The organism is Variovorax sp. GW822-FHT04E09, assembly GCF_058800845.1.
On the sequence record NZ_JBXAMR010000004.1, the window covers coordinates 449,473 to 557,364 of the forward strand.

A 107,892-nucleotide genomic window follows, 5' to 3' on the forward strand; every position below is an offset into this window, starting at 1 on the left:
CACGCGCCCGGTCGAGGAGTTCGACTACGAGAACCTGTTCGGGCAGGACCTGCCCATGGTGTCCGACTCGGCCATCAAGCAGATGGTGTGCAACGTGCTCGACAACGCACTCGAGGCCTCGCCGCACTGGCTGCGCCTGGAAGCCACGCACGACGCCGACGCGCTCACCATCACCGTCACCGACGCGGGCCCCGGCTTCATGCCGGCCATCCTCGCGGAGTTCGGCAAGCCCTACCAGTCGAGCAAGGGCCGGCCCGGCGGCGGGCTGGGCCTGTTCCTGGTCGTGAACGTGGCGCGCACCCTGGGCGGACGCGTCGCCGTGCGCAACCGCCCCGAGGGCGGCGCCATCGTGACCATCACGCTGCCGCTGGCGGCCATCGTGCTCGAAGAGGACGACGAAGCAGCCGCCCCCCTCGCGGACAACGCCGCCCCCCAAGCCCCGAGCAGCCCATGACCCACACACCCGACACCGCCGAAGTCCGCCAGCTGCTCATCGTCGAGGACGACGAGGCCTTCGCGCGCACGCTCGCGCGTTCCTTCGAGCGGCGCGGCTACGTGGTGGTGCATGCGCGCAACCTCGAGGAAGTGGAAGCGCTGCTCGAGGAAGGCGATGGCCCTTCGCCCGGCTACGCCGTGGTCGACCTGAAGCTCAACGGCGAGGCCTCGGGCCTGGCCTGCGTGCAGATGCTGCACCGGCACGACGCCGAGATGCTGATCGTGGTGCTCACCGGCTTCGCGAGCATCGCCACCGCCGTCGAGGCCATCAAGCTCGGCGCCTGCCACTACCTGGCCAAGCCTTCGAACACCGACGACATCGAGGCCGCCTTCGGCCGCGCCGCCGGCACCACCGAGGTCGAACTGACCAACCGCTCCACCTCGATCAAGACGCTGGAGTGGGAGCGCATCCACGAAATGCTGGCCGAGACCGGCTTCAACATCTCGGAAACCGCGCGCCGGCTCGGCATGCATCGGCGCACATTGGCACGCAAACTCGGCAAACAGCAGGTCAAGTAACATGATCTGCCGGTTTCGCGAATTCTTGCGGAACCAACACCGACCCCGGAGGCTCTGTTCCTGATGACGAATAGCCCGCCGCTGCAGCTGCAGCCCGCCCATTCCACCGATCTGCAGAAAAAGCAGGCGTCCGCCGCGCGCGACCAGACCGCGATGGAAGAGCTCTTCAACGCCCTGAGCCACGGCCTGGGCCTGCTGCTGGCGATCGCCTCGCTGCCGATCCTGGTCTACAGCGCCGCCCAGAAGGGCCAGGCCGCGGCCGTGGTGGGCGCCTCGCTCTTCGCGGGCACGGCCATCGTGCTGTACCTGATCTCCACGCTCTACCACGCGCTGCCCATCGGCCGCGCCAAGGCCTGGTTCAACCGGCTCGACCACGCGGCCATCTACCTGTTCATTGCGGGCAGCTACATGCCCTTTCTGTTCGGCGTGCTGCGCGGGCCCTGGGGCTGGACGCTGTTCGGCGCCATCACCGCCGCCGCCGTGCTGGGCGTGGGCGCCAAGCTGTTCAACCGCCTGCAGCACCCACTGTGGTCGACCGGCCTGTACGTGGCGATGGGCTGGATGGCGCTGATGGCGGCGGTGCCACTGTACGAGCGCATGTCATCGGCGGGACTGACCTGGCTGGTGGCCGGCGGGCTGTTCTACACGGCCGGGGCCGTGGTGTTCCTGTTCGACAACAAGGTGCGCTACGCGCATTCGGTGTGGCACCTGTTCGTGCTGGCCGGCAGCACCTGCCACTTCTTCGCCGTGCTCTGGCACGCGCACGGCTGAGCGATCTTCATCAATAGTGGGGTGGGAGTTCGTCGCGCAGGTTGCGCGCGCCCCCGTCCTGCCCTGCGTTCTGGCTTTGCAGCCGCAGTTGCGCGACCTGCAGGATCAGGCTGTCGATCTGCTGCTGTTGCCGGTAGATCGTCATGTTCAGCTGCTCGAGCAGGTCTTCGGCATAGCTCGACTTGATCTCGAGGTCGTTCAGGCGCTCTGTCACGTCGTTCGGTGAATGTTCCATGCCGCTATTGGACAGGAAGATCCACCGCCTTTCTTGACAGCGCCCCGCTCAGCGCCGGACCTTCGCCTCGAGCAGGTCGCCCATGCCGATGCGGCGGGCGAAGTCGATGCGCACGCGCTCCGACACCTCGAAGACCTCGGCCGCACCGTCGCCCACGAAGTCGATCAGCGAACGCATCGGCCGCGTGCCGGCCGGCAGGCCCACGATGCGCACGATGACGTCGGCCACGGCCTGCGGATCGGCATGCTCGGGCGTGAGGGCGGACAGGCGCTCGCCGATGCGGTCCATCACGCCGTCGTAGCGGCTGTAGGCGGCGGCAATGGCCGCATCGGAGGGCTTGCCCGCAGTCGGAAAGTGATCGGTGCCCCGCGTGAACGCGCCCGGCACGACGATCGAGGTCTCGATGCCGAAGCGCGCGATCTCGTAGGCCAGCGTCACCGCCAGCGAATCCATGGCCGCCTTGGCCGCGCCGTACGGGCCCATGAACGGCGGAAAGCCGCCCTTGGTGGTCGTGCTGCTGATCCACAGCATCAGCCCCGACTCCTGCTGGCGCAGGTACGGCAGCACTGCGCGGTTCACGCGCTGGGCGCCGAGCACGTTGGTGTCGAACACCTGGGTGATGTCTTCCGGCGTGAAGGCCTCGGTCGGCCCGACCACGAGATGGCCCGCGTTCTGCATCACCACATCGAGGCGGCCCTGCGCCTGGACGATGGTCGCCGCGGCGGCGTCGGCGGAGGCCTGCGACAGCACATCGAGTTCGAGCGGATGCAGCTGAAGCCCCTGGGCCGTGGCCAGGGCACGCAGCTCGGCCGCGCGCGCCTTGTTCCGGCCCGCGATGTCGCGCATGGAGGCATAGACGATGTGGCCCGCTTCGGCGAGCGCCTGCGCGCTGAGCTTGCCGATGCCGGAGCCGGCGCCAGTGACGAGGATGACGGATTGCATGATGGAACCCCTTGAATGAAGGTGGGAGGAAGAAAAGAAAGTCCGGTGCTCAGTGCACGCGGCGCTGCAGCAGGTGGGCCACCCACGCCGCCATCGATCCGAGTGCCGCCGCGCCGGCCAGCGTGGCGAACAGCGACAGCGAAGGGGGCTGGTGGACCGCGAAGAACGCGATCAGCCCGAGGAAATAGCACGGCAGGTTGTTCAGTCGCGGCACGCTGCGCATCGACACCACGAGGAGCGCCACGAACAGCACCACCACCGGCAGCGCCGCGGCGCCCGCGACCGGGGCCAGCGCGGCGATGGCCAGGGCCGCGCCCTTGCCGATCAGCAGGCCCAGGCTCACGCAGACGAGGTTGAACACGCCGTCGCGTGCGGTCGCGCCGCGGGTGTAGAACGCCACCCAGCCGACGAACATCGCCCACACGGGCAGTTCGAGCACGAGCGCCATCGCCGAAGCGGCAGCGGCCACCACGGCCGCGGCGGCCGTGAACGCCGTGTACGCGAGGCTGAAGAAGCGCGGGGTGGCCGCGCGGGGTGAAGGCGGGTGCATGGTGCGTGCTCCGTGGATGTCGTGGGAGGCCACCGCTCAGGCCACGCCGCCGTTGGCCCGCAGCACCTGCCCATTGACCCATCCCGCATCCGGCCCCGCCAGGAACGACACCACCGAGGCAATGTCTTCCGGCTGGCCCAGGCGCTGCAGCGGCGGCATCTGGGCGAAGGCCTGGATCTGTTCGTCGGTCTTGCCGTCCAGGAACAGCGAGGTCGCGACCGGGCCCGGCGCCACGGCGTTCACCGTGATGCGTCGGCCGCGCAGTTCCTTGGCGAAGACATGCGTGAAGGCCTCGACCGCCGCCTTGGTGGCGTTGTAGATCGCGTAGCCGGGCATGTGCAGCGCGAGCGTGGTGCTCGAGAAATTAACGATGCGCCCGCCCTCGACGAGCCGGGTCGCGGCCTCGCGCAGGGTGTTGAAGGTGCCGCGCACGTTGATGTCGAAGGTCTGGTCGTACAGCGCATCGCTGTGCGCGGCCAGCGGCGCGGTCTGGAGCACGCCGGCGTTGTTGACCAGCACGTCGACCGGGCCGAGCTGCGCTTCGACGGTGTCGAACATCGCGCGCACCGCGTCGGCGTTCGCCACGTCGGCCTGCACCGCGAGGGCGCGGGCGCCGGTGGCCTTCAGTTCGGCGACCAGCGCTTCGGCCGGCGCGGCGCCCGCGGCGTAGTTGACGGCGACGGCGAAACCGTCGGCGGCGAGCCGGCGGGCGATGGCGGCGCCGATGCCGCGCGAGGCGCCGGTAACGAGGGCGACGCGGGTGGGCAGCAAAGCAGAAGTGGCGGTGTTCATGGTGCGATTCCTTGGGGTGGTGAGTGGATGAATCGGATGTTCGGCCATTCCACTCAAAAGATAATCAGCACTTATTTGCCAATAAAATTCCATTTACTTAAACAATAGGCGCGAAAGGCGACCCCATGGACCGCTTCCAGGAAATGCAGGCCTTCGTGCGCATCGCCGAGCGCCAGAGCTTCACGCAGGCCTCGGACGACCTGCAGATTCCGCGCGCCACCCTCACCACGCTGATCCAGCGGCTCGAATCGCGCCTGGGCGCCCGGCTGCTCGAGCGCACCACGCGCACGGTGCGCCTCACGCAGGACGGCGAGGCCCACTACCAGCGCTGCGTGCGGCTGCTGGCGGACGTGGAGGAAGCCGAAGGCGCCTTCACCCACGCGGCGCCCCAGGGCCTGCTGCGCGTGAACCTGCAGGGCACGCTGGCGCGGCATTTCGTGGTGCCGGCGCTGCCCGCCTTCCTCGCCCGCCATCCGGGCCTGCAGCTGCACATCGGCGAGGACGACCGGCTGGTCGACCTGGTGCGCGAAGGCGTCGACTGCGTGCTGCGCGCCGGCCCGCTGCAGGACTCGTCGCTGGTCGCGCAGCGCGTGGCGCTGCTGCCGCAGGTGACGGTCGCGAGCCCCGGCTATCTCGCGGCGCACGGCGAGCCCGCCGACCTGGCCGCGCTGGCTTCGCACCGCGCGGTGCACTACGTGTCGAGCAGCACGGGCAAGGCGCTGCCGCTCGAGTTCACGGTCGACGGCCAGGTGCGGCCCGTGCAACTGGCCGCCACCGTGTCAGTCACAGGCGCCGACCTGTACACGGGCGCCGCCGTCGTGGGCCTCGGGCTGGTGCAGGTGCCGCGCTACCGCGTGGCGGCCGAGCTGGCGGACGGCCGCCTGCAGGCGGTGCTGCCGGGCTTTGCACCGCCGCCGATGCCGGTCTCGGTGCTGTATCCGCAGAACCGGCAGCTGTCGTCGCGCGTGCGCGTGTTCACGCAGTGGCTGCGCGGTCTCTTCGCAGAAGACACCGCACAAGCCTGAGCACGACTCAAGGCGCCTTGTACGACTTGGTGCTGTAGAGCTCGACCGGCAGCTTCTGCAGCAGCGACAGGCCCGAGCCGACATCCTTGGGCTTGGACTCGATGTAGTTGAAGAACACGTCGGCATCGAGCACACCGATGTCCAGGCGCCGCGCCGCGGGCACGGCGGCCAGCGTCTTGTAGCCGTCGCCGCCGCTGGCGTTGAAGCTCAGCACGAACAGCTTGTAGGTCTTGTCCAGGTCGAGCGGGCCCCACACGCCGGTGCCGGGCGCGCGCACCTCGATGTTGCTGGCGCGCTGGCCGTTGGCCTGCGTGGCATCGACGTCGAAGCGCAGGCCGCCGGTGTACGGGTACGGGCCGGTGGTGCCGCCCGGGCCGTACACGGCGTGCAGGCCGTCTTCGAGCATGCCCTTGACCTCGCGGCCGGTGACGTCGAGGCGGAACAGCATGTTGCCGAAGGGCAGCACCTGGATCACGCTCGCCGCCGTGACGTTGCCCGGCACCAGCGGAATGCGCGCGCCGCCGCCGCTTTGCAGCGAGATGTCGGCGCCGCCGTACTTGCTGTGGCCGATCTCCAGATAGGCCTGCGCCGCCATCTGCTGGATGTCGCCACCGCGCAGGCTCACGCTGCCCAGCGCGTTGCACGAGACGCTGGAACGCGAGTAGTCGACGGTGCCCGTGCCGCCGGGCACGCGGCGCGAGCACAGCTCTTCGGTCACGGTGGCCACCAGCGTGGTGTTGAACACCGCCACCTTGTCCTTGAAGGGCTGCAGCACGGCGGTGGCCGTGGGGTCGGGCGTGGTCACGCGCAGGAAGCCGCTGGCCGCCACGTCGGCCAGGAGGGCGCTGCGCTGGTTGGCATCGGCGGGCTTGCCGCCGACGCGGAAGTCGTCGCCGATCAGCACGTGCGGCGTGCCGCTGCAGGCCGTGACATCGCCCTTCTCGTCGAAGCTCACCTTCAGCTCGCCGACCACCTGGCTGTACTCCCAGGCGTGGACCAGGCAGACCTTCTTGCCGTCCTTGTCGGTCAGTGCCGTGGGGTAGGCACCGGCCGGCGAGCCCACGCCGTAGCGGGTGAGCGCGTCGGGGCCGATGAGCGTGTGCGAGTCGCCGCCCACCACGACGTCGACGCCGCTCAGGCGCGACGCGACCTGCTTGTCGTATTCGTAGCCGATGTGGCTCATGACGACGATCTTGTTCACGCCCTGGGCGCGCAACAGGTCGATCTCGCGCTGGGCGGCAACGGTCTCGTCCTCGAAGGTGGTGTCGGGGTCGGGGCTGGACGAGGCCTTGGTCTTGCCCGCGATGGTCAGGCCGACCAGGCCGATCTTCTCGCCGCCGCGTTCGAGCACCGTCGAGCGCTTCACGTAGCCGGGCGCCTTCGACGGGTGCAGCGCTGATTGGGCGCCGAAGTTCACGTTGGCGCTGAGCACCGGCGTCTGGCAGCTGCCCTTGCGCAGCAGGTCGAGAAAGCCCTTCAGGCCGGTGTCGCCCTTGTCGAACTCATGGTTGCCCAGCGTGAAGGCGTCGAAGCACACGGTGTTCATCAGCGCCGCATCGGCCTCGCCGTCGGCGCCCGCGCGGTTGAAGTACAGGGTGCCGGTGAGCGCGTCGCCGGCATGCAGCTTCAGCACGTTCGGCGACTGGGCGGCCAGCGCCTGGATCGCCGCGGTGACGCGCGGAAAGCCCGCCGCATTGACCGTGACCGCCACCGGCGCGCCGCCGCCCGCGTTGAGCTGCAGCGTCTTGTCTTTCGCTTCGAGGTTCGAGTGGTGGTCGTCGATGTGCAGGATCGTGAGGTCGATCGCCTTGCCCTGCGGTGCAGGCGCGGGAGCTGGCGCCGGCGGCGGCGCCACGGCGATCGGCGGGAACGCGACACCGCCGCCCCCACCACCACCGCAGGCGGCCATCACGCAGGCTGCAATCACCGTGGCAGCTGCTCCCACGACCCGTCGACTGTTGTTCATCACCATCTCGCACTCCGCTCCTGTTGATCGAGCGGGGATGCTGGCAACGGCGCATGACGTGTCCATGAAAGCACCTCATCGGGTGCGGGATGAGGCGACTTACGCGTTCTGACCGAGTGCTTCAGCGTGGCCTCGCGCGGACGCATCGCCGCGCAGGAATGCGAACACCACCACCGCTGTCAGCACCGTCACCCCGGCCAGCACACACAGCAGCGTTCCGAACGCCACGCCATACGCGTGCAGCAGCGCCGCGCGGCTCATGCCCGGCAGCAAGGCCAGCGCCTGCGCCAGATCGCCCGTCGCCACGCGCTGCGCCGCCTGCGACACCGCCACGGACGAAGGCGACGACGACGCCTTCAGCTGCAGCGCCACGAGGGCCGTGAGCCCCGCCCCCACCAGCGCCAGCGCGATGCCTTCCCCCGCGACGCGCACCGTGTTGAAGATGCCCGACGCCATGCCCGCCCGCTCGCGTGGCACCACGCTCACGGCCAGGCCGTCCATCAGCCCCCAGGGCAGGCCGATGCCCGCGCCGATCAAGAGCAGCGGGCCCACGAGGCCGTGCAAGGACGTGCCCGGCGCGCAGCGGGCGAGCCACACGAGCCCCGCCGCGCACACCAGCAGCCCCACCGCCGAGATCACACCCGCCGAGAACCGGTGCGCGAGCCACGCCGCCAGCGTCGGCACCACGAGGATCGGCCCCGACAGCGCGAACATGAAACCGCCCGCCTCCAGCGCGCTGCGCCCTTCGAGCCCGATGAAGCGGATCGGCAGCAGCACCAGCAGCACGACAAAACCGTAGGCCGGCGCCGCGGCCAGCAGCTGCACGCCGACGAAGCGCGGAAAGCGGAACAGCGACAGGTCGAGCATCGGATGCGCCACGCGCCGCTCGATGGCGATGAAAGCCGCGCCCATGGCCAGCGCGCCGGCCAGCGCCGCGAGCACCCACGGGCTGCCCCAGCCGCTGTCGGGCGCCTGCAGCACGCCCAGCGTGAGCAGGCTCAGCGCGGCCGTGAAGCTCAGCGTGCCCGGCACGTCCAGCCCCCTCGCCTGCGGGTTGCGCGACTCGCGCATGCGCGGCGCGGCCAGGCACAGCGCGACGAGGCTCACGGCGCCGGGGCTCAGCATCACGGCGTGCCAGCCGACGGTGTCGGCCAGCCAGCCCGAGAGGATCGATCCGCACGACAGCCCCACGCCGAACGAGGTGCCGATGAGGCTGAACGCCCGCAGACGCGCCGGCCCGTCGAACACCTGCGCCAGCGCCGCCGTGCCCGCCGCGAAGGCCGCCGCCGAACCCAGCCCCTGCACGGCGCGCGCGAGGTCGAAGGCGACGATGCCCGGCGCCAGCGTCAGCAGCGCGCTGCTCAGCGCCACCACCGCCAGGCCCAGCAGGAAGACGCGCTTGCGCCCGTACGCATCGGCCAGTGCACCGGCCGCCATCAGCGTGGCGCCGAAGCTCAGCATGAAGGCGTTGGTCACCCAGTTGAGCTGCACCGGCGTGCCGCCCAGCGCGTCGCGGATCGCGGGCAGCACCACGGCCGGGCCGGTGAAGCTCAGCGGCATGCCGAGCGCGGCCAGGCAGACGGCGGCGAGCAGCCAGGCCTTGTTGGAATCGGGGGAAGACATCGGGAGGGCTTTCACGCGGGAGAAGGAAAAGGGAAATGCGTGAAGCGAAGATAAAAAGGATTCAATGAAACGAAAATGGGCCCTCAGCTCCTCACACTGCCAACCCCAGGTTGCCAATCAAGCCCATGGACAGCTTCAGCGGACTCGAATCCTTCGTGCGGGCGGCCGACCTGCAGAGCTTTGCGCGGGCGGGCCGCGACCTGGGCATCTCGGCCTCGGCCGTAGGCAAGAACGTCGCGCGGCTCGAGGCGCAGATGGGCGTGCGCCTGTTCCACCGCACCACGCGGCAGGTGCGGCTCACGGCCGAGGGCACGATGTTCCACGAGCGCTGCCGCCGCATCCTCGACGAGCTCGGCGACGCGCGCGCCATGCTGCAGGACGCCGTCGCCACGCCGCGCGGCCGCCTGCGCGTGAGCCTGCCGACCATCGGCTACCGCTTTCTGCTGCCGATCCTGCCGGCGTTCAAGGCGCGCTTTCCCGAGATCGAACTCGACCTCGACTTCAACGACCGGCTGGTCGACGTGGTGGCCGAGGGTGTCGACGTGGCCATCCGCAGTGGCGAGCTGGTCGACTCGCAGCTCGTGGCGCGCCGCCTCGGCCCGTTCAGCTTCGTGCTCGCGGCCTCGCCGGCCTACCTGGCGCGGCACGGCGTGCCGCAGGTGCCGGCCGACCTCGCCCGCCACAGCTGCCTGCGCTACAAGTTCGTGACCGGCGGAAAGATCGAAGATTGGGACCTGCCCGGCCTGCCGCCCCAGCTGCCGCCGGGCCTGGTCTGCAACAACATGGAAGCCATGCTGGGCGCCGCTGTCGCAGGACTGGGCATTGCCTACATGCCCGACTTCCTGGCGCGCGACGCACTGCGCCGTGGCGAGCTGCAGCGCGTGCTGGCCGCGCACCTCGTGCGGCAGGGGCAATTCTCGGCGCTGTGGCCGTCGAGCCGGCAGTTGTCGCCGAAGGTGCGGGCGTTTGTGGACTTTGCGGGTGAGCACATGTTCAGGGACGATGGCGCAGACACACACACGAGCTAGAACCGATTCAGACCACAATCCGTCTGATCCACGGCACCGACGGGACGCGCAATGAGTTCTTCCATGCAGGTCAAATCCACCGACGATCCCGAGAGTCATGCCGCAGAGGTCGTGCAGCCCCTTTCAGCCCGCTCCTGCGAAGAACACGAAGAAACACCCGCGCTGTTGAGAGTCTTGGAGCACGGCAGTTCCGAAATCGAACAGAACCAATTCCGGCCTTCGGATGAAGTGTTCGCTGAACTGGACCAGGAAGACACGCGCAGTACTTCAGCATGAAGCGCTCGACGGACCGGCGCGACATCATGTTCGCGCCCATCCTCTCGCTCCACGACGCCTACACGATGGGGCGGGAATTCCTGCAAGGCACCGCGCGCTGACGCGGGTGCCGGGCCGGATCAAGCAGCAGCTTCAGCGACGACTTCAGTGACGACGCGTGGCTCGGCGGGCAACGCCTCGGCCTGCGGGGCGCTCTCCTTGGGCGGCGTCTTCACAGGCTCGCTCCCCATCCGGCTCAGCGCCAACGCCACCTGCAACGGATACAGCGTGCGCACGTCGCCCTCGGCCTTGTTGCTCACCGTCGTGCCGTCGGCCTCGCTCATGCGGGCCGTGCGCACTGCGTCGAGCCGGTGGGTCGGCACCATGAACGGCGAGTGCGTCGTGTACAGGATCTGGTTGGCGAAGTCGTGCTCCAGGTGCGCCAGCAGATCGGCCTGCGAATGCGCGTGCAGGTGCAGGCCGGGCTCGTCCAGCAGCAGGATCGCATCGCTCGCGCCCTTCGTGTCCGCGAAGAACGCGACGTAGAACGAGAAGAACCACTGGAAGCCGCGGCTGCGTTCGTCGAGGTTCACTTCCACCTCGTAGGCGGCGTTGGGGTCGGACACCAGCGTCTCCAGGTGCTGCCCGTCGAGGTTGAAGCGGACCTTGAGTTCGCGGTCTTTCCACACGCGGCGGATTTCCGAGGTGACGACCGAGCCCGCCCGGTTCACCAACTGATTGCGCGTCGCCAGGTCGTTCTTCGCCAGCAGGTCCTGCAGCTGCTGCGGGTCGAGCCCCGCCACCTGGCACAGCTTCTCGAAATTGCGCTCGCCCGCCGTGCGCTCGCCCCAGCCCTTGCGCGTGAGGTACTCGGCGATGTTCTGGCGGCCGGGCAGCGAGGCGTAGTCCTCGACGTAGATGAAGCGCGGCAGTTTCTCCAGCACCCAGGCGCGGGCGCGGGCCAGCGCGGGCTGGTCGTTGTCGATCGTGCGCGCCAGCTCCTCGAGCTCGGTCAGCATCTGCGCCTGCTTGTCGGCGATCTCGGCGCCGGCCGTGGCCAGCGCCTGGCGCAGCGCCTGCAGTGCCAGCAGTGCGCCGGCCGACCACTTGACGAAGTCGGGGCTCGGGATCATGGCGGCGTCGAAGGCGTCGGCCTCCTGTTCGAGCGGCGCCTTCAACTCGTCGGCGACCTTCTCGGCCGCGGCCTTCACGGCGGGCACGATCTTGCGCACCTTGGCCTTGATGTCGCTCACGTCGATCGACAGTGGGCCCAGGCCCTCGAAGCCGGTCGTGCGCGTGGCGCCGTAGCCGCGCCCGGCCGTGACCTGGCGCACGCCGGCCGCGCGCGGCAGGATGGCGGCGAGTGCCAACTGCTCGGAGGCGTCGAGGTCCCAGCGCGTGTGCACCACCGGGGTGTCGTCGGTGCATTCGTCCAGGCGGCGGTGCCGCGGAAAGTCCTTGATGGGGCTGAGTGCCGTGAGCCCGTCGGTCGGGTTCAGGCTGTGCAACGCGCGCAGCAGGTTCGACTTGCCGCTGTCATTTCGGCCGAGGATCGCTGTGATCTGGGAGGAATCGATGGAGCCGCTGTCGTGGATCGAGCGATAGTTGGTGATCTGGAATGACGCCAAGCGCATGCAGGAATTTCTCTTCTGAATTGAATACGGGGCCGGGGAATGTATTGCATCCCCGGCCCCGTCCTGCCGATCGCGGAAGAAAAAAACTGTACGGGCCTGCGCTGCCCTACTCGGCCGCGCGGCGCAGCGTGTCGACCACCGGCCGGCGCAGCACATCGCGCAGACCCCACCACCCCGCCGCCAGCGCCAGCACCGCGCCGGCCAGCGCGCCGGCCACCGGCACGAGCGGCGACGCGGTCCAGGTGAACTCGAACACGTAGCGCGCGAGCCCCCAGCCGATCACCGAGGCCACGATGCTCGCCAGGAAGCCCGCCAGCAGGCCGACGCCCACCAGCTCGGCGCGCTGCACCTGCCGCAGCAGGCTGGCACGCGCGCCCACGGCGCGCATCACGGCGAACTCGCGCGCACGCTCCTCGCGCGTGGCGGTGACGGCCGCGAACAGCACCACCAGCCCGGCCGCCAGCGTGAAGCCGAACAGGAACTCGACCGCGCGCACCACCTGGTCGAGCACGCGCTGCACCTGGTTGATGGTGGCGCTCATGTCGACGTTGGTCACATTGGGAAAGCTGCGCACCAGCGCGTTGTCGAAGCCGCGCGTCTCGGGTGCGCGGAAGGCGCCCATGTAGGTCACGGGCACGTCGGCCAGCGAGGCCACGGTGTACATCACGAAGAAGTTGGCGTGCAGCGAGCCCCAGTCGACCTTGCGCAGCGAGGTGATGCGCGCGTCGTTCTGCATGCCGCCGATGTCGAAGCGCAAGGTGTCGCCCAGCTTCAGGCCCAGCGTCTGGGCCAGGCCTTCTTCCACGCTCACCTCGTTCTTCGCCTCGGGCGTCCAGGCGCCGGCGGTGACGCTGTTGTGCGCGGGCGCCTCGGTGCTGTTGCTCAGGTTGAACTCGCGGTCCACCAGGCGCTTGGCGCGGTCCTCGGTGTAGTCGTCGGGCGTCACGGGCTTGTCGTTGATCGCCACCAGCCGGCCGCGGATCATCGGGTACCAGTCGAACTTGGCGACGCCCGCGTCGCGCAGCGTCTTCTGGAACGCCTCGCTCTGCTCGGGCATCACGTTGATGACGAAGCGGTTGGGCGCATCGGGCGGCGTGGCCTTGCGCCAGCTCGCCACGAGGTCGGTGCGCAGCAGCACGAGCAGCACCAGCGCCAGCAGGCCCACGGCGAGCGCGCTGACCTGCACCACGGCGTAGGCCGGGCGCGCCGAGATCTGCCGCGTGGCCAGCACCAGCCAGCGCGGCGCGGTGGTCTCGCTGACGCTGCGACGCAGCACCTTCACGGCCAGCCAGCTCAGCAGCGCGAACACGGCCACGGCGCCGGCAAAGCCGCCGACCGCAATGAGGCCCAGCTTGAGGTCACTGCTGGCCGCCATCAGCAGCGCCGCGAAGCCCGCCACGCCGATGCCGAGCACGGCGAGCGACGCGGGCTTGAGCCCGCCCACATCACGACGGATCACGCGCAGCGGCGGCACGCGCGCCAGCTGCAGCACCGGCGGCAGGCCGAAGGCGAACAGCAGCGTGAGCCCCATGCCCAGGCCGAAGGCCACGGGCCACAGCGTGGCGGCGGGCAAGGCGGTCTCGACCAGCCCGGCCAACAGCAGCACGAAGACATAGTGCACGGCGAAGCCGATGGCCACGCCGATCGCGCTGGCCACGGTGCCGATCACAGCGAACTCGAAGGCGTAGGCCGCGGCGATGGTGCGCTGGCTCTGGCCCAGCACGCGCAGCATGGCGCAGTCGTCCAGGTGGCTGGCCGCGAAGCCGCGCGCGGCCAGCGCCACGGCCACGGCCGACAGCAGCGCCGCGAGCAGCGCGACCAGGCTCAGGAATTTTTCGGCGCGGTCCAGCGTCTGGCGCATCTCGGGCCGGCCGCCTTCGAAGGAGTCGAGCCGCACGCCGCGCAGCTCGCCCTTCTTGATGGTGGCGTCGGCCCATTCGGTGAAGCGCTTCACGGCGGCATCGTCGCCCGCCACGGCGTAGCGGTAGCCCACGCGGCTGGCCGGCTGCACGAGGCCGGTGCGCGCCACGTCGGCCTGGTTGAGCATCACGCGCGGCGAAAAACTCATGAAGCCCGCGCCCCGGTCGGGCTCCAGCGTGATCACGCGGCCCACGCGCAGGCCGGTGTCGCCCAGCAGCAGCGTGTCGCCGACCTTCAGGCCCAGCGAGTCGAGCAGCGAGGCATCGACCCAGACCTCGCCCGATGCCGGCACGTCGCGCGTCACCGCGCCCGCGCCCTCGGCCGTGGTCGCTGTCTGCAGGTTGCCGCGCAGCGGGTAGCCCGGCGTCACGGCCTTCAGGGCCACGAGCTTGCTGGCGCCGCCCTGGGCGTCTTCCGCTCGCGCCATGGTGGGAAAGCCGAAGGTGCCGGTGCCCGCGAGGCCGAGCGACTTCGCCTGTGCGATGAAAGTTTCGGGCGTCGGGTTGTCGCTCACGACCACCGCGTCGCCGCCCAGCAGCTGGCGCGCGTCGCGCTGCAGCCCGCCCTGCAATCGGTCGGCGAAGAAGCCGACCGCCGTGAGCGCGGCCACGGCCAGCACCACGGCCACGATCAAGAGGCGCAGCTCGCCGGCGCGCAGGTCGCGCCAGAGCGTGCGCCAGCCAAGGCGAAGGGAAGCGTTCATGGCGCGAACGATAGCCGACGCCTACCGGCACCGGCGGACTCAAGGGTTATTGAATGAAGGGGCCGCCAGGTGTTGCCCGCTGCGCGGACCTGTCGCACGATGCGAAAAAGAAACGAAGGAGCGCGTGTCGATGACGACCCCACCCGCCCGGCGGGGCCCCGGCTCAGGGCAGCACGGCGAGGCCCGGCGCGCCAGCTTCCACGCGGCCGATGACCGCTGCCTGCCCGAAGCCTTCGTTGCGGAAGATCTCCAGCACCGCCTCGACCGCCTCGGGCGCGCAGCTCACGAGCAGGCCGCCCGAGGTCTGCGGGTCGGTCATGAGCGCCTGCGCGGTGGCCGGCAGGCCCTCGTGCAACTGCACGTCGGCGCCGTAGCCCGCCCAGTTGCGGCCCGACGCGCCGGTGACCAGCCCGCCGCCGGCCATGGCGATCACGTTGTCGAGCAGCGGCACGCGCGACCACTCGACCACCGCCGCGAGCCCCGCGCCACGCGCGAGTTCGAGCGCGTGGCCGGCCAGGCCGAAGCCGGTGACGTCGGTCAGCGCATGCACGCCGTCGAGCGCCGACAGCGCGATGCCGGGCGTGTTGAGCTTGGTCGTGTTCTCGATCAGCTGGCGGTAGCCGGCCTCGGACAGCTGCTGCTTCTTGAGCGCCGCCGACAGCACGCCCACGCCCAGCGGCTTGCCCAGCACCAGCACGTCGCCCGCCTGCGCGTCGGCATTGCGCCGCACGCGCTTGGGGTGCACCAGCCCCATCGCGACCAGCCCGTAGATCGGCTCGACCGAATCGATGGTGTGGCCGCCCGCAATGGGAATGCCGGCCGCGCGGCACACGTCCTGCCCGCCGCGCACGATCTCGGCGATGACTTCCACCGGCAGCTGGTTGATCGGCATGGCGACCAGCGCCAGCGCCATGATCGGGCGCCCGCCCATCGCGTAGACATCGCTGATCGCGTTGGTCGCAGCGATGCGGCCGAACTCGTAGGGGTCGTCCACGATGGGCATGAAGAAATCGGTGGTGGCGATCAGCGCCTGCTCGTCGTTGAGCCGGTAGACTGCCGCGTCGTCGGCGGTCTCGATGCCGACCATGAGCTCGGGCGGAATCAGCCCGCCCGCATGGTTCTTGAGGATCTGCGACAGCACGCCCGGCGCGATCTTGCAGCCGCAGCCGCCCCCATGCGAGAAGCTGGTGAGCCGCAGCGGCGCCAACGGATTCAGGAGCTTGGAAGGTGCGGCTTCGATCATGGCGGCAGGTCGGTCGAATGGAACAAGCCGCGATTATCGAAGCCCGCACCGCCGTCTGCCCACGTGCCCCGACACACCCTTTTCTTTTTCCACTGAACGCGTCATCACACCATGCAAACGAAACAAACCGTGTCCCGGCTCGCCCTCGCGCTGGCCCTGTCCCTCACCGCCGTGAGCGCCTTCGCCCAGGGCGTGCTGCGCGTGTCGGCCATTCCCGACGAGGCGCCCACCGAGCTGCAGCGCAAGTTCACGCCGCTGGGCGACTACCTGAAGAAGGAAACCGGCATGGACGTGCAGTTCACGCCCGTGACCGACTACGCCGCCGTGGTCGAGGGCCTGGCCACCAACAAGATCGACCTGGCGTGGCTGGGCGGCTTCACCTTCGTGCAGGCGCGCATCCGCACCAACGGCGGCGCGGTGCCGATCGTGCAGCGCGCGGAAGACGAGGTGTTCACCAGCAAGTTCATCGTGCCGATCGACAGCCCCGCCAAGACCCTGGCCGACCTGAAGGGCAAGACCTTCGCCTTCGGCGCGCCCTCGTCCACCTCGGGCAGCCTGATGCCGCGCTACTTCCTGCTGCAGGCGGGCATCAATCCCGAGAAGGACTTCAAGACCGTCGCGTTCTCGGGCGCGCACGACGCCACCGTGGCCTTCGTGGCCGCCTCGCGCGCCGAAGCGGGCGTGCTCAACGCCTCGGTGTGGGACAAGCTGGTCGAGGCCAAGAACCCCAACGCCGCCAAGGTGCGCGTGCTGGCCACCACGCCGACCTACTACGACTACAACTGGACCGTGCGCCCCGGCCTGGACGCCGCCGTGACGAAGAAGCTGACCGACGCCTTCCTGAAGCTGGACCCGGCCAACCCGGCGCACAAGGAGATCATGGCGCTGCAGCGCGCGAGCAAGTTCATTCCCACCAAGTCGTCGAACTACGACGGCATCGAGACGGCGGGCAAGTCGGCCGGCCTCATCAAGTGAGCGGACTGCGCGGATGAGTTTTTCGCTCGACAGCGCGGGCGTGGTGCACCCCAACGGCCAGCGCGCGCTGGCCGGCGTGACGCTGGCCGCGCGCGACGGCGAGCGCATCGCCGTCATCGGGCCCTCGGGCGCGGGCAAGACCACGCTGCTGCGCGTGCTCGGCGCGGCGCTGCGGCCCGGCGAAGGCCAGGTGCAGGCGCTGGGCCAGCACCCGTGGCGGCTGCCGGCGCGTGCGCTCAAGCAGCTGCGCGCGCGCATCGGCACCGTGCACCAGGCGCCGCCGATCGCGCCGCGCCTGCGCGTGGTCACGGCCGTGCTCGCGGGCCGGCTCGGCCAGTGGTCGACGGCGCGCGCGCTGGGTTCGCTGTTCTATCCGTCCGACATCGCGGGCGCGCATGCGGCGCTGGCCCGGCTCGCGCTCGAAGACCGGCTGTTCGACCGTTGCGACCGCCTCTCGGGCGGCCAGCTGCAGCGCGTGGGCATCGCGCGCGTGCTGTACCAGCGCCCCGCACTGCTGCTGGCGGACGAGCCAGTGTCGGCGCTCGACCCCACGCTCGCGCACGCGGCCGTGGGCCAGCTGGTGGCGCAGAGCGAATCGACCGGCGCCACGCTGGTCGCGTCGCTGCACGCGGTCGACCTGGCGCTGCGCTGGTTTCCGCGCATCGTGGGCATGCGCGACGGGCAGGTCGCCTTCGACCTGCCGGCCGCCGAGGTGACGCCGGCGCTGCTCGAGGCGCTCTACGCGAGCGAAGGCGGCGTGGCGACGCAAGGACCGGTCGCCCTCACGGCAGGCACGGTCGAACCGGCCTTCCATCGGCCGGACTGCCCGTGACGGCGACACTCGCCCACCCCGCCCTGCGCGATCCGCACGCGGGCCGCCGCCTGGCCGCCTGGCTCGCGGCGCTGGCCGTCGCCTGGCCGGTGCTCGCGCTCTCCGAATTCAAGCCCTGGGCGCTGTTCGGCAGCGGCAACCTCGCGGTCATCGGCGGCTTTCTTGCGGGCTTCTTCCCGCCCGACAGCTCGCCGGCCTTTCTCGCGCTGCTCGCCAAGGCCACGCTCGAGACCCTGGCCATGGCCACGGCCGGCACGGCCATGGCGCTGCTGATCGGCGCGCCGCTGGGCTTCGTGACCACGCGCGCGCTCTCCATCTCTCGCATCGGACCCGGCCCTGGCCGGCTGCAGGCCGGCGTCGTCCGGCAGGCGGCGCGCTGGCTGCTGATGGTGCTGCGCGCCATTCCCGAGATCGTGTGGGCGCTGCTGTTCGTGCGCGCGCTCGGGCTCGGCCCCGCGGCCGGCGTGCTGGCGCTGGCCATCACCTACGGCGGCATGCTCGGCAAGGTCTACGCCGAGATCCTCGAATCGACCGACACGCGCCCCGCGCGCGCCCTGCTCGAAAGCGGCAGCGGCCGGCTTGCGGCACTGTGCTACGGCCTGCTGCCGCACACGGCGCAGGAGCTGGCCTCGTACACCGTGTACCGCTGGGAATGCGCGGTGCGCGCCTCGGTGGTGATGGGCTTCGTGGGCGCGGGCGGCCTCGGGCAGCTGATGGACCAGTCGATGAAGATGCTCAACGGCGGCGAGGCCAGCAGCATCCTGCTGGTGTTTCTCGCGCTCGTGCTGCTGGCCGACATGCTGAGCAACGCGCTGCGAAAGCTCCTGGCATGACGACGCTGCCGCCGCGCCCTCCTTTGTGCCTGCGCTGCTGGCTCGCCGTCGCGCTGATCGCCGCAGCGGTGATCGCGAGCTTCGTCTACCTGGGCATCGACTACGGCGCGCTGGGCTCGGCCGAATCGCTCAAGCTCATGGGCAAGTTCATCGCCGAGTTCTTCCCGCCCGACGTGTCGCCCGAGTTCCTGGCCAAGGTCGGCCACGGCGCGCTGCAGACGCTCGCGGTGTCGGCGCTGGGCACCGTGCTGGCCGCCGTGGCGGGCGCCGTGCTCGCGCTGCCGGCCTCGGGCCGCATCGGCGGGCCACTGCGCCATGGCGCGCGCTTCGTGCTCAACTTCTTGCGCAGCGTGCCCGAGCTGGTGTGGGCCGCGCTGATGGTGCTGGCCGCCGGCATCGGGCCGTTCGCGGGCGCGCTGGCGCTGTCGCTGCACACGACCGGCGTGCTCGGCCGCCTCTTCGCCGAAGCGCTGGAGAACGCGCCGCGCGAGCCCGAGCAGGCCCTGGCGCTCTCGGGCGCCGGCCCGGTCGCCGCCTTCAGCTACGCCAGCCTGCCGATCGTGCTGCCGCAGTGGGTGGCCTACACGCTCTACCGCTGGGAAATGAACATCCGCATGGCGGCTGTGCTGGGCTTCGTGGGCGGCGGCGGGCTGGGCCAGCTGCTGTACTTCCACCTGTCGATCTTCCAGCAGCAGCAGGCGATGACGGTGCTGATCGCCATGTTCGTGCTGGTCACCTTTGTCGACTTGGCGAGTGCTCGCTTGCGAAAGGGCCTAGGTCCCGCCTACGCCTGAGTGGCCGACAATGGCGGCATGAGGTCCCTTCAGCCATGAGTCATCGCCAGCCCGTCCGGGTGGCCGACCGCCACGCCTTCGATTCGATCATCGACGCCCGCTCGCCCGCCGAGTTCGCGCTCGACCACATCCCCGGCGCCATCAACTGCCCCGTGCTCAACGACGAGGAGCGCCACATCGTCGGCACGGTCTACGTGCAGACCGGCGCCTTCGAGGCGCGCCGCATCGGCGGTGCCATGGTGGCGGCCAACATCGCGACGCACCTGCGCGACACGCTGGCCGACCGGCCCGAGAAGTGGAAGCCGCTGGTCTACTGCTGGCGCGGTGGCATGCGCAGCGGCTCGATGGTCACGTGGCTGCGGCTCGTGGGCTGGGACGCGCAGCAGCTCGCGGGCGGCTACAAGAGCTTTCGCCGCCACGTGATCTCGCAGCTCGACGCACTGACGCCGCAGCTCGACCTGCGCGTGGTCTGCGGCGCCACCGGCAGCGCCAAGACGCGCGTGCTGCACGCGCTGGCCGAACGCGGCGCACAGGTGCTCGACCTGGAAGCCTTCGCCAACCACAAGGGCTCGCTGCTCGGCGCGCTGCCGGGCGTGCCGCAGCCTTCGCAGAAGCACTTCGAGACCCGCATCGCGACCGTGCTCGAAGCCATCGACCTCTCGCGCCCGCTGTATGTCGAGGGCGAGAGCGTGCGCATCGGGCGGCTGTCGCTGCCGCTGTCGCTGGTGGCGCAGATGCGCGCCGCGCCGTGCATCGAGGTGGAAGCCACGCCCGAGGCGCGGCTGGCCTACCTGCTGCGCGACTACGCCTACCTGGGCGACGACCGCGCGGCGCTCGCCGAGAAGATGGGCGTGCTCAAGGAACTGCAGGGCAAGGAAACGGTGACGCGCTGGCAGCAGTGGGCCCACGAGGCCGACCTGCCACACCTGTTCGCCGAGCTGATGTCCTTGCACTACGACCCGCACTACCAGAAGTCGCAGGAGACGCACTTTCGCGCGTGGGCCAGGCGCCAGAGCGTGGGGGCGACCGACCTCTCGGATCAGGGCATCGAGGCCGTGGCCGACGCGGTGCTGGCGCTCGGCGCACCGAGCCCGTCGGCGTAAAGCACGCCGCGCGGCGCGCGGCACAGCCCCCAGAAACGCAGGCCGCTGAGCTCGGCCATGCGCACGCCCATCGCGGTCGGCGCCGAGATGGTCGCCATCGCCGCGATGCCCAGGCGCGCGCACTTACGCACCAGCTCGTGGCTGCCGCGGCTGGACATCAGCACGAAGCCGGGCTCCTGCAGCCGATTCGCACGCGCCAGCGCGCCGAGCAGCTTGTCGAGCGCGTTGTGGCGGCCCACGTCTTCCATCAGGTCGGTGAGTTCGCCGTCGACCGTGGCCCAGGCCGCCGCGTGGATCGCGCCAGCTTCGGCGTTGAGCACCTGGCGCGGCGGCATGGCGGCGAAGGCGCGCAGCACGGTGGCCAGGTCGATGCGTTCGATCCAGTCGCGCGGCGGTACGCGCTGCGGCGACAGGTCGAGCCCCGCGAAGCTTTCGACGCCGCACACGCCGCAGCCGGTGCGGCCCGCGAGGCTGCGGCGCCGGTCCTTCAGGCGTTCGAAGCTGCGCGTGGACACTTCGAGCTGCACCTCGATGCCCGGCATGCCTTCGGGCAGCCCCGCATCGAGGGCCTCGACCGTTCGCACGTCGATGCCGCGGCAGTCGGCGGCGCTGTCGAGGATGCCTTCGCTGAGCGCAAAGCCCAGCGCGAAGGCCTCGAGGTCTTGCGGCGTGGCCATCATCACCGCGTGCGAGACGCCGTTGAACACCAGCGCCACCGGCACCTCGGCAGCCAGCGTGTCGTCGCGCACCACGCCCTCAGGCGCGAGGCCGCGCTCGCCGAAGACGTGCACGGCATGCCGCGCGAGAGGCGGCAGGGCGTCGGGTTCGGGGGTGTCTGTCATGGCCGCGGCCATTGTCCGCTCAGCCGGGTTTTTCGTCAGCCGGCAGGCGCTCGAGCACCGCGCGCCCGGCGTCGGTGAGGTGTGCGACCCAGCGATCGTCCAGCTGCACCACGCGCACCCAGCCGGGTCCACGCACGCCGCCCAGCGCGGCGTCGCCCATCAACGTGAGCTGGCGCATGACCACGCTCGCGCCCTGCCCCAGCCGCTTGCCCAGGCGCGGCAGCGACATGCCGCCTTCGCCGGGCGCTTCAGCGAGCGCGCGCAGGATCGCGATGGAAAAGGCGTCGGCATCGAACCCGGAATCGCTCATGCCGCCACGGCGTCGGCCTCCGCCGCGACCGGCGCCACATGCAGCGACAGCACCACGGGGATCGACTTGGAGGTCGGCGTGCCCGCGTTCTCGGCCACCGACGAGAGCGGCACCAGCGGGTTCGTCTCGGGGTAGTAGGCCGCGAGATTGCCGCGCGGGATGTCGTAGGCGACCAGCTTGAAGCGATCCGCACGCCGCTCCTGCCCGTCGCTCCACACGGTCTGGATGTCGACCCAGTCGCCGTCCTTCATACCGAGCTGGCGGATGTCGTCGGTGTGGATGAACACCACGCGGCGCTGGCCGAACACGCCGCGGTAGCGGTCGTCCATGCCGTAGATGGTGGTGTTGTACTGGTCGTGCGAGCGCGTGGTGAGCAGCGTGAACACCAGCGTGTCGCGCTGCGACGCGAAGCGCGCACGGGCCCGGTGGGCGTGCGTGTCCAGCGGCACGGCGTGCGTGAAGAACACGGCCTTCTTCGACGCGGTGGCCCACACGCGCTCGCTCGCCGTGTTGCGCAGGCGGAAGCCGCCGGGGTGCGCCACGCGCGCGTTGAAGTCCTTGAAGTCGTCGAACACGGCTTCGATCTTGTCGCGGATGCGGGCGTAGTCTTCGACGAGCCAGAGCCACGGCGTCCTGCTGCGCGCGCCGATGGTGGCCGCGGCCAGGCGCGCGACGATGGCCGGCTCGGACAGCAGATGCTCCGACGCGGGCGGGTTGATGCCCATCGAGATGTGGACCATGCTCATCGAGTCTTCGACCGTCACGCCCTGCGGGCCGTTCGCCTGCATGTCGATCTCGGTGCGGCCCAGGCACGGCAGGATGAGCGCCTCGCGTCCGTGGATGATGTGGCTGCGGTTGAGCTTGGTGGTCACGTGCACCGTGAGGTCGCACTGCTGCAGCGCCTTCCAGGTCTGGTAGGTGTCGGGCGTGGCGGCCGCGAAGTTGCCGCCCAGCGCGAAGAACACCTTGCCCTTGCCGTCGAGCATGAGCTGGATCGCCTCGACCGTGTCCACGCCGTTCTGGCGCGGCGGCTCGAAGCCGAACACCTGCTGCAGCCGGTCGAGCAGCGCGGCCGGCGGCTTTTCCCAGATGCCCATGGTGCGGTCGCCCTGCACGTTGCTGTGGCCGCGCACCGGGCAGGCGCCTGCACCTTCGCGGCCCATGTGGCCGCACAGCATGAGCCAGTTGCCGAGCATCTGGATCGTGGCCACCGAATGCTGGTGCTGCGTGATGCCCATGCCCCAGCAGGCGATGACGCGCTTGGCGCCCAGGTACACGTCGGCCGCCGCGCGGATCTGCGCTTCGCTCAGGCCCGACTCCTGCACCAGCAGCAGCCACGATTCGGCGCGCAGGTCGTCGGCCAGCGCCTCGAAACCCAGGGTGTGCTCGGCGATGAATGCGTGGTCGAGCACCGAGGGCTCGCCGCGCGCCACCGCCGCGTCTTCGCGCTCGATGACGTGCTTCATCATCCCCTTCACGGCCGCGAAGTCGCCGCCCACGCGCAGCTGGAAGTAATGCGTGCTGATCGGCGTGGAGCCCAGCGTGGCCATCTCCAGCTTGTCCTGCGGGTCGGCAAAGCGCTCCAGCCCGCGCTCGCGCAGCGGGTTGAAGCTCACGATGCGCGCGCCGCGCTTGGAGGCCGCGCGCAGCTCGCCGAGCATGCGTGGGTGGTTGGTGCCCGGGTTCTGGCCGAAGATGAAGATCGCGTCGGCCTTCTCGAAGTCTTCCAGCGTGACCGTGCCCTTGCCCACACCCAGCTGCGGGCGCATGCCGCTGCCGCTGGGCTCGTGGCACATGTTCGAGCAGTCGGGAAAGTTGTTGGTGCCGTACTCGCGCACGAACAGCTGGTACAGGAAGGCCGCCTCGTTGCTCGCGCGGCCCGAGGTGTAGAAGATGGCCTGGTTCGGGTCGGGCAGCGCGTTCAGGTGCTGCGCAATGCGCGCGAAGGCGTCGTCCCAGTCGATGGGCACGTACTTGTCGCTGGCCGCGTCGTAGGCCATGGGGTGCGTGAGCCGGCCCTGGTCTTCGAGCCAGAAGTCGCTCTGCTGGGCCAGCTCGGCCACCGTGTGCTTGGCGAACAGCTCCGGGCCGGCGCGCCGCGCGGTGGCCTCGGCGGCCACGGCCTTCACGCCGTTCTCGCAGAACTCGAAGGTCGAGGCATGGTTGCGGTCGGGCCAGGCGCAGCCGGGGCAGTCGAAACCGTCGGGCTGGTTGGCCGAGAGCAGCGTCTTCGCGCCCTTGACCGGAATGTCCTGCCGCAGCAGCGCATTGGTCACGCTGCGCAACGCGCCCCAGCCACCGGCGGGGCCCTTGTAAAACTCGATCTTCTGCTCGCTCATGGCGGCAGTGTTGGCCTGCGGGGGCGTGGCGTCAAATTGAATCGCGACATGCGGCGATTCAAAATGGAAATGACGAAGGTTCAGGCCTCGCGCGCGCCACCCATCAGCAAACCCCGCAGCTTGCTGCGCAGCGGCGTCTCCTCGACCTCCTGCACCCCGGCAATCTCCCGCAGCGCAAAGTCGCGGCTGTCGGCGTTGTGCAGGTCGATCTCCCGCACCACCTGCCCGTCCTTGTAGACAAAGGCCACGTCGGCCAGGGCGAGCACGTCCTCGATGTCGTGCGTGATCATCAAAACCGGAATGCCCCATTGCTTGCGCACCTGCGCGAGTTCGTTGCGCAGCTCGGCGCGCAGCATGGGGTTGAGCGCGGCAAAGGGTTCGTCGAGCAGCAGCACCTGCGGCTCGCAGGCCAGCGCGCGCGCCAGGGCCACGCGCTGCTGCTGGCCGCCCGAGAGTTTCTGCGGCCGGCTGTCGGCCAGCGCGGCGAGGCCGAAGCTGGCCAGCAGCGCCTGCACGCGCTCGGCGTCGCGGGCCGGCAGCGTGCGGCGGTGCCACGCGGTGAGCCCGAAGGCCACGTTCTCGCGCACCGTGAGGTGCGGGAACAGCGCGTAGTTCTGGAACAGGTAGCCAATGCGGCGCGCCGGCGCGGGCACGTCGATGCGCTGCGCCGCGTCGTACAGCGTGCGGCCGTCGAGCCGCACATGGCCCGCGGACGGATGCAGCAGGCCGGCGATGGCCTGCAGGGTCAGCGACTTGCCGGCCCCCGAGGGGCCGTAGAGCGCGGCAAAGGGAACGTCGGTCTGGAAGCGCACGGCGAGGTCGAAGCGCCGGGCCCCGTCCTTCACCGTGAGCTGCAGATCGACATCGATCATGGCTTGCCGAAACCGTAGCGCGCGAGCACTTCCTGGGCCGCGGGCGTCGACAGGAAGGCGATGAAGTCGCCGGCCAGCGCCTTCTGCTTGCTCTCGGCCACCACGGCGATGGGGTAGGTCACGGGCGTGTGGCCGGTGGGCGTGAAGGCGACCTTGACCTTGTCGCCGGCCACGGCCGCGTCGGTGCGGTAGACGAAACCGGCCTCGACCTCGCCGCGGCTCACGTAGTCGAGCACCTGGCGCACGCTGTCGGCCTGCACGAACTTGGGTTCGAGCACGGTCCAGAGCTTGGCGTTGTCCAGCACCTGCTTGGTGTAGCGGCCGACCGGCACGGTGGCGGTCTTGCCGACGGCGATCTTCTTCACGCTGGCGCCGCTCAGGTCCTGCAGCGACTTCAGGCCGACGGCGCCCTGCGCAGGCTCGACCAGCACGAGGCTGTTGGTGACGAAGTCCTTGCGGGTGGCGGTGTCGATGAGCTTCTGGTCGTTGCCGCGGTTCATCGTCTCCTGGTCGGCGCTGGCGAACACGTCGACCGGCGCGCCCTGCCCGATCTGCTGCAGCAGCACGCCCGAGGCGGCGAAGTTGAAGCGCACGGTGCTGCCGGCCTTGGCGGCTTCGAACTTGGGACCGATTTCCTTGAACGCGTCGGTCAGGCTCGCGGCGGCGGACACGGTGATCTGCTGCGCGGCTGCAGCAAACGGCAGGGCCAGGGCGAGCACGACGGACAAAAGACGCAACGGACGCATGGGCACAGTCTCCTGGAAAAAGGGGGAATCAACGAAGCGAAAAGAAACGGTTCGACACGACCAGCACGGCAATCGACAGCACCGACGTGACGACCACCAGCAGCAGCGCCAGGTCGTCGTGGCCGGCCTGCACGGCGTCGTAGATGGCCATCGACAGGGTCTGGGTCTGCTTGGGAATGGAGCCGGCCACCATCAGCGAGGCGCCGAACTCGCCCATGGCGCGCGCGAACGCGAGCAGCGTGCCGGCCAGGATGCCGGGCCAGGCCAGCGGCAGCGTGACGCGCAGGAACACCGAGAACGGCGACTGGCGCAAGGTGCTGGCGGCGGCCTCGAGCGAGCGGTCGACGTTCGAGAACGCGGCGCTGGCCGACTTGAGCACCAGCGGCAACGCCACCACGGCCGACGCCACCACGGCGCCGTGCCAGCTGAAGATGATGGTGTAGTCGAAGTGCTCGCGCAGCCACGCGCCGAGCGGGCTGTGCCGCCCCGCCGCCACCAGGATGGCGTAGCCGATCACCGTGGGCGGCAGCACCAGCGGCAGCATGAACACGGCCTCGAGCACGCCCGAGCCGACGAACTGCTTGCGCGCGAACACCCAGCCCAGCGCCACGCCCACGACCAGCGCCAGCAAGGTCGCGACCGCCGCGACCTGCAGCGACAGGACCAGCGGCGACCAGTCGGTGGTGGCGATGAGCGAAGAGGTGGTCGTCGTGTTCATTGAGATACGGCGCAATTGTTACATGAGCGGCCTTCTGGTTCCCACGGGGATGCACGGATGCGCCGGTCTTCATATACTGGCGGATACAGCGTTGGAGACTTTGTCCATCCGCCCCATGCGCCTTTCCCCTCATGACACCGTTGTCCGCTCGACCTCCGGCAGGCCCGAGCTTCGCCATGTGACGCAGGTGCACGAATGGCGCATCGAACGCACGCTGGACGCCGGCGGCTTCGTGCTGTCGATCATCGCGCCGGGCGGCGAGAGCCAGTCGTTCCTGGTCGCGCCGGGCGACGCGCAGGACATCGGCGAGGTGCTGCGCCGCAGCGCCGCGTGGACCGACCGGCGCGGGCCATGACGGCCATGTGGCGCCACATGACGGGTGCGGAACGCATCCTCGAAGTCCTGCTGACGCGGCGATCGGTCTCGCCGCGGCGGCTGCAATCGCCTGGCCCGAACCCCGACGAACTCGACGCCATCCTTCAGGCCGGCCTGCGCGCGCCCGACCACGGCGGGCTGCATCCGTGGCGCGTGATCGAGTTCCGCCCGCAGAACCGCGAGGCGCTCGCCTGGTGCTTCGAACAGGAAAAATTGCGCCGCGATCCGCTCGCCAGCCCGACCGACCTGCGGCGCGCCCGCGAGCACGCCACGCGCCCGCCGCTGTTGCTGGGCTTCGTGGTGTCGCCGCGCGAGCGCAGCAAGATCCCCGCGCGCGAGCAGTGGCTGGGCGCCGGCGCGGCGCTGGGCAACCTGCTGGCCGCCGCGCACCAGCTGGGCTACGGCGCCATCGTGCTCAGCGGCGAGCGCTGCTTCGACGAGACGCTGGTGCGCCAGGTCGGCGTGCAGCCGGGCGAGTACCTGGCGGGTTTCATCAGCATGGGCACGATCCGCGAGGCGCCGCCGCAGGCGCGCGAGACGCTGTCGCAGGACGTGTGGTCGTGCTGGCAGGGCGACCTGCTGCCGGGCGCGGCCGGCGATGCGTCAGGCGACGGCGATCAGTCCATCCGGCCGTCGGAGCGCGTGCGCGGCAGCTGATCGAGCCGCGCGCCGAACCAGCCCACGCGCTCGGTCTCGCGCACGTCGAAGCGCGGCACGTAGGGCTTGATGTCCAGCACGGGCGTGCCGTCGATCATGTCGTTGCCGCTGAAGTGCAGCGTCGTGCCCTCCACCGCCGTGAGCCGCACGATCGACAGGCCCAGCCGGTTGGGCCGCGCGGGCGCACGCGTGGCGAACACGCCGTGCGTGGCGTCGTCCAGGAAGGGCACCACCTCGAGCCGTTCGTGCGCGCAGCGGTGCAGGTGCGTCACGAGGATCAGGTAGTCGAAGCCTTCGATGTCGCGCAGCCCCGGCGCGAACTCGGCGAACACCTCCAGGCGCCCCACTTCGTCGGGCGCGCCGGCCGTCTGGATGGGCATGCCCGAGGTCTCGGTGAAGCGGCTGCGCACGATGCCGACCGGGCGGCAGACGACAGGATCGATGTCGGCGGCGTTCATGGCGCGAGCAGGCGCGTGAGCGCGCGAACGTCGGCCGCCGTCGCCAGGCGTGCGGCGTTCTCGATGGCGCGGTAGCGCTTCACGATGTCCTCGCCCACCGGCGTGAGCGCCGTGCCGCCGCCGCGCGAGCCGCCGGCGGCGGTGTTCACGGCCGGCGAGGCCAGCGTCTGGTTCATCTCGTCGATCAGCATCCACGCGCGGCGGTACGACATGCCGAGCAGGCGGGCCGCCGCCGAGATCGAGCCGGTCTCGGCCACGGCTTCGAGCACGGCGATCTTGCCGGGGCCGATGGCGATGGTGTCGTCCCGGTAGATGCGCAGGCGGAACTGGGCTTTGGATTTCATGATGGCGCGAAGGGTAAACCATCCAGGTGCCATCGGCACCCGTGCGCCGGGCTACGCGGCGTCGAGCGCGCCGCTGTGCTGACGCGCCTGCGCCTGCCACTCGGGCGTCTGCAAGAAGGCCAGCGCCGCATCGAGCGCGCGCGCGGGCCGCACGCCCTCCTGCGTCATGAAGCCGATGGGCGTGCGCACCTCGGGCGCCACCAGCGGCAGCGCCTCCAGTTCGCGGTGGCTGCGCACGGCCGCCACCATGGCGCCGGGCAGCACGCTGCTGACGGTGCCCACGCTCACGGCCAGTGCGAGCGTGAGCACCGAGTTGGTTTCGATGGCCGGCGCCACCGCGGCCACGCCGGCCTCGCGCAGGGCCTGGTCGATGATGGCGCGGTTGTGCATGTCGGGCGTGAGCAGGCACAGCGGCAGCGTGCCGGCCTCGGCCCAGGCGATGGGACGACCGATGCGCAGCCGGTCGGCCGAGGGTTTCTTCGCGCGCCGCAGCAAAAAGTAGTGCTCGATGCTCTGCGGCCAGGCCTTGAGCTTGACGCCCGGCAGGTGCATGCGCTCGGTGTAGCCCAGCGCGAGGTCGACCGAGAGGTTTTCCAGGCCCGTCTCCAGCTCCTGCGAGCTCATGGAAAGCACGGCCGGCACGATGCCCGGATGGCGCTGCTGCAGCATCGCGGCAAAGCGCGACAGCATCGGGATCGCGGTGGGCACGGCGGCCATGCGCAGGCGCCCGCGCGGGTCGCCGGCCTCGCTGCGCAGCTCCTGCAGCAGCACCTCGTTGTCGCGCAGCATGCGCTGCGCCGTGGCCAGCACGCGCTCGCCTTCGTGCGTGAGGCCCACGTACACGCGGGAGCGCTTGACGATGACGACGCCGAACTCGCCTTCCAGCGCGCGCAGCGCATTGGAAAGGGCCGGCTGCGTGATGTGGCAGGCCTGCGCGGCGCGACCGAAATGCTTGTGCTCGCTGAGTGCGACGAGGTAGCGCATCGAGGCGAGCAGGTTCATTGCGTGCGTCCTTTTTCTTCTTGCGGGCTCGCGTCCGGGGCGCCTGCGCAGGCCCTCGCCCTGCCCCGCCTGTGCCTCAGGTGTTCTTGCTGATCGAGATCGTCGGGAACTTCGCCGAGAAGTCCTTCGCCTTCTCCGCGATCCCCACCGCCACGCTGCGCGCCACGGCCTTGTAGAGCCCGGCCACTTCGCCGTCGGGGTCGGACACCACCGTGGGCGCCCCGCTGTCCGCCTGCAGGCGGATGTTGATGTCCAGCGGCAGCGCGCCCAGGTAGGCCATCTGGTACTCGGCCGCCATCTTCTTGCCGCCGTCGGCGCCGAAGATGTGCTCGGCATGGCCGCAGTTGGAGCAGATGTGCACCGCCATGTTCTCCACGATGCCCAGGATCGGCACGCCGACCTTCTCGAACATCTGGATGCCCTTGCGCGCGTCGAGCAGCGCAATGTCCTGCGGCGTGGTGACGATCACCGCGCCCGTCATCGGCACGCGCTGGCTCAGCGTGAGCTGGATGTCGCCGGTGCCCGGCGGCATGTCGACGATCAGGTAGTCGAGGTCTTTCCAGTTGGTCTGGCGCAGCAGCTGCTCGAGCGCCTGCGTGGCCATGGGGCCGCGCCAGATCATGGCCTGGTCGGCGTCGACCAGGAAGCCGATCGACATCACCTGCACGCCATGGCGCTCCTTGGGCTCCATGTTCTTGCCGTCGATGCTCTCGGGGCGACCGTCCAGGCCCATCATCATGGGCTGGCTCGGGCCGTAGATGTCGGCGTCGAGCAGGCCCACGCTGGCGCCCTCGGCGGCCAGCGCCAGCGCCAGGTTGGCGGCCGTGGTGCTCTTGCCCACGCCACCCTTGCCCGAGGCCACGGCCACGATGTTGCGCACGTTGGGCATCAGCTGCACGCCGCGCTGCACCGCATGGCTGATGACCTTGGTGACGATGTTGACCGACACGTTCTCCACGCCCGGCACGGCCTTGGCCGCGGCCACCAGCGACTTGCGGATGGCCGCGTGCTGGCTCTTGGCGGGGTAGCCCAGTTCGAGGTCGAACGAGACATCGCCCTCGGCGATCTGCAGGTTTTTGAGCGAGCGGGTCGCTGCGAATTCTTTGCCGGTGTTAGGGTCCGTGACGCTCTTGAGTGCGTCCATGAGCCCGTCGGGGGTGAGTGCCATTGATCAAACTCCTGAATGGCGGGTAGTCTATTCCGCCCGCCAAGCCCGTACCGGGACGCGCTCATTTCCCGTCCGAAAAACGCCGAAGAAGAAAAGACACCGACGCAATGCCCGAGACAAGCCCCGCCACCGGCCTGCTGCTGACAGGCGGCGGCGCCCGCGCCGCCTACCAGGTCGGCGTGCTCGAAGCCATCGCCGAGATCCGGCGCGACGCCGTGGCGGCGGGTGCGGCCATCGGCGGCGGCAACCCGTTCCAGATCATCACCGGCACCTCGGCCGGCGCCATCAACGCCGCGGCGCTGGCCTGCGGCGCCGACGACTTCGACCGCGTGGTCGCGCACATCGCGCAGGTCTGGGGCGAGTTCCGCGCCGAGCAGATCTACCGCGCCGACTCGCTCTCGGTGCTCGGCAGCGGCGCGCGCTGGCGCATGCTGCTCGGGCTGGGGCGCTTTGCGGCCAACTGGATGCGCATCAAGCCGAAGTCGCTGCTCGACAACTCCCCGCTGGCCGGCCTGCTGCAGCGCCTGGTGCCGCTGGACCGCCTGCCGACGCTCATGCAGCAGGGCCACGTGCAGGCGCTGGCGGTCACGGCCTCGAGCTACAGCTCAGGCGAGCACGTGACCTTCTTCGAGGCGGCCGTGCCGATGGAGCCCTGGGTGCGCTCGCAGCGCCTGTCGGTGCGCGACCGCATCACGCACGCGCACCTGATGGCCTCGTCGGCCATTCCCTTCGTGTTCCCGGCCACGGCGCTGCCGATGCCGCCGGGCCACACCGAGTACTTCGGCGACGGCTCGATGCGCCAGTCGGCGCCCATCGCGGCGGCGATCCACCTGGGCGCGCAGCGCATCGTGGTGATCGGCGCGGGCCGCATGCACGAGCCGCGCGACGAGGCCGCGCCCAACACCCACAGCGGCTACCCGACCATGGCGCAGATCGCGGGCCATGCGCTGTCGAGCATCTTCCTCGATGCGCTGGCGGTCGACATCGAGCGCCTGCGCCGCATCAATCACACGCTGGGCCTCATTCCCGAAGAGGCGCGCGCAGCGAGTGCGCTGCGCCCGCTCGACCTGCTGGTGATCTCGCCGTCGGAGCGCATCGACATGATCGCGGCGCGCCACGTCGACGCGCTGCCGGGCGCCGTGCGGCACCTGCTGGGCGGCTCGAAGGTCGCGGCCGACGTGAAGGGCGGCGCGCTCGCCAGCTACCTGCTGTTCGAGTCGGCCTACACGCGCGAACTCATGGCGCTCGGGCGCGCGGACGCGATGCGCCAGCGCGACGAGGTGCTGCGGTTCTTCGGGTGGGTGCCGAAATGACGGCGCACGCGGCCGGCTGACCGCGCGCCGCTCAGTCCGCCTCGTCCAGCAGCCCCAGCACCACGTCCAGCAGCACGTTCGCGCCCTGCGCCAGGTCGGCGCTCGCCGTGAGCTCCTTCGGGTTGTGGCTGATGCCGCGCACGCTCGGCACGAAGACCATGGCGGCGGGCGCGATGCGCGCCATCATCTGCGCGTCGTGGCCCGCGCCCGAGGTCATGCGGCGGTGGCTCAGGCCGCGGGCGTGCGCGCTGGCCTCGACGAGGCGCACCAGCCGTTCATCGAACTGCACCGGCTCGAAGCGCGCCAGCGTGCGGGCTTCGATGGTCACGCCTTCGGTTGTTTCGAGCTGCCGCAGGTAGTCGGCGAGTTCAGCCTCGGCGTCCTGCAACGTCGCTTCATCGGTGTTGCGCAGGTCGACCGTGAGCGTGGCGCGTGCCGCGATCACGTTGATGAGGTTCGGGTGCAGGTCGATCGCGCCGACGGTCGCGACCTGGCTGCCGCCGTAGCGGCGTGCCAACTCGCGCACGAACACCGCGATAGCCGCGGCGCAGTAGCCGGCGTCGTGGCGCAGGTGCATGGGCGTCGTGCCCGCATGGTTCGACTGGCCGGTGACGACGATCTCCTGCCACGAGATGCCCTGCAGGTCAGCCACCGCGCCGATGGTGACGCCTTCGGCCTCGAGCACCGGGCCCTGCTCGATGTGCAGTTCGACGAACGCATGCGGCACCAGCGCGCCGCAGGCCATGTCGCCCGCGTAGCCGATGCGCGCGAGTTCGTCGCCCAGCCGCGCGCCGTCGGTGGCGACGGTATCGAGCGCCGCCTCGAGCGCCAGCCCGCCCGCGTGCACCAGCGAGCCCATCATGTCGGGCATGAAGCGCACGCCCTCCTCGTTGGTGAACGCGGCGACCACGAAGGGGCGCAGCGTCTGGCGCTGGCGTTCGTTGAGCCAGCGCACCACCTCCAGGCCGGCCAGCACGCCGTAGTTGCCGTCGTAGCGCCCGCCCGTGGCGACGGTGTCGATGTGCGAGCCGGTCATCACAGGCTTCGCATCGGGCAGCTGACCGGGGCGGATGCCGAAGATATTGCCGATGCGGTCGATGCGCACGGTGAGGCCCAGGTCGCGCATCCACTGTACGAGCCGGTCGCGGCCCGCGCGGTCGGCATCGGTGAGCGCGATGCGGCAGACGCCGCCCTGCGCCGTCGCGCCGATGGCGGCGTGCTCGTCGATGCGCGCCATCAACGCCGCTTCGGCGATGCCTTCGCGTTGCAGCCATTGCGCCTGCGCCGCCACGACTTCTTCGCCTGTGCGGCCGGTCAGCGCGCGGTACACGCCGGGCGCGGTCGCGCCTTCGGTGCTGAACAGCAGCACGCGCGAGCTGGCGTCGAGGCCGGCGGCGCGCGCCAGTTCGGGATCGGCCGCGAGCACCTGCAGCGCAGCCAGGCCGGCCGCGCCGGATTCGCCGACCTGCACGGGCACGTCGCCCGCCTCGCCGGTGGCGAAGGTGCGCATGGCGTGCTCGGCGTCGGCATCGGTGACGGTCATGAAGAGATCGACCGAGGGTTGGAGGAAGCGCCACGCGAGCGGCGAGGTCTCGCCGCAGGCCAGTCCCGCCATCACCGAATCGACGCTGCCGGTGGCGCGGTCGGGCCGGCCGCTGCGCGCGCTCTGCAGCAGGCAGTCGGCCTGCTCGGGTTCGACGACGATCAGCGTCGGCCGCGCGGCGCCGTAGCGCTCCCAGACATGGCTGGCCACGCCGGCCGCGAGCCCGCCGACGCCGCCCTGCACGATGACGTGGGTGAAGGGGCATGGCGCACCGGGCGCGGTGTTCTCGAGCAGCTCGTCGACGAGGATGCCGTAGCCCTGCATCACGTCGCGAGGAATCTCTTCGTAGCCTTCGTAGGAGGTGTCGGAGACGACCTCCCAGCCGTTCACCCCAGCCAGGCGCGCGGCCTCTTCGACCGAGACGTCGTAGTTGCCGGCGATGCGCACGATCTCCGCGCCGAGCGCGGCGATGGGTGCCTCGCGCTCCTCGCTGACCTGCGCGTGCAGCACGATCACGCAGCGGCAGCCCATGCTCTGCGCGGCCGCGGCCAGTGCGCGTCCATGGTTGCCGTCGGTCGCGCTGATGACGACGAAGTCGCGCAGCGCCTCGGCGTGCCGGCCCGCGAACAGGGCGGCGGGCGTCCAACCCCGTTCGGGCCAGCGGCGCAGCACCAGGCGCAGCAAGGCCACGGGCGCACCGAGCACCTTGAAGCTGCCGAGCGCGGAGCGGCGCGACTCGTCCTTCACGATGACCTGTGCGATGCCCAGTTGCGCGGCGAGCCGGGGCAGCGGCCACGCCGGTGTCGGCTGCGGCGAGAGCCGGTCCCAGGTGGACAGCCACTGGCGGCTCTCGCGGCCGCGTGCGATGTTCATGACGGCCTGCAGGGCCGCGTCGTAGCCGCGCCGTTGCGCGTGAGGGTTGGCGAAGAGCATGGGAAGAAAACCGGAAAAGAAGAATGGATCAGGCGGCGGTGCGCACGGGAAGCCGCTGGCGCACGATCTGCGCGAAGTAGCGCGCGCCCGTGGTCAGCACCGCGTCGTTGAAGTCGTAGCGGCCGTTGTGCAGCGGCGTGCCGCCGGGCTCGCCCTCGGCGCCGTTGCCCAGGAAGACGAAGGCGCCCGGCACGGCGCGCAGGAAGGCACCGAAGTCTTCCGAGATCATCATCGGCGCGACATTCGCGTCGACCTTTTCGGCGCCCACGACGGCCGTCGCGGCGGCCACCGCGGTCGGCACGCACTCGGCCCAGTTCACGGTGGGCGCGAACTCGTGCGTGTAGCTGAACGTGCACTCCGCGCCGTGCATGCGGCAGATGCCTTCGCTGATCTCGCGCATGCGCGTCTCGAGCATGCGCTGCACGGCCGGGTCGTAGCTGCGCGTGTCGCCCTTGATGACCACGTTCGACGGAATCGCGTTGCGGATGCCGTCGGTGATGAACTCGGTGCACGACACCACGGCCTGCGCGCCGGGGTCGAGCGTGCGCGAGACGATGGTCTGCAGCGCCAGCACGATCTGCGCGCCGATCACGATCGGGTCGATGCCCATGTGCGGCCGTGCGGCGTGCGTGCCCCGGCCGTGGATGTGGATGACGAAGTTGTCCTCGCTCGCCATCAGCCCGCCCGTGCGCGTGGCGAAGGTGCCGGCGGGCAGGCCGGGCATGTTGTGCAGGCCGTAGATCTCGTCGACCGGGAAGCGCTCGAACAGGCCGTCGTCCATCATGGTCCGGGCGCCGCGGCCGTGCTCTTCGGCGGGCTGGAAGATGAAGCGCACGGTGCCGTCGAAATCGCGCCGCTCGCGCAGCAGCTGCGCGGCGCCGAGCACCATCGCCATGTGGCCGTCGTGGCCGCAGGCGTGCATGCGCCCGGGCGTGCCGGAGGCGTAGGGCCGCTCGGTCGCCAGCTCGGTGATGGCCAGCGCGTCCATCTCCGCGCGCAGGCCGATCACGCCCGGCCCGCTGCCCACCGTGAGGCTGGCGACCAGCCCGGTGCCGCCGATGCCCGTGTGCACCTCGAGCCCCAGCGCCCGCAGCGCGCTGGCAATGAAGGCCGAGGTCTTCGCCTCCTCGAAGCCGGTCTCGGGCATCGCATGCAGCTGGTGCCGCCAGCCGGCCAGCTGGTCGCGCAGGGGTGCGTCAGGAAACTTCATGGCGAGATGCTATTGACAACGCAGCGGGACAGGTGCGCAAAATGAGCCGCTGCCACGCAACGTTTTTGCGCGAAGCCAGCCCTTTCTTTCTCATGACACCCCTCGACGCCCTCGACCTGCGCCTGCTCGAACTGATCCAGGCCGACAGCCGTCTCTCGCAGGGCGAACTGGGCGAGCGCATCCACCTGTCGACGGCGGCGGTGAACCGCCGGCTCAAGCGCCTGCGCGACGAGGGCGTGATCCAGCGCCACGGCGCCGTGCTGTCGCCCGCCGCGCTCGGGCACCCGCTCACCATCGTGGTCGAGGTCGAGGCCGAGAGCGAGCAGATCGAACGGCTCGACGCCATGAAGCAAAGCTTTCGCGACTGCCCGCAGGTGCAGCAGTGCTACTACGTGACGGGCGAGTGGGACTTCATCCTCGTGTGCGTGGTGCGCGACATGGCGCAGTACACCGCGCTCACCCGTCAGCTGTTTTTCCAGAGCAACAACGTCAAGCGCTTTCGCACGCTGGTGACGATGGACCCGGTGAAGGTGAGCCTGGACGTGCCGGTGTCGGCGGGGGCCTGAGCGCGGGTCAGGAACCCAGGCCGAACAGCGCCAGCAGGCCCAGGACGAACCAGCCGGCCTTCTTGGCGGCGTCGGCACTTTCCTTCGAGATCGGCCACAGCTTGGCGCGGCGCCAGGCCCTGAAGTTGTTGGCCACCGCCAGGCCCACGCCGACCAGCAGCAGCAGCGGCATGTTCCACGCGGCAGCGCCGATACCCGACAGCACGATGATCAACAGGCCCGCCGTCCAGATGCCGTTCGACGTGCTGGCCAGCACATGCGAGAGCTTGCCGCAGAGCCCGCACGCCGCCGGCGAGCCGCGGCTCGAAAGGCGCTTGGCCATGGCGGCGATGCCCGGCTGGCGGCAATGGGGACAGGCGTAGGTCATGCGGCTCCCGCGAACGACGTGGAAGCCGACGATAGCCGATCGGCTCAGCGCGCCGACAGCATCGACCGCAGCATCAACAGCACCGCGCCGACGATCGGCGCCAGCGCCAGCAGCCGACCAGGTTCGAAGGCCAGCCCTGCGACCGCGCCGAGCAGGCAGCCGGCCTTGACCCACATCGGCACCGCGCCCCAGCCGCGCCCATGGGTCACGGCGAGCGCGACCAGGGCGACCCAGCCGACCGCGCCGCCAAGGACCGACAGCGTCCAGCTCAGCAGGTAGAACGCCGAGTCGGCGTCACGGAACGCGAGGGCCGTGCCCAGGCCGCGCCAGGTGTGCCACCAGCCGTCGAACAGCAGGAAGCCGGTGGCCGAGGCGGCCCACCAGAAGAAGGCGTAGAGGCTGGCCACGCCGGCCAGGGCCGCCAGCCCGCCCAGCAGGCGGCGGGTGATGTCGTCGAAGGGCGCGGGGTCGCGCCAGGTGGCCGTTTGTCCGTGGTCCATGCTCGGAGCTCCATTGGTTCGCAATGGGTCCGACGGTAGGCAGCGAATGTGCGGGCTGGATGAAGCCTGTGTGAAGCGCGGTATCAGGCTGTCGGCGCGTCGGGCGCAATGCCCAGTTCCGCGCACACGCGCCCCAGCAACGCCTTCAGCGATGCCACCTCGGCCTCCAGCCGCGCCACGTTGGCCTTGAGCGCCGCGACTTCGCCAAGCGAATCGCCGTGCGTGGCGAAGGCGCCGTCGCCCGTTGCGCCCGGCCCCGCCACCTCTTCCGCCGGCGGCCCGCTCAGCAGGTGCGCCCAGCGGCTCTCGCGCGCACCGGGCAGGCGCGCCAGCTTCACCACCAGCGCGCCGGCCGGGCGTTCGGCGAGTTCGTTGAGGAAGCCCTCGACCGACGAGATGTCGGCGAAGTTGTGCATGCGGTCGCAGGCGATGCGCAGTTCGCCGGCCGTCTGCGGGCCGCGCAGCATCAGCACGGTGAGCAGGATGACCGACTGCGACGGAATGCGCAGCACGCGGTCGGTGTTGTGCTCGTAGCGGAAGGCGCGCCCGCCGCTGGTCTCGGCCACGAGGCTGTAGCCCTTCAGGCTGTCGATGGCGGCCTGCACCTGCGACTCGCTGAGTTCGAGCACCGGGTTGCGGCTGGTCTTCTGGTTGCAGCCCGACACCAGCGAGTTGAGCGTGAGCGGGTAGCTGTCGGGCACGGTGCGCTGCTTTTCGGCCAGCACGCCGAGAACGCGGGTTTCGAGGAGGGACAGGACGGGCAGCGGTGTGGACATGGCTCGGGAAGAAGGAGACAGGGACAGAAGTGAAAAGGCAGCCGGGCCTCAGGGCGCCACCACGGCCAGCATCGGCCCGAGGTCGCGCACGAAGTCGTTGCGCTGCAGTGTCTTCGAATAGATCGCCGACACGGTGCCGTCGAGGTACAACGCCTCGCGGCAATGCAGGACATCGCGCAAGTACAGCGCGAAGTCGTAGAAATTCACCGGCGTCTCGGCGAGGACGAAGACCGCGGTGGTGCCCGACACGCACACGCCGTTGCGGGTCTTGCGCGAATCTGAATTCGGAATGAGCGCCGGGTGCACCGCGCCGTGGCGCAGCAGCAGCGGGCCCGACTGGGTCGCTAGGTGCACACCGCCCTTCGCAGCGATCGACGGGTATTCCGACGCCTCGACGATGCGCGGCCCCTCGGCCGTCACCAGGAACACGCCGTTGGGCTTGCGAAAGAAATTGCCGACGCCGTCGGCCAGATTCAAAGGTGCTTCTTCACGGCCTTCGCGCACCAGCAGGCCGACGGGTGCGAAGTCGGCGTGGTACATGCCGGCGTTCGCCGCGAACAGCAGTTGTTTGTTGCGCGCCTTCAGCCAGGCCTCGAGCCGGTCGAAGCGCTTGAAGGCGGCACCGGTGTCGTCGTTCAGGAACAGCGCCAGCTTGTCGGTGCGCAGGTCGACCTTGACGACGGTGTAGCGCGGCGGCGCGTCCACCGCGCCGGCGGCGGACCACGCCAGGCCGGCGAGCAGGAAGACCAGCGCAGGCAGCAGCAGTTTTTTCATGCGACGACCTGGGCTGCCCTTTTCTTGCTCAGCCGCCGTTGATGCGTGCGACCAGCGCCTTCGTGAAGGCCGCCGTGCCGGCGCTGCCGCCGAGGTCGCCGGTGCGCACGTTGTCCAGGTTGAGCGTCTGGTCGATGGCGGTGCGCAGGCGCGTGGCCAGTTCGGGCCGCTTGACGTGGTCGAGCATGAGCGCGGCCGCCAGCATCAGCGCGATCGGGTTGGCGATGCCCTTGCCGGCGATGTCGGGCGCCGAGCCGTGCACGGCCTCGAAGATCGCGGCGTTGGTGCCGATGTTGGCGCCGGGCGCCATGCCCAGGCCGCCGACCAGGCCGGCCACGAGGTCCGAGAGGATGTCGCCGAACAGGTTGGTGGTCACCAGCATGTCGAACTGCCAGGGGTTGAGCACCAGCTTCATCGCGCAGGCGTCGATGATCACGGTGTCGAGCTCGAACTGGCCCTTGTACTTCTCTTCGTACAGGTCCAGGCCTGTCTCCAGGAAGATGCCGGTGAGCGCCTTCATGATGTTGGCCTTGTGCACCAGCGTGACCTTCTTGCGGCCGGTGGCCACGGCGGTGTCGAACGCGTATTCGAGGATGCGGCGGCTGCCCTTGCGGGTGTTGACGCCGGTGGCCATGGCCACGGCGTGCGGGTCGCCGTCGATGGGCACGTAGTGCTCGTGGCCGATGTACAGGCCCTCGAGGTTCTCGCGCACCACGGTCAGGTCGATGTTGTCGTAGCGCCCGCCCGGGATGATGGTGCGTGCGGGGCGCAGGTTGGCGTACAGCTGGAACTCCTCGCGCAGGCGCACGTTCGACGAGCGGTAGCCGCCGCCCGAGGGGGTTTCGAGCGGGCCCTTGAGCGCCAGGCGGGTGCTGCGGATGCTGTCCAGCGTGGCCTTGGGCAGCGGGTCGCCCGAGGCCTTGACGCCGCCCAGGCCGGCGATCTGGGTGTCCCACACGAAAGGCGCCTTCAGCGCATCGAGCGCGGCCAGGGTCGCGTCGACGATTTCGGGGCCGATGCCGTCGCCGGGGATGAGGGTTGCGGGGATCGAGGTGGTCATCGGCGGCGGCTCACTTTCAGTAAAGAGGCTGCGAGCATACGTCGCACGGGCGACACCCCCGCGGCCTTCGGGGTCACTCCGGGTACCCCGCGGCCGAGGTGAGCAGCCCCATGGCGGCGGCCGCGGGACGGGCCGCCTAAAATGCCCGGTTCCCGGACGCGGCCCCTGGCCGCCTCCACGGGCCCCGCGCCCCTTCCGTTCGTCACTCCCGAAAGCGCCCTCCCCGATGTCCGCCCCGCGCAAGCTCTTCGTCACCACCGCCCTGCCGTATGCCAACGGCAAGTTCCACATCGGCCACATGATGGAATACATCCAGGCCGACATCTGGGTGCGGAACCAGCGAATGAATGGCGCCGACGTCAACTTCGTGTGCGCCGACGACGCGCACGGCGCGGCCATCACCATCGCGGCCGACAAGGCCGGGGTGACGCCGCAGGCCTTCGTGGCCGAGATCGCCGCGGGCCGCAAGCCCTACCTGGATGGCTACCACATCGCCTTCGACAACTGGCACTCGACCGACGCGCCCGAGAACCACCAGCTGGCGCAGGACATCTACCGCGACCTGCGCGCCAACGGCCTCATCGAGACCAAGAGCGTCGAGCAGTTCTACGACCCGGCCAAGGGCATGTTCCTGGCCGACCGTTTCATCAAGGGCGAGTGCCCCAACTGCCACTCGAAGGACCAGTACGGCGACAACTGCGAGGTGTGCGGCGCCGTGTACGCGCCCACCGAGCTGATCAACCCCTACTCGGCGCTGTCGGGCGCCAAGCCCGAGCTGCGCAGTTCGGAGCACTTCTTCTTCAAGCTGTCGGACCCGCGCTGCGAGGCCTACCTGAAGGAATGGACCGCCGCCCCCGGCCACGTGCAGCCTGAGGTGCAGAACAAGATTCGCGAGTGGCTCTACAAGGACGACGAAGGCAAGGGCGGCCTGGGCGACTGGGACATCAGCCGCGACGCGCCCTACTTCGGCATCGAGATCCCCGATGCGCCGGGCAAGTACTTCTATGTGTGGCTCGACGCGCCCGTGGGCTACCTGGCCTCGCTCAAGAACCTGCTGGACAAGCGCTGCATCGAGCTGGGCGGCGACGGCATCTCGTACACCGAGTACATGGCCGACCCCGAGCTGGAGCAGGTGCACTTCATCGGCAAGGACATCATCACCTTCCACACGCTGTTCTGGCCCGCGATGCTGCACTTCAGCGGCCGCAAGGCGCCCAATGCCGTGTACGTGCACGGCCACCTGACGGTGAGCGGCGAGAAGATGAGCAAGAGCCGCGGCACCGGCATCGATCCGCTCAAGTACCTGTCGATCGGGCTCGACCCCGAATGGCTGCGCTACTACATCGCCGCCAAGCTCAACGGCCGCAACGAGGACATCGACTTCAACCCCGACGACTTCGTGGCGCGCGTGAACAGCGACCTCGTGGGCAAGTACATCAACATCGCCAGCCGCGCGGCCGGCTTCATCGGCAAGCGCTTCGGCGGCCAGCTGGGTGCGGTGTCGGCCGACGGCGAAACGCTGCTGTCCACGCTGCGCGCCGCCGCCACGCAGGTGCAGTCGCTGTACGACGGCCGCGACTACGCCCGCGCGCTGCGCGAGGTGATGGCGCTGGCCGACAAGGTGAACGAGTACGTCGACCAGAACAAGCCCTGGGAACTGGCCAAGAAGGAAGGCGCCGAGGCGCGCCTGCACGACGTGTGCACGGTGTGCATCGAGGCCTTCCGCCTGCTCACGCTGTACCTGAAGCCCGTGCTGCCGGCGCTGGCCGTGAACGTCGAGGCCTTCCTGAAGATCGCCCCGCTGACCTGGGCCGACGCCGCGCAGGCCCTGCCGGCCGGCCACGCCATCGGCGACTACAAGCACCTGATGCAGCGCGCCGACCCCAAGCAGGTCGACAAGCTGTTCGACGTGCCTGAAGCCGCGGCTGCCGCGCCCGTTGCCACGGAAGCGCAAGAGCTGCCCGGCGGCGAAGCCATCGCGCCGACCATCACCATCGACGACTTCGCGAAGATCGACCTGCGCATCGCGAAGATCGTGGCCTGCGAGAAGGTCGAGGGCTCGACCAAGCTGCTGCGCCTGACGCTCGACGCGGGCGAAGGCAAGACGCGCAACGTGTTCAGCGGCATCGCCTCGGCCTACCAACCCGAGCAGCTCGTGGGCAAGCTCACGGTGCTGGTCGCCAACCTCGCGCCGCGCAAGATGAAGTTCGGCGTCAGCGAAGGCATGGTGCTGGCCGCGAGCCACGGCGACGAAAAGGCCCACCCGGGCATCCACGTGCTCGAGCCCTGGGCGGGCGCGACGCCGGGCATGCGCGTGCGCTGACCCGACCACGCAAAGAAGAACTAGCCGAACTTGTTGTTCAACACGAGGTCGGCGAACACCTTGCCGCCCACCGAGATGTGGTCGCGCATCGCCTCCGCGGCGTTGTCCGCGTGGCCTTTCAGAATCCACTCGACCACGCGTTCGTGCTCCCGCTGTGAAGCGGCGAGCCGGCCGGGCTTCTCGAACATCCGCCCACGGTAGGCCGAGATGCGCAGCCGCACGGTCTGCGCCTGCTCCACGATGAAGGGGTTGCCGCTGGCGCGGTAGATCACGTCGTGCAGCGCGGCGTTGGCCTGCTGGTAGGCCTCGGCGTCGTCCGCCTGCGCCTGCGCGGCGGTGCCGGCCAGGGCACGCAGCAGCTCCTCGCGCAGCGCCGGGCCGATGCGCAGCGCGGCCAGCCGCGCCAGCACGCCTTCGAGCTCGCCGAGCGCTTCCATCATCGCCACCAGTTCGTTCGCCCGCAGCTGGCGCACGTAGATGCCGGTGCGCGGAACGATGTCGACCAGCCCGCGCGCACTGAGCAGCAGCAGCGCCTCGCGCACCGGCGTGCGCGAGGTGTTGAAGCTCAGGGCCAGGGCCTTTTCGTCGATGGCCATGCCGGGCGACAGCACGCCGCCCAGGATGTCTTGTTCGAGCCGGGCGCGGATGCGGTCCTGCAGGCTGTGGGTGTCGAGGGTTTTCGCGGGTTGCATGGCGATCTGGATATTAGCTAACCTTACAGATATATCAATTCATCTGTTTGGTACATCAATGTCTCCCACCCTCGCGATCGACGGCCATGTGGCCTATCTGACGCTGCACCGTCCCCAGGCCGCCAACAAGCTCACGCCGGACGATCTTCCCGTGCTGATCCAGCATGTGGACACAGTGAACCGCACGCCCGAGGTGCTGGTGCTGGTCCTGCGCGCCGAGGGCAAGTACTTCTGCAGCGGGTTTGATATATCAGAGGTGGCCACCCAGAGCCAGACCGAAGGCCGCAGCTTCGGCGAGATGGTCGATGTGTTCGAAAACTGCCGCGCCGTCACCATCGCGGCGGTGCATGGCGGCGTGTACGGCGGCGCGACCGACCTCGTGCTGGCCTGCGACTTCCGCGTGGGCACCCGCAGCGCCGAGATGTTCATGCCGGCCGCCCGGCTCGGCCTGCACTACTACCAGAGCGGCATGGAGCGCTACGTGTCGCGGCTGGGGCTGGACACGGCCAAGCGCCTCTTTCTTACCGCCGAGAAGCTCGACGGCGCCGCCATGCGCGACTGCGGCTTTCTCACGCAGCTGGTCGACGACGCCGCCGCGCTCGACGCCGAGGTGCAGCGCCTGCGCACCGTGCTCGCGGGCATGGCGCCGCTGGCGCTGCTGGGCATGAAGAAGCACCTGAACCAGATCGCGCGCGGCACCGCCGACGGGGCCGCGATCTCGCGCGAGGTGCAGCGCACCGTCGCGTCCGAAGACCTCGCCGAGGGCGGCCGGGCCTGGCGCGAGAAGCGCACGCCGGTGTTTCAGGGCCGCTGAGCGCGCCCGCCCTTCCCTACACAAGACCCAGGAGACAAACCCATGAAGCAAGAACTGCGAGCCCTCTCGTTCGTCGCCGCCGCGCTGCTGGCCTCGGCCGGCGCACTGGCCGACACCTACCCCTCGCGCCCGATCACGCTGCTGGTGGGCTTCCCCGCCGGCGGCGGCGCCGACACCGTGGCGCGCATCGTCGGCGACAAGCTGGGCAAGCTGCTCGGCCAGCCGATCGTCATCGACAACAAGCCGGGCGCCGGCACCACCATCGCATCGGACCAGGTCGCGCGCGCCGCGCCCGACGGCTACACGCTGCTGCTGGGCAGCGCCAACCTCTACGGCAGCGACAAGCTGCTCTACAAGAGCGTGAAATACGACGGTGCAAAGAGCTTCGTGCCGATCTCGCGCTGGAGCTCGGCGCCGATGCTGCTGGCGGTGAACAAGGACGTGAGCGCCAAGACCGTGCAGGCGCTGATCGCCGAGGCGCGGCAGAACCCCGGCAAGCTGGCGTACTCGTCGTCGGGCGCGGGCGTGGTGACGCACCTGGCGGGCCTGTCGTTCGAGAAGGCGGCCGGCGTGCAGATGCTGCACGTGCCGTACAAGGGCGGCGCGCCGTCGATCCAGGCCGTGGCCGCGGGCGACGTGCAGCTCACCTTCGGCACGCCGCCCTCGGTGCTGCCGATGGCGCAGGGCCAGAAGCTGCGCGTGCTGGCCGTCACCTCGGGCCAGCGCTCGCCGCTCTTTCCCGACGTGCCCAGCGTGGCCGAGGCCGGCGTGAAGGGCTACGACTACACCTTCTGGTTCGGCCTCTTCGGCCCGGCCGGCCTGCCGCCGGAGGTGGCGCAGAAACTGTTCGACGCCAGCGTGGCGGCACTGAACGACCCCGAGGTCAAGGCGCGGATGGAGAAGTCGGGCAACGAGTCGGCGCCCTCGAAGTCGCTGGCCGAATTCCGTGCCTGGGCCTTGGCCGAAGGCGCGAAGTCGAAGGAACTCACCGAGCGCTCGGGCGCGAGCGTCGAATGAGCACGCACGCACCCAAGGCGGGCCCGCTGCAGGGCTTCACCGTCATCGACCTCACGCGCGTGCTCGCGGGCCCGTACTGCACGCTGCTGCTCGCCGACCTGGGCGCGCGCGTCATCAAGGTGGAACAACCCGGCCTGGGCGACGACGCGCGGCAGATCGGCCCCTTCGTCGAGGGCGACTCGGCCTATTTCATGTCGGTCAACCGCAACAAGGAGTCGATCGCGCTCGACCTGAAGGCGCCGGCCGACCGCGCGGTCTTCGAGCAGCTGCTGGCCACGGCCGACGTGCTGGTCGAGAACTTCCGGCCCGGCACGATGGAAAAGCTGGGCTACGACTGGCCGACGCTGCACGCGCGCTTTCCGAAACTGGTGTTCACCTCGGTCTCGGGCTTCGGCCAGACCGGGCCCTACAGCAGGCGCCCCGCCTACGACATGGTGGTGCAGGCGATGGGCGGCATCATGAGCCTCACCGGCCACCCGGGCGCGCCGCCGACGCGCGTGGGCGTGTCGATCGGCGACCTCGGCGCCGGCCTGTACGCGGCCGTCGGCACGCAGGCCGCGCTGCTGCAGCGCGGGCGCACGGGCGTGGGCGACCGGGTCGACGTGGCCATGCTCGACTGCCAGGTCGCGCTGCTCGAGAACGCGATCTCGCGCATGGAGGCCGAAGGCCGCGCGCCGGGACCGATCGGTTCGCGGCATCCGTCGATCACGCCCTTCGACGTGTTCCGCGCGGCCGACGGCTGGTTCGTGATCGCGGCGGGCAACGACCCGCTGTTCCAGCGCCTGTGCACTGCGCTCGAGCTGCCCGCGCTCGCCGGGGACGCGCGCTTTGCCACCAACCCGGCGCGCTGCCAGCACCACGAGGCGCTGAAGCAGTTGCTCGAAGAGCGCCTGTCGACCGCGCCCTGCGCGCACTGGCAGGCGCTGCTGATGCAGCACAACATTCCCACGGGCGACTACAACGACGTGGCCGCGGTGGTGAACGACCCGCAGGTGCAGGCGCGCGAGATGCTGGTGCAGGTGCGCACGCAGGGCGGCCAGCCGCTCACGGTGGCGGGCAACCCGGTGCACGTCGGCGGGCTGCGCACGCAGGTGCGGCGGCAACCGCCACGGCTGGACCAGGACCGCGAGGCGATCCTGGCGTCGCTCGCCCGATCCAGCGCTGCGGGTGCAGAATCCGCCCATGCAACGCAGTGACCGCCTCCGCCCCTTCGTCCTTTCCGCGCTCGGCCTCGCGGGTGCGCTGCTGCTGAGCGGCTGCGCGGTGGTCAGCGTCGCGAGCACCGCCGTGAGCGTGGGCGCCGGCGCGGTCGGCCTCGCAGCCGATGCCGCCATCGGCACCGCGCGCATCACCGGCAAGGCCGTGGGCGCGGCGGCCGACGCGGTGATTCCCGACAGCAAGGACTGACGGCCGCTCAGCGCGGCAAGCCCAGCGCCGCGAGGTGCGCGGGCGTGTGCTGCGCCTTTTCCTTGCGCACGAAGGCCGAGCGCAGCGTCGCGTGCGGCTCGGCCGGATCGAAGAAATTGCGCCGCATGTGCGCCAGCTCCTCGTCGCGGTACGCCTGCAGCGGCTTGACCGCTTCGTCGCGCACACGCGTCGCCTGCTTGTCCGCCAGGCGCGCGGCCAGGTCCGGCGATGCCGCCAGTTGCGCGGCCAGCCGGCCGACCTCGTCACCCAGTTCTTCCGGCGCGGCCTGCAGCACGCGCTGCGCCAGGCCCAGCGCCACCGCGCGCTTGGCGCTCACAGGCAGCGCCGATTGCGTGAGCCGCGCGGCCTCGTCGGCGCCCACGCGGCGCGGCAGGCTGTAGGTCCAGTATTCGGAGCCGTGCAGGCCCATGAGTTTGTAGTGCGGGTTGAGCACCACGCCGTCGCGGCACCACACCTCGTCGGCCGCGAGCGCGAGCATCACGCCGCCGGCCGCGGCATTGCCGCCCAGCGCGGCCACGGTGAGTCGATCGGTGGTCGTGAGCACGGCCTCGACCAGGTCGTTCATGGCGTGGATGTTGGCCCACGACTCCTCGGCCGGATCGGCCGCCGCCTCGATCACGTTCAGGTGGATGCCGTTGGAGAAGAAGTCGCGCAGCCCGCCGAGCACCAGCACCGACGTCGGGCGGGTGCTGGCGAAGCGGTAAGCCGCCAGCAGCCGCCGGCATTGCGCGGTGCTCATGGCCCCGCCCGCGAACGAGAAGTTCAGCACGCCGACGGGGCCGTGCTCGCGGTAGCGGATGTCGGTCCACGTGCGACGGCCGGCCGGCAGCTCGAGCGGCGCGGCCACCTCGGGCAAGCCGGCGGGCAGCCGCGCGCCCAGCGCCTCGACGGCCGGCAGCTTGTAGCTCGGCAGGCCGGAACCCGGCTCGCGCCAGGGCCGCAGCTGGGTGAGCCAGACCGCGCCGTCGACGGTGGCGCGGCAGACGGCGCCGGCGCGGGTGGCGATCAGTTCGCCGGGCGTGCCGCGCAGCTCGTCCTCGGCATGGCCGCCGTGCAGGTACCACGGCGCACCCAGCAACTCGTCGAGCACGCCGGGCTGCGAATCGGCCGCGCGCAGCTGCCGCAGCACCGATTCGGTGGTCTGCGTGGTCCAGTCGATGCGGCGCTCGGCCTGCTTCATGAAGGGCCGCCAGCCGGCGGCGAGGTCGGCCGCCTTCTGCCGCTTCGGCTTGTAGGTGCCCGAGGCGAAGCGCTCGACGGCCAGCAGCACGGCGTCGACGGCGGCATCGGCCACCTCGCCGCGGTACAGGTCGCTCTTGCCGGCCTGCGGCGGCACCTTCAGCGGCGACCAGGCCCAGACATCGCCCGCGTCCATCTCGGCCACGGCCTCGAGCACGGTGACGCCCCAGCTGTCGACGCCGCCCTGTAGCGTCCGGTCGAGCGAGGACGGGCCCCGGTCGCCGGGCGGGCCCGGGTGCACGATCAGGCAGGTGTGGGCGCGCCAGACGTCCTCGGGAATCGCGGTGGTCAACATCGGCGCGACGATCAATGCCGGTGCGTGCTGGCGCACCGCTTCACGCAGCGCCTCGTCGTCGCCGAGCGCCAGCACGATGCCTGCGGTGTGGCCCCGGTCCTGGAGCTCGGCCAGCACGCGCTGCGTGAGGCTGTTGAACGCGCTCGCGACGAGCAGGATGTGCATGGCGACCTCATTGACGTTTGTTTCAAAACGTCAAAAATGTATCTTCCAGCCTCGCCGCCGATAAGCTGACTGAAAGTACTCACCGCCGGGAAATCGCGGGGCCGCCGCGACGGCCGGGCCACAATGACCGCACATGTCGTCGCCGCTGAACCTCACCCGCTTTCGCCCCCGCCTGCTGGACACGATGGCCGGCTACGACCGGGGGCGGTTCCTGGGAGACCTCGGCGCGGGCGCCACGGTGGGCATCGTGGCGCTGCCGCTGGCCATGGCCTTTGCCATCGCCTCGGGGCTCAAGCCCGAGGCGGGCATCTGGACGGCGATCATCGCGGGCTTCCTGATTTCGCTGCTGGGCGGCTCGGCCGTGCAGATCGGCGGGCCGGCAGGCGCGTTCATCGTGATCGTCTACGGCATCGTCGAGCGCTACGGCGTGGCCAACCTGCTGATCGCCACCGCCTGCGCGGGCGTGCTGCTGTTCATGGCGGGGCTGTTCGGGCTCGGGCGGCTGGTGCGCTTCGTGCCGCTGTCGATCGTGGTGGGTTTCACCAACGGCATCGCGGTGCTGATCCTGCTGTCGCAGCTCAAGGATTTGCTGGGCCTCACGGTGGAGCGCATGCCGGCCGACGTGTTCTCGCAGCTGCACGCGATGGCGCTGCGGCTGGACACCTTCAACCCGCATGCCTTCGCGCTCGGGCTGGCGTGCGTGCTCGGGCTGCTGGCGTGGTCGCGGCTGTTTCGCGGCGACTCGGCGCTGGCGCGCGCGGTGCAGCGCGTGGGCGGGCGCTGGGCGCAGACGCGCCCGGTGCAGATCGTCGGGCGCATCCCGGGGCCGATCGTCGCGCTGGTGTCGCTCACGCTGGTGTCATGGGGCTTCGCGCTGCCCGTGGAGACCATCGGCACGCGCTTCGGCGGCATTCCCGAGGGCGTGCCGGCCTTCGCGCTGCCCGATTTCTCGTGGGAGACCGTCAAGCAGCTGGTGACGCCGACGCTGACCATCGCGCTGCTCGGCGCCATCGAGTCGCTGCTGTGCGCGCGCGTGGCCGACCAGGTCAGCGGCCAGCCGCGCCACGACCCCAACCAGGAGCTGATGGCGCAGGGCATCGCCAACCTGGTCACGCCCTTCTTCGGCGGCATGCCGGCCACGGGCACCATCGCGCGCACCGTGACCAACATCCGCTCCGGCGGCAGCTCGCCCATTGCGGGCATCGTGCATGCGGTCACGCTGCTGGTCGTGGTGCTGCTGGCGGCGCCGCTGGCGCGCCATGTGCCGCTCGCGGTGCTGGCGGGCATCCTGGTGTTCGTGGGGCTGAACATGGGCGAATGGCGCGAGTTCACGCCCGGCCAGCTGCGCCACTTCAGCCGCCACTACCGCCTGCTGATGCTCGGCACCTTCTTCCTCACGGTGGTGTTCGACCTCACGGTGGCGGTGCAGGTGGGCATCGTGCTGGCGTGCGCGCTCTTCATCCGGCGCATGAGCGGGCTGTTCAGCGTCGAGCTGGTGACGCTGCAGCCGCCGGTGCTCACCTACCGGCTGTACGGCGCCATGTTCTTCGGCGCGGCGGCCAAGCTCGACGAAGCAGTGAACGCCGCGGAGCGCGCACCGCGCGGCATGACGGTGGTGCTCGACGCCACGCACCTGATCTACATCGATGCCACCGGCGTCGATGCGCTGCGGCAGCTGCACCGGGCGGTGCTGGCGCGCGACGGATTGCTGCGCATCGAGTCGCTGCAGCCGCAGCCGCTCGAGGTGCTGGAGCGCTCGGGCTTTGCCGAGGAGCTGACCTCGGGCCGGCCCGCAACGACCTCCTAGGCGGGGCTCCTCAGGCCTGCGCGGCCTCGCCGCACACCAGCCGCGCCATCTGCACCTTGCTCGTGACGCCGAGCTTGGCGTACACCTGCCGCAGGTGGTGACGCACCGTCGCCGGGGAACTGTCGAGCCTGCGGGCCACCATCTTGTAGCTGTGGCCCTCGCCGAACAGGCGGGCCACCTCGGCCTCGCGACGGCTCAGCACCGCCAGGGCCGATACGCCGGGCGCCGGCGTCTCCCGCAGCCGCAGCGCCTGCGCCGAGACCAGGTGAGGCATCAGCAACTCCAGCAACGTGTGCTCGCGCGCGCCGAAGCTCGCGGCTTCGCGGCCGTACAGCGACAGGTGCGTCCACCACGGCGAATCGGGCGCATGCAGCATCACGCTGAGCACCCGGTCGAGGCGATGGTCCGAAACGAAGGCGCGCAGCGAGCCCACCGGCGGCAGCTCGTGCGACGCCATCGCCATGCCATGGCCCGGTCGTGCCATCACCGCGGCCACCATCGGATCGAGGTGGCGCACACGGCACCAGTCGGCCACGAAATCCGGCGCCAGCCCGCGCGTGTGGCCGTCTCGCGGCTCGAGCCGTCCGGCGGCGAACACCGAGCGGCCGAACCAGGCGGCGTCGAACGCAATGTGGCCGGCCAGCCAGTCCAGCAGCCCGCCGGCGGCCGAGGCCTCGGGCGCGGCGGCCCGCGGATACAGGTCGAGCAGCAACGCGCCGAGCTGTGCGGCCGGAATGCACGACCCCGAAGAAGAACTGCTGTGCGCCATGCGGCGCGATCTTAGGGGCCGCCCGCTCGCGGGCGGTTGCGGAGATTCCCGCATCGTTCATCTGAACGACTGCCGCTGCCGGACACCCCGCCCTACGCTGCACGGCGTTCCCATATCACACACGAACAGGACACCGTTGCCATGAACCTCGCCGACTACAGCCGCCTCGACGCCACCGGGCTGGCCGAATGCATCCGCCGCAAGGACATCAGCGCCGCCGAAGCGCAGCAGTGCGCGCGCCAGGCGGCGACCGCGCTCAACCCGCACATCAACGCCATGGCCGAGCTTTTCGACGCCCCGCTGTCGCACGACGCGCAGGGTCCGCTGGGCGGCGTGCCCTTCCTCATCAAGGACCTGGTGCTGCAGGCCGAGGGCGTGCGCTGCCAGGCCGGCAGCCGGCTGTTCGGCGACGGGCTGCCGGCTGCCGCAGACAGCGCGTTGATGGCGCGCTTTCGCCGCGCCGGCCTGGCCACGCTGGGGCGCACCTGGACCCCGGAACTCGGCTTCAACGCCACCACCGAGAGCGCCCTCGGCGGCGCGACGCGCAACCCGTGGAACCTGGCGCACAGCGCGGGCGGCTCCAGCGGGGGCTCGGCCGCGGCGGTTGCCGCCGGCATCGTGCCCATGGCACACGCCAACGACGGCGGCGGTTCGATCCGCGTGCCCGCCGCCGCCTGCGGCCTGATCGGGCTGAAGTCCAGCCGTGGCCGCATCAGCGCCGGCCCGGGCTACGGCCAGCCGCTGATGGGCCTGGGCATGGAGGGCGTGGTCTGCCGCACCGTGCGCGACGCCGCCGCCGCGCTCGACCTCATGCACGGCCCCGAGCTGGGCGATCCGTTCCTGATGGCCGCGCCCGCGCAGCCCTACGCACAGGCCATCCGGTCGGCGCCGCGCCGGCTGCGCATCGCGGTGAGCACGCAGTTCCCGGGCACGCAGCCGGCGGCGCAACCCTGCGCCGACGCGGTGGAGGCGACGGCGCGCACGCTCGCCGGTCTCGGGCATGTCGTGGAATGGGCGACGCCGTCGTATGCGCACGAGGCCTTCTTCTCGGCCACGCGCACCTTCTGGTCGTCGTTGCTGGCGGCCGGCGTGGCGGGCGTGGCGCAGGCGCTGCAAATGCCGCTGGAGAAGGCGCTGGGCCAGGTGCAGGCCTGCACCCGCGCCACCGCCGAGCACGGGCTGCGCCTGAGCGCGCTCGACCTGGAACTGGCGCTCGCGCAGATGAATGCGGTCTCGCGCGAGGTGGCGCCCTTCTTCGCGCAGCACGACATCCTGCTCACGCCGACGATGCGCACCCCACCCGTGGCGCTGGGCTACCTCGACCAGGACGACCCCGCGCGCGATGCGCAGGGTTACTTCGATCACCTGTTCGACTACGCGACCTTCACGCCGCTGGCCAACCTCACCGGCCAGCCGGCGGTCTCGCTGCCCCTGGGGATGGCCGGCGACCTGCCGATCGGCGTGCAATGCATGGCGCCCATGGGCGACGAGGCCACGCTGCTGCAGCTCGCCGCGCAGCTCGAGCAGGCCATGCCCTGGGCCGCACGGCGCCCGGCGCTGCACGCGTCGGCGCTGTAGGCACCGCGCTCAGGGCGCCTCGGTGCCCCGATCAGGCGACGACCCGCTGCGCACCACGCGCTGGTCGTCGTTCAGCGTGGCGGTGAAGACCATCGACGAGTTCGGTGGCTGCACCCAGCGCCATTCCCATTCGGTCTCGCGCTTGAGCGCATAGGGCGTGACCTTGGCCGGCTTGCCCAGCAGCTTGCGCAGGTCTTCCATCATCATCCCGGGCTGCACCTTGGCGAAGTTCTCGGGCGTGAGCACCTGGCGCAGCGCGCTCATCTTGCCGTCGGCGCCGATGGTGATCATGTAGTTCTTCTGGCCCTGCGGCTGGCGGTTGAACTCCAGCACGCGGCCGTTGGGCACGTCCCAGACGTTCTCGGGTTCGCCAAAGCGCGCGCGCACGTCGGCCTCGGTCGAGACGCCCTCTTCGAGCTCGCTGATGCGCTGCGGATCGCAGCCCGCGAGCCCGATCAGCGCCGCCAGCAGTCCTGCCACGAGGCCGATCCGGCCCTTCTGAAATCGTTGCATGCCGTCCCCGGTAAAATTCGAGCGATAAAGGTCCAGTCTATGTCCATCTTCCGCCGCCCCCACTACACCTCCGAGATCACGAACTTCATCGAGGAGATGAAGCAAAAGAAGCCGACGCTGGAATCCGAACAGCGCGCCGGCCGCGCCCTGCTCTGGGACAAGCACCTCGACCGCAGCCTGCTCGAGGAGTACAGCGAAGCGCGCGTGCCGATGCAGCCGTACGTCTACCAGACCCAACCCAAGTGAATGGTGCCCACCCGGCATCCCGCCGCCCAGCCTGCGCGCACAGCTATTAAGTTGATAGCAACCTCCTCATGAGCGCAGACGAGGACAACGGCACGATCGTGGCCAGCATGCCCGAGGTCGTCGACCAGGTCGCCCTGGCCCGGCTCTACGGCGAGCCGCTGTTCGCGATGCCGAAGGACCTGTACATCCCGCCCGAGGCGCTGCAGGTTTTCCTGGAGGCCTTCGAGGGCCCTCTGGACCTGTTGCTGTACCTGATCCGCAAGCAGAACTTCAACATCCTCGACATCCCGATGGCGGGCCTGACGCGGCAGTACCTGAGCTACGTCGACGAGATCCGCCAGACCAACCTCGAACTCGCGGCCGAATACCTGCTGATGGCCGCGATGCTGATCGAGATCAAGTCGCGCATGCTGCTGCCGCCCAAGAAGGTGGCCGACGGCGAAGAGGCCGAAGACCCGCGCGCCGAGCTGGTTCGCCGGCTCATGGAGTACGAGCAGACCAAGCTGCAGGCCGCCGCCATCAGCGCGCTGCCGACCTACGGGCGCGACTTCTGGAAGGCCCAGGTCTACATCGAGCAGTCGATCAAGCCGCGCTTTCCCGACGTCGACGTGGTCGAGCTGCGCGACGCCTGGGCCGACATCATGAAGCGCGCCAAGCTCGTGCAGCACCACAAGATCTCGCGCGAAGAGCTCAACGTGCGCGAGCACATGAGCATCGTGCTGCGCCACCTGCAGGGCCAGCGCTTCGTCGAGTTCGAGAAGCTCTTCGACGTCTCGCGCGGCGTGCCGGTGCTGATCGTCACCTTCATCGCGATGCTCGAGCTCGCGAAGGAGACGCTGATCGACATCACGCAGGCCGAAGCCTTCGCCCCTATTTACGTCCGACTGGCCTACTCGCCGGCCTGACCCAACCGGTTCCCACGCCTGTGACTTCCGCCGTTCGCGACTTCGATGTCCTCATTGTCGGCAGCGGCCTCGCAGGCCTCTCCGCCGCGCTGCACCTGGCCCCCACGCACCGCGTGGCCGTGCTCACCAAGCGCGCGCTGAACGACGGCTCCAGCGCCTGGGCGCAGGGCGGCATCGCGGCCGTGCTGGCGGCGGGCGACAGCTTCGACGCCCACGTGGAAGACACGCTGGTCGCCGGCGCCGGCCTGTGCGACCCCGAGGCCACGCGCTTCGTGGTCGAGGGCGCGCCGCAGGCCATCGGCTGGCTGCGCGAACTGGGCGTGCCCTTCTCGGAAGAAGGTGGCGACCTGCACCTGACGCGCGAAGGCGGCCACAGCCAGCGCCGCATCGTGCACGTGACCGACGCCACCGGCGCGGCCGTGCAGCAGGTGCTGATCGAGCGCGTGCGCCGCACGCCCAACATCACGCTGTTCGAGCACCACACCTTGGTCGACCTGGTCACCGGCACCAAGCTCGGGCTGGCCGATTCCTCGTGCCAGGGCCTGTACGCGCTGGACGACGAGACCGACGAGGTGCTGGCCTTCCGCGCGCCGCACACCATCCTGGCGACCGGCGGCGCGGGCAAGGTGTACCTGTACACCACCAACCCCGACACCGCCACCGGCGACGGCATTGCCGCCGCCTGGCGCGCGGGCTGCCGGGTGTCGAACCTGGAGTTCATCCAGTTCCACCCGACCTGCCTGTACCACCCGCATGCCAAGTCGTTCCTGATCAGCGAGGCGGTGCGCGGCGAAGGCGGCCTGCTGAAATTGCCCGACGGCACGCGCTTCATGCCGAAGCACGACGAGCGCGCCGAACTGGCGCCGCGCGACGTGGTGGCCCGCGCCATCGACTTCGAGATGAAGAAGCACGGCCTGGACTGCGTGTACCTCGACATCTCGCACCAGCCGCCCGCGTTCCTGAAGGAACACTTCCCCAACATCCTGGCGCGCTGCCTGGAGCTGGGCATCGACATCACGCGCGAGCCGATTCCCGTGGTGCCCGCTGCGCACTACACCTGCGGCGGCGTGCTCAGCGACCTGGCTGGTCGCACCGACATCCCGGGCCTGTACGCCATCGGCGAAACCGCCTGCACCGGCCTGCACGGCGCCAACCGGCTGGCCAGCAACTCGCTGGTCGAGTGCATGGTGTTCGCGCGCGCCGCGGCCGACGCCATTGCGCAGGCGCCGTCGCGCGAACGCGCCGCGCTGCCCGCCTGGGACGAAAGCCGCGTCACCGACGCCGACGAAGCCGTGGTCATCTCCCACAACTGGGACGAGCTGCGCCGCTTCATGTGGGACTACGTCGGCATCGTGCGCACCAACAAGCGCCTGGAGCGTGCGAGCCATCGCATCGCGCTGCTGCAGGCCGAGATCCAGGAGTTCTACGCGAACTTCCACGTCACGCGCGACCTGCTCGAACTGCGCAACCTGGTGCAGGTGGCCGAGCTGATCGTGCGTTCCGCGCAGGCCCGCCACGAGAGCCGTGGCCTGCATTTCAGTCGCGATTACCCTTCGCTGGCCGAGCCCACCGCACCCACCGTGCTGGTGCCGCCGGTCGACTGAGCCCACCCTTCGTCACCTTTCGATCACCCTCAGGATGCCCGGCCACCGACGCCCGCAGGGAGAAAGCCAACCATGTCGAACACCCCTACCCCACCCACCTCACCGTCCGAAGCCCCGCCCGCCTCGCCCTACGGCACGCTGCCACCCGCCTCGCCCCTGGCGCAGCGCAAGCCCGTGAGCCTGCCGCGGCTGGCCGACATGCATGCGCGCGGCGAGAAGATCGCCATGCTCACCGCCTACGACGCCACCTTTGCGGCCATGGCCGACGCGGCCGGCATCGACTGCCTGCTGGTCGGCGACTCGCTGGGCATGGTCTGCCAGGGCCTGAACAGCACCGTGGGCGTGAGCCTGGAAGCCATGCGCTATCACACCGACAGCGTCTCGCGCGGCCTGCGCCGCGTGCAGGGCACGACCTGGCTCATCGCCGACCTGCCCTTCGGCAGTTATCAGGAATCGCGCGAGCAGGCTCTTCGTAGCGCCACGGTGCTGATGCAGGCGGGCGCGCACATGGTCAAGCTCGAAGGCGGCGGCTGGACCACCGAGACCGTGCGCTTCCTGGTCGAGCGCGGCATTCCCGTGTGCGCCCACCTGGGCCTGACGCCGCAGACCGTGCATGCGCTCGGCGGCTACCGCGTGCAGGGCAAGGGCGACACCGCCGGCGCGCTGCTCAAGCAGCAGGCCCATGCGCTGCAGGACGCGGGCGCCGCCATGCTGGTGCTCGAGATGGTGCCGGCCGCGCTGGCCGCCGAACTCACCACGGAGCTGAAACACTGCGCCACCATCGGCATCGGCGCCGGCAAGGCCACCGCGGGCCAGGTGCTCGTGCTGCACGACATGCTGGGCATCAACCTCGGGAAGATGCCGAAGTTCGTGCGCAACTTCATGGCCGACGCGCCGGGCGTGCTGCCCGCGTTGCAGGCCTACGTGCAGGCCGTGAAGAACGGCAGCTTCCCCGACGACCGGCTCCACGCCTGGTAAGCACAGAAGGACACCGACCATGTACATCGCCAAGACCATCGACGAACTGCGCCAGCACCTGTCTTCCAGCCAACGCCCCGCCTTCGTGCCCACCATGGGCAACCTGCACGAGGGCCACCTCGCGCTCGTGCGCCAGGCCAAGCCGCTGGGCGACGCCACGGTGGCCAGCATCTTCGTGAACCGCCTGCAGTTCCTGCCGCACGAGGACTTCGACACCTACCCGCGCACCTGGGACAGCGACTGCGAGAAGCTGCGCGCCGCCGGTTGCGACGTGCTGTTCGCGCCCGACGAGAAGGCGCTCTACCCCGAGCCCCAGACCTGCAAGGTGCACCCCGACCCGGCACTGGCCGACCTGCTCGAAGGGCACTTCCGCCCCGGCTTCTTCATCGGCGTGTGCACGGTGGTGATGAAGCTGTTCCAGTGCGTGCAGCCGCGCGTGGCCGTGTTCGGCAAGAAGGACTACCAGCAGCTCATGATGATCCGCCACATGGTGCGGCAGTTCGCGCTGCCCATCGAGATCGTGGGCGGCGAGACCTTCCGCGCCGACGACGGCCTGGCGCTCTCCTCGCGCAACGGCTACCTGAGCGCCACCGAGCGCGCCGAGGCCGTGCAGCTGTCGAAGGCGCTGCGAGACATGGCCGAGGCCGTGCGCGCCGGCGAGCGCGACGTGGCGGCCCTCGAGGTGCGCGCCATGCAGTCGCTCGCGCAGCGCGGCTGGCAGCCCGACTACCTCGTGCTGCGCCGCCGCGCCGACCTGCAGGCGCCGCAGCCCGGTGATGCGCTCGTGGCCCTGGCCGCCGCGCGGCTGGGCAGCACGCGGCTCATCGACAACCTCGAAATCGACACGCCGCTCGCCGCATGACCTACAGCGTCAAGGAAATCTTCTACACGCTGCAGGGCGAAGGCGGCCAGGCCGGCATGCCGGCCGTGTTCTGCCGCTTCGCCGGCTGCAACCTCTGGACGGGCCGCGAGGAAGACCGCGACACGGCTGTCTGCCGCTTCTGCGACACCGACTTCGTCGGCACCGACGGCACGCTGGGCGGCAAGTTCAAGAACGCAGACCAGCTCGCCGACACCATCGCCGCGCAATGGCCCGCCGGCGACACCGCGCACCGGCTGGTCGTGCTCACGGGCGGCGAGCCGCTGCTGCAGGTCGATGCGGCGCTGGTCGACGCACTGCACGCGCGGCACTTCCGCATCGCGGTCGAGAGCAACGGCACGGTCGTCGCGCCCGCGGGCATCGACTGGCTGTGCATCAGCCCCAAGGCCGGCGCGCCCTGGGTGCAGCAGCGCGGCCAGGAGCTGAAGCTGGTGTGGCCGCAGGCCGGCATCGACCTCGATGCGATGGCACGCACCGGCGAATTCACCCACCGCTTCCTGCAGCCGATGGACGGGCCCGACCGGCTCGCCAACACCGAGTTGTGCATCGCCGAATGCATGAAGCAGCCGGTGTGGCGCCTGAGCGTGCAGACCCACAAGATCACGGGCATCCGCTGACGCGCGGCCCCTTTATTTCAGAGTTTCTTTTTTCCGACGATGCGCTTCACCATCAGCCAACGCTTCTTCTTCGACGCCGCCCACACGCTCAAACGCGAGATCGAGGTCGAAGGCAGCCGCCGCATTCACGGCCACACCTACCACGCGGAGGTGTGGCTGGCGGGCGAGCGCGATCCGGTGACAGGCATGGTGATTGACCTGGGCCTACTGCGCCGCCGGCTCGAGGACGTGCGCGAACAGCTCGACCACCACCTGCTGGACGACGTGCCGGGGCTGCATCCGCCGACGCTGGAGAACCTGTGCGTGTTCATCGCCGACGCACTGCCCGACCTGCGGCCGTCGCTGGCGCGCGTGCGCGTGTGGCGCGAGGCGCTCGGCGACAGCTGTACGGTGGAGTTCTAGCCGCTGTCGGTCAGGCGGCGCCGATGCCGGCCACCAGGCTGCCCGGCGCCTGGCCGTTCTTCAGCCCGGCCGTGAACGCCAGCATCCGGTCGATCGGCACGCGCGCGCGCACGCCCAGCGCCGGATCGACGTGGATCTCGCCCGCGCCGGTTTCCAGCGCGTTCGCCAGTTCGACCAGCCCGTTCATCGCCATCCACGGGCAGTGCGCGCAGCTCTTGCAGGTGCCGCCGTTGCCCGCCGTGGGCGCTTCGATGAAGGTCTTGCCGGGGTTCAGCGTGCGCAGCTTGTGCAGCATGCCGGTGTCGGTCGCGACGATGAACTCGGTCGCGTCGAAGCGCTGCGCCGCGTTCAGGATGGCCGAGGTGGAACCCACCGCGTGCGCCAGCGCGATCACGTCGGAGGGCGACTCGGGGTGCACCAGCACCTTGGCCTTCGGGTGCTCCTTCATGAGCAGCTCGAGTTCGAGCGCCTTGAATTCGTCGTGCACGATGCACGCGCCGTTCCAGCTGACCATGTCGGCGCCGGTCTGGCGGCGGATGTAGTCGCCCAGGTGGCGGTCGGGGCCCCAGAGGATCTTCTGGCCGGCCGCATGCAGCGCGTTCACCACGTCGAGCGCGCAGCTGGAGGTGACGAGCCAGTCGGCGCGCGCCTTCACGGCCGCGCTGGTGTTGGCGTAGACCACCACGGTGCGGTCGGGATGCTCGTCGCAGAAGGCACTGAACGCGTCGACCGGGCAGCCCAGGTCGAGCGAGCAGTTGGCGTCCAGGTCGGGCATCAGCACGCGCTTTTCGGGCGAGAGGATCTTCGAGGTCTCGCCCATGAAGCGCACGCCCGACACCACCAGTGTGGTGGCGGCGTGGTCGCGGCCGAAGCGTGCCATCTCGAGCGAATCGCTCACGATGCCGCCGGTTTCCTCGGCCAGGTCCTGCAGGTCGGGGTGCACGTAGAAGTGCGACACCATCACCGCGTTGCGCTCGCGCAGCAGGCGGCGGATGCGGTCCTTCAGCGCGATGCGTTCATCGGGCGAAGGCTCGGGGGGCACGCGGGCCCAGGCGTGGCGCGTGTCGCAGACCGCGCCTTGCGCGGGCTGTTCGTAGTCGACATCGATGACGGAAGCGGTCGTCATGGCGGTTCAGTGGGTCAGGAAGCGCATCGAGTAGTCGATGGCCTTCACATCCTTGGTCAACGCGCCGATCGAGATCCGGTCGACACCGGTCTCGGCCAGGGCGCGCAGGCCGTCGAGCGTGACGCCGCCCGAAATCTCGAGCACGGCCTTGCGATCGTCGCCCACGGCGTCGTTCAGGCGCACGGCCTCGCGCAGCGTGGGCAGGTCCATGTTGTCGAGCAGCACCATGCGGGCGCCGGCGTCCAGCGCTTCCTGCAGCTGGGCCAGGGTCTCGACCTCGACCTCGACAAAAGCAGCCTGCGCGGCCACGGGCGCCACCGCGCGCAGGGCGGCGGCCACGCCACCGGCCGCGGCGATGTGGTTTTCCTTGATGAGCACCGCGTCGTACAGGCCGATGCGATGGTTCAGCCCGCCGCCCGTGCGCACCGCGTACTTCTGCGCCAGGCGCAGGCCCGGCAGGGTCTTGCGGGTGTCGACGATGCGGGCACGGGTGCCCTTCACGGCGTCGGCGTACAGCGCGGTCTTGGTGGCGACGGCGCTCAGCAGCTGCAGGAAGTTGAGCGCGGTGCGCTCGGCCGTCAGCAGCGCGCGGGCGCCGCCTTCGATTTCCAACACGGGCTGGTCGGCGGCGCAGCGCTGGCCCTCGCCGCACAGCCAGGTGATGCGCGCCTGCGGATCGAGCCGCCGCACGGTGGCCTCGACCCAGGGCGCGCCGCACACCACGGCGGTTTCGCGTGCGAGCACGCGGGCATGGGCGGTGCGGGAGGCGTCGACCAGCGAGGCGGTCAGGTCGCCGTCGGCGACGTCTTCCTGCAGGGCGCGGGCGACGTCGGACTCGGCCAGCGCGGCGACGGCCGACGCCGAGAAATCAAAGCGAGGGCTCATGTCTCTGGAATCTCTAATCTTCTTCAGGAGGAATGGCGCGAGGCCGGGCCGGCGGGCGGCTGCACCGACTCGGGCACCGGGTCGCGCCCGGTCAGCGCCGCGACGGCGTCGCGCGGGCTCACCTGGCCGTCGAGCAGCGCGACCACGCCTTCGGCGATGGGCATCTCGATGCCCAGGCCGCGCGCGCGCTGCACCACGGTGCGGGCGCAGTACACGCCCTCGGCCACGTGGCCCAGCGAATCGACGGCCTGCGCCAACGTGCGGCCCTGGGCCAGCAGCAGCCCGACCTTGCGGTTGCGCGACAGGTCGCCGGTGGCGGTCAGCACGAGGTCGCCCAGGCCCGACAGGCCCATGAAGGTGTCGGCGCGGGCGCCAAGCGCCAGGCCGAAGCGGGTCATCTCGGCCAGGCCGCGGGTGATCAGCGCCGCGCGGGCGTTGAGCCCGAGCGCGAGGCCGTCGCACAGCCCGGTGGCGATGGCGAGCACGTTCTTCACCGCGCCGCCGACTTCGACGCCGACGATGTCGTCGTTGGCGTACACGCGCAGAGCCGGGCCGTGGAAAGCGTCGACCAGCGCATCGCGCACGCCGGCGTGCGGGCTGGCGGCCACCAGCGCGGTCGGACGCCCTTCGGCGACCTCTTGCGCAAAGCTGGGGCCGCTGAGCACGCCCGCCTTCAATTCGGGGGCGACCTGCGCCCAGATCTCGTGGGCGAGCAGGCCGTAGGTGGTGGGAGAGGCATCGAGCGCGGGCTCGACGCCCTTGCACAGCCACGCCACCTGGGCGCTGGTGCCGCGCAGGGCGAGCAGCTGGTCGCGCAGGGCGGCCATGGGCGTGGCCACGATGACGAGGTCGGCCCCGGCCTGCGCCTGGGCGATGTCGCCCGCGCGCACGGTCAGCGAGGCCGGCAGGGCCAGCCCGGGAAGGTAGCGGGTGTTTTCACGCGCGGCCGACATGGCGTCGGCCTGGGCGGCGTCGCGCGCCCACAGCGTGACCTCGTGGCGGGCCGCCGCGTTGACTGCGACGGCCGTGCCCCAGGCACCGGCGCCATGAACGCAGATCTTCATCGTGCGCTGGCGGCGTCGTGCGGCCGGTTTACTGGGCCAGGGTGGGGGCAGCCTGGCCGGCGGCCTGGGCTTGCTGCTGCTCGTACATGGCCTGGAAGTTGATTTCGGCCAGGTGCACGGGCGGGAAGCCGCCGCGCTGGATCACGTCGGCCACGTTGCCGCGCAGGTACGGGTAGACGATCTGCGGGCAGGCGATGCCCAGGATCGGGCCCATCTGGTCTTCCGGCAGGTTGCGGATCTCGAAGATGCCGGCTTGCTTGGCTTCGACCAGGAACACGGTGCGGTCTTCGATCTTGGTCTGCACGGTGGCCGACACCGTGATCTCGAAGATGCCGTCGGCCACGGGCTGGGCGTCCACGCCGAGCTGGATGTCGACGGTGGGCTGCGTCTGCTCCAGCAGGATCGCGGGCGAGTTGGGTTGTTCGAGCGACAGGTCCTTGAGGTAGACGCGCTGGATCTGGAACACGGGATCTTGGGCTTGCTGGTCGGCCATGGCTGAACTTTCGAGGATCAAAACAATGCCCGCCGGGGAGAGGGTCCCGCAGCGGGCTGCAGATGAGGGAACAAACGATTATCGCCCGACGGCCCGCGCACTTTCGTGACGCCCGGCCGCGCGGAGCTTCAGGCGCCTTGCAGCAGCGGGACCAAGCCGCCGCGGCTGTCCAGGGCCATGAGGTCGTCGCAACCGCCCACGTGGGTGTCGCCGATGAAGATCTGCGGCACCGTGCGGCGCTGGGTGATCTCCATCATGGTGGTGCGGGCTTGCGGGTCGGTGTCGATGCGGATCTCTTCGATCTGCTCGACGCCCTTGGCCTTGAGGATCTGCTTTGCACGCGTGCAGTACGGGCAGACGGCGGTGGTGTACATCTTGACGGCTTGCATGCGCTCTACCTTGGGAAGAATCAGGCTTTTTCAACCGGCAGGTTAGCCTCTTTCCAGGCCTTGAGCCCGCCAGCGACGGCTTGGGCCTGCTCGTAGCCGAGCTTCTTGGCCGTGGCCACGGCGCGCTGGGCGCGGGCGCCGGTGGCGCACACCAGCAGCAGCGGCACGTTCTTGTTCTTGACCGTGCCAGCCAGCTTTTCCTCGAGCAGGTTCAACGGGACGTTCTTGGCGCCGATCATGTGGCCGCCGGCAAACTCTTCGGGTTCGCGCACGTCGACCAGCACCGCGCGTTCGCGGTTGATGAGCTGCACGGCGCCCTGGGCCGTGAGCGTGCCACCGCCCGCCCCCCGGAGCATCGGCCAGGCCAGCATGCCGCCCGAAGTGAGCGCCATCAGGATCAGCATCCAGTTCGCGGTGACGAATTCGATCAATTTCACGGGGGTTCCTTGGATGGCAAACCCGGGATTTTAGAATGCTGGTTTTCCCACGCGCTGCCAAAGGCCTCCGACATGCACAAACTGGTACTGATCCGCCACGGCGAATCGACCTGGAACCTCGAAAACCGCTTCACCGGCTGGACCGACGTCGACCTGACCGAAACCGGCGTCGAGCAGGCCAAGCAGGCCGGCCGGCTGCTCAAGGCCGAGGGCTACGACTTCGACGTGGCCTACACCAGCGTGCTCAAGCGCGCCACCCGCACCCTCTGGCACACGCTCGACGAACTCGACCGCACCTGGCTGCCCGTGGTGCACTCGTGGCGCCTGAACGAGCGCCACTACGGCGGCCTGCAGGGCCTGAACAAGGCCGAAACCGCCAAGAAGTACGGCGACGAGCAGGTGCTGGTCTGGCGCCGCAGCTACAGCACCCCGCCGCCGCCGCTGGAAGCCGACGACCCGCGCAGCGAGCGTTCCGACGTGCGCTACGCCAAGCTGTCGCCCGAGCAGATCCCTCTGACCGAATGCCTGAAGGACACGGTGGCGCGCGTGCTGCCGTTCTGGAACGAATCGATGGCCCCGGCCATCCGCACCGGCCGCCGCCTGGTCGTGGCCGCGCACGGCAACTCGATCCGCGCACTGGTGAAGTACCTGGACGGCATCTCGGACGACGCCATCGTCGGCCTGAACATCCCGAACGGCATCCCGCTCGTGTACGAGCTGGACGACGACCTCAAGCCCCTGCGCCACTACTACCTGGGCGATGCCGCGGCCGCCGAAAAGGCCGCCGCCGCGGTGGCTTCGCAGGGCAAGGGCTGAAGACGTAAGCAAAAGAAGAAAACCCCGCCTGCCGGTTCCTCCGTGGAACCCCGGCAGGCAATTTGCTTCCAAGCTGTGTATATTGGTTCGACAGCCGTCGACATACAGGACATTTCACTCATGATGGGCCAGAAACTGAAGATCACCGGCTGGGTCGCCGCCGGCGCCGTTGCTGGCGTCCTGACCACCGTCTCGCTGCAGACGGTCGCGCGGGGTTCGCTCGCGCCGCTCCCGCTCGAGGAGTTGCAGCAGCTCGCGGCCGTCTTCGGGATGGTCAAGAGCGACTATGTCGAGGCGGTCGACGAGAAGAAACTCATCTCGGACGCCATCTCGGGCATGGTCGCCGGGCTCGATCCGCATTCGCAGTACTTCGACAAGAAGTCCTTCAAGGAATTCCGCGAGGGCACCACGGGCCGCTTCGTCGGCGTGGGCATCGAGATCTCGCAGGAAGACGGCCTCATCAAGGTCGTCTCCCCCATCGAGGGCTCGCCGGCCTTCCGCGCTGGCCTGAAGCCGAACGACCTGATCACCAAGATCGACGACACCGCCGTGCGCGGCCTGTCGCTGAACGAAGCCGTCAAGCGCATGCGCGGCGAGGCCAACACCAAGGTGCTGCTGACCATCTTCCGCAAGGACGAGAGCCGCACCTTCCCGGTCACGATCACGCGCGAGGAAATCCGTACCCAGTCGGTGCGCGGCAAGATGATCGAGCCGGGCTACGGCTGGATCCGCCTGTCGCAGTTCCAGGAACGCACGGTCGACGACTTCGTCAAGAAGATCGAGGAGCTCTACAAGGAAGACCCGAATCTCAAGGGCCTGGTGCTCGACCTGCGCAACGACCCGGGCGGCCTGCTCGACGCGGCGGTGGCGGTGTCGGCGGCCTTCCTGCCCGAGAACGTCACGGTGGTCACCACCGACGGCCAGCTGGCCGAAAGCAAGTCGATCTACAAGGCGGCGCCGGAGTACTACCAGCGCCGTTCGGGCAGCGACCCGCTGCGCAACCTGCCGGCCGCGCTCAAGAACGTGCCGCTGGTGGTGCTGGTGAACGAAGGCTCGGCCTCGGCCAGCGAGATCGTGGCCGGCGCGCTGCAGGACCACAAGCGCGCCACCATCATGGGCAGCCAGACCTTCGGCAAGGGCTCGGTGCAGACCGTGCGCCCGCTCGGCCCGGACACCGGCCTGAAGATCACCACCGCGCGCTACTACACCCCCAGCGGCACCTCGATCCAGGCCAAGGGCATCGTGCCCAACGTGCTGGTCGACGAAAGCGCCGAGGGCAGCCCCTTCGCCGCCCTGCGCATGCGCGAGGCCGACCTCGAGAAGCACCTGGCCAGCGGCCAGGGCCCCGAGGTGAAGGACCCCGAGCGTGAAAAGGCCCGCGACGAAGCCCGCAAGCGCCTCGAGGAAGAAGCCAAGAAGCCGCCGCAGGACCGCAAGGTGCCCGAGTTCGGCACCGACAAGGACTTCCCGCTGGTGCAGGCGCTCAACCGCCTGAAGGGCCAGCCGGTGCTCGTCAGCAAGACGCAGGTCATCGTCGACAACAAGGACGAGAAGAAGGAAAACTGATCCCGGCGAGCGGGCCGCACGCACCGTGCGGTTCGCGCCACCGGCGTTTTCCCCTCCCCCGCACAGGCCCAGGCAGGCGCGCATGGACGATCACGACCTGCTGCGCTATTCGCGGCACATCCTTCTCGAAGAATTCGGCATTGACGGCCAGGCGCGCGTCAGTGCCGGGCAGGTGCTCGTCATCGGCGCCGGCGGGCTGGGCTCGCCGGTGGCCCTGTACCTCGCGGCAGCGGGAGTCGGCCACATCGTGCTGGTCGACGACGACGAGGTCGACCTCACCAACCTGCAGCGGCAGGTGGCCCACACCCAGGCGCGGGTGGGCCAGCCCAAGGTCGCATCGGCCGCGCAGGCCATGCGCGACATCAACCCCGGCATCGCCATCGAGACCCACGCCGTGCGCGCCGACGAGGCGCTGCTGTCGCGGCTCGTGGCCGAGGCCGACGTGGTGGTCGACTGCTGCGACAACTTCGCCACCCGGCAGGCCGTGAACCGCGCCTGCGTGGCGCATGCCAAACCGCTGGTGGCGGGCGCGGCGATCCGCTTCGACGGCCAGTTGAGCGTCTACGACACCCGCGACGCCACCTGCCCCTGCTACGCCTGCCTGTTCCCGCCCGAGGCCAGCTTCGAGGAAACGCGCTGCGCGGTGCTCGGCGTGTTCGGCCCGGTGGTCGGCACCATCGGTACGCTGCAAGCCAGCGAGGCGCTCAAGCTGCTGGCCGGCATCGGTCCGTCGCTGGCGGGCAAGCTGCTGATGTTCGACGGACGCAGCACCGGCTTCGACACGCTGCGCGTCTCGCGCGACCCGCACTGCAGCGTCTGCGCGCAGCGGCCCCAGGCCGGCGCCTGAGCGCCCGCCTGCCCTCTTTTTTCTTTCGTTAAGGCTGGCGAGCCCCCTTGGCCCGCGCCGCACCGCGCGCGGCGGCCCCGGCCGTGGGCCGGTTCGCCAGCGCCAGCACGCCCGTGCAGTCGGCGTTCTCGCCGGGGCCGGTCTCGATGGTCGCTGCCAGTGCCAGCAGCGGGTTGATGGCGCCCAGCGCCAGCGCCGCCAGACCGCGGCCGGCCAGCGGCCCGATCTCGACGCCGCCCTTGGGCGCGCCGAAGGTGCCGCTCACGACCAATGGCGTGCGCAGCGACAGGAAGCTCGCGCTCTTGGGCTCGGGCCGGATCACGAAGTCCAGCGACTCGGTCGCGAGGTTGGCCTGGCCGGTGGCGGTGAAGACGGCGTTGGTGGTGTCCAGCACCAGCGTGCGCCCGTTCATCACGCCCTTGTTCACGTCGAAGGCCAGCGCCGCGCAGCGCAGCTCGACGTCGCGGTCGCCGCGCAGCAGGAACTTGAGGATGTCGCCGCCCACCAGCGTCGCGAACACGGGCATCAGGTTGCCGAACTGGCCGCGGCCCGACAGCACCGCCATGTCGCCCGACGCGCCGCCGAGCCAGCTGGCCACCGAATTGCCGGCGCCCGACAGGTTGATGCGCCCGTCGAGCCGGCCGACGCTGTTGCCCGAGTTCTCCAGCTTGGGAATGAGCCGCGCCAGCCGCAGGCCGCGCACGTCGAGCGAGGCGCGGATGTCGGCCGGCGTCTTCGTGGCGTCGATGCGGATCGCGCCCACGAGCTTGCCGTTGGCCACGCCCAGGTCGAGCGGGTCGAGCGACAGCACGCCGTCGGTCAGCCGGATCTTGACGCTGCCGCGGTCCAGCGGCACCTCGCGCACGTTGCGGATGCGCTCGGCCGTGTAGGCCACGTCGGCGTTCATGGCGTGCAGCCGCCCGAAGTCGAAGGGCGTGGTCGGCAGCACCTTGCCGCCGGGCGGGCGCTTGGGCTGGGCCGAGGCGACGGGCGCCACGCCCTCCACCGCGTTGGCCGAACGCGCCGTGGGCGGCAGGCCGATCAGCGGGCCGAGGTCGTCCATGTCCATGACGCGCGAGCGCAGCGTGCCCGACAGGCGCGGCACCTTGCCGGCCTGGTCGAAGGCCATGTCGCCGCCGATGTCCGACAGGCCCAGCCGGCCGTTGAGCCCCGCCGCCTCCCAGAGCTTGCCGCGCTTGCGCAGGCCGCCGCTCAGCGCATAGGGCGGGGTCTGCGGCAGCACGATGCCCAGCAGCGGGTACAGCGCGCTCAGCGTCTGGCCCTTGATCTGGAACGTGGCGTCGATGCCGTCGAAGCCTGCGAGCTGGGCCACCGTGCCATTGGCCTTGAGCCGGGTCTGGCCGGCGGCGGCGTTGATCTCGAGCGGGAACGGCGGCGCGCCCGCGGCGTTGATCTGCAGCACGTTGCCGGTGCGCCCGTCGGCCGTGAGCGGCTGGCCCTTGTAGCGGCCCTTGATGCGGTAGTGCAGCGGCAGCTCGCCGCGGTTGCTGTCGTAGTCTAGGTCGGCGTGCACGTCGACGCCCAGGTGCGTAGCCAGGAAGTCGACGGCGCCCTTGTCGACCTGGATCAGGCCGATGGTGGGCACGGTGCCGGTGTCGGAGGTGTCCTTGCCGAAGGCCCAGGTGCGCCGCCCGTCGGGTTCCATCTGCAGGCCGACGGTGGGCGCGGTCAGCGCCAGGCTCGGAATGACCACCCGCTTGTCGATCAGCGGCCACAGGCGGATCTCGAAGCTCGCGCGCTCGGCCTTCACCAGGTAAGGGTCGCGCGCCCAGTCGGGGTTGGCGAACTCGATGCCGTCGAAGTGGATGGTGGCGGCCTTCCAGCCCAGGTCCACGTCGAGCCGGCGGGTGATCTCGAACTTGCGCCCGGTCTTCTCGCTCACGAAGCGGTTGAGCGGCTCGCGCAGCGTGTCCCACGGAAAGAAGGCCACGAGGAGCGCGAACGCGGTCAGCAGGACGGCGACCAGCAACACGAAGGCCGCCAGCAGCTTCTGCCAGCGCGGCCGGGTGCGAAGGGATTGGGTTGCCATGGTCGATTCTTACCCGGATGCGCGCCCGAACCGGGTCGGCGGCAGGCCGCAGACCCCGTGCGGCTTGGCCTACGGGCGGGCGCGAGCGGCGTGGAGACGGCCGCCTGCACATGCGTCAGAACCCGCCTACAACGCGCGGCCCTTGAACCCTGCATGATCCGCTGCGGGAAAGCCTCAATGTCCATGGGCAGGCTCTCTCCTCCGCAGGGCGCTTGGACACGAGCACCTGCCCACCTCAGAGGAAGCGCGGTTCGGCATGGATTCCAGATTGCAGACCTACGTTGTCGAAGACAACCCCACGATCCGTGAAAACCTCATCGGCACTCTGGAAGAGCTCACCTGCACCACGGTCGTGGGCTTTGCGGAAACCGAGCAGCACGCGCGCGACTGGCTGCGCGACCATGCCGACGAGTGGCACCTGGCCATCGTCGATCTCTTTCTCAAGCAGGGAAGCGGCCTGGGCATCCTTCAGGCCTGCCAGTCGCGCAAGCCCGGCCAGAAGGTGGTGGTGCTCAGCAACTATGCGACGCCCGACATCCGGCGCCGCTGCGCCGAGTTCGGGGTCGACGCGGTGTTCGACAAGTCGAACGAGATCGACGCACTGGTCGACTTCTGCATCCGCCAGGCCGCCGCGCTGCGGTCCGCGCCCGGCGATGCCTAGGCGCAGCTCAATCGATGAGCTTGTTCTTCAGCGCGTAGTAGGTCAGGTCGCTGTTGGAGGACAGGTTCATCTTCTCCATCAGCCGCGTGCGGTAGGTGCTCACCGTCTTCACCGACAGCGACAGCGTCTTGGCGATGTCGCCGGCGGTCTCGCCCTTGGCCAGCTTCAGGAACACCTGGAACTCGCGCTCCGAGAGCTGCTCGTGCGGCGCGGCGTCGTCCTTGCGGTCGAGCTGGCGGGCCAGCAGTTCGGCCACGGCGGGCGTGATGTAGCGCCGGCCCAGCGAAATGGTGCGAATGGCGTTCACGATCTCGATGGGATCGCATTCCTTGTTGAGGTAGCCGCTGGCGCCCTGACGGATCAGGTTCATCGCGTAGTGCTCCTCGGGGTAGCCGCTGAGGATCAGGATGCCCACGTCCGGCGCCTTGGCGCGGATCATGGCGAGTGCATCGATACCGCTTTGTCCCGGCATGGAGAGATCCATCACCAGCACGTCCAGTTCGGTGGTGCGTACCAGCTCGATGGCTTCACGGCCGCTCGCTGCCTCGCCCGCCACGCGCAGGTCCACGTGCTCGGAGAAGAACTGCCGGAGGCCCGATCGCACGATGGCGTGGTCGTCCACAATTCCAATTTTGATCATCTGTTACTTTCGTCGTTGTGCCGCAGCTTTGGAAGCCGCAGCATGCCGGTCCCTGATTGTTATCAATTATTCACGAAGTTGCATTGAATGCGACCCTAAGGGTGTCATGCACTGGTTAGCCCCCCAAAAAATGGCCGTGAGCCTCTTGCTCGCGGCGCTGGCCGCACTGGCCCTCGTGGGCATCAACGAGGCAGGATACCGGCAATCGAGCCGCGCCCTGGCGGACATCGACGAGGCGCAGCAGATCCGCGGCACGCTCAACCAGATCCTGCAGAACATGCTGGACGCCGAAACCGGCCAGCGCGGCTTCCTGCTCACGGGCGAAGCCGCCTACCGCCAGCCCTACGACATCGCGGTCAAGCAGGTGGACGGCAACCTGGCCACGCTGCGCCAGCTGTACGCCGAACGCCCGGCCGAGCGCACCCAGCTGTCCGAGCTGTCCAAGCACGTGCTGCGCAAGATCGCCGAGATGGACATGAGCGTGCGGCTGCGCCACGAGGGCAACGAGGACGCCTGGAAGTTCGTCATGACCACCGACGTCGGCCGCGAGGAGATGGAAGCCATCCGCGCCACGGCCAACGAGCTGGTGAAGACCAGCAACGCGACGCTGCAGGCCGGTCAGCTGCAGGTGATGAAGTCGCTGCAGCTGGCGCGCGTCGGCACCGGCATCGTGGCGCTCGCGGCGCTGATCGCCTTCTTCCTGTACCTGCGCCAGACGCACGCGCTGCGCTCGGTGGGCGAGCGCCAGCAGGAGGCGCTGCAACGCGAACGCAACGCCCTCGAAGACGAGGTGCGCGAGCGCACCGCCTCGCTGGCCGAGCTCGCCACCCACCTGCAGGACGTGCGCGAGACCGAGCGCGGCTACCTGGCGCGCGAGCTGCACGACGAGCTGGGCTCGCTGCTCACGGCCGCCAAGCTCGACGTGGCGCGGCTGAAGTCGCGGCTGGCCGACTCGCCCGACGCGATCCAGCGGCTGCAGCACCTGACCGAGCTGCTCAACAGCGGCATCGCACTCAAGCGCCGCATCATCGAGGACCTGCGGCCTTCGTCGCTCTCCAACCTCGGGCTGGTCGCCTCGCTGGAAATCCTGGGGCGCGAGTTCGGAGAGCGCTCGGGCCTGGAGATCGAGATGGCGCTGGAACCGGTGACCATGGACGAATCGCGCCAGCTCACGATCTACCGCATGGTGCAGGAGAGCCTGACCAACATCGGCAAGTACGCCGAGGCGAGCGAAGCCACCATCGTGCTGAAGAACTACGCCAACCACGTGATCGTGGAGGTGGCCGACAACGGCAAGGGCTTCGACGCGCAGCGCATGCGCCCGTCGACGCACGGCCTGGCGGGCATGCGCCACCGGGTCGAGGCGGCGCGCGGCAAGCTCACCATCACCTCGGCGCCCGGGCAGGGCACGCGGCTCACCGCGATGCTGCCGGTGGTGAAGCCGGCGCCGCAGGCCGGCACGCCGGCGAGCCCCGACACCCCCGTGCCGCGCGGTGCCTGACGCAGGCGCTGGCATTTCTTCACGCCCCGGGCCTGCGGCGACTCGGTCGCCTCCTACGCACCCCCGCCCCGGTCGCTGACAGGGCCGATGCGGCCCTGCCCTTAAGGTGGGTCCTGTGTCATCCGGCACCGGGCCGCGTCTTCAGCGATGCGTCCGGATGCATGGTTTCAAACCACAAAGAGGGAAGCCTCGAAGGAGTTCCGCATGCTGCACTACGCCGTGGTATTTCTGGTCATCGCACTCATCGCTGCCGTGTTCGGCTTCGGTGGCATTGCCGCCAGCGCGGTGGGGATCGCCAAGGTCCTTTTCATCATCTTTGCCGTGCTCGCCATCGCCAGCTTCCTGGCCGGCTTGCTACGACGCAAGTAGCGTAGTTACGATCCATAGGCTCCCGCATTTCATCTTCCCGGAAAGGACTCTCCCATGAACACGACCAAGACCCCTTCGCAACTCGCCGACGACGTGCGCCAGACCGCCCAGGAAGCGGCCGAAACCACCCGCGCCTACGCTCAGAACGCGGTGAATGCGGCGGGCGAAAAGGTCCGCGAACTGCGCCGTGACGCCGAACCGGGTGTCGAGCAGTTGGCCGCACGCGTGCAGCAAGCCGTGCAGCGCGGTCTCGACGCCGCCTCGACCACCAGCGCCCGCGCGCACCGCCGCATCGAACAGGCCGCCGACGTGACCGGCCGCTACATCTCCGACCAGCCCGTGCGCTCGGTGCTGCTGGCCGCCGCTGCCGGCGCCGCCATCACGGCGCTGATCGTGCTGGCCAGCCGCCGCAACCGCGACGACTACTGATCCGTTGCATCGCCACTGACAGACCGACCCCGCCCGACCACCCTCGCACATGCTTCATCCGATCTTCTCGACGGTGCTCGGGCACCCGGAGCTCATTGCCGATCACATTGCCAACTACGCCGCCCTTGTCCGGCAGGAGAGTGCCGTGGCGGGACGCGGCCTGGTTGCCCGACTGGTCGCGGGCGTCCTGGCAGTGGCCACCGCCGTGCTCGCCCTCGGGCTGATCGGCGTGGCCGTGCTGCTCGGCGTGCTGCATGGCAGCTTCCACTGGGTGCTGGTGGCCGTGCCCGCCGTGGCGGTGGTGATCGCGGCGATCTGCACCTGGATCGCCACCCGCCCGAGTCCGAACTATGGCTTCGACGATCTGCGCGCCCAACTGGCCGCGGACCTCGACGCGCTGCACGCCGCCGGAGCCCGCCATGAGCAGCCCTGATCCCCGCCGCCCTGCCGCACCGCAACTCACGCCGCAGCAACGGCTGGCCCTCTCGCGCCGCGCGCTCGTGCGGCAACTGAACGGCGGCGAGCCGGACGCACCGGCGCCCCATCGCGCCTTTGCCGCCGGCGACGCCGACGACGATCTCGAATACGCACACACCGACGCGGGTGATGCGCCGCCCGCCTCGCCGGGGCGCCGCCACAACGTCTGGAGCGCGATGGCGCGCGGCGTGGTGCAGCGCTGGTGGCGCCGCCATCCCGCGCACGCGGCCGGCCAGCTGGCCCGCCCCCTGCTCGAACACTACGCCCGCACGGAGCCCGTCAAGCTCATGGCCGCCGCGGCCGCCACGGGCTCGCTGCTGGTGCTCGTGCGGCCCTGGCGGCTGCTCTCGGCCACGGCCGTGATCGCGGCGGTGCTCAAGACCTCCGACGTGGCCGATCTGATCAACACGCTGCTGCAGAAGCCTGCGCGGCCGCCACGGCAAGACCCGCCCTGACGTCGCGCCAACGCGTGCCGCACGCAGACAAGAAAAAGCCCGGTCGAACCGGGCTTTTTGCTGGGCGCGGCGGAAGGACCGGTCAGCCCTTCACTTCGAGCTGGTTGTTCACCGACTTCACGCCTTGCACGGCCTTGGCGATCTCCTCGGCGCGCGACTTAGCGGCGGCCGTCGGGGCCGGGCCCTTGAGGCTCACGGCGCCGCCCTTGGTGTCGACGTCGATCTTGATCGCGCTCAGGTCCGGGTCCTTGGCAAGGCCGGCCGAGACCGAGGCGGTGATCGCGGCATCGTCGACCGTGGCGGTCACGGCGGCGGTGGCGTCCTTGGCGGCTTCCTTCACATCGGCGGTGGCGCCGGCCATGCCGGTCTTGGCATCGGCCGCGGCCTGTTCGGTCTTGGCCTTGGCATCGGAGGCCGCCTGCTCGGTCTTGGCGACGGCGCTGTCGAGCTTCTCGCCGGCGGTCTGGTTGCCCGGCTTGTCGCAGGCGGCCAGGGTCAGCGCGGCGCCGGCGGCGAGCACGGCGAGCCAGGTGCGCGAGGTGGCAAAGGGAGCGAGGGAACGGTTCGACGTTGTCATGGGAAATCCTCCTGCGGTCGGAATGGGTGCATGGACCGGCTTGGTCCACGCCAGTCAATCTAGTCCCCACCGCCCGCGCCCGGGTGTCGCCGCAGGCCCGAAGCGCTGTAGGACAAGCAAGCGACGGCAGGCGGCTCAGGCGCTGACGATCCAGCCTTCGAGCGGGTCCATGGACCCCGGCAATCCGTAGCCCGGCCCCGGGCTGCCGGCGCGCTGCCGGGCCCAGGCGGCCTGCAGCAGGCACAGCACCGCATCGAGTTCGTCGCCCTTGGCGTCGGCACGCAGCCCGTCGCGTTGTGGGGCCGTGAGTTGGAGGCGCAGGCCGAGCCGCGTGCGCCCGGCTTCCAGCGCGGCCAGCAGGTCGGTACGTGCGGCCTCGCGTTCGGGCGACTGGCGCGCGAGGTCGTCGCTCTTGTAGCTGCGCCGGCCGATCAGCTCGCGGGCCAGCAGGCCGGGATAGGCCTCCAGCGCGATGCGCTCCTTGTGGGTGCCCGTGTGCAGACCCGGCAAGGTGGCGCCGGCGGCGAGCAGGCGCGGCACGCCGGCATGCAGCATGTAGGCGACGGGCGGGTTCACCCACTTCATCGACGGGCTCGAGCCGGCCGGCGCGTCGGTCGCACGGTGCGCGAACTTGCCGCCGACCGGACGCGCCGCGCAGAAGGCGGCGAAGGTGTCGCGAATCTCGGCGCGGCTGAGGCCGGCGTAGTGAGCGATCAGCGCATCCCATGCGATGGGCCACTGCAGGTGCTCGACCAGTTCGCGCGGCAGGCCAAAGGGAAAGTCGAAGCCGCCGACCCAGGCGGGCGTGCTGTTGTCGAGCCACAGGCCCCAGGCGTCGAGCGTGGCGAAACGGTGCAGGCCAGTCAGCGTGACGGCGTCCGTGCTGGCCAGTTCACCGACGGCCACGACGATGGGTTTGCGGGCGGTCGGTGCGCTCGAGAAATCGCAGCCGAAAAGCATCGCCCGCCTTCGGTCAACCCAGTGCGAGCGCGATCACGCCGGCCGCGATGAACAGCGCGCCCAGCAGCCGCAGCATGCGGTCGCCTTCGCGCAGCAGGTGCCCGCCGATCAGCGCGGCGAACAGCATCGACACCTCGCGCGCCGGCGCGACGTGCGAGATGGGCGCCTGCTGCACCGCGTACAGCACCAGCACGTACGAGACGGGGCTGATCGCCGCCACCAGCAGCGCGTACTTCCACTGTTCACGCAACATGCGCACGGTGGTCGCGCGGTCCTGCAGCGCGGCGGGCAGCAGCAGCACGAGGCGCACGAAGTTGCTCATGTAGTCGAGCAGGATCGGCGACATCGCGAGGAACTTGACGGCGTAGCTGTCGGTGACCGTGTAGGCAGCGATGAAGGCGCCTGTCAGCACGCCGTAGCGCATGCCCTTTTGCACGCGCTCGCGTTGCACCGGGTCGTGCTTCTTGTGAAAAAGGCGCGGGCCGCCGGCCACCAGGAACACACCGAGCACCACGCCGAAGATGCCGGCCACGCCGACGAGGCTGATCTTCTCGCCGAGAAACAGGATCGCAACCAGCGACGAGAGCAGCGGCCCCGAGCCACGCGCCAGCGGATAGACCACGGTGAGGTCCGACTTGCGGTAGCCGCGCAGCAGCACGACGTAATAGAAGACGTGCAGCACGCCGCTCAGCACGATGAAGGCCCACTCCTTCGTGCCCCAGGTCGGTACGACGCTCCAGCCGAGCGTGATGCCCACGGGCGCCCACACCACGGCCATGAACACGCCGCTCTGGAACGCGAAGCGCGAATCGCCGTTCGCCTTCTTGGCGGCGATGTTCCAGCTGGCGTGGATGACGCCAGCCAGCAGGATCAGTGCGAACGCGGAAAGGGGCACCCCGGTCGAACCGGGATCAGTGGCGGCCGACGATGGCCGCGGTGGCCATCAGTTCTTCGAGCAGCGCGAGCGAGACCTTGCCCGAGACCTTGTAGGGGTCGAGTTCGGGCTTCTCGGAGTACTTCAGCAGCGTCGAGGCGTTGAGCTTGGAGAGGTTGACCTGCCCCATCGTCCAACCACCGAAGCGGCGCTCGGAGATTTCCTCGTAGTGCAGCAGCACAACGTCCTTGTGGCGCGGATCGCGCTGGATGTGGCCGTAGAGATCGCTGATGGCGTCGCGCCCGCCCTCGATGGCCTGCAGGAAGGTGCCGGCGCCGTAGCAGAGGATGCCGGTGATGCCGCAGGCCGGGTTGTGCGTGCGCGATTTCGCGAGGATCGCCTCGATGGCCTCGGGGCTGGTATCGACGGCGCGACTGGCATAGAGAAGTCGGACCAGCATGGCTCAGCTCTTTCGTGGCAGGAGGGAGAGGAATTCGCGACGCAGGCTCGGGTCTTTCAGGAACACGCCGCGCATGACGGAGTTGATCATCTTGCTGTCCATTTCCTTCACGCCGCGCCAGGCCATGCAGAAGTGCTCGGCCTCCATGACCAGTGCGAGGCCGTCGGGCTGGGTCTTTTCCTGGATCAGGTCGGCCAGTTGCACCACGGCTTCTTCCTGGATCTGCGGACGGCCCATGACCCATTCGGCCAGGCGCGCGTACTTCGACAGGCCGATCACGTTCGTGTGCTCGTTGGGCATCACGCCGATCCACAGCTTGCCGATGATCGGGCAGAAGTGGTGCGAGCAAGCGCTGCGCACGGTGATCGGGCCGACGATCATCAGCTCGTTCAGGTGCTCGGCGTTGGGAAACTCAGTGAGCGGAGGTGCCGGCACGTAGCGGCCGCGGAACACCTCGTTGAGGTACATCTTGGCCACGCGGCGCGCGGTGTTGTCGGTGTTGTGATCGTTCTCGACGTCGATGACGAGGCTCTCGAGCACGCCCTTCATCTTGACCTCGACCTCGTCGAGCAGCGACTCCAGCTCGCCCGGCTGGATGAACTCGGCGATGTTGTCGTTGGCGTTGAAACGCTTGCGCGCTGCATTCAGTCGCTCGCGGATCTTGACGGAGACGGGGGTGCCCTCGTCATCGTCTTTTCGATCGGGAAGCGGTTCGACGTCGGTTTTCCTCAGCATGGCGGGGATCGTACCAGTGAATGGCCCCAGGGGATTCGGGCTGCAACGCCCGCCCCTTCTCGGAGCAATGCTATCAATTAGGTAGCGCGAAGTCGGCTACCAGCGGAAGGTGGTCGGACATGCGGGCCCAGATCGGGCCGCGCGGCACGTTGCAGGCCAGCGGTTCGAGCTGGCGGCCGTAGACGAAATCGAGCTGCGTCACGGGCAGGCGCGACGGGTACGTGAGCGTGCGTGGGCCGCGCAGGTCGCTGGTGTCGCGCAGGCCCATGGCGTTCATGGCGTAGCGCATGCGCGCGCCCCAGTCGTTGAAATCGCCGGCCACCACCACGGCCTCGTCGGCCGGCACCTCGCGCTCGATGAACTCGCGCAGCCGGGCCACCTGCCGCACGCGGCTGCCCTTGATGAGCCCCAGGTGCACCACGATGGCGTGCACCCGGCGCCCTTCCACGTCGATCACGGCATGCAGCAGGCCGCGCTGTTCGAAGCGGTGGTCGGAGATGTCCTGGTGGCCGGTGCGGATCACCGGCCAGCGCGTGAGCAGCGCGTTGCCGTGCTCGCCGTGGCGCGTGACGGCGTTGGTCTCGTAGACGGCCGTGTAGCCCTCGGGCGCCAGAAAGTCGGCCTGCGGCAGCTCGGGCCAGCGCGGAAAGCGGGCGGCGGCCTGCCGGTTCATCTTGCGCACTTCCTGCAGGCAGACGATGTCGGCATCGAGCTGCTCGATGGCGTGGCCCAGGTTGTGGATCTCGAGCCGACGCGCCGGCCCGATCCCCTGCACACCCTTGTGGATGTTGTAGGTCGCGACCCGGAGGTTCTGCGTTGCTGCTGCTGCGGCGGCCGGTGGGTTCATCGCGCAAATTCTGGCAGCAACAGAATGGCTTCGGCGTTCGACGGGGAAAAGCAGGCATCCGCCGCCTCGTGGTACGGCAGCCATTGCCAGTCGGTGTGCTCGCGCGGATCGAGCCGGGGTGTCAGGCGCTCGGGCACGCACAGGCCGAACAGGTGCTCGGTGTTGTGGGTGACGCCGGGTTCGTAACGCGCGCGCCAGCCGGGGTAGATCTCGTAGACGTTGCGCAGCTGCCAGTCGACCAGTTGCGACGCCAGCGGCGTGCCCTCGCCGCACTGGATGCCGGTTTCCTCGGCCACCTCGCGCGCCGCGGTGAGCGCCAGCGGCTCATCGAGGGCGTCCTTGCTGCCGGTGACCGATTGCCAGAACTCGTGGGCATCGGCGCGCCGGATCAGCAGCACGTCGAGCACGGGCGTGTGGATCACGACCAGCACCGACTCCGGGATCTTCCAGGGCCGGGTGCCGGTCGTCATGGCTGCATCAGGCCGCTTGCGGCGTGTTGCGCAGCTTGATGTGCAGTTCGCGCAGTTGCTTCTCGTCGACCGGGCTCGGCGCCTGCGTCAGCAGGTCTTGCGCGCGCTGGGTCTTGGGGAAGGCGATCACGTCGCGGATCGACTCGGCGCCGGTCATGAGCATGACGAGGCGGTCCAGGCCGATGGCGATGCCGCCGTGCGGCGGGGCGCCGTACTGCAGCGCGTCCAGCAGGAAGCCGAACTTGAGCTGCGCGTCCTCGGCGCTGATCTTGAGCGCGCGGAACACCTTGCTCTGCACTTCCTCGCGGTGGATACGCACCGAGCCGCCGCCCATCTCGATGCCGTTGAGCACCATGTCGTAGGCCTTGGCGATGCACTTCTCGGGCGCGGTGTCCATGAGGTCTTCATGGCCGTCCTTCGGTGCGGTGAACGGGTGGTGCACGGCGCTCCAGCGCTGGCCTTCCTCGTCGAACTCGAACATCGGGAAGTCGACCACCCACAGCGGTGCCCAGCGGTCCTCGAAGAGGCCGGCCTTCTTGCCGAAGGCGCTGTGGCCGATCTTCACGCGCAGCGCGCCGATGGCGTCGTTGACGACCTTTTCCTTGTCGGCGCCGAAGAACAGGATGTCGCCGTTGCGCGCGCCCGTGCGAGCGATGATCTCGGCCAGCGTGGCGTCGTCCAGGTTCTTGACGATCGGGCTTTGCAGGCCGTCGCGGCCGGCAGCAGCGTCGTTGACCTTGATGTAGGCCAGGCCCTTGGCGCCGTAGATCTTCACGAACTCCTGGTAGGCGTCGATCTCGCCGCGCGACAGGCCGCCTTCGGCACCGCCGCCGGGCACGCGCAGTGCGACGACACGGCCGCCGGCCATGGTGGCGGCGTTGGAGAACACCTTGAACTCGACGCGCTTCATCAGCTCGGTGAGTTCGGTGAATTCGAGCTTCACGCGCAGGTCGGGCTTGTCCGAGCCGTACTTGAACATCGCGTCGGCGTAGCTCATGGTCGGGAACACCGGCAGGTCGATGTCCGCGGCGTTGCGGAACACGTTGCGGATCATGCCTTCGAACATCTCGCGGATTTCTTCTTCGGCGAGGAACGAGGTCTCGATGTCGATCTGCGTGAATTCAGGCTGGCGGTCGGCGCGCAGGTCTTCGTCGCGGAAGCACTTCACGATCTGGTAGTAGCGGTCGTAGCCGGCCACCATCAGCAGCTGCTTGAACAGCTGGGGCGACTGCGGCAACGCGAAGAAGCTGCCGTCGTGCACGCGGCTGGGCACGAGGTAGTCGCGCGCGCCTTCGGGCGTGGACTTGCCCAGCATCGGCGTCTCGATGTCGATGAAGCCGTTGGCATCGAGGAACTTGCGCGTTTCCATCGTCACCTTGTAGCGCAGCATCATGTTGCGCTGCATGGCCGGGCGGCGCAGGTCGAGCACGCGGTGCGTGAGGCGGGTGGTTTCCGACAGGTTGTCGTCGTCCAGCAGGAACGGGGGCGTGACCGAGGGGTTGAGCACCTTCAGCTCGTGGCACAGCACTTCGATCTTGCCGCTCTTGAGGCTGTCGTTGGTCGTGCCTTCGGGGCGCGCGCGCACCAAGCCGGTGATCTGCACGCAGAACTCGTTGCGCAGGTTCTCGGCCACGGCGAAGGTCGAGGCGCGGTCGGGGTCGCACACCACTTGCACGTAGCCTTCGCGGTCGCGCACGTCGATGAAGATCACGCCGCCGTGGTCGCGGCGACGGTTGACCCACCCGCACAGGGTGACGGTCTGGCCCAACAGGGCTTCGGTCACAAGACCGCAATAGTGAGTACGCATGGCCATAGAGATGACTTCCGGCGCCGTCGTGGCGCGTTCGTTTTTATGAGTTGGATGGCTTGATCGCCACCGAGGAGGGGCCGCCTGGAACGACCACGCCCATCGAGACGATGTACTTGAGCGCTTCGTCCACGCTCATCTTCAGTTCGACGCAGTCACTGCGCTTGAGCATGACGAAGTAGCCGCCCGTGGGGTTGGGCGTGGTCGGCACGTAGACGCTGAGGAATTCCTCGCTGCCTAGGTACTCGGCCACCTCGTTGCCCGGCGCGCCGGTCACGAAGGCAATGGTCCACACGCTCTCGCGCGGCCACTGGATCAGCACTGCCGTGCGGAATGCGTTGCCGTTCTCGGAGAACAGCGTGTCCGACACCTGCTTGACGCTCGAGTAGATCGAGCGCACGACCGGAATGCGGCGCACCACGGCGTCGCCCCAGCCGAGCAGGCGCTTGCCGACGAAGTTGCTCGCAATGGCACCGACCACCAGCAGGATGGCCAGCGTGAGCAGCACACCGAGCCCGCGGATGTTGTTGTCGTAGAGCCAGCGCTGCCATGCGCCCGGCAGCACCCACAGCGTCTGGTCGAGCGTGTCGATGATCCACTTCAGCACCGCCAGGGTGATGAACAGCGGAACGATCACCAGCAAGCCGGAGAACAACCATTTGCGCAGGGCGGACATGGGCGAGGGTTCCGTCAGTCGCCGCTCTTGGCGGCAGCCGTTGCAGCGGGGGCCGGCGCGGGAGCGGGCGCCGGTGCGGGGCTGGAGGCGGGGGACGAAGAAGAAGCATCGGCCGACTTGGCGCCGTCGCCGGACGCAGCGGGCGCGGTGGCGGCCTCGGACTTCTTGCCGCCGCCCTCGCGGAAGTCGGTCACGTACCAGCCCGAGCCCTTGAGCTGGAAGCCGGCGGCCGTGACCTGCTTTTCAAATGCGCTCGCACCGCATTCCGGGCACACCGAGAGCGGCGTGTCCGACATCTTCTGCAGAACGTCCTTGGCAAAGCCGCAGGAACTGCACTTGTAGGCGTAAATGGGCATGGGGAATCGGGGTGGGAATGAGCGACGCAGCTGCCGCTCGCAAAGCCCTCGATTATAGGGGCGCCCCCGCCCGCAGGGGCCGTGGGGGCCCGGCCCGGCCCGCCGTCAGGCCGGCTCGGTCGCCAGGAGGCGGTGCGGCGTGTGAGTGTTCGCTATCCATTGCGGCAGCAGCGAGCCGATGACCATGCCCGCGAACGAGGACAGCACGCCCGCCAGCTGGGCCGGGAAGGCGGTACCCCATGGCATGGCCATGAACAGCAGCCAGACGCCGATGCCCCCCACGATCGAGGCGATGGCGCCCTGGGTGGTGGCACGGCGCCAGTACAGGCCGCACACCAGCGGCACGAAGGCCCCCACCAGCGGCACCTGGTAGGCGCCCGAGACCAGCTCGTAGATCGGCGTGCCCTGCATGCGGATCGCGTAGGCCAGCACGGCGGCGCTGAACAGCAGCACCGTGATGCGCATGGTCATCAGGTTCTCGCGGTCGGTGCCGGCGGGACGGAACTGGCGCCAGATGTTCTCGGTGAAGGTGACGCTGGGCGCCAGCAGGGTGGCCGAGGCGGTCGACTTGATGGCCGACAGCAGCGCGCCGAAGAACAGCACCTGCATCACGAAGGGCATCTTCTGCAGCACCAGCGTGGGCAGCACCTTCTGCGGATCTTCCTTGAGCAGCACGGCCACCTCCTCCGGCATGATGAGCAGCGCGCTGGCCACAAGGAACATCGGCACGAAGGCGAACAGGATGTAGGCCACGCCGCCGATCACCGGGCCGCGCGTGGCGGCCTTGACGCTGTTGGCCGACATCACGCGCTGGAACACGTCCTGCTGCGGAATGGAGCCCAGCATCATCGTGATGGCCGCGGCAAAGAAGAACACCATGTCGTGCCAGTTGGGCTCGGGCCAGAACTTGAAGAGGTCCTTGCTGACCGCGAAGGCCACCACCTTGTCGGCGCCGCCGGCCATGTCGCCCGCGAACATCGCGATCACCGCGAGGCCGACGACCAGGATGATCATCTGGATGAAGTCGGTCACGGCCACCGACCACATGCCGCCGAACAGCGTGTAGGCCAGGATCGAGACCACGCCGATCACCATGCCCAGCGGGATGCTGATGGCGCCGGCCGACAGCACGTTGAACACCAGCCCCAGCGCCGTGACCTGCGCCGACACCCAGCCCAGGTAGCTCAGCATGATGATCAGCGAGCAGGCCACTTCCACGCTGCGGCCGTAGCGCTCGCGGTAGTAGTCGCTGATGGTCAAGAGCGTCATGCGGTACAGCTTGCCCGCGAAGAACAGGCCCACCAGGATCAGGCAGGTGCCCGCGCCGAACGGGTCTTCGACCACGCCGCTCAGGCCACCCTCGATGAACTTGGCCGGGATGCCGAGCACCGTCTCGGACCCGAACCAGGTCGCGAAGGTGGTCGTGATGATCATGAACAGCGGCAGGTGCCGCCCCGCGATCGCGAAGTCGGTGGTGTTCTTCACCCGTTTGGCCGCATACAGGCCGATGGCGATGGTGACCAGCAGATAGACGATGACCAGCGTCAACAACACGGCGAAACTCCTCCAGCCTCTAGAACAAACGCACGCGCACCAGCACTTGCATGGCGAGCAACCCCAGGACAAATCCGATGCCGCCATAGAGGATGGCCTGCAGCAGCCGGTTGGTGCGCTTCTGCGCGGCCAGCAGCTCCTGCAACTCGCGGCGGTGATCGGGCGGCCGATTTTCCAGGAAATCGTGCAGCAAACGCGGCAATTGCGGCAGCAATTTCGCGTAGCGCGGCGCCTCGGCCCGCAGCTGCTGGAACAGCTTCTTCGGCCCGATCTGGTCGATCATCCACTTCTCGAGGAAGGGCTTGGCCGTGGCCCAGAGGTCGAGCTCGGGGTCGATGCTGCGGCCCAGGCCCTCGATGTTCAGCAGGGTCTTCTGCAACAGCACCAGCTGCGGCTGGATCTCGACGTGGAAGCGGCGCGAGGTCTGGAACAGGCGCATCAGCACCATGCCCAGCGAAATCTCCTTCAGCGGCCGGTCGAAGTACGGCTCGCACACCGTGCGGATCGCGGCCTCGAGCTCGTCGATGCGCGTGCCCTGCGGCACCCAGCCGCTCTCCAGGTGCAGCTCGGCCACGCGCTTGTAGTCGCGCCGGAAGAAGGCCGCGAAGTTCTGCGCGAGGTACTCCTTGTCGGACTCGGTGAGCGTGCCGATGATGCCGAAGTCGAGCGAGATGTAGCGCCCGAAGGTCTCGGGCGCCAGGCTCACCTGGATGTTGCCCGGGTGCATGTCGGCATGGAAGAAGCCGTCGCGAAACACCTGTGTGAAGAAGATCGTCACGCCGTCGCGCGCGAGCTTGGGAATGTCGACGCCGGCGGCGCGCAGCTTGTCGATCTGCGCAATGGGTACGCCGTTCATGCGCTCCATCACGATCACCTCGGGGTGGCAGAAGTCCCAGAACATCTCGGGGATCAGCACCAGGTCGAGCGAGGCCATGTTGCGGCGCAGCTGCGCAGCGTTGGCAGCCTCGCGCACGAGGTCGAGCTCGTCGTGCAGGTACTTGTCGAACTCGCCGACCACCTCGCGCGGCTTCAGGCGCTTACCGTCGGGCGAGAGCTTCTCGATCCAGCCGGCCATCATGGCCATGAGGGCCAGGTCCTTCTCGATCACGCCGCGCATGTTGGGGCGCAGCACCTTCACCGCCACGTCGCGGATCTCGCCCTGGTTGGTGCGGATGGTCGCGAAGTGCACCTGCGCGATCGAGGCGCTGGCGATGGGCGTTTCGTCGAACTGCACGAACACGTCGCTCACCGGGCGGCGGAAGGCGCGCTCGATGGTCGCGACCGCCACCGCCGAGGGGAACGGCGGCACGCGGTCCTGCAGGAAGGCGAGCTCGTCGGCGATGTCGGGCGGCAGCAGGTCGCGCCGCGTGGACAGCACCTGGCCGAACTTCACGAAGATGGGGCCCAGCCGCTCCAGTGCTTCGCGCAGGCGCTGGCCGCGCGGTGCGTCGAGGTTGCGTCCGATGGAGACGATGCGCGCCACCACGCGCAGCCAGGGCTTCTGGAAGCTCGTGAGCACGAGCTCGTCCAGGCCATAGCGCAGTGCGACCCAGACGATGAACAGGCCGCGATAGAAGCGACTCATTCGGCGTGGCCCGCCGCACCGCCGGCACGGGCCGAGCGGTCGCCGACGAACTGGCGCAGCGCGCCGACCACGCGCCGCACGCCGTTGCCCAGCGTGTGCGCGGGCACGTCGCCGATCACGCGGGCCAGGTCATCCTCGACGTCCCAGCGCACGTGGTCGACCAGCCAGTTGACCTCGGCCGCGAGCTGCACGTCGCCGACGATCTGCACGGAAGGCTTGTCGCCGCGCAGCGTGGCGCGGGCGATGTCGAAGGGGGAGTCATCGATCACGGTGAGCGTGAGTTCGGGCGTGGAGCCGGCGGGTGCCAAGTCGAGCAGGCCGGCCGGCGTGGCCACCAGTTCCATCGTGACGAAGCGCCACTGGAAGCGCACCACCCTGCCCTGCTGGCGCAGCAGCCGCTGCTGCGCTTCGGGCTCCTGCTGCAGCACGTGGTTCAGGAACAGGACCGCGCGGTGCTGGATCTCGTGGACGGCCCAGGCCGGCGGTTGCAGGCGTTCGCCAATGCGGTTGAACAGGTCGCCGAGCAAAGAAAAAGGGGACGATGGTGTAGCCATGGTCCCCATTATCCCGTCAGTGCTACGGCCGGGTGACGGCTGCAGCTCAGGTTTTTGTCATTGCAGCGCTTGCACGCCTGCGACGAGCCAGCCAGCGCTGCCGGTCTTGGTCATGTTCCAGACTTCACGGAACGGGGCCGGGCCCGCCGAGGCGTCTTCGCGGATCATGCCGGAGAACTCCACGCTCGCCATGTAGGCGTCGGGCAGCTCTTCGATGCCCAGCAGCTTGGCGTCGAGCATCACGACTTCGGTCTTGTTGAGCGCACCGCCCGTGTGGCTGGCGCGATCGGCCAGCTGCGTGCGGATCTCTTCGACCATGCTGTCGGTCATCATGGAACGCAGCATCGACACGTCGGCGCGGTCCCAGGCGTCCTGCAGGGTCACGAAGTTGCGCTTGGCGGCGGTGAGGAAACCGTCGGCATCGAAGCCCGCAGGGATGCCCCAGGACTGCGAACCGGCCAGTGCCGAACCGATCATGCTGCCGCCGGCTGCGGCACCCGCGGCCGAGAGGCTGCTGCCGTGCGATGCCGGCGCGGCGTCGAACGCCGCGGCGTTGCGCTCCCACGGCCGTGCCGAGGCGTCGTTGCCGACGTTGGCCGGGCTGTACTGTGCCGGTGCGCGTGCATCGGCGGGGCTGCCGGCGCCCTGGAAGGCGAAAGCGCCCTGGCGGTTGGCGTTGCCCGACGACGCGGCCGAGCGCGCCTTGAAGATGCGCCACACCGCGAGCGCGGCAAAGGCCAGCAGCGCGATCAGCAGGATGTTGGCGAAGCCGGCACCCAGGCCCAGCGAATTCGCGAGCCATGCCAGGCCCAGGCCGGCGGCGAGACCGCCGAGCATCGCGCCCCACGGACGCTTCGGTGCAGCGGCGGCGGGCGTTGCGGGCTTGGGCGCCGCATTGGTCGCGTTCTGCTGCGCGGGGGCCGCGGGCTGCGTGGCCTGGCGCTGCGTCACGTTGGACGACTGGCGACCGACGGACTTGCCGCCACCCATGCGAGCAGCTTCCGCCTGAACGCTCACCAGCACCAGTGCTGCTGCCAAGAACAAAGAACCCAAACTCTTCATGCCGTCTCCTCTTGAGCGAAAAATTCGCGTCGTCATCGTGATCAACACTTGATTCCAACATGGAGGGCAGCAATTCCCCCTGTCATGTTGTGATAGTCCACATGTCCGAAACCGCCCTCTTTCATGAGGGTCTTGAGCTCCTCTTGCGAGGGATGCATCCGGATCGATTCGGCCAGGTAGCGGTAGCTCGCGTCGTCGCCGGCCACGAGCTTGCCCAGTCGCGGCAGCACGTTGAACGAATACCAGTCGTAGGCCTTCGTGAGCGGCTTGGCGACCTTCGAGAACTCGAGCACCAGCAGCTTGCCGCGCGGCTTGAGCACGCGGTTCATCTCCTTGAGCGCGACGTCCTTGTGCGTCATGTTGCGCAGGCCGAAGGCCACGGTGACCACGTCGAAGTGGTTGTCGGGAAAGGGGAGCTTCTCGGCGTCGCAGACCGTGGTGGGCAGCACCACGCCGGCGTCGAGCAGGCGGTTGCGGCCGGTGCGCAGCATGGCTTCGTTGATGTCGGTGTGGACCACCTGGCCCGTGGCGCCGACCTTCTTCGAGAAGGCAAGCGCGAGGTCGCCGGTGCCGCCCGCGATGTCGAGCACGCGCGAGCCTTCGCCCACGTTCGCGACCATCACGGTGTAGGCCTTCCAGGCCCGGTGCAGGCCGGCCGACATCAGGTCGTTCATGATGTCGTAGCGCGAGGCCACCGAGTCGAAGACGCCGCGAACGCGTTGCGCCTTCTCGCTTTCGTCGACTTTCTCGAAGCCGAAGTGGGTTGTACTCATGCGGTGGATGTTAGGCCGGAAGGCATTCCTTCAAGGCGACGACCCCGCAGGCACGGCGGACATTTGTTGCTTTTTCCTCCAACGGAGGGCCGCCGCAACGCGCGTCTTTGCTGTGTGTAAGGCTATCTTTTCAATAGCAACAGGGTATGTTTACCCTCGGTTCCCACAGCGCTCAGTGGCTGCTGCAGGCGTGGCCGCCCTTGTCGGCCATCGGGGCATCGCGGTCCACGCCCGCCGCGGCCAAGCGCCGCTCGTAGTCGGCCCACAGCTCGGCCTGCCGCACGCCCAGGTCGTACAGCAGGCTCCAGGTGTAGATGCCGGAGTTGTGGCCGTCGCTGAAGGCCGGCTGCACGGCGTAGTTGCCCACCGGTTCCAGCCCGACCAGGTCGACGTCGCGCTTGCCGGTCTGCAGCACCTCCTGCCCCGGGCCGTGGCCCTGCACCTCGGCCGATGGCGAGTAGATGCGCATCAGCTCGAAGGGGATGCGGAAGGTGGCGCCGTCCGAGAAGCCGACTTCGAGCACGCGCGACTGGCCGTGCACGGTGATCGATTGGGGTGTCGGCGCGCCAGCTTGCAAACCTGCCATGGGGAATCCGTTCGGAAGAAGAGAAAAGAGAAAAGGGGTGGGACTCGCGCAGTATGCCGCGCGCTGCGCGCCAGCGTGCCGGCCGCCTGCGCTTAGCATTGCCGCATGCCGTCACGCACACGCTCTCCCCTCCTCCTGTCGCGTCCGAACCGGGCCGCCCTCGTCCTCTGCGCCGCGCTCGCGGGCACCGCCCTCGCCCCACCGGCCCATGCCTTCTGGGGCCTGATCGGCAAGGCGGCAGGCAAGGCCGCGACTGCCGGCAAGGCGGCCGGCGTGGCGGGCAAGGGCGCGGCGGTCGGCGCCGGTGCGGTGGCGGCCGAAGGTGCAACCGGCGTGGCCGCCAAGGGTGCGATGGCGCTGGGCGACGATGCGGCGCATGCCGCACAGGCCGGCTCGCGGGGCTTCGGCGGCGCGCACGAGCTGAGCGCCGTGAACGCCGCCCTGCCGCCCGAGGTCGCGGCCTACCTCGCCAAGCCGGCGAAGGAGCTCACGCCCAAGGACACGTCGTTCATGATGGACAGCTACCGGCAGATGGTCGAGCGCGCCGGCAAGAGCGGCGACTTCACCGCCGTCGAGCGCATGCCGACCTCGGCGGGCAACGCACGCACGCTGCCTACGGAGCCCGTCAAGGTCGCAGCAACACCGCCGCCGACGACCACTGCAGCGACCGCATCGTCCGGCAGCTCGGGCGCACTGCCCTTCCACGCGGTGCGCCTGCTGGCCCACGCCGCGCATGCGGGCAACAAGAGCGCCCAGGCCGAGCTCGATCGCGTGTGCAGGGATGGCAGCGTGGCCTCGAAGCGCTTCTCGAAGGAAACGCGCGCCACGCCGGAATTCAAGCAGGCCTGCGCCGACCGCAAGACGGTCACCGCGGCCAGCTGAGAAAAAACGAAGGCCTCAGGCCAGCGACGCGAGCCGGCGGACCATGTCGGCCTCCGCCTGCGGCAGCAGCGCCTGCACGGCGGCCAGCCGCTCGGCCGGCGCGGTCCGCTGCACGGCGGCCCAGACCGAGCCGGGGAAATGGCTGTCCCAGTCGAAGCGCGCGATCACGTGCCAGTGCAGGTGCGCCACCATGTTGCCGAGCGCGGCGATGTTGAGCTTGGTGGGTGCCAGCGCGTCGCGCAGGCACTGCTCCACGCGCACCACGGCCTCCATGCACAGCGCGCGGTCGGCCGCGTCGAGGTCGGAGAACTCCGCTGCATGGTCCTGCCACACCACGCGGTAGAAGGCCGGAAAGCCTTCTTCCTGTGCATGGATGACGCGCAGCTTCGCGCCTTCGAACACGATGCGCCCGCCGGGCGCGTCGCACAGCGGGCAACCGGCCACCGCCGTCATACGAGCACCCGCTCGATGCCGCCCTGGTTGGCAGCGGCCACGTAGTTCGGCATCCAGTCGTCGCCGAGCAGCTTGTTGGCCATCTCGACCACGATGTAGTCGGCTTCGAGCAGGCCGTTGTTCAGGTCGTTGCCGTAGCGCGAGAGGCCTTGCAGGCAGCTCGGGCAGCTGGTGAGGATCTTCACGTTGTCGGTCGCGCCGACGTTGCCGCTTTCGCGCAGCGCGGCCTCGCCCTTCTTCAGCTCTTCTTCCTTGCGGAAGCGGATCTGCGTCGAGATGTCGGGCCGCGACACGCCCAGCGTGCCCGACTCGCCGCAGCAGCGGTCGTTCTTGAGCACGTTGTCGCCGACCAGCGCCTTCACGGTCTTCATCGGGTCCTGCTGCTTCATTGGCGAATGGCAGGGGTCGTGGTACAGGTAGCCGCCACCGCCGGCATCGGCCAGGGTGATGCCCTTTTCGAGCAGGTACTCGTGGATGTCGATGATCCGGCAGCCCGGGAAGATCTTGTCGAACTGGTAGCCCTGCAGCTGGTCGTAGCAGGTGCCGCAGCTCACCACCACCGTCTTGATGTCGAGGTAGTTGAGCGTGTTGGCGACGCGGTGGAAGAGCACGCGGTTGTCCGTGATCATCTTCTCGGCCTTGTCGAACTGGCCGCTGCCGCGCTGCGGATAGCCGCAGCACAGGTAGCCCGGCGGCAGCACGGTCTGCACGCCCGCATGCCAGAGCATCGCCTGCGTGGCCAGGCCGACCTGCGAGAACAGCCGCTCCGAACCGCAGCCCGGGAAGTAGAAGACCGCCTCGGTCTCCGACGTGGTCGACTTCGGGTTGCGGATGATCGGCACGTAGTCGGCATCCTCGATGTCGAGCAGCGCGCGCGCCGTCTTCTTCGGCAGGTTGCCCGGCATCTTCTTGTTGATGAAGTGGATCACCTGCTCCTTGATGGGCGCAGGCCCCAGCGTGGCCGGCGGCGCGCCGGTCTGCTTCTTCGCAAGGCCGCGCAGCAGGTCGTTGGCCATGCGCTGCGCCTTGAAGCCGATGCCCACCATGCCGGCGCGCACCGCCTTGATGGTCTGCGGGTTGGTCGCGTTCAGGAAGAACATCGCGGCCGCGTTGCCGGGACGGAAGCTCTTCTGGCCCATCTTGCGCAGCAGGTTGCGCATGTTCATCGACACGTCGCCGAAGTCGATCTTTACCGGGCACGGCGTGAGGCACTTGTGGCACACGGTGCAGTGGTCGGCCACGTCCTCGAACTCTTCCCAGTGCTTGATGCTGATGCCGCGCCGGGTCTGCTCCTCGTAGAGGAAGGCCTCCACCAGCAGCGAGGTCGCGAGGATCTTGTTGCGCGGGCTGTACAGCAGGTTGGCGCGCGGCACGTGCGTGGCGCACACCGGCTTGCACTTGCCGCAGCGCAGGCAGTCCTTGACGCTGTCGGCGATGGCGCCGATGTCGCTCTGCTGCATGATCAGCGACTCGTGCCCCATGAGGCCGAAGCTCGGCGTGTAGGCATTGGTCAGGTCGGCGTGCAGGGTCTGCGCCTGCCCGGCGGGCGCGCGCAGCAGCTTGCCCTTGTTGAAGCGGCCCTCGGGGTCGACCCGGGCCTTGTACTCGGTGAACGGACGCAGCTCTTCGTCGGTGAGGAACTCGAGCTTGGTGATGCCGATGCCGTGCTCGCCCGAGATCACGCCGTCGAGGCTGCGCGCCAACGCCATGATGCGCACCACCGCGGCATGCGCGGTCTGCAGCATGTCGTAGTTGTCGCTGTTCACGGGGATGTTGGTGTGCACGTTGCCGTCGCCCGCGTGCATGTGCAGCGCGACCCACACCCGGCCCTTGAGCACCTGCTTGTGGATGGCGGTGCACTCGGCCAGGATCGGACCGAACTCGGCGCCCGAAAAAATCTCCTGCAGCGGCTGGCGCAGCTGGGTCTTCCAGCTGGCGCGCAGCGTGTGGTCCTGCAGCTGCGGGAACAGCGCGTCGACGTTCTCGAGCCAGCCGGCCCACAGCGCGCGCACCTCGTGCACCAGCGCCACGGCCTGTGCCACGCGGTCTTCGAGCAGCTCGGCCGCCGGAATCTCGTGCGCGTCGTCGGTCTTGCCCAGCGGCAGGTTGCCGCGCGTGAGGAAGGCTTCGAGCGCGTCGGTGAGCGCGAGCTTGTTCTGCAGCGACAGCTCGATGTTGATGCGCTCGATACCGTCGCTGTACTCGGCCATGCGCGGCAGCGGGATCACCACGTCTTCGTTGATCTTGAAGGCGTTGGTGTGCTTGCTGATGGCGGCCGTGCGCTTGCGGTCGAGCCAGAATTTCTTGCGCGCCTCGGGACTGATGGCAATGAAGCCTTCGCCGCTGCGCGAGTTGGCGATGCGCACCACTTCCGAGGTGGCACGGGCCACCGCGTCGGCGTCGTCGCCCGCGATGTCGCCGAACAGCACCATCTTGGGCAGGCCGCCGTGCTTCTTCGACTTGGTGGCATAGCCCACGGCCTTCAGGTAGCGGTCGTCCAGGTGCTCGAGGCCGGCCAGCAGCACGCCCGAGCGCTTCTGCTCGGCGAACATGAAGTCCTTGATCTCGACGATGCTGGGCACCGCGTCCTTGGCGTTGCCGAAGAACTCGAGGCACACGGTGCGCGTGTGCGCCGGCATCTTGTGCACCACCCAGCGGCAGCTGGTGATGAGGCCGTCGCAGCCCTCTTTCTGGATGCCCGGCAGGCCCGAGAGGAACTTGTCGGTCACGTCCTTGCCCAGGCCTTCCTTGCGGAAGGTCTTGCCGGGAATGTCCAGGCGCTCGGTGCGCAGTTTCGTCTTGCCGTCGGCCGCGTAGTACTGCAGCTCGAACACGGCGCTCTCGGCGTCGTGGATCTTGCCCAGGTTGTGGCCGATGCGGGTCACTTCGAGCCATTCGGCCTGCGGCGTGACCATGCGCCACGAGGCGAGGTTGTCCAGCGCCGTGCCCCAGAGCACGGCCTTCTTGCCGCCGGCGTTCATGGCGACGTTGCCGCCGACGCACGAGGCCTCGGCGGAGGTGGGGTCGACCGCGAACACGAAGCCCGCGCGCTCGGCCGCGTCGGCCACACGCTGCGTGACCACGCCGGCCTCGGTCCAGATGGTGGGCACGGGCGCGGCCAAGCCGGGCAGCGCGACGTGCTCGACTTCGGTCATGGCCTCGAGCTTCTCGGTGTTGATGACCACGCTCTTCCAGGTCAGCGGGATCGCGCCGCCGGTGTAGCCAGTGCCGCCCCCGCGCGGAATGATGGTCAGGCCCAGCTCGATGCAGCCCTTGACCAGCAAGGCCATCTCGGCCTCGGTGTCGGGGCACAGCACGACGAAGGGGTACTCGACGCGCCAGTCGGTGGCGTCGGTCACGTGCGACACGCGCGAGAGGCCGTCGAACTTGATGTTGTCCTTGGCCGTGAGCCGGCCCAGCACGCGGGTGGCCTTGCGGCGCAGCGCGGCGACGTCGCGGAAGGTGTCGTCGAAGGCGGCGACAGCCTGGCTGACGAGCCCGGTGAGCTCGCCCACCAGCTGGTCGCGCGGCAGGTCGCTGTCGGGGGTGCGGCGCTTCTGCACCTCGCCCAGGCGGTGGCGCAGGGCGTCGACCAGCTGGCCGCGGCGGCGCGGGTTGTCGAGCAGGTCGTCGACGAGGTAGGGGTTGCGCTGCACCACCCAGATGTCGCCCAGCACCTCGTAGAGCATGCGCGCCGATCGGCCGGTGCGGCGCTCGGCGCGCAGGGTCTGCAGCAGGTCCCAGCCGCGCTCGCCCAGGAGGCGAATCACGATCTCCCGGTCGGAGAAGCTGGTGTAGTTGTAGGGGATCTCGCGCAGTCGTACAGGCTCTGCGGCCTGTGACAACAGCGTATTCAACGCGGTCGGAGCATTCATCGGGTGGGGCCCTTGGCCAGGCGCTGCGCGCCCATGTAGCCGGGGGGTCGATTTTAGGGCAGGCCCCGGGGGCTTTGCCGTGCCCGGCCGCTATTCCCTATCGCGGAGCCCGCACGGGCCCCGGCGGGCTCAGAACAGCACGCGGCTGCGGATCGTCCCGCCTACCTTCGCCAGCTTTTCCAGCGCCAGGTCGGACGAGGCGGCGTCGATGTCCATCACGACGTAGCCGATCTTCTCGTTGGTCTGCAGGAACTGGGACGAGATGTTGATGTTGTTGTCCGAGAAGATCTTGTTGATCTCGGACAACACGCCCGGCACGTTGCGGTGGATGTGCAGCAGGCGGTGCTTGCCCGGGTGCGCCGGCAGCGCCACCTCGGGGAAGTTGACCGACGAGGTCGAGGTGCCGTTGTCGCTGTACTTGACCAGCTTCTCGGCCACTTCGAGCCCGATGTTGGCCTGCGCCTCCATGGTCGAGCCGCCGATGTGCGGCGTGAGGATCACGTTGTCCAGCCCGCGCAGCGGCGACTGGAACTCGTCCTTGTTGGTGCGCGGCTCGACCGGGAACACGTCGATGGCGGCGCCCAGCAGCTTCTTGCTCTTGAGGGCCTCGGCCAGCGGTTCGATCTCGACCACGGTGCCGCGCGAGGCGTTCAGCAAAATGGCGCCCGGCTTCATGGCGGCGATCTCGGCCGCGCCGATCATCCATTGCGTGGCCTGGGTCTCGGGCACGTGCAGGGTCACGATGTCGCTCTGGCCCAGCAGCTGGTGCAGCTCGCGCACCTGGCGGGCGTTGCCCAGCGGCAGCTTGGTGACCACGTCGTAGAAGGCCACGTGCATGCCCAGCGCCTCGGCCAGCACCGACAGCTGCGCGCCGATGGAGCCGTAGCCCACGATGCCCAGCGTCTTGCCGCGGATCTCGAAGGCGTTCTCGGCCGACTTGAGCCAGCCGCCGCGGTGCGCCACGGCGCTTTTCTCGGGCACGCCGCGCAGCAGCAGGATGGCTTCGGCCAGCACCAGCTCGGCCACCGAGCGGGTGTTGGAATACGGGGCGTTGAACACGGCCACGCCGTGTTCGCGGGCGGCTTCGAGGTCGACTTGGTTGGTCCCGATGCAGAAGCACCCGGCGGCCACCAGCTTGTGCGCGGCAGCGAACACCTCGGCCGTCAGCTGGGTGCGCGAGCGGATGCCCACGAAGTGCACGTCGGCGATCTTGGCCTTGAGCTCGGCGTCGGGCAACGCACCCGGCAGCGACTCGATGTTGGTGTAGCCGGCGGCGCGCAGCACCTCCACGGCCGAGGGGTGGATGCCTTCGAGCAAAAGGAACTTGATCCTGCTTTTGTCGAGGGAGGTTTTGCTGCTCATGGCGTACTCAAGGAAGCCCCGGCCATGGCGACAAGCTAGGCCAAAAAAGGGAGGGCGATGCTAGCATGGTGCAGCGCAGCATGAGGCCCGCAACCCGCACCGGGCTTGACGCCAAAGGGGTTTCCCCGATTGGAGGAACCCTTCGGTCCGTGCCCCAATGTGACGCGGCTGTGTCACGCACATGCCCTAGCATTCGCGCTTTCCATTTTTTCCCTTCAGGAGTCTTCATGCGATTCAAGACGCTCGCGTTGGCATCGGCGCTGGCCGCCACGCTGTTCAATGCAGCCCAGGCCCAGACCGAGATCCAGTGGTGGCATTCCATGACCGCCGTCAACAACGAGTGGGTCAACGACCTGGCCAAGCAGTTCAACGAGAGCCAGAAGGAATACAAGATCGTGCCGACCTTCAAGGGCACGTACGACGAATCCATGACGGCCTCCATCGCGGCCTTCCGCTCGGGCAACGCACCGCACATCCTGCAGGTGTTCGAAGTGGGCACCGCCACCATGATGGCCAGCAAGGGCGCCGTCATTCCGGTCGGCCAGGTCATGAAGGACGCGGGCGAGAAGTTCGACCCGGCCGCCTACATCCCCGCCGTGGCCGGTTACTACACCGCCCCCAACGGCCAGATGCTGAGCTTCCCGTTCAACAGCTCCACCACCATCTTCTATTTCAACAAGGACGCCTTCAAGGCCGCCGGCCTGCCCACCGACAAGGCACCCGCCACCTGGCCCGAAGTGGTCGCGGCAGCCGCCAAGCTCAAGGCCAGCGGCCACAAGTGCCCGTTCACCACGGCCTGGCAGAACTGGACGCAGGTCGAGAGCTTCTCGGCCTGGCACAACGTCGAGTTCGCCAGCAAGGCCAACGGCCTGCAGGGCCTGGACGCGCGCCTGAAGGTGAATTCGCCGCTGCACCAGCGCCACATCGAGAACCTGGCCAGCATGTCCAAGCAGGGCCTGTTCATCTACAAGGGCCGCGGCAACGTGCCTGAAGCCTCGTTCGTGTCGGGCGAGTGCGCCATGATCAACACGTCGTCGGGCTTCTACGGCAACGTGGCCAAGAACGCCAAGTTCGCCTACGGCCTGGCACCCCTGCCCTACTACCCGGACGTGCCGGGCGCACCGCAGAACACCGTGATCGGCGGCGCCAGCCTGTGGGTCATGTCGGGCAAGAAGGCCGCCGAGTACAAGGGCGTGGCCAAGTTCTTCAGCTTCATCTCGACGCCTGAAGTGCAGTCCGCCAGCCACAAGCGCACCGGCTACCTGCCGGTGACCACCGCCTCGTACAAGCTCACCGAAGAGTCGGGCTTCTACAAGCAGAACCCCGGCACCGACGTGGCCGTGACGCAGATGATCCGCAAGGTCACCGACAAGAGCCGCGGCATCCGCCTGGGCAACTACGTGCAGATCCGCGCCATCGAGGACGAAGAGCTCGAACAGGTCTGGGGCGGCAAGAAGACCGCCAAGGAAGCCCTCGATTCGATCGTGACCCGCGGCAACGAACAGCTCGAACGCTTCCAAAAGGCGAACAAAAGCTAACGATTGAAGATCCGGGCTCCGTGTCCGGCTAATATCGCCCGCCCCCGCACGCCCTTCTTCCAGGGTGCGCCGGGCGGGATTTTTTATGTAGGGGCTTCATGGAAAAACGCGTTTTCTTTCGCTCGGGCTGGTTGCCCTGGCTGCTGCTGACACCGCAGATGGCGGTGATCCTCGTGTTTTTCTTCTGGCCGGCCGGCCAGGCGCTGTTGCAGTCGCTGCAGCAGCAGGACGCGTTCGGCACGTCGGTCGAGTTCGTCGGGTTCGACAACTTCCGCCACCTGTTCGACGACCCGGCCTATGCCGAGTCGTTCAAGACCACCGCGCTGTTCTCGGTGCTGGTGGCCGGCATCGGCATCAGCCTGTCGCTGATGCTGGCCGTGTTCGCCGACCGCATCGTGCGCGGCGGCATGTTCTACAAGACCATGCTGATCCTGCCGTACGCCGTGGCACCCGCCGTGGCGGCCGTGCTGTGGGTCTTCATGTTCTCGCCCTCCCTGGGCGTGGTGGCCTATGCCCTGGGCAAGATCGGCATCAACTGGAACCACCTGCTCGACTCGGGCCACGCCATGACGCTGATCGTGATGGCCTCGGTGTGGAAGCAGATCTCCTACAACTTCCTGTTCTTCCTGGCCGGGCTGCAGTCCATTCCGAAGTCGCTGATCGAGGCCGCGGCCATCGACGGCGCGCGCCCGTGGCGCCGCTTCTGGACCGTGCAGTTCCCGCTCTTGTCGCCCACCACCTTCTTCCTGCTGGTGATCAACGTGGTGTACGCCTTCTTCGACACCTTCGCGATCGTCGACGCAGCCACGCAGGGCGGCCCGGGCAAGGACACGACCATCCTGGTCTACAAGGTCTACCACGATGGCTTCAAGGGCCTCGACCTCGGCGGCTCGGCCGCGCAGTCGGTGGTGCTGATGGTGATCGTGGTGGCGCTGACCGTCATCCAGTTCCGCTACGTCGAGAAGAAAGTGCAGTACTGATGAAGCAACAAGAACAAATCGAATTCGGCGGAGCGCAGCATGGTTGAGAAACGCGGCACGCAAGGCATCCTGGCCCACGTCATCATGATCCTGGGCGTGTTCATCGTCGCCTTCCCGCTCTACCTGGCGTTCGTGGCCTCCACGCACACGGCCCAGGAGATCGTGCAGGCGCCGATGCCCCTGACACCCGGCTCGAACATCGTCGACAGCTACAAGGGCGCGCTGTTCGGGCGCGAGAGCAGCGCGGGCTCCAACGCCCCGGTGGCGCACATGATGTGGGTGAGCTTCGTGACGGCCATGGTGATCGCCATCGGCAAGATCACCATCTCGCTGCTGTCGGCCTTCGCCATCGTGTACTTCCGCTTCCCGTTCAAGAAGATCTGCTTCTGGGCCATCTTCGTGACGCTGATGCTGCCGGTGGAGGTGCGCATCCTGCCCACCTACAAGGTGCTGTCCGACCTGAACATGCTGAACACCTACGCGGGCCTGACGGTGCCGCTGATCGCGTCGGCCACGGCGACCTTCCTGTTCCGCCAGTTCTTCCTCACGGTGCCCGACGAGCTCACCGAAGCGTCGCGCATGGACGGCGCCAGCCCCATGCGCTTTTTCTTCGACGTGCTGCTGCCGTTGTCCAAGACCTCGATCGCGGCGCTGTTCGTGATCCAGTTCATCTACGGCTGGAACCAGTACCTGTGGCCGCTGCTGGCGACCACGAGCGAAGACATGTACCCCGTGGTGGTCGGCATCAAGCGGATGATTGCCGGCGGCGACGGACAGAACGAATGGAACGTCGTGATGGCCACCGCCATCCTGGCGATGCTGCCGCCCGCGCTGGTGGTGATCCTGATGCAGAAATGGTTCGTCAAGGGCCTTGTTGATACCGAGAAATAGGCTCGCTCCCAGGCTTCGCGCACTTCGTGTCGCTTCGCCAACCCCCTACCGGGGGCACCACCAGCGGCCCGGCAAAGCCGGTTCCGCGGTGGTTCTGGAAATAACAGTGCCTCGAGATAGAGGTCGAAATCGAGAAGAACATGGCTGCACTTTCCCTACGCAACGTCATCAAGCGCTACGGCCACGGGCCGAAAGCCAACCAGGTCATCCACGGCGTGAGCGCCGAGATCGCCGACCACGAATTCATCGTCATCGTCGGCCCTTCGGGCTGCGGCAAGTCGACGCTGCTGCGCATGGTCGCGGGCCTGGAGGAAATCTCGGCCGGCGAAATCTGCATCGGCGGCAAGGTGGTGAACCAGCTCGAGCCCTCCGAGCGCGACATCGCCATGGTGTTCCAGAACTACGCGCTGTACCCGCACATGAGCGTGTTCGCGAACATGGCCTACGGCCTGAAGATCGCCAAGGTGCCGACGGCCGAGATCAAGGTGCGCGTCGACAAGGCCGCCAAGATCCTCGAGCTGGGCCACCTGCTCGAGCGCAAGCCGCGCGAACTCTCGGGCGGCCAGCGCCAGCGCGTGGCCATGGGCCGCGCCATCGTGCGCCAGCCGCAGGTGTTCCTGTTCGACGAACCGCTGTCGAACCTGGACGCCAAGCTGCGCGCCCAGACCCGCCTCGAGATCCAGAAGCTGCACCGCGAGCTCGGCATCACCTCGCTGTTCGTCACGCACGACCAGGTCGAGGCCATGACGCTGGCGCAGCGCATCATCGTGATGAACGGCGGCGTGATGGACCAGTTCGCCACGCCCGAAGAGGTGTACTCCAGGCCCGCCACCACCTTCGTGGCGAGCTTCATCGGCTCGCCGCCGATGAACCTGCTCAAGCACGCGCCGGGCGTGCGCCCGGGCCAGATCCTGGGCATCCGCCCCGAGCACATGAAGCTCGACGAAAGCGGCTGGACGGTGCAGGTCGAGCAGGTCGAACTGCTGGGCGCCGAGCGCCTGGTGTACGGCCGCATCGGCGAGGAGCAGATCATCATGCGCACCGACGAGGGCGACCACCCGCCGGTGGCCGGCGACACAGTGAAGATCGCGGCGCGCGAAGACAAGCTGCACTGGTTCGACGCCGGATCGGGCAAAAGGGCCGACTGAGCGATGGCCGAACGCAGCCCCTGGCCCTACCCCCGCTGGGTCGCGCACCGCGGCGCCGGCAAGCTGGCGCCCGAGAACACGCTTGCGGCCTTCCGCTTCGGCGCCTCGCACGGCTACCGCATGTTCGAGTGCGACGCCAAGCTCAGCGCCGACGGCGTGGTGTTCCTGATGCACGACGCCACGCTCGATCGCACCACCAACGGCCACGGCATCGGCGGCCAGCAGGCGTGGAGCGCGCTGTCGCAGCTCGATGCGGGCGGCTGGCATTCGCGCGCCTTCGCGGGTGAGCCGCTGCCCACGCTGGAGAACCTGGCGCGCTTCTGCCGCGCCAACGAGCTGCTGCTGAACATCGAGATCAAGCCCACGCCCGGCACCGAACGCGAGACCGGCGAAGTGGTGGCACGCGAAGCCGCGCGCCTCTGGCAAGGTGCGGCCGTGCCGCCGCTGCTCACCTCGTTCCAGGTCGACGCGCTGAAGGGCGCGCAGGCCGTGCAGCCCGAACTGCCGCGCGGCCTGCTGCTCGACACGCTCTGGAACGGCTGGCTCGACACGGCATTGAGCCTGGGTTGCCAGGCCGTCGTCTGCAACCACGCGCTGTGGGACGCCGCCACCGTGGCGCAGGTGCATGGCGCGGGCCTGCGTTCGCTGAGCTACACGGTGAACGACGACTGGGCCGCACAGCGGCTCATCGACCTGGGCACCGACGGCATCATCACCGACCGGGTGGACCTGTTCAGCCCCGCGGGCTGACGCTGCATTTCTTACCCGTTCTTACGTCATGGCGGCTTCTATGATGCGGCCATGAATCGGACCTCTCGCCTGGCGGGCCTGTGCCTTCCCGCCCTCCTGGCTCTGTGGGCCCTGCTGACGTGCGGCGGCGCCTTCGCGCAGCCGGACGTCAGCATGAACGCAGGCAACGGCAACCCCAACAACAGCGCCAACACCGCAGCGGCGGCCGCCCCGCCCCCCACCATCGCCGAGCTGCGCGCGCAGTTCGCCCGCATCGCGCCCTCGGGCAAGGCCAACGCCAGCGTCGTTCCGGGCGCCGAAGACGACGCACGCAAGCAGCTCGCGCAGATCAACGAGATCGGCGTGCAAGCCGACAAGTTCGTCGCCGCCCGCACCGGTGAACTGGCCGACCTGAACGCGCGCCTCGGCGAACTCGGCAATCCGCCCGCCGCCGGCACCACCGAAGACCCCAACATCACGCGCCAGCGCGCGCAGCTGACCAAGGAGCGCAATGCGCTCGACGCGGACATCCGCCTGGCCAAGCTGCTGGCGATCGACGTGCGCCAGCGCGGCACCGACGTGGTGTCGCAGCGGCGCCAGCAGTTCGAGGCCGAACTCACCAGCCGTGCCGCCTCGCCGCTCAGCGGCGAGTTCTGGGACGACCTGCGCGAGGCCTGGCCCGACGACTTCGAACGGCTGCAGGCGATCGGGGCGGCGCTCGGCGACGGCTTCGACCAGGCGCTGCAGCCTGAAAGCCGCACGCCGGTGATCGCCTCCTTCATCGGCGCGCTGCTGCTCGCCTGGCTCGGCGTCTGGGCCGCCGAGCGCGGGCTGGCGCGCCTGGCCACGCGCGTGCTGCCGGCCGGGCGGCTGCGCCGCTCGCTGCTGGTGATCGCCATCGTCGCCACGCACGTGCTGCTGGTCGCCGTGGCCGCGCACGGCGTCGTCGAAGTGCTCAAGGCCCACGCGATGTGGGACGCGCAGGCGCGCAAGGCGCTGCAATCGACGGCGCAGACGCTGACCTTCATGGCCTTCATCATCGGCCTGGGGCGCGGGCTGCTGGCCACGGGGCGGCCGTCGTGGCGCCTGCCGGCCATTCCCGACCTCACGGCGCAGCGCCTGTCGGCGCTGCCGTGGCTGGTGGCGCTGGTGGCCGCGCTGGCGTGGACGCCAGCCGAGATCAACGCGCTCATCGACGCCAGCTTTGCCGCCGTGGTCACGACGCACGTGGCGACGGCGCTACTGCTCACCGCGCTGGTGGGCACCGTCGTGTACCGCCTGAAGGCGCTGCGCGCCGACGCGCCCGACGCCGGCCTGCCGGAACGGCCGATGTGGGTCGGGGTGCTGGTGGCGCTGATCGTGGTGCTGGTCATCACCATCTGGGTGCTGGTGGCCTTCGGCTACGTGGCGCTGGCGAGCTTCCTGGCCTCGCAGCTCACCTGGAGCGGCATCGTCGCGGCGGCCTTCTACGTGCTGTTCAAGTTCGCCGACGACCTGTTCATGGCCGTGGTGTCCTCGCGCAGCGCCTCCGGCCAGCGGCTGCAGAAGAGCTTCGGCCTGGCGCCGCAGACGCTCGACCAGGCGGCCACGGTGCTCTCGGGCCTGAGCCGCGTGGCGCTGTTCTTCTACATGCTGGTGGCGCTGGCCGCGCCGCTGGGCACGGGCCCGGGCGAGGTGTTCCAGCGCGGCGGCAAGCTCGGCACCGGCGTGAAGGTGGGCGAGTTCCAACTGGTGCCGGGCGCGATCCTCAGCGCCGTGGCCGTGGCGGTGGTCGGCTTCATCGTGCTGCGGGTGTTCAAGCGCTGGCTGTCGCGCAGCTACCTGCCGAGCACGCAGTTCGAGCCGGGTATGCAAAGCTCGATCACCACGCTGCTGGGTTACGTGGGCGGCATCCTGGTGGTGGCGTTCTCGCTGTCGGCGCTGGGCATCGGCATCGAGCGCATCGCATGGGTGGCGAGCGCGCTGTCGGTGGGCATCGGCTTCGGCCTGCAGGCCATCGTGCAGAACTTCATCTCGGGGCTGATCCTGCTGGCGGAGCAGCCGGTGAAGGTGGGCGACTGGGTGGTGCTGGGCACCACCGAGGGCGACGTGCGGCGCATCAACGTGCGTGCCACGGAAATCCAGTTGGGCGACCGCTCGACGCTGATCGTGCCGAACTCGGAGTTCATCACCAAGACCGTGCGCAACATGACGCTGGCCAACGCCGAGGGCCGCGTGCTGATCCGCCTGCCCATGCCGCTGACCACCGACGCGCAGCGCGTGCGCGAGCTAATCCTCGAGGCCTGCCGCGCGCACGAGGGCGTGCTGGAAACGCCGGCGCCTTCGCTCACGCTCGAAGGCATCGAGAACGGGCTGCTGATCTTCCAGGCCATCGCCTACGTGCCGAGCCCCCGGCTCGCGGGCGGCGTGCGCAGCGACCTGCTGTTCACGATCCTCGACGCGCTCAAGCAGGCCGACCTGCCGCTGGCCACGCCCACGACGCTGGTGATGGCGGCGCCCGCGCCGGTGCTGCCCGCCGAGCCCTCGCCAGCGCCCGCCACGCCGGCGTCCCCGCTGCCAGGCACCACCAGCACCTGAAGCGCCTGTTGCGCCCGCTGCCCTATTCGAGCGGCAGCGCTCCCGTGCACTTGATCTCGTTCAGGCACACGCTGGAGCGCACCGCCGACACGCCGGGCATGTGCATCAGCGTGTGCATGAGGAACTGCGACAGCGCCTCCAGGTCGCGCGCGACCACCTTGAGCACGTAGTCGAAGTCGCCGGTCACCGAGTAGCACTCCAGGATCTGCCGCATGTCGGCGATCAGGTCCTGGAACTTGGGCAGCTCGTCGACGTGGCCGCGCGCCATCGTGACGTGGATGAAGGCGATCACGCCCAGCCCGATGTGGCGCGCGTTGAGCCGCGCGGCATAACCGCTGATCAGCCCCAACTCTTCGAGCCGCCGGTGGCGCCGCAGGCACTGCGCGGGCGACAGCTGGGCCACCTCGGCCAGGTCCAGGTTGGACGCGCGGCCGTGCGCCTGGAGGTGGTCCAGAATCCGCCGATCGGTCCGGTCGAGTTCGATGATCTGCAATTTCGTCTCCCCATACGCATCAATGATGCAATTATGTTTCCTAAAGCGGGGAAAGCCCGAGGCATTCATGCACCTTAATTGTGCAAAGTACGATCTAGACTTCGACGCGCCCGGACGGCGTTGCGCCACGCCGGGCCGCTGAATTGCGCGCCCTGGTGCTTTGCCGGTGCCTTGCCGGCGGCTTCGAACGCACCCACACCCCTTTCCCCACCCGGAGACCCTTACGTGAAAAACGCTTTGCTTCGCACCCCCTTCAGCGCCGTGGCCCTGGCCCTCGGCGTGCTCGCCGCCGCACCGGCCCTGGCTGCCGACAAGTCGGTCGCCGTGACGGCCATCGTCGAGCACCCGGCGCTGGACGCCGTGCGCGACGGCGTGAAGGAAGAGCTGAAGGCCGCCGGCTACGAAGCGGGCAAGAACCTCAAGTTCACCTACCAGAGCGCCCAGGGCAACGTGGGCACCGCCGCCCAGATCGCCCGCAAGTACGTGGGCGACGCGCCCGACGTGATCGTCGCCATCGCCACGCCGTCGGCGCAGGCGACCGTGGCCGCCACCAAGACCATTCCCGTCGTGTACTCGGCCATCACCGACCCGGTGGCCGCCAAGCTGGTGAAGAACTGGGAGCCCTCGGGCACCAACGTGACCGGCGTGTCCGACCTGTCGCCGCTCGAAAAGCACATCGACCTGATCAAGAAGGTCGTGCCCACGGCCAAGCGCGTCGGCGTGATCTACAGCCCGGGTGAAGCCAACTCGGTGGCCATCGTCGAGTCGCTCAAGAAGGCCGCCTCGGCCGCCGGCATGACGGTGGTCGAAGCCGCCGCCGCGCGCACGGTCGACGTGCCCACCGCCGCCCAGAGCCTGGTCGGCAAGGCCGACGTGATCTACACGCCCACCGACAACAACGTGGTCTCGGCCTTCGAGGGCATCGTGAAGGTGGCCCAGCAGGCCAAGCTGCCCGTGGTGGCCGCCGACACCGCCACCGTCGAGCGCGGCGCCGTGGCCGCGCTGGGCCTGAACTACACCGACATCGGCCGCCAGACCGGCAAGATCGTGGTGCGCATCCTCAAGGGCGAGAAGCCCGGCACCATCGCCTCGCAGACCAGCACCAACTTCGAGCTGGTGGTGAACCCCGGCGCGGCCAAGCTGCAGGGCGTGACCCTGTCGGACGCGCTGCTGAAGTCGGCGAAGGTCGTCAGCACCAAGTAAACGCCGCCCCGGCGGGCCTTCCGCTCCCGGCGCAGGCCGGGCGCCGGGGCCCGCCGACTGCGCTCCCGCCGGAAGCCCCCATGTCCCTCATTGCTTCGCTGGGCGCCATCGAGATCGGTCTGATTTTCGGACTGGTCGCGCTGGGCGTCTTCATGTCGTTTCGCATCATCAACTTTCCCGACCTCACGGTGGACGGCAGCTTTCCGCTGGGCGCCGCCGTGGCCGCGACGCTGATCGTCGCGGGCTGGAACCCCGCCGCCGCCACGGCCGTGGCCTGCGTGGCCGGTGCCGCCTCGGGCTGGCTCACGGCCTGGCTCAACGTCAAGCTGAAGATCATGCAGCTGCTCGCGAGCATCCTGGTGATGATCGCGCTGTACTCCATCAACCTGCGCGTGATGGGCAAGCCCAACGTGGCGCTCATCACCGAACCCACCGTGTTCAGCATGGTCAGCTTCGGCGGCATGCCCGAGCAGTGGGCCAAGCCGCTCTTGCTGCTGATCATCGTGATCGCCGCGAAGATCGTCGTCGACCTGTTCTTTGCCTCCGAAGCGGGTCTCGCGATGCGCGCCACCGGCGGCAACGCGCGCATGGCGCGGGCCCAGGGCATCTCGACCGACTTCCAGACCATGGCGGGCCTGGCGCTGTCCAATGCGCTGGTGGCGCTGGCCGGTGCGCTGTTCGCGCAGAGCCAGGGCACGGCCGACATCTCGATGGGCGTGGGCACGATCGTGATCGGCCTGGCCGCCGTGATCATCGGCGAGACCCTGCTGCCCGCGCGCAGCATGGTCATCACCACGCTGGCCTGCGTGCTGGGTGCGCTGCTGTACCGCTTCTTCATCGCGATGGCGCTGAACACCGACTTCATGGGCCTGCAGGCGCAGGACCTGAACCTGGTCACCGCCGTGCTGGTGGCGTTCGCGCTGCTGGTGCCCGCCTACAAGCGCAAGCTGGGCGGACTCTTCAAGGGGAAGAACTGATGCTGCGCGCCCAACAACTCGAAATCACCTTCAACCCGGGCACGCCGATCGAGAACCGCGTGCTGCGCGGCCTGAGCCTGGACATTCCGACCGGCCAGTTCGTCACCGTGATCGGCTCCAACGGCGCGGGCAAGTCGACCTTCCTCAATGCGATCAGCGGCGACCTGATGGTCGACAAGGGCCGCATCGACATCGACGGCAAGGACGTGACGCGCCTGAACGCCTGGCAGCGCTCGGGCATGGTGGCCCGCGTGTTCCAGGACCCGATGGCCGGCACCTGCGAGGCGCTGACCATCGAGGAGAACATGGCGCTGGCGTGGAAGCGCGGCGAGCGGCGCGGCTTCGGCTTCTCGCTCAACCGCAACCTGCGCGAGCTGTTCCGCGAGAAGCTGTCGATCCTGAAGCTGGGCCTGGAAAACCGCCTGGCCGACCGCATCGGCCTGCTCTCGGGCGGCCAGCGCCAGGCCGTGAGCCTGCTGATGGCCTCGCTGCGGCCCTCGCGCATCCTGCTGCTGGACGAGCACACGGCCGCGCTCGACCCGAAAACCGCCGCCTTCGTGCTGGAGCTCACCGCCAAGATCGTCGAAGGCAGCCAGCTCACCGCAATGATGGTCACGCACAGCATGCGCCAGGCGCTGGACTACGGCACGCGCACCGTGATGCTGCACGAGGGCCAGGTGATCCTCGACGTGGCCGGCGACCAGCGTTCGGGCCTGGACGTGCCCGACCTGCTGCGCATGTTCGAGCAGACGCGCGGCGAGAAGCTGGACGACGACAAGCTGCTGCTGGCCTGATGGACGCGGCGCCTTCCCGTCTCCTCGTGCGCGACATGCGCGCGGACGACCTCGACGCGGTGCTGGCGATCCAGCTCGCCTGCTACGGCGTGGGGTTCGTGGAGGACGGCGTGCTCATCGCGCGGCGGCTGGCGGCCTCGCCGCACACCGGCTGGGTGGCCGAGCACGGCGGTGCCGTGCGGGCCTACCTGGCGGCCTACCCCTCGCAGCGCGGCAAGCTCACGCCGCTGCACGGCGATTTCGAGGTGGCGCCCGACGCCGACGCGCTCTACCTGCACGACCTCGCCGTGCACCCCGAGGCCTCGGGGCTGGGCCTGGGGCCGCGCCTCGTGCGCCATGCCTGGGCGCACGCGCTGCGCGCGGGCTGGCGGCATTCGACGCTGGTGTCGGTGCAGGCTTCGGTCGGGTTCTGGGAACGCCAGGGCTATGCGGCCACGGTGCCGGCCGATGACGCGCAGCAGGCCCGGCTGGCGACCTACCCCGGGCACTCGGTCTACATGGCCCGCCGGCTGGACTGAGGCCGGCTCAGCGGCCCCAGCCGCGCATCGCGATCCACTGCACCGTGCCGCAGACCACCGCCAGTGCGGCATAGGTGGCCATCGAGCCGTCGCGTCCCGTGAGGATCAGGCCGGCCAGCGAGGTCAGCAGGCCGGCCCCGAAAGTGATCGCCCATTGCATCCACCAGCGCGGAATGCCGGTGCGCGGACCGCCAAGAAAGCGCCCGACCGCCACCAGCACCAAGGCGATGAAGGCCGCAGGTGCCGCAAAATTAAGCAGGTGATTGACGAGGTCCAGCAGGTCCATGAGGGGCGGTGAGTGAGCGCAAGGCCATGTGGCGGCGCATATGGCTGTCATAGGGAAAGCCATTTGCCCCTCGGCAAACCTCGCCCGGCTGCTGATTTTATAATCATGGACATGTCAGTCTGGGCTCTCGGCTTGAACCACACGACCGCGCCGCTCGATCTGCGCGGTCGTTTCGCGTTCGCGCTCGACCAGATCGCCCCGACGCTGCACAGCCTGCGCAGTTCTTTTGGCAGCAGCAGCCACCCGCAGGTCGAGGCCGCGATCATCTCGACCTGCAACCGCACCGAGATCTACTGCGCCTCCGAGCACATCGCGCTCGACCACACCTTCGGCTGGCTGGCCCAGAGCGGCGGCGTGGCCCCCGCCCTGCTGCGCTCGCACGCCTACACCCTGCACGACGACGAAGCCGCGCGCCACGCCTTCCGCGTGGCCAGCGGGCTCGATTCCATGGTGCTGGGCGAGGCCCAGATCCTCGGCCAGATGAAAGACGCCGTGCGCGCGGCCGAAACCGCCGGCGCGCTCGGCAGCACACTCAACCAGTTGTTCCAGCGCTCGTTCGCGGTCGCCAAGGAAGTGCGCACCGCCACCGAGATCGGCGCCCATTCGATCAGCATGGCCGCCGCCGCCGTGCGCTTGGCCGGCCAGCTGTTCGAAGACCTGCGCAAGACGCGCGTGCTGTTCGTCGGCGCGGGCGAAATGATCGACCTCGCGGCCACGCACTTCGCGGCCAAGGAACCCAAGGCCATCGCCATCGCCAACCGCACGCTGGAGCGCGGCGAAAAGCTGGCCTCGCGCTTCGGCGGCGAAGCCATGCGGCTGGCCGACCTGCCGGCGCGGCTGGCCGAGTTCGACATCGTCATCAGCTGCACCGCGAGCACGCTGCCGATCATCGGCCTGGGCGCCGTGGAGCGCGCGCTCAAGGCACGCAAGCACCGCCCGATGTTCATGGTCGACCTGGCCGTGCCGCGCGACATCGAACCCGAGGTGAAGGCCCTCGAAGACATCTACCTGTACACCGTGGACGACCTCGCCCAGGTCGTGCAGCAGGGCCAGGCGAACCGCCAGGCCGCCGTGGCGCAGGCCGAAGTCATCATCGACGCCGGCGTGCAGAGCTTCATGCACTGGCTGGGCCAGCGCGGCACCGTGCCGCTGATCCAGCAGCTCAACGCGCAGGCCGACGAATGGCGCGCCGCCGAGATGGCCCGTGCGCGCAAGCTGCTCGCCAAGGGCGAATCGATTGATGCGGTGCTCGAGGCCATGTCGCGCGGCCTCACGCAGAAGATGATGCACGGCGCCATGGCCGAGCTGCACGCGGGCGATGCCGCCTCGCGCGAACAGACGGCGCAGACGCTGTCGCGCCTGTTCCTGCGCAAAGAGCGTTAGCGACGACGCGCGTCGATGGCCCCGCTCGCCGCGCGGGCCGCGGTCTCCATGCGCCCTGCCGCTGCACTGCGGCGTTCCCCTCCCCATTTTTCGAGCCCCTTCCGTCGTGAAATCTTTTCTGCGCCACCAACTCGAACGCTACGTCCAACGCCTGGGCGAGCTCGACTTCCTGCTCTCGCGCGAAGACATCATGAGCGACATGGCGCAGTACCGCACCATCTCGCGCGAGCATGCCGAGGTCACGCAGATCGCCGGCCGCTACGAGCGCTTCAAGCAGCGTGAAGCCGACATCGCGGGCGCCCAGGAGATGCTCGACGACCCCGACATGGCCGAGATGGCCAGGGAAGAAATTGCCGGCGCCGAGGCCGAGCTGGTGCAGCTCGAAGACGAGCTGCAGCGCCTGCTGCTGCCCAAGGACCCCGACGACGCGCGCAACGCCTTCATGGAAATCCGCGCCGGCACGGGCGGCGACGAATCGGCCCTCTTCGCGGGCGACCTGCTGCGCATGTACACGCGCTACTGCGAGCGCGCCGGCTGGCGCTGCGAAGTGGTGAGCGAAAGCGAGAGCGAGCTCGGCGGCTACAAGGAAGTGGTGATCCGCATCGTCGGCGACGACGTGTTCGGCCACCTGCGCTTCGAGTCGGGCGGCCACCGCGTGCAGCGCGTGCCGGCCACCGAGACGCAGGGCCGCATCCACACCAGCGCCTGCACGGTCGCCGTGCTGGCCGAGCCCGACGAGACCGTGGCGGTGCAGATCAATCCGGCCGACCTGCGCATCGACACCTACCGCGCCAGCGGCGCCGGCGGCCAGCACATCAACAAGACCGACTCGGCCGTGCGCATCACGCACATCCCGACCGGCATCGTGGCCGAGTGCCAGGACGACCGCAGCCAGCACCGCAACAAGGCGAAGGCGCTGCAGGTGCTGTCGGCGCGCATCCAGGAAAAGGAGCGCAGCGAGCGCGCCGCCAAGGACGCCGCCATGCGCAAGGGCCTGATCGGCAGCGGCGACCGCTCGGACCGCATCCGCACCTACAACGTCCCGCAGGGCCGGCTCACCGACCACCGCATCAACCTCACGCTCTACAAGCTGCTGGCCATCATGGAAGGCGACCTGGGCGATGTGCTCGAGGCGCTGCGCGCCGCGCGCGAGGCCGAGCAGTTGGCCGAGCTGGAATCGAGCCTGCCGGCGTGATGACCGAAGCCGCCGCACCGTCCACCGTGGCGCAGGCGCTGGCCGCGGCCATGGCCCTGGGCATCGACCGCCTCGACGCCCAGCTGCTGCTGCTGCACGCGCTGGGCCGCCCCGTGAACGACCGCGCCTGGCTGCTCGCGCACGACACCGACCCGTTTCCCGGCGAGGCCTGGCCCACGTTCGCGCGCCAGCTGTCGCGCCGCACGGCGGGCGAGCCGGTCGCCTACCTGCTGGGCGAGAAGGAATTCCACGGCCTGCAGCTGCAGGTCGATGCCCGCGTGCTGGTGCCGCGCCCCGACACCGAAACGCTGGTCGAGTGGGCCCTGGCCTGCCTCGATGGCCGCCCGGCCCCGCGCGTGCTCGACCTCGGCACCGGCAGCGGCGCGATCGCGCTGGCGCTGCAGCATGCGCGCCCCGACGCGCAGGTCGACGCGGTCGACGCCAGCGCCGACGCCCTCGCCGTGGCCCGGGCCAACGCACAGCGCCTGGGCCTGCCGGTGCGCTTCACCGAATCGAGCTGGCTCGACGGCGCCGCCGACGGCTACGCGGTCATCGCCAGCAACCCGCCGTACATCGCCGCCGGCGACCCGCACCTGCCCGCGCTGCGCCACGAGCCGACCCGCGCGCTGGTCGCCGGCGCCGACGGCCTGGACGACATCCGCCAGATCGTGCGCGACGCGCCCGCCCACCTGGCCGACGGCGGCTGGCTGCTGCTGGAGCACGGCCACGACCAGGCCGAGGCGGTGCGCCAGCTGCTGGCCGAACGCGGTTTTGCCGAGGTGCAAAGCCGTGACGACCTCGCCGGCATCGCGCGCTGCTCCGGCGGCATCTGGCGCACGGTGAAATAATCCCCCCAGCCCACTTTTCTTCAGGAGTCCCCATGTCCGACGCTCAACAACGCATCGACGACCTCGTCAAGTCCAACGAACTCGTGCTCTTCATGAAGGGCAACGCCAGCTTCCCGATGTGCGGTTTCTCGGGCCGCGCCATCCAGATCCTCAAGGCCGTGGGCGTCGACACCAAGACGCTCAAGACCGTCAACGTGCTCGAAGACGACGGCATCCGCCAGGGCATCAAGGAATACAGCAACTGGCCCACCATCCCCCAGCTCTACGTGAAGGGCGAATTCGTGGGCGGCTCGGAC

At 69.3% G+C, this 107,892-nt stretch carries 112 protein-coding genes and 1 pseudogene (2 of these 113 cut by a window edge); 53 read left to right on the plus strand and 60 right to left on the minus strand.

Annotated features, from left to right (window positions below; translation table 11 throughout):
- The 3 genes from AC1RL8_RS19090 to trhA form a co-directional block, all read left to right on the plus strand.
- Positions 1-454, plus strand: the 3' end of a protein-coding gene (locus AC1RL8_RS19090; RefSeq protein WP_492685820.1) for an ATP-binding protein. It extends 941 nt beyond the left edge of the window; 454 of the gene's 1,395 nt are visible here — the last part of the coding sequence; the start codon falls outside the window, past its left edge; it ends in the stop codon at positions 452-454.
- Positions 451-1,014, plus strand: a complete 564-nt coding sequence (locus tag AC1RL8_RS19095; RefSeq protein WP_062469084.1) for a response regulator transcription factor — start codon at positions 451-453, stop codon at positions 1,012-1,014. The genes AC1RL8_RS19090 and AC1RL8_RS19095 overlap by 4 nt, the downstream gene beginning before the upstream one ends.
- Before the next feature lie 63 nt (positions 1,015-1,077).
- Positions 1,078-1,785 carry a PAQR family membrane homeostasis protein TrhA gene (gene trhA, locus AC1RL8_RS19100; RefSeq protein WP_492685819.1) on the plus strand — a complete coding sequence of 236 codons (708 nt, stop codon included), beginning with the start codon at positions 1,078-1,080 and terminating at the stop codon, positions 1,783-1,785.
- A 10-nt stretch (positions 1,786-1,795) separates the two neighbouring features.
- Here trhA and AC1RL8_RS19105 read toward each other — a convergent pair whose 3' ends face one another.
- Genes AC1RL8_RS19105 through AC1RL8_RS19120 form a run of 4 tightly spaced genes read right to left on the minus strand, consistent with a single transcriptional unit; the run spans position 1,796 to position 4,304 of the window.
- Complete coding sequence (locus tag AC1RL8_RS19105; RefSeq protein WP_062469081.1) at positions 1,796-2,020, minus strand: SlyX family protein; 225 nt, start codon at positions 2,018-2,020, stop codon at positions 1,796-1,798.
- Between the two features lie 48 nt (positions 2,021-2,068).
- On the minus strand, positions 2,069-2,962 hold the full coding sequence (locus AC1RL8_RS19110; protein WP_492685818.1) for an SDR family NAD(P)-dependent oxidoreductase: 894 nt from the start codon (positions 2,960-2,962) through the stop codon (positions 2,069-2,071).
- A 49-nt stretch (positions 2,963-3,011) separates the two neighbouring features.
- Positions 3,012-3,512 (minus strand): DUF1097 domain-containing protein, encoded by a 501-nt coding sequence (locus AC1RL8_RS19115; RefSeq protein ID WP_492685817.1) that lies wholly within the window; start codon positions 3,510-3,512, stop codon positions 3,012-3,014.
- 36 nt (positions 3,513-3,548) lie between these two features.
- Entirely contained in the window at positions 3,549-4,304 is a 756-nt protein-coding gene (locus AC1RL8_RS19120) for an SDR family oxidoreductase (protein WP_492685816.1), read from the minus strand.
- 125 nt (positions 4,305-4,429) lie between these two features.
- Between AC1RL8_RS19120 and AC1RL8_RS19125 the strand changes: the two genes are divergently transcribed.
- Entirely contained in the window at positions 4,430-5,329 is a 900-nt protein-coding gene (locus tag AC1RL8_RS19125; protein WP_492685815.1) for a LysR family transcriptional regulator, read from the plus strand.
- 7 nt (positions 5,330-5,336) lie between these two features.
- On the opposite strand, the gene AC1RL8_RS19130 is transcribed toward AC1RL8_RS19125, so the two are convergent.
- Both AC1RL8_RS19130 and AC1RL8_RS19135 read right to left on the minus strand, forming a co-directional pair.
- Entirely contained in the window at positions 5,337-7,295 is a 1,959-nt protein-coding gene (locus AC1RL8_RS19130) for a bifunctional metallophosphatase/5'-nucleotidase (RefSeq protein WP_492685814.1), read from the minus strand.
- Between the two features lie 99 nt (positions 7,296-7,394).
- Positions 7,395-8,918 carry an MFS transporter gene (locus tag AC1RL8_RS19135; protein ID WP_492685813.1) on the minus strand — a complete coding sequence of 508 codons (1,524 nt, stop codon included), beginning with the start codon at positions 8,916-8,918 and terminating at the stop codon, positions 7,395-7,397.
- 125 nt (positions 8,919-9,043) lie between these two features.
- Here AC1RL8_RS19135 and AC1RL8_RS19140 point away from each other — a divergent pair, with 125 nt between their 5' ends.
- Positions 9,044-9,946: a LysR family transcriptional regulator gene (locus tag AC1RL8_RS19140; RefSeq protein ID WP_492685812.1), complete on the plus strand. Its 903-nt coding sequence runs from the start codon at positions 9,044-9,046 to the stop codon at positions 9,944-9,946.
- A 63-nt stretch (positions 9,947-10,009) separates the two neighbouring features.
- A complete protein-coding gene (locus AC1RL8_RS19145; protein WP_492685811.1) occupies positions 10,010-10,222 on the plus strand; it encodes a prevent-host-death protein in 213 nt (70 codons plus the stop codon).
- 119 nt (positions 10,223-10,341) lie between these two features.
- Here AC1RL8_RS19145 and AC1RL8_RS19150 read toward each other — a convergent pair whose 3' ends face one another.
- The 3 genes from AC1RL8_RS19150 to selD all read right to left on the minus strand — a co-directional run bounded on the left by AC1RL8_RS19150 (position 10,342) and on the right by selD (position 15,701).
- Positions 10,342-11,835: an AAA family ATPase gene (locus AC1RL8_RS19150; RefSeq protein ID WP_492685810.1), complete on the minus strand. Its 1,494-nt coding sequence runs from the start codon at positions 11,833-11,835 to the stop codon at positions 10,342-10,344.
- Positions 11,836-11,941: 106 nt separating this feature from the next.
- Positions 11,942-14,458 (minus strand): ABC transporter permease, encoded by a 2,517-nt coding sequence (locus AC1RL8_RS19155; RefSeq protein WP_139700252.1) that lies wholly within the window; start codon positions 14,456-14,458, stop codon positions 11,942-11,944.
- Between the two features lie 163 nt (positions 14,459-14,621).
- A complete protein-coding gene (selD, locus tag AC1RL8_RS19160; protein ID WP_492685809.1) occupies positions 14,622-15,701 on the minus strand; it encodes a selenide, water dikinase SelD in 1,080 nt (359 codons plus the stop codon).
- A gap of 111 nt (positions 15,702-15,812) precedes the next feature.
- Here selD and AC1RL8_RS19165 point away from each other — a divergent pair, with 111 nt between their 5' ends.
- Genes AC1RL8_RS19165 through mnmH form a run of 5 tightly spaced genes read left to right on the plus strand, consistent with a single transcriptional unit; the run spans position 15,813 to position 20,238 of the window.
- Complete coding sequence (locus tag AC1RL8_RS19165) at positions 15,813-16,676, plus strand: putative selenate ABC transporter substrate-binding protein (protein WP_492685808.1); 864 nt, start codon at positions 15,813-15,815, stop codon at positions 16,674-16,676.
- Between the two features lie 13 nt (positions 16,677-16,689).
- Entirely contained in the window at positions 16,690-17,508 is an 819-nt protein-coding gene (locus AC1RL8_RS19170) for a phosphonate ABC transporter ATP-binding protein (protein WP_492685807.1), read from the plus strand.
- The gene (locus AC1RL8_RS19175) at positions 17,505-18,341 is read left to right on the plus strand and encodes a PhnE/PtxC family ABC transporter permease (protein ID WP_492685806.1); all 837 of its coding nucleotides are present in this window, start codon (positions 17,505-17,507) and stop codon (positions 18,339-18,341) included. Before AC1RL8_RS19170 ends, AC1RL8_RS19175 begins: the two co-directional genes overlap by 4 nt.
- Positions 18,338-19,135, plus strand: coding sequence for a phosphonate ABC transporter, permease protein PhnE (gene phnE, locus AC1RL8_RS19180; RefSeq protein WP_492685805.1), 798 nt, complete (start codon positions 18,338-18,340; stop codon positions 19,133-19,135). The genes AC1RL8_RS19175 and phnE overlap by 4 nt, the downstream gene beginning before the upstream one ends.
- 35 nt (positions 19,136-19,170) lie before the next feature.
- Complete coding sequence (gene mnmH / locus AC1RL8_RS19185) at positions 19,171-20,238, plus strand: tRNA 2-selenouridine(34) synthase MnmH (protein WP_492685804.1); 1,068 nt, start codon at positions 19,171-19,173, stop codon at positions 20,236-20,238.
- Here mnmH and fdhD read toward each other — a convergent pair.
- The 6 genes from fdhD to modB form a co-directional block, all read right to left on the minus strand.
- Positions 20,175-21,080 carry a formate dehydrogenase accessory sulfurtransferase FdhD gene (fdhD, locus tag AC1RL8_RS19190; RefSeq protein ID WP_492677318.1) on the minus strand — a complete coding sequence of 302 codons (906 nt, stop codon included), beginning with the start codon at positions 21,078-21,080 and terminating at the stop codon, positions 20,175-20,177. The two genes, mnmH and fdhD, sit on opposite strands and share 64 nt — an antisense overlap.
- A 19-nt stretch (positions 21,081-21,099) precedes the next feature.
- Positions 21,100-21,390 carry a hypothetical protein gene (locus AC1RL8_RS19195; protein WP_492685803.1) on the minus strand — a complete coding sequence of 97 codons (291 nt, stop codon included), beginning with the start codon at positions 21,388-21,390 and terminating at the stop codon, positions 21,100-21,102.
- Entirely contained in the window at positions 21,387-23,729 is a 2,343-nt protein-coding gene (locus AC1RL8_RS19200) for an FdhF/YdeP family oxidoreductase (RefSeq protein WP_492685802.1), read from the minus strand. The genes AC1RL8_RS19195 and AC1RL8_RS19200 overlap by 4 nt, the downstream gene beginning before the upstream one ends.
- 80 nt (positions 23,730-23,809) lie before the next feature.
- A complete protein-coding gene (locus AC1RL8_RS19205) occupies positions 23,810-24,601 on the minus strand; it encodes an ABC transporter ATP-binding protein (protein WP_095949325.1) in 792 nt (263 codons plus the stop codon).
- Positions 24,598-25,347 carry a molybdate ABC transporter substrate-binding protein gene (gene modA, locus AC1RL8_RS19210; RefSeq protein WP_492685801.1) on the minus strand — a complete coding sequence of 250 codons (750 nt, stop codon included), beginning with the start codon at positions 25,345-25,347 and terminating at the stop codon, positions 24,598-24,600. Before modA ends, AC1RL8_RS19205 begins: the two co-directional genes overlap by 4 nt.
- Positions 25,348-25,375: 28 nt before the next feature.
- Positions 25,376-26,065, minus strand: a complete 690-nt coding sequence (gene modB, locus AC1RL8_RS19215; RefSeq protein ID WP_447741697.1) for a molybdate ABC transporter permease subunit — start codon at positions 26,063-26,065, stop codon at positions 25,376-25,378.
- A gap of 115 nt (positions 26,066-26,180) precedes the next feature.
- On the opposite strand from modB, the gene AC1RL8_RS19220 reads away from it, so the two are divergent.
- Both AC1RL8_RS19220 and AC1RL8_RS19225 read left to right on the plus strand, forming a co-directional pair.
- Entirely contained in the window at positions 26,181-26,420 is a 240-nt protein-coding gene (locus AC1RL8_RS19220; RefSeq protein ID WP_062478998.1) for a hypothetical protein, read from the plus strand.
- Positions 26,417-27,097 (plus strand): nitroreductase family protein, encoded by a 681-nt coding sequence (locus AC1RL8_RS19225; RefSeq protein WP_139700232.1) that lies wholly within the window; start codon positions 26,417-26,419, stop codon positions 27,095-27,097. The genes AC1RL8_RS19220 and AC1RL8_RS19225 overlap by 4 nt, the downstream gene beginning before the upstream one ends.
- Here AC1RL8_RS19225 and tsaA read toward each other — a convergent pair.
- The 4 genes from tsaA to apbC form a co-directional block, all read right to left on the minus strand.
- Entirely contained in the window at positions 27,058-27,555 is a 498-nt protein-coding gene (tsaA, locus tag AC1RL8_RS19230) for a tRNA (N6-threonylcarbamoyladenosine(37)-N6)-methyltransferase TrmO (protein ID WP_159274924.1), read from the minus strand. The genes AC1RL8_RS19225 and tsaA overlap by 40 nt on opposite strands.
- Positions 27,552-27,899 carry a winged helix-turn-helix domain-containing protein gene (locus AC1RL8_RS19235; protein WP_062478989.1) on the minus strand — a complete coding sequence of 116 codons (348 nt, stop codon included), beginning with the start codon at positions 27,897-27,899 and terminating at the stop codon, positions 27,552-27,554. Before AC1RL8_RS19235 ends, tsaA begins: the two co-directional genes overlap by 4 nt.
- Before the next feature lie 51 nt (positions 27,900-27,950).
- Positions 27,951-28,901 carry a LysR substrate-binding domain-containing protein gene (locus AC1RL8_RS19240; RefSeq protein WP_492685800.1) on the minus strand — a complete coding sequence of 317 codons (951 nt, stop codon included), beginning with the start codon at positions 28,899-28,901 and terminating at the stop codon, positions 27,951-27,953.
- 76 nt (positions 28,902-28,977) lie between these two features.
- Positions 28,978-30,069: an iron-sulfur cluster carrier protein ApbC gene (apbC, locus tag AC1RL8_RS19245; protein ID WP_062478984.1), complete on the minus strand. Its 1,092-nt coding sequence runs from the start codon at positions 30,067-30,069 to the stop codon at positions 28,978-28,980.
- A 107-nt stretch (positions 30,070-30,176) separates the two neighbouring features.
- On the opposite strand from apbC, the gene AC1RL8_RS19250 reads away from it, so the two are divergent.
- A complete protein-coding gene (locus AC1RL8_RS19250; RefSeq protein ID WP_492685799.1) occupies positions 30,177-31,382 on the plus strand; it encodes a patatin-like phospholipase family protein in 1,206 nt (401 codons plus the stop codon).
- A 31-nt stretch (positions 31,383-31,413) separates the two neighbouring features.
- Here AC1RL8_RS19250 and AC1RL8_RS19255 read toward each other — a convergent pair whose 3' ends face one another.
- The 3 genes and pseudogenes from AC1RL8_RS19255 to AC1RL8_RS19265 all read right to left on the minus strand — a co-directional run bounded on the left by AC1RL8_RS19255 (position 31,414) and on the right by AC1RL8_RS19265 (position 35,068).
- Complete coding sequence (locus tag AC1RL8_RS19255; RefSeq protein ID WP_492686122.1) at positions 31,414-32,673, minus strand: M20 family metallo-hydrolase; 1,260 nt, start codon at positions 32,671-32,673, stop codon at positions 31,414-31,416.
- A pseudogene (locus tag AC1RL8_RS19260) lies at positions 32,659-33,858 on the minus strand (diaminopropionate ammonia-lyase); the annotation flags it as partial. The gene AC1RL8_RS19255 and the pseudogene AC1RL8_RS19260, both read right to left, overlap by 15 nt.
- A 28-nt stretch (positions 33,859-33,886) precedes the next feature.
- A complete protein-coding gene (locus AC1RL8_RS19265; RefSeq protein ID WP_492685798.1) occupies positions 33,887-35,068 on the minus strand; it encodes a M20 aminoacylase family protein in 1,182 nt (393 codons plus the stop codon).
- A 92-nt stretch (positions 35,069-35,160) separates the two neighbouring features.
- Here AC1RL8_RS19265 and AC1RL8_RS19270 point away from each other — a divergent pair, with 92 nt between their 5' ends.
- The gene (locus AC1RL8_RS19270; protein ID WP_492685797.1) at positions 35,161-35,634 is read left to right on the plus strand and encodes an Lrp/AsnC family transcriptional regulator; all 474 of its coding nucleotides are present in this window, start codon (positions 35,161-35,163) and stop codon (positions 35,632-35,634) included.
- A gap of 7 nt (positions 35,635-35,641) precedes the next feature.
- On the opposite strand, the gene AC1RL8_RS19275 is transcribed toward AC1RL8_RS19270, so the two are convergent.
- From AC1RL8_RS19275 to AC1RL8_RS19295, 5 genes are all read right to left on the minus strand, one after another.
- Positions 35,642-36,001, minus strand: a complete 360-nt coding sequence (locus AC1RL8_RS19275) for a hypothetical protein (RefSeq protein ID WP_492685796.1) — start codon at positions 35,999-36,001, stop codon at positions 35,642-35,644.
- A 44-nt stretch (positions 36,002-36,045) separates the two neighbouring features.
- Positions 36,046-36,501 carry a hypothetical protein gene (locus AC1RL8_RS19280; protein ID WP_492685795.1) on the minus strand — a complete coding sequence of 152 codons (456 nt, stop codon included), beginning with the start codon at positions 36,499-36,501 and terminating at the stop codon, positions 36,046-36,048.
- Positions 36,502-36,584: 83 nt separating this feature from the next.
- Positions 36,585-37,277 (minus strand): YceH family protein, encoded by a 693-nt coding sequence (locus tag AC1RL8_RS19285; protein ID WP_492685794.1) that lies wholly within the window; start codon positions 37,275-37,277, stop codon positions 36,585-36,587.
- 48 nt (positions 37,278-37,325) lie between these two features.
- Positions 37,326-38,051, minus strand: coding sequence for a phosphodiester glycosidase family protein (locus AC1RL8_RS19290; RefSeq protein WP_492685793.1), 726 nt, complete (start codon positions 38,049-38,051; stop codon positions 37,326-37,328).
- Between the two features lie 28 nt (positions 38,052-38,079).
- Positions 38,080-39,111, minus strand: coding sequence for an isocitrate/isopropylmalate dehydrogenase family protein (locus AC1RL8_RS19295; RefSeq protein WP_354343042.1), 1,032 nt, complete (start codon positions 39,109-39,111; stop codon positions 38,080-38,082).
- A 226-nt stretch (positions 39,112-39,337) separates the two neighbouring features.
- Here AC1RL8_RS19295 and metG point away from each other — a divergent pair, with 226 nt between their 5' ends.
- On the plus strand, positions 39,338-41,434 hold the full coding sequence (gene metG, locus AC1RL8_RS19300; protein WP_354343040.1) for a methionine--tRNA ligase: 2,097 nt from the start codon (positions 39,338-39,340) through the stop codon (positions 41,432-41,434).
- A 20-nt stretch (positions 41,435-41,454) separates the two neighbouring features.
- On the opposite strand, the gene AC1RL8_RS19305 is transcribed toward metG, so the two are convergent.
- Entirely contained in the window at positions 41,455-42,126 is a 672-nt protein-coding gene (locus tag AC1RL8_RS19305; protein WP_062478945.1) for a GntR family transcriptional regulator, read from the minus strand.
- Positions 42,127-42,184: 58 nt separating this feature from the next.
- Between AC1RL8_RS19305 and AC1RL8_RS19310 the strand changes: the two genes are divergently transcribed.
- The 4 genes from AC1RL8_RS19310 to AC1RL8_RS19325 are packed head-to-tail and all read left to right on the plus strand — an operon-like array spanning position 42,185 to position 45,364.
- Entirely contained in the window at positions 42,185-42,940 is a 756-nt protein-coding gene (locus tag AC1RL8_RS19310) for an enoyl-CoA hydratase/isomerase family protein (protein WP_492685792.1), read from the plus strand.
- Between the two features lie 42 nt (positions 42,941-42,982).
- The gene (locus tag AC1RL8_RS19315) at positions 42,983-43,957 is read left to right on the plus strand and encodes a Bug family tripartite tricarboxylate transporter substrate binding protein (RefSeq protein WP_307696240.1); all 975 of its coding nucleotides are present in this window, start codon (positions 42,983-42,985) and stop codon (positions 43,955-43,957) included.
- Positions 43,954-45,153 (plus strand): CaiB/BaiF CoA transferase family protein, encoded by a 1,200-nt coding sequence (locus AC1RL8_RS19320; RefSeq protein WP_492685791.1) that lies wholly within the window; start codon positions 43,954-43,956, stop codon positions 45,151-45,153. Before AC1RL8_RS19315 ends, AC1RL8_RS19320 begins: the two co-directional genes overlap by 4 nt.
- A complete protein-coding gene (locus AC1RL8_RS19325) occupies positions 45,140-45,364 on the plus strand; it encodes a hypothetical protein (RefSeq protein ID WP_390346101.1) in 225 nt (74 codons plus the stop codon). The genes AC1RL8_RS19320 and AC1RL8_RS19325 overlap by 14 nt, the downstream gene beginning before the upstream one ends.
- Positions 45,365-45,371: 7 nt before the next feature.
- Here AC1RL8_RS19325 and AC1RL8_RS19330 read toward each other — a convergent pair whose 3' ends face one another.
- Positions 45,372-47,084, minus strand: coding sequence for a hydrogenase maturation protein (locus AC1RL8_RS19330; RefSeq protein ID WP_492685790.1), 1,713 nt, complete (start codon positions 47,082-47,084; stop codon positions 45,372-45,374).
- A 133-nt stretch (positions 47,085-47,217) separates the two neighbouring features.
- On the opposite strand from AC1RL8_RS19330, the gene AC1RL8_RS19335 reads away from it, so the two are divergent.
- A complete protein-coding gene (locus tag AC1RL8_RS19335) occupies positions 47,218-48,891 on the plus strand; it encodes a SulP family inorganic anion transporter (RefSeq protein ID WP_492685789.1) in 1,674 nt (557 codons plus the stop codon).
- 10 nt (positions 48,892-48,901) lie between these two features.
- Here the strand turns inward: AC1RL8_RS19335 and AC1RL8_RS19340 are convergent, their stop codons facing one another.
- Positions 48,902-49,660 carry a helix-turn-helix transcriptional regulator gene (locus AC1RL8_RS19340; protein ID WP_492685788.1) on the minus strand — a complete coding sequence of 253 codons (759 nt, stop codon included), beginning with the start codon at positions 49,658-49,660 and terminating at the stop codon, positions 48,902-48,904.
- 141 nt (positions 49,661-49,801) lie between these two features.
- On the opposite strand from AC1RL8_RS19340, the gene AC1RL8_RS19345 reads away from it, so the two are divergent.
- Entirely contained in the window at positions 49,802-51,238 is a 1,437-nt protein-coding gene (locus AC1RL8_RS19345) for an amidase (RefSeq protein WP_492685787.1), read from the plus strand.
- A gap of 9 nt (positions 51,239-51,247) precedes the next feature.
- Here the strand turns inward: AC1RL8_RS19345 and AC1RL8_RS19350 are convergent, their stop codons facing one another.
- Complete coding sequence (locus tag AC1RL8_RS19350; RefSeq protein WP_062477116.1) at positions 51,248-51,751, minus strand: hypothetical protein; 504 nt, start codon at positions 51,749-51,751, stop codon at positions 51,248-51,250.
- 39 nt (positions 51,752-51,790) lie between these two features.
- Between AC1RL8_RS19350 and AC1RL8_RS19355 the strand changes: the two genes are divergently transcribed.
- From AC1RL8_RS19355 to AC1RL8_RS19385, 7 genes are all read left to right on the plus strand, one after another.
- Complete coding sequence (locus tag AC1RL8_RS19355; RefSeq protein WP_070061458.1) at positions 51,791-51,997, plus strand: DUF3460 family protein; 207 nt, start codon at positions 51,791-51,793, stop codon at positions 51,995-51,997.
- A 68-nt stretch (positions 51,998-52,065) separates the two neighbouring features.
- Positions 52,066-52,902 carry a segregation and condensation protein A gene (locus tag AC1RL8_RS19360; RefSeq protein ID WP_056578351.1) on the plus strand — a complete coding sequence of 279 codons (837 nt, stop codon included), beginning with the start codon at positions 52,066-52,068 and terminating at the stop codon, positions 52,900-52,902.
- Positions 52,903-52,922: 20 nt separating this feature from the next.
- Positions 52,923-54,506: an L-aspartate oxidase gene (gene nadB, locus AC1RL8_RS19365; RefSeq protein WP_492685786.1), complete on the plus strand. Its 1,584-nt coding sequence runs from the start codon at positions 52,923-52,925 to the stop codon at positions 54,504-54,506.
- A gap of 72 nt (positions 54,507-54,578) precedes the next feature.
- On the plus strand, positions 54,579-55,484 hold the full coding sequence (gene panB / locus AC1RL8_RS19370; RefSeq protein WP_492685785.1) for a 3-methyl-2-oxobutanoate hydroxymethyltransferase: 906 nt from the start codon (positions 54,579-54,581) through the stop codon (positions 55,482-55,484).
- A gap of 19 nt (positions 55,485-55,503) precedes the next feature.
- Complete coding sequence (panC, locus tag AC1RL8_RS19375) at positions 55,504-56,346, plus strand: pantoate--beta-alanine ligase (RefSeq protein ID WP_492685784.1); 843 nt, start codon at positions 55,504-55,506, stop codon at positions 56,344-56,346.
- Positions 56,343-56,981, plus strand: coding sequence for a 7-carboxy-7-deazaguanine synthase (queE, locus tag AC1RL8_RS19380; protein WP_056578343.1), 639 nt, complete (start codon positions 56,343-56,345; stop codon positions 56,979-56,981). The genes panC and queE overlap by 4 nt, the downstream gene beginning before the upstream one ends.
- Before the next feature lie 39 nt (positions 56,982-57,020).
- Complete coding sequence (locus tag AC1RL8_RS19385; protein ID WP_062477101.1) at positions 57,021-57,383, plus strand: 6-carboxytetrahydropterin synthase; 363 nt, start codon at positions 57,021-57,023, stop codon at positions 57,381-57,383.
- A 10-nt stretch (positions 57,384-57,393) separates the two neighbouring features.
- Here the strand turns inward: AC1RL8_RS19385 and nadA are convergent, their stop codons facing one another.
- The 6 genes from nadA to AC1RL8_RS19415 form a co-directional block, all read right to left on the minus strand.
- On the minus strand, positions 57,394-58,509 hold the full coding sequence (gene nadA / locus AC1RL8_RS19390; protein ID WP_062477098.1) for a quinolinate synthase NadA: 1,116 nt from the start codon (positions 58,507-58,509) through the stop codon (positions 57,394-57,396).
- Between the two features lie 6 nt (positions 58,510-58,515).
- Positions 58,516-59,394, minus strand: a complete 879-nt coding sequence (nadC, locus tag AC1RL8_RS19395) for a carboxylating nicotinate-nucleotide diphosphorylase (protein ID WP_095949350.1) — start codon at positions 59,392-59,394, stop codon at positions 58,516-58,518.
- Positions 59,395-59,417: 23 nt separating this feature from the next.
- The gene (locus tag AC1RL8_RS19400; RefSeq protein WP_492685783.1) at positions 59,418-60,458 is read right to left on the minus strand and encodes an NAD(P)H-dependent glycerol-3-phosphate dehydrogenase; all 1,041 of its coding nucleotides are present in this window, start codon (positions 60,456-60,458) and stop codon (positions 59,418-59,420) included.
- 28 nt (positions 60,459-60,486) lie between these two features.
- Positions 60,487-60,951 carry a protein-export chaperone SecB gene (gene secB / locus AC1RL8_RS19405; protein ID WP_056578332.1) on the minus strand — a complete coding sequence of 155 codons (465 nt, stop codon included), beginning with the start codon at positions 60,949-60,951 and terminating at the stop codon, positions 60,487-60,489.
- A 128-nt stretch (positions 60,952-61,079) separates the two neighbouring features.
- The gene (gene grxC, locus AC1RL8_RS19410) at positions 61,080-61,340 is read right to left on the minus strand and encodes a glutaredoxin 3 (protein ID WP_062477087.1); all 261 of its coding nucleotides are present in this window, start codon (positions 61,338-61,340) and stop codon (positions 61,080-61,082) included.
- A gap of 20 nt (positions 61,341-61,360) precedes the next feature.
- Positions 61,361-61,744: a rhodanese-like domain-containing protein gene (locus AC1RL8_RS19415; RefSeq protein WP_412556395.1), complete on the minus strand. Its 384-nt coding sequence runs from the start codon at positions 61,742-61,744 to the stop codon at positions 61,361-61,363.
- Positions 61,745-61,849: 105 nt separating this feature from the next.
- Here AC1RL8_RS19415 and gpmA point away from each other — a divergent pair, with 105 nt between their 5' ends.
- The 3 genes from gpmA to AC1RL8_RS19430 all read left to right on the plus strand — a co-directional run bounded on the left by gpmA (position 61,850) and on the right by AC1RL8_RS19430 (position 65,006).
- The gene (gpmA, locus tag AC1RL8_RS19420) at positions 61,850-62,593 is read left to right on the plus strand and encodes a 2,3-diphosphoglycerate-dependent phosphoglycerate mutase (RefSeq protein WP_013543140.1); all 744 of its coding nucleotides are present in this window, start codon (positions 61,850-61,852) and stop codon (positions 62,591-62,593) included.
- 123 nt (positions 62,594-62,716) lie between these two features.
- Entirely contained in the window at positions 62,717-64,159 is a 1,443-nt protein-coding gene (locus AC1RL8_RS19425) for a S41 family peptidase (RefSeq protein ID WP_062477129.1), read from the plus strand.
- Between the two features lie 82 nt (positions 64,160-64,241).
- Positions 64,242-65,006: a HesA/MoeB/ThiF family protein gene (locus AC1RL8_RS19430; protein WP_492685782.1), complete on the plus strand. Its 765-nt coding sequence runs from the start codon at positions 64,242-64,244 to the stop codon at positions 65,004-65,006.
- A gap of 28 nt (positions 65,007-65,034) precedes the next feature.
- Here AC1RL8_RS19430 and AC1RL8_RS19435 read toward each other — a convergent pair whose 3' ends face one another.
- Positions 65,035-67,056: an AsmA family protein gene (locus AC1RL8_RS19435; RefSeq protein WP_492685781.1), complete on the minus strand. Its 2,022-nt coding sequence runs from the start codon at positions 67,054-67,056 to the stop codon at positions 65,035-65,037.
- A gap of 256 nt (positions 67,057-67,312) precedes the next feature.
- Between AC1RL8_RS19435 and AC1RL8_RS19440 the strand changes: the two genes are divergently transcribed.
- On the plus strand, positions 67,313-67,717 hold the full coding sequence (locus AC1RL8_RS19440; RefSeq protein WP_095743933.1) for a response regulator: 405 nt from the start codon (positions 67,313-67,315) through the stop codon (positions 67,715-67,717).
- Positions 67,718-67,724: 7 nt separating this feature from the next.
- Here the strand turns inward: AC1RL8_RS19440 and AC1RL8_RS19445 are convergent, their stop codons facing one another.
- Positions 67,725-68,357: a response regulator gene (locus AC1RL8_RS19445; RefSeq protein WP_007837167.1), complete on the minus strand. Its 633-nt coding sequence runs from the start codon at positions 68,355-68,357 to the stop codon at positions 67,725-67,727.
- Positions 68,358-68,487: 130 nt separating this feature from the next.
- On the opposite strand from AC1RL8_RS19445, the gene AC1RL8_RS19450 reads away from it, so the two are divergent.
- From AC1RL8_RS19450 to AC1RL8_RS19470, 5 genes are all read left to right on the plus strand, one after another.
- Entirely contained in the window at positions 68,488-69,858 is a 1,371-nt protein-coding gene (locus AC1RL8_RS19450; protein ID WP_492686121.1) for a CHASE3 domain-containing protein, read from the plus strand.
- A 204-nt stretch (positions 69,859-70,062) separates the two neighbouring features.
- Positions 70,063-70,227 carry a DUF1328 domain-containing protein gene (locus tag AC1RL8_RS19455; RefSeq protein WP_070063586.1) on the plus strand — a complete coding sequence of 55 codons (165 nt, stop codon included), beginning with the start codon at positions 70,063-70,065 and terminating at the stop codon, positions 70,225-70,227.
- A 54-nt stretch (positions 70,228-70,281) separates the two neighbouring features.
- Positions 70,282-70,656, plus strand: coding sequence for a hypothetical protein (locus tag AC1RL8_RS19460; RefSeq protein ID WP_062477074.1), 375 nt, complete (start codon positions 70,282-70,284; stop codon positions 70,654-70,656).
- A 49-nt stretch (positions 70,657-70,705) separates the two neighbouring features.
- Complete coding sequence (locus tag AC1RL8_RS19465; protein ID WP_062477071.1) at positions 70,706-71,089, plus strand: hypothetical protein; 384 nt, start codon at positions 70,706-70,708, stop codon at positions 71,087-71,089.
- Positions 71,076-71,588, plus strand: a complete 513-nt coding sequence (locus AC1RL8_RS19470) for a hypothetical protein (RefSeq protein ID WP_492685780.1) — start codon at positions 71,076-71,078, stop codon at positions 71,586-71,588. Before AC1RL8_RS19465 ends, AC1RL8_RS19470 begins: the two co-directional genes overlap by 14 nt.
- A gap of 82 nt (positions 71,589-71,670) precedes the next feature.
- Here the strand turns inward: AC1RL8_RS19470 and AC1RL8_RS19475 are convergent, their stop codons facing one another.
- From AC1RL8_RS19475 to AC1RL8_RS19550, 16 genes are all read right to left on the minus strand, one after another.
- A complete protein-coding gene (locus tag AC1RL8_RS19475; RefSeq protein WP_062477068.1) occupies positions 71,671-72,165 on the minus strand; it encodes a BON domain-containing protein in 495 nt (164 codons plus the stop codon).
- A 135-nt stretch (positions 72,166-72,300) separates the two neighbouring features.
- Positions 72,301-73,125, minus strand: a complete 825-nt coding sequence (locus AC1RL8_RS19480) for a DUF429 domain-containing protein (RefSeq protein ID WP_492685779.1) — start codon at positions 73,123-73,125, stop codon at positions 72,301-72,303.
- Between the two features lie 13 nt (positions 73,126-73,138).
- Positions 73,139-74,020 carry a DMT family transporter gene (locus AC1RL8_RS19485; RefSeq protein WP_492685778.1) on the minus strand — a complete coding sequence of 294 codons (882 nt, stop codon included), beginning with the start codon at positions 74,018-74,020 and terminating at the stop codon, positions 73,139-73,141.
- Between the two features lie 16 nt (positions 74,021-74,036).
- Positions 74,037-74,459 carry a BLUF domain-containing protein gene (locus AC1RL8_RS19490; protein WP_062477059.1) on the minus strand — a complete coding sequence of 141 codons (423 nt, stop codon included), beginning with the start codon at positions 74,457-74,459 and terminating at the stop codon, positions 74,037-74,039.
- Positions 74,460-74,462: 3 nt separating this feature from the next.
- On the minus strand, positions 74,463-75,194 hold the full coding sequence (gene folE, locus AC1RL8_RS19495; RefSeq protein WP_062477056.1) for a GTP cyclohydrolase I: 732 nt from the start codon (positions 75,192-75,194) through the stop codon (positions 74,463-74,465).
- A gap of 73 nt (positions 75,195-75,267) precedes the next feature.
- On the minus strand, positions 75,268-76,041 hold the full coding sequence (locus AC1RL8_RS19500) for an endonuclease/exonuclease/phosphatase family protein (protein WP_487847824.1): 774 nt from the start codon (positions 76,039-76,041) through the stop codon (positions 75,268-75,270).
- On the minus strand, positions 76,038-76,511 hold the full coding sequence (nudB, locus tag AC1RL8_RS19505) for a dihydroneopterin triphosphate diphosphatase (RefSeq protein ID WP_492685777.1): 474 nt from the start codon (positions 76,509-76,511) through the stop codon (positions 76,038-76,040). The genes AC1RL8_RS19500 and nudB overlap by 4 nt, the downstream gene beginning before the upstream one ends.
- Before the next feature lie 7 nt (positions 76,512-76,518).
- Positions 76,519-78,324: an aspartate--tRNA ligase gene (aspS, locus tag AC1RL8_RS19510; RefSeq protein WP_492685776.1), complete on the minus strand. Its 1,806-nt coding sequence runs from the start codon at positions 78,322-78,324 to the stop codon at positions 76,519-76,521.
- Between the two features lie 37 nt (positions 78,325-78,361).
- Complete coding sequence (locus AC1RL8_RS19515; protein WP_062477045.1) at positions 78,362-78,994, minus strand: DUF502 domain-containing protein; 633 nt, start codon at positions 78,992-78,994, stop codon at positions 78,362-78,364.
- 14 nt (positions 78,995-79,008) lie between these two features.
- On the minus strand, positions 79,009-79,350 hold the full coding sequence (locus AC1RL8_RS19520) for an FmdB family zinc ribbon protein (RefSeq protein ID WP_062477042.1): 342 nt from the start codon (positions 79,348-79,350) through the stop codon (positions 79,009-79,011).
- A gap of 105 nt (positions 79,351-79,455) precedes the next feature.
- The gene (locus AC1RL8_RS19525; RefSeq protein WP_062477039.1) at positions 79,456-80,904 is read right to left on the minus strand and encodes a high affinity choline transporter 1; all 1,449 of its coding nucleotides are present in this window, start codon (positions 80,902-80,904) and stop codon (positions 79,456-79,458) included.
- 19 nt (positions 80,905-80,923) lie between these two features.
- Positions 80,924-82,489, minus strand: coding sequence for a ubiquinone biosynthesis regulatory protein kinase UbiB (gene ubiB / locus AC1RL8_RS19530; protein ID WP_062477035.1), 1,566 nt, complete (start codon positions 82,487-82,489; stop codon positions 80,924-80,926).
- Positions 82,486-83,043, minus strand: coding sequence for a ubiquinone biosynthesis accessory factor UbiJ (locus AC1RL8_RS19535; protein WP_062477123.1), 558 nt, complete (start codon positions 83,041-83,043; stop codon positions 82,486-82,488). The genes ubiB and AC1RL8_RS19535 overlap by 4 nt, the downstream gene beginning before the upstream one ends.
- A 57-nt stretch (positions 83,044-83,100) precedes the next feature.
- A complete protein-coding gene (locus AC1RL8_RS19540; RefSeq protein ID WP_062477032.1) occupies positions 83,101-84,105 on the minus strand; it encodes a Tim44 domain-containing protein in 1,005 nt (334 codons plus the stop codon).
- Positions 84,106-84,146: 41 nt separating this feature from the next.
- Positions 84,147-84,878 (minus strand): bifunctional demethylmenaquinone methyltransferase/2-methoxy-6-polyprenyl-1,4-benzoquinol methylase UbiE, encoded by a 732-nt coding sequence (ubiE, locus tag AC1RL8_RS19545; RefSeq protein ID WP_070063595.1) that lies wholly within the window; start codon positions 84,876-84,878, stop codon positions 84,147-84,149.
- A 172-nt stretch (positions 84,879-85,050) separates the two neighbouring features.
- Positions 85,051-85,464, minus strand: coding sequence for a gamma-butyrobetaine hydroxylase family protein (locus AC1RL8_RS19550; RefSeq protein ID WP_492685775.1), 414 nt, complete (start codon positions 85,462-85,464; stop codon positions 85,051-85,053).
- A 105-nt stretch (positions 85,465-85,569) separates the two neighbouring features.
- Here AC1RL8_RS19550 and AC1RL8_RS19555 point away from each other — a divergent pair, with 105 nt between their 5' ends.
- Positions 85,570-86,346, plus strand: a complete 777-nt coding sequence (locus AC1RL8_RS19555; protein ID WP_492685774.1) for a hypothetical protein — start codon at positions 85,570-85,572, stop codon at positions 86,344-86,346.
- A 15-nt stretch (positions 86,347-86,361) separates the two neighbouring features.
- On the opposite strand, the gene AC1RL8_RS19560 is transcribed toward AC1RL8_RS19555, so the two are convergent.
- The 3 genes from AC1RL8_RS19560 to serA form a co-directional block, all read right to left on the minus strand.
- Positions 86,362-86,799: an HIT family protein gene (locus AC1RL8_RS19560; protein ID WP_492685773.1), complete on the minus strand. Its 438-nt coding sequence runs from the start codon at positions 86,797-86,799 to the stop codon at positions 86,362-86,364.
- Entirely contained in the window at positions 86,796-90,674 is a 3,879-nt protein-coding gene (locus tag AC1RL8_RS19565; RefSeq protein ID WP_492685772.1) for a DUF3683 domain-containing protein, read from the minus strand. The genes AC1RL8_RS19560 and AC1RL8_RS19565 overlap by 4 nt, the downstream gene beginning before the upstream one ends.
- A 129-nt stretch (positions 90,675-90,803) precedes the next feature.
- The gene (gene serA, locus AC1RL8_RS19570; RefSeq protein ID WP_070063599.1) at positions 90,804-92,036 is read right to left on the minus strand and encodes a phosphoglycerate dehydrogenase; all 1,233 of its coding nucleotides are present in this window, start codon (positions 92,034-92,036) and stop codon (positions 90,804-90,806) included.
- A 227-nt stretch (positions 92,037-92,263) separates the two neighbouring features.
- Between serA and ugpB the strand changes: the two genes are divergently transcribed.
- The 6 genes from ugpB to AC1RL8_RS19600 all read left to right on the plus strand — a co-directional run bounded on the left by ugpB (position 92,264) and on the right by AC1RL8_RS19600 (position 99,899).
- Positions 92,264-93,574: a sn-glycerol-3-phosphate ABC transporter substrate-binding protein UgpB gene (gene ugpB / locus AC1RL8_RS19575; RefSeq protein WP_070063600.1), complete on the plus strand. Its 1,311-nt coding sequence runs from the start codon at positions 92,264-92,266 to the stop codon at positions 93,572-93,574.
- A gap of 98 nt (positions 93,575-93,672) precedes the next feature.
- The gene (gene ugpA / locus AC1RL8_RS19580; RefSeq protein ID WP_062474481.1) at positions 93,673-94,554 is read left to right on the plus strand and encodes a sn-glycerol-3-phosphate ABC transporter permease UgpA; all 882 of its coding nucleotides are present in this window, start codon (positions 93,673-93,675) and stop codon (positions 94,552-94,554) included.
- A gap of 39 nt (positions 94,555-94,593) precedes the next feature.
- Positions 94,594-95,445: a sn-glycerol-3-phosphate ABC transporter permease UgpE gene (gene ugpE / locus AC1RL8_RS19585; RefSeq protein WP_062474482.1), complete on the plus strand. Its 852-nt coding sequence runs from the start codon at positions 94,594-94,596 to the stop codon at positions 95,443-95,445.
- Positions 95,446-95,585: 140 nt separating this feature from the next.
- Positions 95,586-96,593: a sn-glycerol-3-phosphate ABC transporter ATP-binding protein UgpC gene (gene ugpC, locus AC1RL8_RS19590; RefSeq protein WP_062474484.1), complete on the plus strand. Its 1,008-nt coding sequence runs from the start codon at positions 95,586-95,588 to the stop codon at positions 96,591-96,593.
- A 3-nt stretch (positions 96,594-96,596) separates the two neighbouring features.
- On the plus strand, positions 96,597-97,343 hold the full coding sequence (gene ugpQ, locus AC1RL8_RS19595) for a glycerophosphodiester phosphodiesterase (protein WP_492685771.1): 747 nt from the start codon (positions 96,597-96,599) through the stop codon (positions 97,341-97,343).
- Positions 97,344-97,394: 51 nt separating this feature from the next.
- Entirely contained in the window at positions 97,395-99,899 is a 2,505-nt protein-coding gene (locus AC1RL8_RS19600; protein WP_492685770.1) for a DUF3772 domain-containing protein, read from the plus strand.
- A gap of 22 nt (positions 99,900-99,921) precedes the next feature.
- On the opposite strand, the gene AC1RL8_RS19605 is transcribed toward AC1RL8_RS19600, so the two are convergent.
- Positions 99,922-100,392: an Lrp/AsnC family transcriptional regulator gene (locus AC1RL8_RS19605; protein WP_056578260.1), complete on the minus strand. Its 471-nt coding sequence runs from the start codon at positions 100,390-100,392 to the stop codon at positions 99,922-99,924.
- Positions 100,393-100,617: 225 nt separating this feature from the next.
- On the opposite strand from AC1RL8_RS19605, the gene AC1RL8_RS19610 reads away from it, so the two are divergent.
- From AC1RL8_RS19610 to AC1RL8_RS19625, 4 genes are all read left to right on the plus strand, one after another.
- Positions 100,618-101,595 (plus strand): ABC transporter substrate-binding protein, encoded by a 978-nt coding sequence (locus tag AC1RL8_RS19610; protein WP_172438392.1) that lies wholly within the window; start codon positions 100,618-100,620, stop codon positions 101,593-101,595.
- A gap of 80 nt (positions 101,596-101,675) precedes the next feature.
- The gene (locus tag AC1RL8_RS19615) at positions 101,676-102,572 is read left to right on the plus strand and encodes an ABC transporter permease (RefSeq protein WP_062474491.1); all 897 of its coding nucleotides are present in this window, start codon (positions 101,676-101,678) and stop codon (positions 102,570-102,572) included.
- Positions 102,572-103,366: an ABC transporter ATP-binding protein gene (locus AC1RL8_RS19620; RefSeq protein ID WP_492685769.1), complete on the plus strand. Its 795-nt coding sequence runs from the start codon at positions 102,572-102,574 to the stop codon at positions 103,364-103,366. The genes AC1RL8_RS19615 and AC1RL8_RS19620 overlap by 1 nt, the downstream gene beginning before the upstream one ends.
- Positions 103,366-103,884 carry a GNAT family N-acetyltransferase gene (locus AC1RL8_RS19625; RefSeq protein WP_492685768.1) on the plus strand — a complete coding sequence of 173 codons (519 nt, stop codon included), beginning with the start codon at positions 103,366-103,368 and terminating at the stop codon, positions 103,882-103,884. Before AC1RL8_RS19620 ends, AC1RL8_RS19625 begins: the two co-directional genes overlap by 1 nt.
- 7 nt (positions 103,885-103,891) lie before the next feature.
- On the opposite strand, the gene AC1RL8_RS19630 is transcribed toward AC1RL8_RS19625, so the two are convergent.
- Positions 103,892-104,170 carry a hypothetical protein gene (locus tag AC1RL8_RS19630; RefSeq protein WP_492685767.1) on the minus strand — a complete coding sequence of 93 codons (279 nt, stop codon included), beginning with the start codon at positions 104,168-104,170 and terminating at the stop codon, positions 103,892-103,894.
- Positions 104,171-104,281: 111 nt separating this feature from the next.
- On the opposite strand from AC1RL8_RS19630, the gene hemA reads away from it, so the two are divergent.
- From hemA to grxD, 4 genes are all read left to right on the plus strand, one after another.
- On the plus strand, positions 104,282-105,553 hold the full coding sequence (gene hemA, locus AC1RL8_RS19635) for a glutamyl-tRNA reductase (protein ID WP_492685766.1): 1,272 nt from the start codon (positions 104,282-104,284) through the stop codon (positions 105,551-105,553).
- 106 nt (positions 105,554-105,659) lie between these two features.
- The gene (gene prfA, locus AC1RL8_RS19640; protein ID WP_492685765.1) at positions 105,660-106,748 is read left to right on the plus strand and encodes a peptide chain release factor 1; all 1,089 of its coding nucleotides are present in this window, start codon (positions 105,660-105,662) and stop codon (positions 106,746-106,748) included.
- Positions 106,748-107,596: a peptide chain release factor N(5)-glutamine methyltransferase gene (prmC, locus tag AC1RL8_RS19645; RefSeq protein ID WP_492685764.1), complete on the plus strand. Its 849-nt coding sequence runs from the start codon at positions 106,748-106,750 to the stop codon at positions 107,594-107,596. Before prfA ends, prmC begins: the two co-directional genes overlap by 1 nt.
- Before the next feature lie 32 nt (positions 107,597-107,628).
- Positions 107,629-107,892: the 5' portion of a Grx4 family monothiol glutaredoxin gene (gene grxD / locus AC1RL8_RS19650; protein WP_062474501.1), read on the plus strand. The gene runs 66 nt beyond the window's last position; 264 of the gene's 330 nt are visible here — the first part of the coding sequence; the start codon lies at positions 107,629-107,631; its stop codon lies off the right edge, out of view.

Excerpts from the sequence above, each read along its gene's own strand:
- metG (WP_354343040.1), top strand. The coding sequence starts at position 39,338 with ATGTCCGCCCCGCGCAAGCTCTTCGTCACCACCGCCCTGCCGTATGCC.
- AC1RL8_RS19615 (WP_062474491.1), top strand. The coding sequence starts at position 101,676 with ATGTCCCTCATTGCTTCGCTGGGCGCCATCGAGATCGGTCTGATTTTC.
- gpmA (WP_013543140.1), top strand. The coding sequence starts at position 61,850 with ATGCACAAACTGGTACTGATCCGCCACGGCGAATCGACCTGGAACCTC.
- AC1RL8_RS19150 (WP_492685810.1), bottom strand. The coding sequence starts at position 11,835 with ATGCGCTTGGCGTCATTCCAGATCACCAACTATCGCTCGATCCACGAC.
- AC1RL8_RS19310 (WP_492685792.1), top strand. The coding sequence starts at position 42,185 with ATGTCTCCCACCCTCGCGATCGACGGCCATGTGGCCTATCTGACGCTG.
- AC1RL8_RS19425 (WP_062477129.1), top strand. The coding sequence starts at position 62,717 with ATGGGCCAGAAACTGAAGATCACCGGCTGGGTCGCCGCCGGCGCCGTT.
- AC1RL8_RS19195 (WP_492685803.1), bottom strand. The coding sequence starts at position 21,390 with ATGAGCGATTCCGGGTTCGATGCCGACGCCTTTTCCATCGCGATCCTG.
- AC1RL8_RS19515 (WP_062477045.1), bottom strand. The coding sequence starts at position 78,994 with ATGTCCGCCCTGCGCAAATGGTTGTTCTCCGGCTTGCTGGTGATCGTT.
- AC1RL8_RS19445 (WP_007837167.1), bottom strand. The coding sequence starts at position 68,357 with ATGATCAAAATTGGAATTGTGGACGACCACGCCATCGTGCGATCGGGC.
- AC1RL8_RS19550 (WP_492685775.1), bottom strand. The coding sequence starts at position 85,464 with ATGGCAGGTTTGCAAGCTGGCGCGCCGACACCCCAATCGATCACCGTG.
- AC1RL8_RS19285 (WP_492685794.1), bottom strand. The coding sequence starts at position 37,277 with ATGTCCACACCGCTGCCCGTCCTGTCCCTCCTCGAAACCCGCGTTCTC.
- AC1RL8_RS19535 (WP_062477123.1), bottom strand. The coding sequence starts at position 83,043 with ATGGCTACACCATCGTCCCCTTTTTCTTTGCTCGGCGACCTGTTCAAC.
- AC1RL8_RS19235 (WP_062478989.1), bottom strand. The coding sequence starts at position 27,899 with ATGAAATCCAAAGCCCAGTTCCGCCTGCGCATCTACCGGGACGACACC.
- AC1RL8_RS19415 (WP_412556395.1), bottom strand. The coding sequence starts at position 61,744 with ATGCTGATCCTGATGGCGCTCACTTCGGGCGGCATGCTGGCCTGGCCG.
- AC1RL8_RS19345 (WP_492685787.1), top strand. The coding sequence starts at position 49,802 with ATGAACCTCGCCGACTACAGCCGCCTCGACGCCACCGGGCTGGCCGAA.
- queE (WP_056578343.1), top strand. The coding sequence starts at position 56,343 with ATGACCTACAGCGTCAAGGAAATCTTCTACACGCTGCAGGGCGAAGGC.
- AC1RL8_RS19620 (WP_492685769.1), top strand. The coding sequence starts at position 102,572 with ATGCTGCGCGCCCAACAACTCGAAATCACCTTCAACCCGGGCACGCCG.
- AC1RL8_RS19565 (WP_492685772.1), bottom strand. The coding sequence starts at position 90,674 with ATGAATGCTCCGACCGCGTTGAATACGCTGTTGTCACAGGCCGCAGAG.
- AC1RL8_RS19240 (WP_492685800.1), bottom strand. The coding sequence starts at position 28,901 with ATGAACCTGCTCGCCTCGATGCGCTACCTCGTCGCACTCAGCGAGCAC.
- panB (WP_492685785.1), top strand. The coding sequence starts at position 54,579 with ATGTCGAACACCCCTACCCCACCCACCTCACCGTCCGAAGCCCCGCCC.
- AC1RL8_RS19280 (WP_492685795.1), bottom strand. The coding sequence starts at position 36,501 with ATGGACCACGGACAAACGGCCACCTGGCGCGACCCCGCGCCCTTCGAC.
- AC1RL8_RS19520 (WP_062477042.1), bottom strand. The coding sequence starts at position 79,350 with ATGCCCATTTACGCCTACAAGTGCAGTTCCTGCGGCTTTGCCAAGGAC.
- nadA (WP_062477098.1), bottom strand. The coding sequence starts at position 58,509 with ATGACGACCGCTTCCGTCATCGATGTCGACTACGAACAGCCCGCGCAA.
- prmC (WP_492685764.1), top strand. The coding sequence starts at position 106,748 with ATGACCGAAGCCGCCGCACCGTCCACCGTGGCGCAGGCGCTGGCCGCG.
- AC1RL8_RS19145 (WP_492685811.1), top strand. The coding sequence starts at position 10,010 with ATGCAGGTCAAATCCACCGACGATCCCGAGAGTCATGCCGCAGAGGTC.
- folE (WP_062477056.1), bottom strand. The coding sequence starts at position 75,194 with ATGCTGAGGAAAACCGACGTCGAACCGCTTCCCGATCGAAAAGACGAT.
- AC1RL8_RS19320 (WP_492685791.1), top strand. The coding sequence starts at position 43,954 with ATGAGCACGCACGCACCCAAGGCGGGCCCGCTGCAGGGCTTCACCGTC.
- ugpE (WP_062474482.1), top strand. The coding sequence starts at position 94,594 with ATGGTTGAGAAACGCGGCACGCAAGGCATCCTGGCCCACGTCATCATG.
- ubiE (WP_070063595.1), bottom strand. The coding sequence starts at position 84,878 with ATGAGTACAACCCACTTCGGCTTCGAGAAAGTCGACGAAAGCGAGAAG.
- mnmH (WP_492685804.1), top strand. The coding sequence starts at position 19,171 with ATGAGTCATCGCCAGCCCGTCCGGGTGGCCGACCGCCACGCCTTCGAT.
- modB (WP_447741697.1), bottom strand. The coding sequence starts at position 26,065 with ATGAACACGACGACCACCTCTTCGCTCATCGCCACCACCGACTGGTCG.
- AC1RL8_RS19540 (WP_062477032.1), bottom strand. The coding sequence starts at position 84,105 with ATGAAGAGTTTGGGTTCTTTGTTCTTGGCAGCAGCACTGGTGCTGGTG.
- AC1RL8_RS19400 (WP_492685783.1), bottom strand. The coding sequence starts at position 60,458 with ATGAAGATCTGCGTTCATGGCGCCGGTGCCTGGGGCACGGCCGTCGCA.
- AC1RL8_RS19270 (WP_492685797.1), top strand. The coding sequence starts at position 35,161 with ATGACACCCCTCGACGCCCTCGACCTGCGCCTGCTCGAACTGATCCAG.
- AC1RL8_RS19470 (WP_492685780.1), top strand. The coding sequence starts at position 71,076 with ATGAGCAGCCCTGATCCCCGCCGCCCTGCCGCACCGCAACTCACGCCG.
- panC (WP_492685784.1), top strand. The coding sequence starts at position 55,504 with ATGTACATCGCCAAGACCATCGACGAACTGCGCCAGCACCTGTCTTCC.
- AC1RL8_RS19500 (WP_487847824.1), bottom strand. The coding sequence starts at position 76,041 with ATGAACCCACCGGCCGCCGCAGCAGCAGCAACGCAGAACCTCCGGGTC.
- AC1RL8_RS19295 (WP_354343042.1), bottom strand. The coding sequence starts at position 39,111 with ATGACCACCTCGATCCCCGCAACCCTCATCCCCGGCGACGGCATCGGC.
- AC1RL8_RS19315 (WP_307696240.1), top strand. The coding sequence starts at position 42,983 with ATGAAGCAAGAACTGCGAGCCCTCTCGTTCGTCGCCGCCGCGCTGCTG.
- AC1RL8_RS19430 (WP_492685782.1), top strand. The coding sequence starts at position 64,242 with ATGGACGATCACGACCTGCTGCGCTATTCGCGGCACATCCTTCTCGAA.
- apbC (WP_062478984.1), bottom strand. The coding sequence starts at position 30,069 with ATGGCACTCACCCCCGACGGGCTCATGGACGCACTCAAGAGCGTCACG.
- AC1RL8_RS19455 (WP_070063586.1), top strand. The coding sequence starts at position 70,063 with ATGCTGCACTACGCCGTGGTATTTCTGGTCATCGCACTCATCGCTGCC.
- AC1RL8_RS19135 (WP_492685813.1), bottom strand. The coding sequence starts at position 8,918 with ATGTCTTCCCCCGATTCCAACAAGGCCTGGCTGCTCGCCGCCGTCTGC.
- modA (WP_492685801.1), bottom strand. The coding sequence starts at position 25,347 with ATGCGTCCGTTGCGTCTTTTGTCCGTCGTGCTCGCCCTGGCCCTGCCG.
- AC1RL8_RS19165 (WP_492685808.1), top strand. The coding sequence starts at position 15,813 with ATGCAAACGAAACAAACCGTGTCCCGGCTCGCCCTCGCGCTGGCCCTG.
- AC1RL8_RS19450 (WP_492686121.1), top strand. The coding sequence starts at position 68,488 with ATGGCCGTGAGCCTCTTGCTCGCGGCGCTGGCCGCACTGGCCCTCGTG.
- AC1RL8_RS19115 (WP_492685817.1), bottom strand. The coding sequence starts at position 3,512 with ATGCACCCGCCTTCACCCCGCGCGGCCACCCCGCGCTTCTTCAGCCTC.
- AC1RL8_RS19095 (WP_062469084.1), top strand. The coding sequence starts at position 451 with ATGACCCACACACCCGACACCGCCGAAGTCCGCCAGCTGCTCATCGTC.
- AC1RL8_RS19355 (WP_070061458.1), top strand. The coding sequence starts at position 51,791 with ATGTCCATCTTCCGCCGCCCCCACTACACCTCCGAGATCACGAACTTC.
- AC1RL8_RS19480 (WP_492685779.1), bottom strand. The coding sequence starts at position 73,125 with ATGCTTTTCGGCTGCGATTTCTCGAGCGCACCGACCGCCCGCAAACCC.
- AC1RL8_RS19625 (WP_492685768.1), top strand. The coding sequence starts at position 103,366 with ATGGACGCGGCGCCTTCCCGTCTCCTCGTGCGCGACATGCGCGCGGAC.
- tsaA (WP_159274924.1), bottom strand. The coding sequence starts at position 27,555 with ATGAACGCCGCCGACATCGATCCTGTCGTCTGCCGCCCGGTCGGCATC.
- AC1RL8_RS19305 (WP_062478945.1), bottom strand. The coding sequence starts at position 42,126 with ATGCAACCCGCGAAAACCCTCGACACCCACAGCCTGCAGGACCGCATC.
- AC1RL8_RS19110 (WP_492685818.1), bottom strand. The coding sequence starts at position 2,962 with ATGCAATCCGTCATCCTCGTCACTGGCGCCGGCTCCGGCATCGGCAAG.
- AC1RL8_RS19350 (WP_062477116.1), bottom strand. The coding sequence starts at position 51,751 with ATGCAACGATTTCAGAAGGGCCGGATCGGCCTCGTGGCAGGACTGCTG.
- secB (WP_056578332.1), bottom strand. The coding sequence starts at position 60,951 with ATGGCCGACCAGCAAGCCCAAGATCCCGTGTTCCAGATCCAGCGCGTC.
- AC1RL8_RS19340 (WP_492685788.1), bottom strand. The coding sequence starts at position 49,660 with ATGGCGCACAGCAGTTCTTCTTCGGGGTCGTGCATTCCGGCCGCACAG.
- nudB (WP_492685777.1), bottom strand. The coding sequence starts at position 76,511 with ATGACGACCGGCACCCGGCCCTGGAAGATCCCGGAGTCGGTGCTGGTC.
- AC1RL8_RS19360 (WP_056578351.1), top strand. The coding sequence starts at position 52,066 with ATGAGCGCAGACGAGGACAACGGCACGATCGTGGCCAGCATGCCCGAG.
- ugpQ (WP_492685771.1), top strand. The coding sequence starts at position 96,597 with ATGGCCGAACGCAGCCCCTGGCCCTACCCCCGCTGGGTCGCGCACCGC.
- grxC (WP_062477087.1), bottom strand. The coding sequence starts at position 61,340 with ATGCAAGCCGTCAAGATGTACACCACCGCCGTCTGCCCGTACTGCACG.
- AC1RL8_RS19170 (WP_492685807.1), top strand. The coding sequence starts at position 16,690 with ATGAGTTTTTCGCTCGACAGCGCGGGCGTGGTGCACCCCAACGGCCAG.
- AC1RL8_RS19325 (WP_390346101.1), top strand. The coding sequence starts at position 45,140 with ATGCAACGCAGTGACCGCCTCCGCCCCTTCGTCCTTTCCGCGCTCGGC.
- AC1RL8_RS19460 (WP_062477074.1), top strand. The coding sequence starts at position 70,282 with ATGAACACGACCAAGACCCCTTCGCAACTCGCCGACGACGTGCGCCAG.
- AC1RL8_RS19155 (WP_139700252.1), bottom strand. The coding sequence starts at position 14,458 with ATGAACGCTTCCCTTCGCCTTGGCTGGCGCACGCTCTGGCGCGACCTG.
- AC1RL8_RS19475 (WP_062477068.1), bottom strand. The coding sequence starts at position 72,165 with ATGACAACGTCGAACCGTTCCCTCGCTCCCTTTGCCACCTCGCGCACC.
- AC1RL8_RS19205 (WP_095949325.1), bottom strand. The coding sequence starts at position 24,601 with ATGATCGATGTCGATCTGCAGCTCACGGTGAAGGACGGGGCCCGGCGC.
- AC1RL8_RS19275 (WP_492685796.1), bottom strand. The coding sequence starts at position 36,001 with ATGACCTACGCCTGTCCCCATTGCCGCCAGCCGGGCATCGCCGCCATG.
- AC1RL8_RS19600 (WP_492685770.1), top strand. The coding sequence starts at position 97,395 with ATGAATCGGACCTCTCGCCTGGCGGGCCTGTGCCTTCCCGCCCTCCTG.
- AC1RL8_RS19200 (WP_492685802.1), bottom strand. The coding sequence starts at position 23,729 with ATGAGCGAGCAGAAGATCGAGTTTTACAAGGGCCCCGCCGGTGGCTGG.
- AC1RL8_RS19490 (WP_062477059.1), bottom strand. The coding sequence starts at position 74,459 with ATGCTGGTCCGACTTCTCTATGCCAGTCGCGCCGTCGATACCAGCCCC.
- AC1RL8_RS19265 (WP_492685798.1), bottom strand. The coding sequence starts at position 35,068 with ATGAAGTTTCCTGACGCACCCCTGCGCGACCAGCTGGCCGGCTGGCGG.
- AC1RL8_RS19560 (WP_492685773.1), bottom strand. The coding sequence starts at position 86,799 with ATGACGGCGGTGGCCGGTTGCCCGCTGTGCGACGCGCCCGGCGGGCGC.
- AC1RL8_RS19130 (WP_492685814.1), bottom strand. The coding sequence starts at position 7,295 with ATGAACAACAGTCGACGGGTCGTGGGAGCAGCTGCCACGGTGATTGCA.
- AC1RL8_RS19250 (WP_492685799.1), top strand. The coding sequence starts at position 30,177 with ATGCCCGAGACAAGCCCCGCCACCGGCCTGCTGCTGACAGGCGGCGGC.
- AC1RL8_RS19125 (WP_492685815.1), top strand. The coding sequence starts at position 4,430 with ATGGACCGCTTCCAGGAAATGCAGGCCTTCGTGCGCATCGCCGAGCGC.
- AC1RL8_RS19440 (WP_095743933.1), top strand. The coding sequence starts at position 67,313 with ATGGATTCCAGATTGCAGACCTACGTTGTCGAAGACAACCCCACGATC.
- phnE (WP_492685805.1), top strand. The coding sequence starts at position 18,338 with ATGACGACGCTGCCGCCGCGCCCTCCTTTGTGCCTGCGCTGCTGGCTC.
- AC1RL8_RS19435 (WP_492685781.1), bottom strand. The coding sequence starts at position 67,056 with ATGGCAACCCAATCCCTTCGCACCCGGCCGCGCTGGCAGAAGCTGCTG.
- aspS (WP_492685776.1), bottom strand. The coding sequence starts at position 78,324 with ATGGCCATGCGTACTCACTATTGCGGTCTTGTGACCGAAGCCCTGTTG.
- trhA (WP_492685819.1), top strand. The coding sequence starts at position 1,078 with ATGACGAATAGCCCGCCGCTGCAGCTGCAGCCCGCCCATTCCACCGAT.
- selD (WP_492685809.1), bottom strand. The coding sequence starts at position 15,701 with ATGATCGAAGCCGCACCTTCCAAGCTCCTGAATCCGTTGGCGCCGCTG.
- ugpC (WP_062474484.1), top strand. The coding sequence starts at position 95,586 with ATGGCTGCACTTTCCCTACGCAACGTCATCAAGCGCTACGGCCACGGG.
- AC1RL8_RS19220 (WP_062478998.1), top strand. The coding sequence starts at position 26,181 with ATGCGCCTTTCCCCTCATGACACCGTTGTCCGCTCGACCTCCGGCAGG.
- AC1RL8_RS19225 (WP_139700232.1), top strand. The coding sequence starts at position 26,417 with ATGACGGCCATGTGGCGCCACATGACGGGTGCGGAACGCATCCTCGAA.
- hemA (WP_492685766.1), top strand. The coding sequence starts at position 104,282 with ATGTCAGTCTGGGCTCTCGGCTTGAACCACACGACCGCGCCGCTCGAT.
- serA (WP_070063599.1), bottom strand. The coding sequence starts at position 92,036 with ATGAGCAGCAAAACCTCCCTCGACAAAAGCAGGATCAAGTTCCTTTTG.
- nadC (WP_095949350.1), bottom strand. The coding sequence starts at position 59,394 with ATGAGCCCTCGCTTTGATTTCTCGGCGTCGGCCGTCGCCGCGCTGGCC.
- AC1RL8_RS19630 (WP_492685767.1), bottom strand. The coding sequence starts at position 104,170 with ATGGACCTGCTGGACCTCGTCAATCACCTGCTTAATTTTGCGGCACCT.
- AC1RL8_RS19465 (WP_062477071.1), top strand. The coding sequence starts at position 70,706 with ATGCTTCATCCGATCTTCTCGACGGTGCTCGGGCACCCGGAGCTCATT.
- ugpB (WP_070063600.1), top strand. The coding sequence starts at position 92,264 with ATGCGATTCAAGACGCTCGCGTTGGCATCGGCGCTGGCCGCCACGCTG.
- AC1RL8_RS19385 (WP_062477101.1), top strand. The coding sequence starts at position 57,021 with ATGCGCTTCACCATCAGCCAACGCTTCTTCTTCGACGCCGCCCACACG.
- ugpA (WP_062474481.1), top strand. The coding sequence starts at position 93,673 with ATGGAAAAACGCGTTTTCTTTCGCTCGGGCTGGTTGCCCTGGCTGCTG.
- AC1RL8_RS19330 (WP_492685790.1), bottom strand. The coding sequence starts at position 47,084 with ATGCACATCCTGCTCGTCGCGAGCGCGTTCAACAGCCTCACGCAGCGC.
- ubiB (WP_062477035.1), bottom strand. The coding sequence starts at position 82,489 with ATGAGTCGCTTCTATCGCGGCCTGTTCATCGTCTGGGTCGCACTGCGC.
- AC1RL8_RS19120 (WP_492685816.1), bottom strand. The coding sequence starts at position 4,304 with ATGAACACCGCCACTTCTGCTTTGCTGCCCACCCGCGTCGCCCTCGTT.
- AC1RL8_RS19555 (WP_492685774.1), top strand. The coding sequence starts at position 85,570 with ATGCCGTCACGCACACGCTCTCCCCTCCTCCTGTCGCGTCCGAACCGG.
- AC1RL8_RS19105 (WP_062469081.1), bottom strand. The coding sequence starts at position 2,020 with ATGGAACATTCACCGAACGACGTGACAGAGCGCCTGAACGACCTCGAG.
- AC1RL8_RS19290 (WP_492685793.1), bottom strand. The coding sequence starts at position 38,051 with ATGAAAAAACTGCTGCTGCCTGCGCTGGTCTTCCTGCTCGCCGGCCTG.
- AC1RL8_RS19335 (WP_492685789.1), top strand. The coding sequence starts at position 47,218 with ATGTCGTCGCCGCTGAACCTCACCCGCTTTCGCCCCCGCCTGCTGGAC.
- AC1RL8_RS19140 (WP_492685812.1), top strand. The coding sequence starts at position 9,044 with ATGGACAGCTTCAGCGGACTCGAATCCTTCGTGCGGGCGGCCGACCTG.
- fdhD (WP_492677318.1), bottom strand. The coding sequence starts at position 21,080 with ATGACAGACACCCCCGAACCCGACGCCCTGCCGCCTCTCGCGCGGCAT.